Below are 113013 nucleotides of genomic sequence, written 5' to 3' on the forward strand. Positions count from 1 at the left end.
CTCCTCCAGCACCCCGATCAACACACCGCCGATCAGCGCCTGAACAATACGCAACGCCGTCTGCGACCAGGGGGCTGGGCTTGAATCGGGCAGACGGATCTCCAGTTCGAGCAGCGCCATCACCAACGCCACCAGGATCAGCACACCCAGCACCCAGCCGCCGAGGATCGCGCGCCTCAAGACCGGCCAGCTTGCCCCATAGCCAAGCGCCGAGCGCCGCGTAAGCCCCTGCCAACGCAGAAACGGCCAGAACCCAAGCAGGATCAACGACTGGGCGAGCCGCCCCATGACCCGATGCGGCTCGATCGTCATCCAACCCGTGGCCATCAGGGCCGGGGTAAGCAGCGCCGCTAACATCAGGCAGACGAGCAGATAGAGAAAAAAGCGGACGGATGGATGCACGCCGGTCATGGTCACGGGACGGACAAAAGACGCCGATGATGACGGCAGTTTCTCAGGCTACCAAGCCACAACCCCGTCGCTCAATCACCCGGCCTCAGACGCCGAAACAGCTCGCGCCGCGAGATCTCCTTCTGCATCGGGCAGTCGCGCCGCGCGGCCTCCATGTTCGCGTCGCGCACGCGGATGACCTCGCCCCAATGCTCGAAGACGGCGTCAGCATCGCGGTAGGGTTCCATGTTCAGACAGAGTGGTTGCAGCAGATAGTGACCGAGCGGCTCCTGATAGCCGAGATGGGCCTGTTGCGACTGGCCGAACAGTTCAAAGCGCAGACACGGCCCCAGGACCAGATACTCGGCGTTCGCGCGCTCGGCCGCCGACCAGCCCTCGGGCAGCGCGAGCGCTGGCACACGATCGGGGAAGAACAGCCGCGCCAACATCCAGGGCGTCAGCAGCAACAGCACGCGCCAGTCCTCGACGCGACGCAGGGCACGCACCTCGATCGGTAGGGCCAGGTTGAGCATGGGATCGCCGGCCAGGGTCTCGGTGAGGAGACGCTCATGGACGGCGATCACCGCCGCGATCAGCGCCTGGTCTTCGGCCAGCCCTTCGGGACAGAGGCACCACCCGGCTTCAGGCGTCATCCGAGTCCTCCGAGGCCTGAGCTTCAGACTTTGGACAGAGTCGCCCCAAACAGGCGCCGAGCGCGCGATACAGGGCCAGACGCGCCTGTGACTGGAGATCCCTGGCAAGGCGCGGCAGCCAGCGGCACAGATGCGCCTCCCAGAGCTCGGCGGCGAGCGTATCGGCCAGACCCTCAGCCGAGCCCACATCCAACAGATAGGCCGCGAACTCCAGTTGGGCCCCCAGATAGTCGGGCGGCACCTCGCCTGAGTCCAGGCCGGCGCGCCGATAGAGCCCCTGGAGCTCTTGCAGCACCGTGCCGCCCAGGGTGCCCTGACGATGGGCCGATTCGAAGGGCGGACAGGGCGTCTTGGGATAGCCGCTGACGAACAATCGGGTATGCTCGGCCTGCCAGTGCTCCAGCGGCAAGGCGTCCAGCTCGGCGATGGGTTCTAAGAGCCAGGGCTCAAGCTCAGCGAGCTCGCGCAGGGCCTCCAGGGCACCCGTCTCCGGCATGGCCAGCAGCAGGGCCAGTCGGCGTAGATGGCTCGGGTCGGGTTTGGCCATCATGGGTGGGTTGTCGCGCGCCTCACCAGGGATAGGCATAGACCCCGGCATACATGAAGTAATGACGCAACAGATAGCCGCCGGCCAGCACCAGCACCGAGGCGGTCAGGATCGGCACCCGGCTGCCCCAGCCGCGTATCACGCCCTTGAGTTCGAGCAGGAAGGGCACGACCAGACCGAAGCCGATGAAGCCGACCAGCCAGCCGTAGTCGTTCCACAGCAACTCCAACGAGCGCACCGCCGACTCCGAGCCGTTCTTGAGGTACTGGTAGAGCGAGAACAGGATCACCAGCTCGGCGGCGATCAGCACCAGGTCGATGCGCTCATAGAGCACTCGCACATGCTCATCGGCCTGATCCTTGAGCAGGGTGTACATCAGGACCAACAAAAAGGCCATGGCGGTCGAGAAGGCCGAGACCGTAAACAGCAGGGGCACCGCCGGGTTGTGCCAGAGCGCGACCGCCGGGAAGGATTGCAGCAGCAGGCCCGTGTAGACCGCCACGCCCACCCCGTTGACGACCGCCAGCCAGCCGACGCTGTAATGGAATCGCTGCACCAGCCTGGCGGTACCGATGACGAACGGCTTCTCGATCAGGTCGCGAAGCACGGGCATCCGCTGCGCCAACTGGGTCTCGCGCACATAGGGCAGGGCATAGAGCACGCCCCAGACCATCATCCAGATGATGAACTGGGTGCCCCAGGCGATCCAGGCACTCGATTGATTGAACATCGCCATCGGATTGAGCACGGTCAGGACGGCCGTCTTGTCGAGCAGATGACCGAACAGCATCAGCGAGCCGAGCGCCAAGAGCACTACGCCCGCGCCTGCTCCCCAGATCACGAGATGGCGGTTGGGCTTGAGATACATATCGGTGAGGAAGGTCACCGCCAGGGTCGCCGCACCCAGACCGCCGAAGTAGAGATAGATGGCAAGCCACCAGGTCCAGAGGTCCTGGGTCGCATAGGTCATGTTGACGTCCATCGCGTTAGCCCCTCCAGCGGATATCGTCGATGTAATAGACATTGGGTCGGGTGCCGATGTGCGGCATCAGGGGCCGGGCGGCACCGCTGGCGACGATCTGGGCGATCGGGTCTTCTGGATCGTCGAGATCGCCGAACAGACGCGAAGACCCGACACAGGTCTCGACACAGGCCGGCTTGCGCCCCTGCTCGACCAGGTGATCGCAGAAGGAACACTTGTCCATGCTCGGACTAGTGCGCCGATAGTCCGATCCATAGAACTCGCGTCCCAGGCGCATGTCGCGTTTGGTGATGGGCACCCGCGCGTGATAGGGACAGGCCATGGCACAGGCCCCGCAGCCCATGCACAGGTCCTGATCGACAAAGACGATGCCGTTGGCCTTCTTTTGGGTCGCCCCGGTCGGGCAGACCGTCATACAGGGCGGGTTGTCGCAGTGATTGCACAGTCGCGGGAAGAAGCGCCGGTGCACGTCCGAGCCGACGCCGATCTCCTTGTCGTGCACATAGGTGCGCCATTTTTTCTTGTCCCAGACCGGGGTCTGGTTCTCCATCGCGCAGGCGGCCATGCAGGCATTGCAACCGACACAGGTATTGAGGTCGATGACCATTGCATAGTGAGTCATGGATCAGATCCTCCCTCAGGCCCGGCTGACGCGGACGGTGAACTCTTGCGAACGGAAGCCCGCGACCACCGGCTCGACCTGATAGGGGACGAGCTTGCTGGTGGCGGTGCCGTCGCCGTGGGTGCGCGACAGGGCCGGGTTCTCGACGCCAAACGAGCTATAGACGAAGACGACCTCTGGATGGACCAGGCGCGTCACATAGGCGTGCCCTGTGGTCTGCTGGCCGGACTGGGTGTTGGTGATCCGGATCGGGTCGCCCATGGCGATCCCCAGCCGCGCGGCGCGTTCGGGGTGGATCCAGACCCCCTTGTAGACGTCGTGTTTGAATTCGTTGATCGCGGCGAGCACCGGGTTGTTGCTGTTGGTCGAGGCGTGCGAGACGGTCGGGGTCTTGCCATAGGTGAAATAGAACTCGTCCTTGGCCAGGGGCGCGGCGACCTCGCGCGGCGAGCCGGAACGGAGCTGGATCGGGACATTGCCGGCCAGCACATTGAAGTTGGGCGCGGTATGACCCTCGTCGCGCAATTTCCGCATCAGGGGGGAGAAGAACTCGACCCGTCCGCTCTCGGTGGGTACCGGCATCCGCCAGGGCATGGCGTGCTCTTCGAGGATCTGTTCGCGGTCGAGCTCGTGATAGATGCCCTTGGCGCGCAGGACACGGTCGATGTGCTCGGGCGTCACCCCAAGCCGTTCGGCGGCCTGAGCGAAGGCGACCTCGCGACAGGCGAGCTGATAGGCGCCTTTCTTTAGCCTCTGGCGATTGCGTTCGAGCGCGGCCTTGACCGGCGCAGCCTTGAGCCCCGTCAGCTTCTCGACCCAGTCATGGAAGGTCTCTGTGTTGCCCGAGATGATCTCGGTCATCTTAAGCAGGATGTCGGCCGTCTCCTCGGTGTCGTAGAGCGGCGGGATGGCAGCATAGCGGGTGGTCAGGGCCAGGTCGTGATTGACGCCATTGCCATAGAGGGTCGGTTCATCGCGCTCCAGATAGGTGGTATTGGGCAGGATGACATCGGCATAGAGCGCCGTATCCGAGGGCAGGACATCGATCAAGACCACCAGCTCGACGTTGGCGTGGCTCAGGATCTCCTTCCAGCGGGTATCGGGGTAATAGTGACGCACCGGATTGGAGGCGTTGATCAGGAAGGCGCGGGTCAGATAGGGCTCACCGTTGAACTGAACGCGCCCCTCGACCGATTCGCGCAGTCCGGACTCGGTCATCACCGGCAGGGCGACGTTGAAGTGCCCAGCGGCCTTCTCCTGCGCATTCCACACCCAGGTCCAGCCGGGGCGACCATGTGAGAAGTTCTCACCCTTGGAGAGGGCGCCGATCACCATCTTGGCAAAGGCCATCCCCGGGAGCGTGGCCAGCGGCGAGCCCATCTCATAGCCGTGCTCCATGGCCTCGTACAGGCGTGCGGCCTTGTGATGGACCTCGCCCGAGTTGATCCAGCCGCCGACGCGATCGATGCCGCCGATAAGGGCCTGGATCATGGCCTGGACGCGACGCGCCATCATGATGTTGCTGTAGCGCGCCCCATGCCAGCCTGGATCGATGATCGCCGGGCGTGTGGTGCCAAACTCATGGGCGATGCGCTCGATGACCTCGGGGGCGATGCCGGTGATGTCAGCGGCCCATTTGGTGGTGTAGGGCTGAAGCTCCTCGAGCTGGGCCTCGAACACCGTCATCACCGCCCGTCCGTCGAGTGTGAACTCCTTGGACGTTCTGAGCGCCGGGGTGAAGGCGTTGCCTTCGATATCGATCGTATTGTCGTTACCGAAGGCGGGGACCGCGCGCACCTCGTCGCGGCCCTCGACCCGCACCTGGGGGCGGCCCTGGGCGTCGGTCAGCAGTCGCAGCTCGCCGGACTCGTCGCGATAGGCGAGGAAGGGCATGTTGGTGTGTTTGCGCAGGAAGCTGGCGTCGTACAGTCCCTCCTCCATCAGGATCCGCATCATCGCCAAGAGGAACGGCAGGTCGGTGCCAGGCCGGATCTGGATCCATTCATCGGCCTTGGCCGCGGTCTCGGAGCGGCGCGGGTCGAGCGCGACGATCTTGGCCCCCTTCTTGCGCCCCTGGGCGAAGCGCACCATGCGGCAGGTCGAGACCGCGCCGATCGAGGCGTTGTTGCCCATAAAGAGGATGTACTTGGCGTTGTCGAAGTCCGGCAGCATCTCGTCGTGGATGTTGAAATTGCCGGTGACGAGATCCGTGCCAAGGTGACCAGTGGTGACACAGTGCTGCATCGGCGAGGCGACGATGTTAGGGACCTCGTTGGCCATGGCGAAGGGCACCGCCCAGTTCATATAGAACACGCACGAGGTCCAGCCGCCGACCATGGTCCACTCCCAGGGCTGGATCGCGGTGGCCTTGGTCTTCTCGGCGATATAGGCATAGGCCTCCTCCCAGCTCGCGGCCCGAAAGGCGTATTCGCCGCGCTTGGAGCCCTTGACCCGGATCAGCGGCGTTTTTAGCCGGTCGGTGTCATAGGTCTGGCGCAACCCGGCCTGACCGCGGGCGCAGATCTTGCCGCGGTTGAGGGTTGAATGCGGGTTGCCGTCGAGCTTGACGACCCGCCTCTCGCCGTGGCGGGTGTGGGTCGTGACCCTGAGGTTGCACAGCGAAGAGCAGAAGTTGCAGATGCTGTAGGAGATCTCTTCGATCGTTTCGTCCTTGGCGGTGGCGGTCTTGACGAACTGGGTGGCGGGCGACAGCAGGGTCAGACCGGCTGCGCCATAGCCTGTGGTTTTGAGAAAGGCGCGGCGTGAGAGGCGTGGAATGCTCCAGGCCATGTGGATGTCCTCCGAGGTGGTCGAACGGAATCCCGGGTCTTGGCCGCGGGATTTGGGTGTCTTAGTGCCTGACAAGCCGGCGAGCTTGGGCCTGCGATCAACATTAAGACAAGCGCCTGTGCCGGGTCCATCGGAAGATTCGGATTGATTGATATGGGTCAATTGCGGGGCATTGACCGGATGCGCCGCCACACTGGATACTCAGGGCTCATAGCCCAGCACCGGCGCCAGCCAGCGCTCGGCCTCATCCAGGGTCCAACCCTTGCGCTGGGCATAGTCCTCGACCTGATCGCGCTGGATGCGCCCCACACCGAAATAGCGCGCCTCGGGGTGGGCGAAGTACCAGCCCGAGACTGACGCCGCCGGCAGCATGGCAAAGTTTTCGGTGAGGATAAGACCGATGCGCCGGTCGGGTTCGAGCAGCCTCCAGAGCGTCCCCTTCTCGGTGTGATCCGGGCAGGCGGCATAGCCGGGCGCTGGTCGGATGCCCCGATAATGCTCGGCAATGAGCTCTTCGTTGCTGAGCTGCTCATCCGTCGCATAGCCCCAATAGCGGGTGCGCACCAGTTGGTGCAGCCGCTCGGCGAATGATTCGGCCAGCCGGTCGGCGAGCGCCTTGAGCAGGATCGCGCTGTAGTCATCCTGATCGGCCACGAACCGCGCCAGAGGCCCCTCGATCCCCACCCCCGCCGTGACGGCAAAGGCCCCGATCCAGTCAGGGCGTCCGCACTCGGCTGGGGCGATGAAGTCGGAGAGACAGAAATTGGCCTGTTGGCGTCCGCCAGCGCGTGGCATCTGCTGGCGCAGGTGGTGCAGGGTCGCGAGCCGCTGGGTGCGCGCCGCGTCGGCATAGAGTGCGATGTCGTCGTCCCCGATCCCATTGGCGGGAAAGAAACCAAACACCGCGCGTGCCTGGAGCCAGCGCTCGGCCACCAGCCGTTCCAGAAATACCTGGGCCTCGGCATAGAGCATGCGCGCCTCCTCGCCGATCACTGGGTCGTCGAGGATGTCCGGGAAGCGGCTGTGTGCCAGCTCCCAGGCGCGAAAGAAGGGGAGCCAGTCGATGGTGTGCACCAGGTCGTCGAGCGGAAAATCAGCGAGCGTGGCGATCACCGTCTCGCCGGCGCGCTCCAGCGCGAGCGACCAGGGGGCCGTCTCGCTGAACTCAGGGTCGAGCAGTGCCGGTCGCGGCGGCTCATAGCCCGCCCAGTCGAGCGCCGGGCGATTGGCACGCGCCTCCAGGATCGACACCGACTTACGGGTCGCCGCACGCCCATCGCGCTCGGCGCGCAGGCGCTCGTACTCCTCGGCAATGGCGGCCACATAGCCTGGGCGCTGGGTCTCGCTCAGCAGGTTGGAGACCACGCCCACGGCCCGTGAGGCATCCGGCACATAGATGACCGGGGCCGTGCGCTGGGGGGCGATCTTGAGGGCAGTGTGCAGTTTGGAGGTGGTGGCACCGCCGATCAGCAGCGGCAGCTCAAGCCCCTGACGCTGCATCTCCTTGGCCACGTGCACCATCTCGTCGAGCGAGGGCGTGATCAGACCCGAGAGCCCGATCACATCGGCACCGACCGCGCGCGCACGCTGGAGGATGGTCTCGGCCGGCACCATGACCCCGAGGTCGATGACCTCATAGCCATTGCACTGCAAGACCACGGCGACGATGTTCTTGCCGATGTCGTGGACGTCGCCCTTGACCGTGGCGATCAGGAACTTGCCGTTGCTGCTCGCCTCGGCGCCGCCCTCGGCCTGCTCGGCCTCCAGGAAGGGCTGGAGATAGGCCACCGCCTTCTTCATCACCCGCGCCGATTTCACCACCTGCGGCAGGAACATCTTGCCCGCACCGAACAGGTCGCCGACGAGGTCCATGCCCTGCATCAGCGGGCCCTCGATCACCGCCAGCGGGCGCCCGAGGGTCTGACGCGCGGCCTCGGTGTCCTCATCGATGAAGTCGGCGATACCCTTGACCAGCGCGTGCTCAAGCCGTTTCTCGACCGGCCAGGTGCGCCATTCCAGATCGGACCTGTTCTCAGGTCCAGCGCCTTCACCCTGGTACCTCGGGGCCAGCTCGAGCAGGCGCTCGGTGGCGTCCGGACGGCGGTTTAAGATCACATCCTCGACCGCATCGCGCAGCTCCTCGGGTAGCTCGTCATAGATGGCAAGCTGGCCGGCATTGACGATCCCCATATCCATCCCGGCCCGGATGGCGTGATAGAGGAAGACGGCATGGAGCGCCTGGCGCACCGGTTCGTTGCCGCGAAAGGAGAAGGAGACATTGGACACCCCCCCCGAGACCAGGGCATGCGGCAGGGTGCGTTTGATCTCGCGCGTGGCCTCGATGAAATCGACCGCGTAGTGGTCGTGTTCCTCGATGCCGGTGGCCACGGCAAAGATGTTGGGGTCGAAGATGATGTCCTCGGGCGGGAAGCCAACCCGCTCGGTCAGCAGCCGGTAGGCCCGGGTACAGATCTCGACCTTGCGCGCCTGGGTGTCGGCCTGGCCCTGCTCGTCGAAGGCCATGACGATGACCGCTGCACCATAGCGCCGACACAGCCGCGCCTGGTCGATGAACCTTTGCTCACCCTCCTTGAGTGAGATCGAGTTGACGATCGGCTTGCCCTGGACGCATTTGAGTCCGGTCTCGATCACCTCCCACTTGGAGGAATCGATCATCACCGGCACCCGGGCGATCTCGGGCTCGGCGGCGATCAGGTTCAGGAACCGGCGCATCGCTGCCACGGCGTCGAGCAGGCCCTCGTCCATGTTCACATCGATGATCTGGGCGCCGTTGTCGACCTGCTCCTGGGCGATGCTGAGCGCCGTGTCGTAATCGCCCTCCTTGATCAGGCGCCGAAACCGCGCCGAACCCGTGACATTGGTCCGCTCGCCGACATTGACGAACAGGGTGTCTGGGCCGATGTTCAGCGGTTCCAGACCCGCCAGTCGGCAGGCGGGCTCGATGGTCGGCCGCACGCGCGGGGGCAGGCCCGCCACGGCCTCGGCGATGGCGCGGATATGATCCGGCGTGGTGCCACAGCAACCGCCAACGATGTTGAGGAACCCCGCGCGCGCCCACTCGGCGATCTCGGTCGCCATCACCTCGGGTCCGAGGTCATAACCGCCGAGCGCGTTCGGCAGACCGGCGTTGGGATGGGCCGAGACATGAAACTCACTGATCCGGGCCAGCTCCTCGACATACTGGCGCAGCTCGAAGGGGCCAAGGGCGCAGTTGAGCCCCACGCTGAGGGGCTCGGCATGGCGCAGTGAGTTGTAGAAGGCCTCGGTGGTCTGACCGGTCAGGGTCCGACCCGATTGATCGGTGATGGTGCCCGAGAGCATGATCGGGCGCTCGACCCCGTCCTCGTCGAACACCTGCTTGACCGCAAAGATCGCCGCCTTGGCGTTCAGGGTATCAAAGATGGTCTCGATCAGGATCAGATCGGCGCCGCCTGCGATCAGACCGCGCGCCGACTCGGCATAGGCCGCGACCAGGGTATCGAAGTCGATGTTGCGCGCACCCGGGTCATTGACATCGGGCGAGATCGAGGCGGTGCGATTGGTCGGTCCGAGCACCCCGGCGACGAAACGCGGTTTCTCCGGCGTCGCGTAGGCATCGGCGGCCGCGCGCGCCAGTCGAGCCGCCGCGACATTGATCTCGTAGACGAGCCCCTCCATCCCGTAATCGGCCATGGCGATGCGGGTGGCATTGAAGCTGTTGGTCTCGATGATGTCAGCGCCGGCCTCCAGATAGGCGCGATGGATGCCGTCGATCACCTCGGGCCGGGTGAGCACCAGCAGATCATTGTTGCCCTTGAGGTCGCGCGGCCAATCGGCAAAGCGCGCGCCGCGATAATCGGCCTCGGTCAGCCCCTGGCGCTGGATCATGGTGCCCATGGCGCCGTCGAGGATGAGGATCGAGCGCGCGAGGCGCTCGTGAATCAGGGTATTGGAATCTATCATGGGCAGTCACGGCAGGAAGCGGTCGAGCGCCTGGACGGCGCTTTGGCGTGAATCCTCGGACGGGCGCCTCCAAGTGTGGGAACAATACCATGACCCTGGGTTCTTGTTCATGGCTTCGCACCTAAAGGCCGCTTATCCCACCACCTGCGGGCGTTCAAGGCGTGCCCTTGCAAGCCGGTCGCGCTATGCTAAGTCGATCTTGACAATCAAAAACGACGTTGCCTTACAAGGCTCGGGAAATCACTGCCCTATGACCAACCTCAAAAACCTCGTCTTTGCGTCGGCTTCGTTCAAGACCGGCATCTTCTCATTCATCGTGCTCGGACTGGCGGGGTGCGATGGACTTGCGCGCCTCAACACCAAAAAGGACGCGCCGCCCGAGCCCATTGTCGCCGAGGATTCGGCGGGGGTCGTCACAGCTCCAGAGTCTAATCCGCTCACCAAGATCGAGGCGCCCTCGAAAGAAAAAAAACTGTCGAGTCCACTCTATGAGTGGAAGGGTGATGGACGCAACATCACCCGCATCATCATCAATACCGATGAACAGAAGGCTCGTTTCTATTCGGGAGACGAGGAGGTCGGTTGGAGCACGGTGGCGACCGGGATCCCCAAGTATCCGACCCCGACCGGTCGCTTCCAGATCACCGAAAAGATCGAGAACAAGCGCTCAAATCTCTATGGCAAGGTCTATGGCCAGGGTGGTCGCGTTCTGCGCTCCAACGCCAAGCTCGGGCGCGACCCGATCCCCGAAGGCGGGCGTTTCGAGGGGGCAGACATGCCCTTTTTCATGCGCCTGACCGATGATGGTGTGGGCCTGCATGCCGGCCCCATCCCCAACCCGGGTCAGCCAGCCTCGCACGGCTGTATCCGGGTCCCGAGCAAGATGGCGTCTGTATTGTTCCGTCATGTGTCGAATGGGACGGACGTGACCATCGAGGGCAAGGGGCCGAGCTACGGCGACTATGTCGCCAAACAACGCGCTGAGGCCGCACGCCGTGCCGAGGCGCGCCGGCTGGCCGAAGAGAAGCGTGCCGCCGAGGCCCAGAAGGCACAACAGATCGCCGAGGCCATGCCGACACCGCAGGCGTCCGGTCTGCCCAAGCCCGCGACCAACGCCGAGATGCCCGAAGCCCATGCCGTCGCCAAGGACGCGGCGGCCTTGGCGGACCAGACACTCGATGCCGCGAACGCACGCGAGGCGCATCTGCGTGAACCTGAGGTCCAGCCAGAGGGCGCATCGGCGCAACCCGCCCAGACGATGCCTGCTTTAGCGCCTGAAGCCGCCAAGCCGGTGCCCCCTGCCAGCGAGCCGCCGCCGACCGTCGCGGCGCCCCCAAAGAACCCGCCCACGCCGGCGGACACACCCCAGCCGCCAGCCCCCGCCCAGCCGGCGCCCGAGATCCTGGAGGCGCCGGCCCCAAGCCCCGCGGCGGCGCCGGCGAAGATGAGTGATCCTGCGCCCAAACCGGACGAACCGACACCGAACCCGGTTCCCGCCAATCCCGAACCGCCGGCGACACCAGCGGCCACGCCAACCAACAGCGCAACCTGATGTGTGACGAGTTCCAGCTCGACCCTGGCCTCTGCCATCTGAACCATGCCGCCGTCGCCCCCTGGCCAAGGCGCGCCCTGGTGGCGGTGACAGGTTTCGCCGAGGAGAACGTGCGTCAGGGGTCGCTCGGCTATCCGGCCTGGCTCGCCGTCGAGCAGCGTCTGCGCGCGCGTCTGGCCTGGCTGATCGGTGCCGAGCAACCATCCGACATCGCCCTGGTCAAGAATACGTCCGAGGCACTGTCGGTCATCGCGCACGGCCTGCACTGGACGCCGGGCGACAGCGTCGTTGGGATCGCCCAGGAGTTTCCATCCAACCGCCTGGTCTGGGAGTCGCTGGCCGATCAGGGCGTGACCTGGCGTGCGCTGGACCTGGACGACTCCAGTGATCCCGAGGCGGATCTGATCGCGCTGTGCGATGACTCGACCCGGATGATCGCCGTAAGCTGGGTGCAGTACGCCTCGGGTCTGCGGCTGGATCTGGAGCGGCTCGGTGCCTGGTGTCGAGCCCATGACATCCTGCTGTGTGTGGATGCCATCCAGGGTTTGGGCGCCCTGCCCTTCGACCTCAAGCGCTTTCAGGCCGATTTCGTCGTCGCCGATGGGCACAAATGGATGCTCGGCCCCGAGGGGCTGGCGCTGCTCTATGTCCGTCCCGAGCGGCGCGAACGCCTGAGGCTGCACCAGTTCGGCTGGCACATGGTCGAGGAGGTGGGCGACTTCGAGCGCACCGACTGGACGCCGGCCCGGGACGCGCGCCGCTTTGAGTGCGGCAGCCCCAATCTGCTCGGGGCGCACGCCCTGGAGGCCAGCCTGTCGCTGCTGGCCGAGATCGGGATGGACGAGGTCTGGCGACGGGTGCAGGCACGGACGGATCATCTCATCGCCCTGATCGATGCGCGCGGGTTCGAGCTACTCACGCCCCGCGCCCCTGAACGACGCGCCGGGATCATCAGCTTCCGGGTCCCGGGCGAGTCGTCATCCAGGCTCCATCAGGCGCTCCTGGCGCGGCGCGTCCTCTGTGCCCAGCGCGGCGGCGGCATTCGTTTCTCGCCGCATTTTTATACGCCCCTCGAAACCCTAGAGCGCGCCATGCGTATTCTTGACACCATCCTTGAGTAAACAACCCTCGACTGAAGTCGAAGGCTTTATTGTAAGACGCAGCAAACATGGTTGACCGCATCCCCAACATTGGGCGTGTTTACAGCCGCCCTTGGCAGCGGGGCCCCGCTGCCAATCCGGGCCAGGTTTCGACTGGCGTTGCAGTCGGCATGCGCCCGGAGACCACACTTGCGGTGCATTATACACCACATGGCGCACTTCGCGCGCCCGCCATTCCTCCCGCGACTCAAGTCGCGGGTTTCCTTGCGGAGGGTCTATGAAGGCTTGTCGAGTCAATCAAAAGGGACGCAGAATAACCAGGGCCTTGCATGAGGTCAGGGAGGTGGCGACCCACAATGGCACTGAATTTTTGCTGGTCGCCATTCTCAAGACCCAGGCCAGACTGATTCGGTCTATCTGCCGGTTCCGACGATGTTGAAATGAGCGAATGCGCTTGCCTTGCGTTTGGGAGTGACTGCTGATGAGGCCACTGAGGTACCGTGTCCGACCAGGCAGTTGGGAGTCGGCGGGGGCCACGGTCATGGAAGGCGGCGTCAATTTCTGCGTGCTGTCGCGCTATGCCGAGCGCATGCAGCTCTTGCTGTTCGAGCACGAGGAGAGCCCGGATCCCTATGAGGTGATCCAGCTCGACCCGCGCGTCAATCGGACCTTCTTCTTCTGGCACATCTTCGTCGAGAACCTGCCCGAGGGCACCTTTTATAACTGGCGCGCCGAGGGACGCGCCGACCTACGCGAGACCGGCAGCCGGCTCGATGCCGAAAAGGCCCTGCTCGACCCCTGGGCGACTACCATCAGCGACCGGCTTTGGGACCGCGCCGCCGCCTCGCGCCCAGGCGACAATGTCGAGACCGCCATCCGTGGCCAGGTCGTGCGCGACGACTACGACTGGGAGGACGACAAACCGCTGTTCATCCCGCTCAATCAGTCCGTCATCTACGAGATGCACGTCGGCGGCTTCACCCGTCACCCCTCGTCCGGCGTGACCCACCCGGGCACCTTCGCCGGCGTTATCGAGAAGATCCCCTATCTCAAGGCACTTGGCATCACCCATGTCGAACTGATGCCGGTCATGGCCTTCGACACCCAGGACGTGCCACCCAAGACCGCCAGCCTGGGGCTGGAGAACTACTGGGGCTACAGCACCCATAGCTTCTTCGCCCCCCATCCGGGGTTCGCCGTGGACCCCCGCCATGCGCGCGACGAGTTCCGCGATATGGTCAAGGCCCTCCACAAGGCCGGGATCGGCGTGATCCTGGACGTGGTCTTCAATCACACCGCCGAGGGCGGCGCAGCCGGTCCGATCATCAGCTTCAAGGCGTTCGGCAACGAGATCTTCTATCACCTCGACTTCGAGGATCGCAGCAAATACCGCGATTACACCGGCTGCGGCAATACCCTGAACTGCAATCACCCGCTGGTAACACGGTTTTTGATCGACGCCCTGCTCTACTGGACGCACCGCATGCACGTCGACGGCTTCCGCTTCGATCTGGCCAGCGCGCTGGCGCGTGGTGAGGACGGCAACCCGCAGTATCATGCCCCGGTGCTCTGGGCGATCGAACTCGCGCCCGCGCTCAATCGTGCCCACATCATCGCCGAGGCCTGGGACGCGGCCGGACTCTACCAGGTCGGCGACTTCCCCGGTTATCGCTGGGCCGAATGGAACGGACGCTATCGCGACGTCATGCGCGGCTTCGTGCGCGGCGACCCCGGATTGGTCCCCGAGGTCGCCACACGCCTGGCCGGATCGAGCGACATGTACGAGGCGCGCGGCCGGCTGCCGATCAACTCGATCAACTTCGTCACCTGTCACGACGGCTTCACCCTGTGCGACCTGGTCAGCTACAACTGCAAGCACAACGAGGCCAACGGCGAGGACAACCGTGACGGTCACGACCACAATCTGAGCTGGAACTGTGGCTGCGAGGGGCCAACCGACGACGTCGAGATCCAGCGCCTAAGGCGCCGCCAGGCACGCAATTTCATCAGTCTCCTGATGTTGAGCCAAGGCGTGCCCATGCTGCTCTCGGGCGATGAGGTGTTGCACACCAAGCGCGGCAACAACAACACCTACTGTCAGAACAACGAACTATCCTGGTCGGATTGGCGGCTGGTCGAGACCAATCGCGACATGCTGGAGTTCGTGCGCGCCATGATCGCGCTGCGCCGGCGTCATCCGTCACTGATGCGCGACCGCTTCCTGACTGGCCGGCCCGAATATGGCCAGACCCTCCCTGACATCAGCTGGCATGGCACCCAGCTCGACCAGCCCAATTGGGACGATCCGACGCGCCGGGTGCTGGCCTTCACCCTGGCCGGCAGGGTCGAGGATGAACCGCCGCTGCATGCCATGCTCAACATGGACAGTGTCGCTCATGTCTTCGAGTTACCGGTCATTGCGGGTCGACATTGGTGTCTTGCGGTCGACACCTATCCGGATGGCGGACTGGTGGTGCCGCCCGAGGCGCAGCAACCGCTCTCCCACCCGGAGAGATTGAGGGTCGGCCCCCATGGCGTTGTGGTGCTGGAGTCGCGTCCGGTGTAAACAACCCTCGACTGAAGTCGAAGGCTTTATTGTAAGACGCAGCAAACATGGTTGACCGCATCCCCAACATTGGGCGTGTTTACAGCCGCCCTTGGCAGCGGGGCTCCACTGCCAATCCGGGCCAGGTTTCGACTGGCGTTGCAGTCGGCGTGCGCCCGGAGACCACACTTGCGGTGCATTATACACCACATGGCGCACTTCGCGCGCCCGCCATTCCTCCCGCGACTCAAGTCGCGGGTTTCCTTGCGGAGGGTCTATGAACCCCATCCTAAACAACGGAGGACAGAGCAAGATGCACATCGGCATGATCGGTCTGGGACGCATGGGTGCAAACATGGCGCGACGTTTGCTCAGAGCTGGGCATCACTGCGTCGTCTATAATCGCAATCCGGCCAAGGCCCAGGCCCTGGTCGATGAGGGCGCCATCGCCATCAACGACCTGGCCGAGTTCCGCGCCCGACTGGAGCCACCGCGCCATGTTTGGCTGATGGTGCCGGCAGCGGCCGTGGGCGGCGTCATCGAGGACCTGATCCCCCACCTGGAACCGGGCGATGCCCTGATCGATGGCGGCAACTCGCACTATCGTGACGACCTGGTCCATGCCGAGCGCCTGCGTCCACTGGGTCTGCATCTGGTCGACTGCGGCACCAGCGGCGGCGTCTGGGGCCTAGAACGCGGCTACTGCCTGATGATCGGCGGCGAACCCGAGGTCGTTGAGCGGCTCGATCCGATCTTCGCCGCGCTTGCACCCGGAATGGGTACGATCCCGCGTACCGCCGGGCGTTCGGGCCCACCGAGCCGCGCCGAACAGGGCTATCTGCACTGCGGGCCCACGGGTGCCGGGCACTTCGTCAAGATGGTCCACAACGGTATCGAATACGCACTCATGGGCGCCTATGCCGAGGGCTTCAACCTGCTGCGCCATGCCGGCATCGGACGCGAGGATCGCGCCCAAGACGCCGAGACCGCCCCGCTCGCCCATCCCGAGCACTACAGGTATGACATCCCGATCGCCGAGGTCGCCGAGGTCTGGCGGCGCGGGAGCGTCATCGCCTCCTGGCTGCTCGATCTGACGGCCAATGCCCTGCACGAGGATCCCAGTCTCAGCGCCTTCGGCGGCCGGGTCGCAGACTCGGGCGAGGGCCGTTGGACGGCCCTGGCCGCGATCGAGACTGGCACCCCTGCCCCACTGCTGACCACGGCGCTCTACGAACGCTTCAGCTCACGCGGCGAGGGTGATTTCGCCCATCAGCTCCTGTCGGCACTGCGCTATCAGTTCGGCGGGCACCAGGAATCCGCCAAGGATTGAACACCGCGCGATGAGTCCTCCACCGCTGATCCTCGCCTCGACCTCGCCCTACCGACGCACCCTGCTCGAACGGCTTGGGCTCCCCTTTGCTACCGCCGCGCCTGAGGTCGATGAGCGTCCTCATCCAGGCGAATCGCCGTCGGACCTGGTCCAACGGCTCGCCGCGGCCAAGGCGCGCGCCGTGGCGGCACATCATCCGGACGCGCTCATCATCGGCTCGGATCAGGTCGCCTGTCTCGATGACGCCATCCTCGGCAAACCCGGCGATCACACCACGGCCATCGCCCAACTGGAGCATGCCTCGGGTCGCTGCGTGCTGTTCCTGACCGGACTCTGTGTGCTCGATGCGCGCAGCGGGCAGGCCCAGATCCTGGTCGAGCCGTTCCGGGTGCACTTCCGCGCGCTCAGCCGCGCGCGCATCGAAGGCTATCTCGAACGCGAGCGCCCCTATGACTGCGCCGGCAGTTTCAGGTCTGAGGGCCTCGGGATTGCCCTCTTCGAGCGTCTGGAAGGCGACGATCCCAATGCACTCATCGGACTGCCGCTGATCCGGCTTATCCCCCTGCTGGAGGCCGCCGGCCACTATCCGCTTGGCTGTTGATCCCTTTTGATCTGATGAAACAAAGGGCGCCTTGCAAAACGGTTTTGGGTGCGCAAGACTTGAAACCGAACTCGAAAGATCCTGCCTAGGGCCAAGAATTTCCAGGGGGAATCATCTGCAATGCGACCAAGTGCCCTGAACGTCAAGCTCGCTTGGGCCTTGCCTGTTTCAGTCAGTCTGCTGCTCATGGCTGGCTGTGCGAGCCACAATCTCGAATCGCTGTCCGACCACATAGGCCAACAGAGCCCGCGTGACTATGGCGACAGCCACACCTTCCCGGTGCCGCCGGAGCTCCAGGACAATGTGGACTTCTGGCGCCATGTCTATGGCATCTGGGGGCGGGGCGAGGTTGCCATCCACGACGACGAATATCTGGGCATCGTCTATGAGGTCACCCGGATTCCAGGGCCGATCCAGGCCAGCTACAGCGAATCCCAGAGCGCCTGGCTGAAGGAGCGCCTGGATCATCACAGATCCAGGCTTGCCGCCCTGGAACAGCGAGTACGCGACAACCAACCGCTGTCGGACGACGACAAGGCGCTGCTGGAGAAATTCAAGCAGGCCGGTGGCAGCGTCGCCGCCGTCTACGGTGCCTCAGAGCGCGTGCGCGCCCAACGCGGCATCCGCGAGAAGTTCCGCCGCGGTCTGGAGATCAGCGGACGCTATGATCAGGCCTTCCGCGAGATCATGCGCCGTCACGGCGTCCCCGAGGACCTGGCCTTCCTGCCGCACGTCGAATCCTCTTTCCAGGCCAATGCGCGTTCGAGCGTTGGCGCGGTCGGTATCTGGCAGTTCATGCCCGAGACCGGACGACAATACAACATGAACGTCAATGCCCAGATCGACGATCGCTTCGACCCGATCCTGGCCGCCGACGGCGCGGCACGCTATCTTGCGGCAGCCTATCGCCAGCTCGGCAGCTGGCCGCTGGCCATCACCTCTTACAATCACGGCAAGGGCGGCATGGCCAATGCCAAGAACCAGTACGGCAACGACATCGGACGCATCGTCAAGGAATACAAGGGACCAGCGTTCGGTTTCTCCTCCAGGAACTTCTATGCCGGGTTCATCGCCGCCCGTGAGGTGGCAAGCCATGCAGAACGCTATTTCCCCGAGGGTATCCGCTACGAGCAGCCCTGGAACTACGATCGCATCGTCCTGCGCGACAGCATGCCCGTCGATCACCTGGCCCAGCACTACGGAACCTCCAAGCAACAGCTCGCCGAGTTGAACCTGCATTGGCGCGATCCGGTGATCAAGGGCGAGGCTGACCTCCCAGCCGGAACCACGGTCTGGCTCCCGGCTGGAACGACACGCCGGATCGCTAGTCTGCCTCCCCCCTTCACGAAACCGGTCGTCATCGCCCGTACCGAACCCAAAACACCACCTGTCGCAACACCCGCCGCGATACGTACCGCCGTGGCCAAGACGACACCCACGACCAAACCGATCACCTCGAGCAAGACCTCGGTCGCGGCCAACACCAAGCCCAAGACCCGTTATCACGTGGTCCAGCCGCAGGAGACGCTCTATCGTGTCGCGATCCAGAATGGGATCACGGTTGAAGAATTGCGCAAGCTCAACAAGATGCGTCCAGACGACAACAAGATCACGCCCGGACAAAGGCTCATCGTGGGTCTCTGAAACGCTAAGCGCACCGCCTGGGCGAGCTAGGGCCTCTGACAAGGAGACAAGGGTCGTGGCGAGCGCACCGAGTCACCCCTTTGGGCGCCCTCTCAGCGCGTCAGACAGGCGATCCGGCTCAAGACGGCATCGAGCAGGGGCGCAAGTTTACGGCGCATGAGTGTGCCCTGGGTGGTTGGGTCTGACAGCAGCGGCCGGATCAGGGCATAGCCGACGCCGGACAGAAAGCGCATGGCCTGGAGTTCGGCCCGACAGTCGGGACAGAGGTCCATCAGTTCACGTCCCTGCGGGTTGGAATGCGGGAAGTCATCGGCATCCTGCGTCAGGGCCTCAAACCCGAGATCGGATGGAGCCTCTGGACGCACGGGCGCGAAGGTCGCGCGCAGACAGTCGAACACGGCGAGCAAGACCTCCTGATTGGGCGGCTTGTCGAGAATCCGCGCCACCGTCTTGAGATAACCCTGACCGGAAGACGCATAGAGTCGCGCCAAGAGGCCAGCGACCGGATCGGCGTCGGCGGCCAGTGACCTCAGCGATTCCGGGACCGGGCGTGCCGGTCGGACTTCCGGCCAGTCATCGGGTCCGGCACGCAGAAACCCTACCAGCCAAGCCGGCTTGCGTGCGGCACGCATCCAAAGATCGCGCCGTCGTTCATCATCGAGCAGACCAGGTTGCAGGATCAGGCGCACGCTCTCCATCATCGCCTCCGGGTCGGTCTCGAACGGTAGATACTGGAACAGATACTCGGCCAAAACTGGCCCCATGCGCCCATCGCGCACGCGCGGATTGGCCAGCATCCGGCGTGCATTGCCGGCGTCCTCCATCGCCCACCAGGCACGGCGCGCCAGCTCGTCGGTCAGCCCGGGCGAGCCGACGGCCGCGACCACAGCCTCCGGCTCACCGAGCAGCAGCAGTTGCGCCAGACTCTCGGCGCGCATCTGTCCCAGCCGGGTCCAGCGGCTGAGATAGACCGGATAGCCGCCGGGCGAGCCCAACACCTGACCAGAGATCAATTCGCGCACCCGACGCAGATAACGCTCGGGTGCAGTGTTGGGATTGAGCTGGACACTCGACTCACCGCGCTCGGTCAGGCCCTGGACCCGCATCCGAACCTCGTCGATGCGGATGGCCAGCGGTTGGCTGGCCAGCAGGACATGGAGCCGCAGACTGTCCTCGTGACTGAGATCCATGACCCCTGTCCCGATTCAGCCGTCGCTCGGCGGTCGATAGGTCGGATCCTTGGGATTGAGGAAGATGAAATGGAACTGCCCCGGCTCCAGCTCGACATAATCCATGACCGTCTGATCGAGCAGCGGCACGTACTCGGGCGCGATCACGACATCTACGCCCTCGCTGGTCAGTCGGATGTCGTCCTCTGTAGGTTCGTCGAACCCCATGCGGTAGTCGATGCTCCCGTCTGGATTCCGTCCGGCGGCCAGACGCAGGCAAAGTCCCTCGGTGCCACCTTGCTTGGCCGCCTTGAAGACTTGGTCAGCGGCGGCGGGTGTCAGCTTGAACATCATCAGCCCCCTCTCGAACCACATCCACCAGACATGGATCGAGTTTGAAATTGAACCCCAGGCCGCACGTGGTCAGAGTGTGCGACGAATCTGGGCCAGAAACCGATCCGTCCAGCGGTTGCCGCCGACGGCGCGCAGATGGCTGTAACAGGCGAGCAGATTCCCCTGGACGATGCCGTCGTGCGAGCCATCGATGCCTGTGCCCCGATGGACGAGGTAGCCATAACGCCAGTCGGGATCCGGTTCCAGGATCGCCGAGTGATGGAACTCATGGGCGGCGATCTCGGTTGGCTCCGACCCCAGACGTGGCCAGGGAAAGTCATCGCTTTCGCTCAGACGCACATAGCCGCGACCCTGTGGACGATCGCGCATCTCGACCTCGGCATTGAGTACGCCAACCATGGCGCGCCGCTCGCCCTTCCAGCGCAACCATGAGCACAGATACATGAGGCCACCGCACTCGGCATACAACGGGCGACCCTCGGCGACGAAGTCACGGATGGCTTGGCGCATCAGCCGATTGTCTTCCAACTCGGCCATGCGGTATTCGGGAAAGCCACCTCCGATGAAGAGCGCATCGACCTCGGGTAGATCCTGGTCGGAGATCGGGCTGAACGGCACCAACTCGGCCCCGCCAAGGGTAAGCGCCCGCAGATCATCGGGATAATAAAACCCAAAGGCGGCGTCGCGGGCGATGCCGATACGCACGAGATCACCCTTGGGGGCGGGTTGAAGGAGATCGACCGACTCGGACGCCGGGGTCTGCGCCTGTTCGGCGATCTCCAGCAGTCGATCCAGATCGACCTGATCGGCGATCCGGGCACGGATACGCTCGATCCAGACTTCGGCGTCCTCGGCCTCGTTGCTCGGTATCAGTCCCAGATGGCGCTCGTCGATGCCAAGCCCTTCGTTGCGGTGTAGCACACCCAGTATCGGCAGATCCGTGTAGTGCTCGACGACCCGCACCAGATTCTCGCCATGATGTCCGCCGCCGACCTTGTTCAGGATCACGCCGGCGATGTCGAGATCGGGATCGAAGGCCAGATAGCCCAGGAGCAGCGGCGCGATCCCGCGCGCCAGCCCCTGACAATTGATCACCAGCACCACAGGGGCACCGATCAGCTTGGCCAGCTCGGCGTTGCTGTGCGCACCGTCGAGCCGCGTGCTGTCGAACAGACCGACATTGCCCTCGATCAGACCCAGATCGGCCGTACCCAGCTCGCGGACGAAGGTCGAGCGGATCTCGGATTCGGACATGGTATGGAAATCGAGATTGAAACAGGGGCGTCCCGCGGCCTGACCGAGCCAGAGCGGATCGATATAGTCTGGCCCCTTCTTGAACGGCTGGACCACCAGACCGCGCCGCCTGAGCTCGCGACACAGACCGATCGCAAGCGTGGTCTTGCCCGAGGACTTCTGGGGCGCGGCGATGTAGAGCTGGGGCATGTTTGAACCTAGCTGTCAGCTTCCAGCCAGGATGCGGTTATTGCGAGAAGCCGATCGCTGGCAGGTGAAAGCTGAAGATCACGCCGGTTTGACAAGGACTGCCGCGTCAAGTGTCTCCTCGTCCGGCGCGACCACATCGTCGGCCAAGGACTCGGGCAAGAATTGCAGCACCCGCACCCCAACCGCCGTGATCAGGAGCGCCAAGGCCACGCCGCCCATGCCGAGCAGGATCTCGGGGATGGTCGGCCAATAAGGGGCCGCCGCGCCCTTGACGCCATCGGCGAAGCCGGACTCCAGGATGGTGTGTCCGGGGAACATGGCCATCGGGAAGGCCTGGCTGCCGATGATCAGGACATACATAGCCGAGAAACCACCGACAATGACCAGGGCACAGGCAGCCATGATCCAGTCGCGCTTCTGACTCAACGCTGGATGATAAAGAATCCACATCGGCGCCAGACTGCCGACCAGGATCCAGCCAACCCAGAACAGGAAGGTGTAGATCCCGCCTTCGAGCAGCAGCCAGTGCTCCAGGCTGTCTTTCTTGGCCATGTAGAGGTTGGTCAGGTGATAGATCAGGGTGAAATAGAGCGCTACGGCGATGAAGAGCGCCAGCAGATTGCGCAACCGGCGCATCATGCGCGGGCCGATCGGGCGCCCCTCCTCCTCGAAGCCGAACATGAGCACCAGCATGAACACGGCCAACCCATAAACCAGGGATAGGGCCACAAACATCGGACCCAGGATCGCCGCGTCATAGGCCTGACGCGCGACCAGGAAGCCGAAGATCGAGCCTGTGCCTGTGGTCAGGGCCAGACGCCACACCAGCGCCAGAATACCGATCGGATAGTTGAAGGGGCCGCCCTGACGATCGGCCATCGACCACAGATAGGCGATGACGATGGTCATGAAGCCGGTATAGAGAAAGATATTCCAGGCGAAGATCGAGCTGAAGTTATAGTGGGTCATGGCCACGATCAGACGCTCCGGGCGCCCGAGATCCATGACCAGCACCAGCAGACCGCCCATCAGCATGGCCACCGCCAACAGCCCCGAGAGCCGTCCGAGCGGTTTGTAGATGGGCTTTTTGAACACAGTGCCGATCGAGGCGATGTTGAGCACCCCCGAGGCGGCGATGATCAGAAAGACCGCAAACACATGCGGCATCCCCCAGACCACCGAGTTGTTCATGCCGCTGACCCAGTGGCCTTCGTGTTCCATGTAACCGAATGAAAGCGCCGCGATCCCGAGCAGGGCCGCCAGGAAGCCCAGCAGACTCCAGTAACGCTCGGGCGGGATACGCCATTCACGATAGACGACTCGTTTCATTTCGATAAGCCCCTGGCCTTGGTGCGCGAAGGCTGAAAGTTGGACTCAGACGCCGGCGTAACGCACGCCGGTGTTCAGCATCAGATCCTCACGGATCTGCCGGCTTGGGATCTCGCGCAGCCGTTGGTTGATGGTGCTGTCGGGATCCTTGAGATCACCAAAGAGGATGGCCCCATGCCCCTCGGCCGCACAGGCATCGACGCAGGCGGTCGATTCCTCGCCTTGGTCTCGCCTGTGCACGCATAGATTGCAGCCCTCGACACAGCCCTTACCGCGCGGCACGGCGGTCAGCTGTCCAGTCGTGTTTTGATGGATGAAGCTGCGCGCCTTGTAGGGGCAGGCCATCATGCAATAGCGACAGCCGATGCACAGATGGCGATCGACCATGACGATGCCATCGGCGCGTTTGAAAGAGGCCCCGGTGGGGCAGACATCGACACAGGGCGGATGCTCGCAGTGCTGACACATCAGCGGCAACTGGGTGATGCGCCCGGTCTGATTGTCCTGGAGCTTGACCTTGCGGATCCAGACGGCCTTTTGATGTTCCCACTTGGACTCTGGGTGGCGCGGCTCCTGGAGATCCAGGCCATTCTCACGCTCGCAAGCCTCGACACAGGCTGAACAGCCGTCGGCGCACTTGGCGGTGTCGATCAACAGACCCCAGCGCACATCGTCCGTGACCGGCTCGGTGCGTGGCCCAGCAGCGAGGCTATGCAAAAAGACGCCCGGGGCCACCAGCGCGGCGGCGCTCACGCCGGCAGCGGTGCCGATAAAGCCGCGGCGGCGACTGTCGACAGACGTATGGGTTGTGTTCTCGTTCATGGTTCAGTGCCCTCCCCCATGAGACGCACCCGTGAAACCGGGCCGATTGGGTACGGAGGCATGACAGTCGAAGCAGTCCAGATGCACGGCCGCATAGCTGTGACAGGCGCCGCAGAACTGGTCCGGTTGATTGATCGGTCGCGGATTGCCGGCGGCATCATAACTGATATGACAGTCGATACAGCCAGCAAGGCTGTACTTGGTGCCCCGGATCCCCTGGTGGACCGTCTCGATGCGTTGATGCTTGATGAACTCCATGTGCATGCGGCGCATCCGCTCGGTCGGCTCGACGCAGGATTCGCGCTCGGCCGCCAGCGAACCCTCGACCACATAGCGCTTGAGCCCATCGGCGAGGGCGGTGTGGGCGACGCCTGTCCCCCACACCAGCCCAAGCACGACGAGACCAACTCTGACTACGGCCTTGGCCATCAACGCCTCCCTGGACCTCACTCGCCCAGCCCCATCTTGATGTAGCCGGTCGGACAGACGTCGGCACAGATGTGACAGCCGATGCACTTGGCGTAGTCGGTGGCGACATAACGACCTGTGGTGCGCTCGGACCTGTCGACGCGATAGACGGCATCCTGCGGACAGAAGATGACGCAGTTGTCGCACTCGAAGCACAGACCGCAGCTCATACAGCGCTTGGCCTCCTCGATCGCCTCGACCTCGGTCAGACCGATGACACGCTCATGGAAATGCCCGAGCACCTCATCGGCGCTCGGGACTTCTTCCTTGCGCCGGTAGCGCGGCACATAGTTGAAGTGTCCAAGGAAGAGCTCCTCGTGCGAGATGATCTCGGCGCCGGAGCGATCCTCGTAGTTGTGAACGGCCCAATTGCCCTCAGAGGTGCCGCGTAGATCACCGAACTTGGCGACATCGAAGGTCTCGGGCGCTCGGTTGACCTCGTTGAGCTTGTCGAGCAGGTTGAAGTGATGGACATCGACCTTGGGACGGCGCTTCGGCTCGGTCTGCATCACATAGGCGTCGATCGATTCGGCCGCGACCCAGGCCTGACCGATGGCCGTGGTCAGCAGGTGTGGGCGGATGATGTCGCCGGCAACGAAGTGACCCGGCTTGCCGGGCACTTGATAGAACTTATCGGAATTCATCAAACCGCGCCCGTTGTCGAACTGCTCCAGACCCGAGAGGTCGCCGCCCTGCCCGATCGCCGAGACGATCAGGTCGGCCTCAAGCACGCGCTCTGTGCCCGCGACCGGGGTTGGGCGTCCATCGGTCATGATGCAGTCGGCGATCTTCAGCCCGGTGGCACGACCGTCGGCATCCTTGATGACCTCGATCGGCATCACACCATCGAGGATGGTCACGCCCTCGCGGGTCGCGTCCTCGACCTCGTGTTCGGCAGCGGTCATCTTGTCGCGCGGAAAGAGCGAGGTCAGGGTCACCTGGGCGCCCTGAGCCGCGGCCACCCGGGCCGAATCATGGGCCAGATAGCCGTCTCGGATGATGGCCTCGGGCAGCTCGTTCGGATTGGGATTGGTGATATGACCGAGACGACGCGCGACCGAGACCACGTCGATCGAGGTGTCACCGCCGCCGACACAGACGACCTTGCCGGCCGTGACCTTGAGTCGCCCCTCATTGAAGGCCTTGAGAAAGGCGACCCCCGTGACACAGTTGGGCGTGCCCTCCCAGCCCGGGACAGGCAGGCCGCGTCCGGTCTGACAGCCGATGGCCCAGAGGATGGCATCGTAGTCCTTCTCCAACTGTTCGACCGAGACATCGCGGCCGATGCGCGTCTTGAGCCGGACCTCGATCCGGCCCATGTCGAGGATGCGCTGGATCTCGGCGTCGAGCTTATCGCGCGGCACCCGATAGCCGGGGATGCCATAGCGAAACATGCCGCCCAGGGCCTCATTGGCCTCGAAGATGGTGCAGGAATGCCCCCGGCGACGCAGCTGATAAGCGGCGGCGAGCCCAGCCGGACCACCGCCGACGATGGCGATGCGCTTGCCGGTGTCGCGCTCGGGCGCCTCGAACCTGTAATTGTTGGCGATGGCAGTGTCACCAATGAACTGCTCGACCGCGTTGATGCCGACGAAGTCCTCCAGCTCGTTGCGGTTACAGCCGTCCTGGCAGGGGGCCGGGCAGACGCGCCCCATCATCGCCGGGAAGGGGTTGGCGTCGGTGGAGCGACGGAAGGCATACTCGCGCCAGTCCATCCCCCTCGGCGGCTGCTCCAGACCGCGCACGATCTGCAACCAACCGCGGATGTCCTCGCCCGAGGGACAGCTTGCTTGACAAGGCGGCGTCTTGTGGACATAGGTCGGACACTTGTGGGAGCGGTCCTGATTGAAGATCTTGTCGGTCAGTTTGTCCCAGACATTGTTGCCGTCCTCGAATCGACGCCAGGTTGGCTTCATCTTCATCTCGTCGCTGGAAGTCGCCATCTCAATCGTCTCCATACCAGTTAAACCCTGACGCGGGGATCAGGGGGTTTGTATCAGGTTGCGCTAGCCCCGGTCAGGCCGCCTCGTCTGTTTCTTCTTCGTTCGGATCGTCCAGGTCCGGCATATCGTCTTCGTCCTCGTCCTCATCTTCGTCGTCATCCGGCCCGGGTGTGAGCACGATGGCGTTGGAGACGAGCTGATGGAGGCTGACGATCTGATCCATCTCCAGGCCGTAATAGGGCAGCACCTTGGTGAACTGACTTTTACAGATGGCGCAGATGGCGGCCATGTGCGTCACACCCTTCTCCTGCATCACGTTGTTGAGCGCGTCGAGTCGCGGCTTGGCGCCCTTGACGCGCAGTTCCATCAGATCATCGGTCAGAAGCCCACCACCGCCGCCACAACAGAAGGTGCGGTCGCGAATGGTCTCTTCGTCCATGTCGTAGAAGTGGTTGCAGGTCGCGCGGATGATGGCGCGCGGGATCTCAAACTGACCGCCCGGGGTGTCCCCCATGCGCGAGGCGCGCGCCACATTGCAGGAATCGTGGAAGGTCAGGACCTTCTCGTCGTTCTCGCTCTTGTCGAACTTGAGCCTTCCCTGCTGGATCAGGTCATAGGTGAACTCGCAGATGTGCTGCGGCACCGGATAGCGCGGGTCGAGGAAGTCCCAGGGACCGGCCAGGGTGTTGAGGAAGGAATAGGCCACACGCCAGGCATGACCGCACTCGCCGAAGACGATGCGCTTGACCTTGAGCTGGATGGCCGCCTCACGGATACGCTGAGCCAGCCGACGCATGTTGGCATAGGAGCCGATGAACATGCCGAAGTTGGCCGCCTCGGAGGCATAGGAGCTCAGGGTCCAGGAGACACCGGCCTCGTGGAACACCTTGCCATAGCCGACCAGTCCATCGACATGCGGCTCGGCGAAGAAGTCGGCCGAGGGGGTCACGAGCAGGATCTCGGCGCCGACCTGATCGATGGGATACTTCACCCGCACGCCAGTGTTGTCATAGACGTCCTCTTCCAGACCTTCGAGGGTGTCCTTGAGCGCCGGCCCCGGCAGACCCAGATTGTTACCGATCCTGTAGACCTTGCCGATGATCTCGTTGCAGTACTTCTGGCCCACGCCGATCGAGTCCATGATCTCGCGTGCGGCCATGGAGATCTCGGCGGTGTCGATGCCATAGGGACAGAACACCGAGCAGCGCCGGCACTGCGAGCACTGATGAAAGTAGCTATACCAGTCGTTGAGCACCTCCTCGGTGAGGTCCTCGGCCCCAACCAGCTTGGGAAACAGCTTGCCGGCCAGGGTAAAGTAACGCCGATAGACCTTGCGCATCAGGTCTTGACGTCCGACCGGCATGTTTTTCGGATCGCCGGTGCCGAGAAAATAATGGCACTTGTCGGTGCAGGCGCCGCACTTGACGCAGGCGTCCATGTAGACGCGCAGCGAGCGGTACTTGCCCAGTAGCTCGCCCATCTTGGCGATGGCCTTGGTCTGCCAATCCTCGACCAGCTCGCCAGGGAAGCCGAGCGGAATCTGAAATTCTTCGCGCGACTTAAAGGGGGCGCTATGCGCCATGGCCCCGGGCGTAACAGGCGGAACCTCAGTGTATTGGGTCAGGGCTGGGACTTCGAACGTTGCCTTGGCCATGGATCAACCTCTATTGAAGGAGACGACTGGGGCTCTTGAGTCATGGGGTTCATGACTGTTCGAGCTCCCTGGCCCAGGGTGCGATGTGACGCCTTTCGCGCGGGTTGTCGACCTGGTTGCGCGTCGGGCTGAAGAAGAGCCCGGGCGCATGTAGCAGCTTGCTGTAAGGGAAGATGATCATCAGCACAGCCACCAGAAACAGATGCAGCAAGAGCAGCGGATCGGCCGGCAGTGGCTGGATGTTATAGCTGTAGAGCCCCTGGAAGAAGTGCTTGATCTCGACCACATCGACGTGAAAGGCGAACTTCATCAGCAGTCCGGTACAGCCGATGGCCACCAGCAGCCCCAGGATCAGATGGTCCGAGGGCGCGGTGATGTACTTGACGCGATCGACCAGAAAGCGCCGCGCCCAGAGCCCGATCAACCCCAGGACCATGGCGATGCCACCATAGATGCCAAACGGCTGGATGAGCTGGATCGGGAACCACACCGGCTCGATGAAATAGCGCAGATGACGCAAGGTGACGAGGAAGAGACCGAAATGGAACATCCAACCGAAGATCCAGGTCCACTTGTTGCCGCGAAACAGGCTCTCGAACAGGACGACCTCACGCATCATCCTGAAGACGACACCCGTGCGTGTCGTCGGCGCCGGGGTGGTCGGGATCTTCAGCGGCGCGGGGGTGCGGGCATACTGAATGATCTTGCGAGCCAGGCCGGCCACGAGCACAAAGGCGGCGAAATAGAACAGGAAGGCATAGAAGCTCGTCAGAAACGCCATGTTTCCGCACCCTCGGTAGAACTTGATGGGATCCGGCGCGTCGGCAGTTCAAGTAAACCGCGCGCCGACCGCTCGTAAGCGGCCAGCTTTCAGCCGCCAGCTTCCAGCCAGAGGGCCTTTATTGCTGGAAGCTGCTGGAGACTGGCGGCTAAGGCTTTCTTTAGACGCAGCCGGTCGGCTTGGGCAGGCCGGCGAAGCGGCACGCCTGCTTGGCTGGGCCATAGGGGAAGAGGCCATAAAGATACTTGCTGTTGCCCTTGTCTTTGCCGAGCTTCTTACCGACGGCCTTGGTCAGGACCCGCACGGCGGGAGCGATCTGATACTCCTCGTAGTACTCGCGCAGGAAGTTGATGATGTCCCAGTGCTCATCGGTCAGCTCCAGGTTGTCCTGCTTGGCCATGACCCGGGCGACCTCTGGCTCCCAATCGTTGAGGTTGACCAGATAGCCTTCTTCATCCACGGGTAATTGCTTGCCATTGACCTCGATGGTATCCGCCATTGGGGATGCTCCTCTATCTTGAGTTCGTATCTGAGTTCGTTTCAGTTAAAAACTTACAACCAGGCCTGGACCTTGTCACACTCGGCCGCCAGATCGACGAAACCGGCATAGTCCAGGATCCTGATCCCTGGGATGACGCGCTCGTCACTAAACCCCCGTGCCTTGAGATCGGGGCCGAGCACGTACAGCTTGAGCTTGCCGAGCGCCGCGGTCACCTGGGACTCGATGCTGGTCCCCGCCAGCGCGGCATAGACACCGTCCTCAAACAACAGGACACTCGCGCCCTCGGCGGCAAACTTCAGGCAGGATTCTAGCGAATTGCGCTCGAAGGGTGACTTGTTGACGGTATGCAGAATGCTCATTTCACCCCCCTTAGAAGCTGAAGATCACATCGGACTCGTTCATCAGTGCGCTCACGCGGGCTGAATCGATGACCTCGACGATATTGTCGATCTCCTCCTCGGTCTCCGGGTCTTCGAAGGGGATCTCGATCAGGTCGTCTGGGGTCAGTCCGCGCGCCTCCAGCGAGTCGCGATCGACATAGACGCGCCGCACCTCGTAGTCGCCCAGGGTGCGATAGGTCGGGGAGAAGTTCTTCATCCCGATGCCCTTGGTGTCCTGGCCCTTGGTGAGCTGATAGACACCATCGTCGATGAACATGACACATACGTCCTGATCGAAGGCAGCACCAATGAGCACGACCTCCAGCGCCTCCCAGGCGTAGATGGTGCCGTAGGGGGCCTTGCGATTGAGGTACATGAATTTCTTCACGACTTCCGACATGATGGCGCTCCCTTCAGTCACCGAAGACGACGAGACGGTCGGCCTGGATCGCCGCCTCGACCAATTGTCCGAGCCCGGAGATGCGGAATCTGGGATGGATGTTGGTCGCGTCCTTGCCGTTGCGGGCCATCTCGCCCTCATCGACGATCCCGCGCCGTTGCGCGGCGGCGACACAGACGACCATATCTAGATCGTATCGCTCGGCCAGCTCCGCCCAGCGGTTGACGATATGACGATCATCCTGTGGCGGCGTGGTCAGACGGGTCGAGTTGTTGACACCATCGTGATAGAAAAAGACCCGGAAGATCTCATGACCCTTCTCCAGCGCGGCCTTGGCGAAGTGATAGGCCGAGTCGGACGCCTGATGCTGATACGGCCCCTCGTTGATCTGAAGCGCAAACTTCATGTAGACCTCGGAATAGAGTTTTCAGTGCCCAGTCGAGCAACCGCCCTGAAAGCCCTTCCCCTTTAGCGGGGGAAGGGGCTGACTGTTGCCTGAGTGTCAGAACCGAATGTAAGACGAGCTGTTGAAGCTCGCGCGCGCACCGCGCCAGGTATCGATGTGATACTTGGTGAAGGGCAGCTCGACCTCCTCGAAGAAGCGCGGCCAGCCGATGCGCTCGATCCACTCATTGATGCGCTCCCAGTCCTTCGCACCTTCCTTGTAGGCCTTGAGGATGCGCTTGACGATGGCCGTGGCCTCGGGCCAACGCGGCGGATTATTGGGGATGCCTGCAGCGACCAACTTCTGGAAGGTCGGTTTGCCACGCGCATTGGAGTGGTTGCCACCAACCCAGATCGCGAGCTTGGTGTGTTCGGGATCGTTGATCTGCATCGGCGGACAGGGCGGATAGCAGGCGCCGCAGCAGATGCACTTGCGCTCATCGACCTCCAGCGACGGCTTGCCGTTGACCAATGCCGGGCGGATGGCGGCCACCGGACAGCGCGCCACGACCGCAGGCCGTTCGCAGACATTGGCCACCAGATCATGGTTGATCTTCGGCGGCTTGGTGTGCTGGACATTGATCGCGATGTCGCCCTGACCGCCGCAGTTGATCTGGCAGCAGGAGGTGGTGATGTGCACCCGGTTGGGCATGCGGGCGTTGCGGAACTCGTCGATGAGCTCGTCCATCATCGCCTTGACCACACCCGAGGCGTCGGTGCCTGGGATGTCGCAGTGCAGCCAGCCCTGGGTGTGCGAGATCATGGCCACCGAGTTCTGGGTGCCGCCGACCACGAATCCGGCCGCCTCCAGGGCATCGATCAACGGTTGGACCTTAGACTCGTCGCTCACCAGATACTCGATGTTCGAGCGGATGGTGAAGTGGACATAGCCTTCGGCAAACTCATCACCGATGTCGCACAGCTTGCGCAGGGTGAAGACATCGAGGATGCGCTGGGTGCCGGCCTTGACCGTCCAGATCTTGTCGCCGCTGTAGGCCACATGCAGCAGCACACCCGGACGCGGATGCTCATGGTACTTCCACATGCCGAAATTCTTGCGCATCACCGGATGCATATACTGCCAGGGGTCCGGACAGCCGGACTCGATGGGCTCACGCATTTCCGCCATGGACTGATCCTCCAGTGTTTCGATTCTTGGGAATGAGGCTGCGATCGATGCCGCTTCAGCGCCCGGCCTCGGCCCGACGCGCAAACCACTCCTCGGCCGCCTGATCCCAGCCATCCATACGGACGTAGGAGCTCTGACGTGGGTGGCTCAACATGTTCGGATCCGGATCGATGCCAATACCCTCCAGGAAGTTGGCCAGGCCGATGCGCTCGATCATCTCGCCGCAGCGCTCGTGCTCCAGGCCGTTCTCGGCCCAAAAATCGATGATGGTCTCGGCCAGCTCGACCAGGGAGTCGTAATCTTCTTCGGTCTCCAGCTTTTTGAAGGGCACGATCACGGTACCCATGAGATCGCCGATCTTGAGGGTGCGCTTGCCGCCGATCAGGATGGTCACACCCTTGTCGTCGCCGGGATGCAGCGCCTTGGGCATGACATTCAGACAGTGCATACAGCGCACACAGTCGCGGTTGTTGACGGTCAGGGTGTCGTCATCGTTGAGCGACAGGGCCTTGGTCGGGCAGCGGGTGATGACATTGTCGATGTAGTACTGCCGCCCCTTCTCGGCGATGTAGGCCTTGACCTCGGCCTGATCGACCTTCATGTCGTCGCGCCAGGTGCCAAGAATGGCAAAGTCCGAACGCTCGATGGCGTTCTGGCAGTCGTTGGGACAGCCTGAGATCTTGAATTTGAACTTGTAAGGCAGCGCCGGGCGATGCACGTCATCGACGAAGTTGTTGACCAGCCTCCGATGGGCCTTGAGCTCATTGGTGCAAGACATCTCGCAGCGCGCTGCCCCGACGCAGGACATGGCAGTGCGCACGCAGGGACCGGCGCCGCCCAGGTCCCAGCCATAGGAGTTGATCTCGTCAAAGAAGGGCTGGGTGTTCTCGGTGGTGGCGCCAATGAACATGATGTTGCCGGTCTGACCGTGGAAGGTGATCAGGCCCGAACCGTACTTCTCCCAGCTATCGGCCAACTGGCGCAGCATGGCGGTGGTGTAGTGGTTGCCCGCCGGCGGCTGGACGCGCAGGGTATGGAATTCCTTAGAGGCCGGGAACACCTTCCCGACCTCGGAGAAGCGCGGGATGATGCCGCCGCCGTAACCGTACACCGATACGGTGCCCCCCTTCCAATAGCCCTTGCGGGTCTCATAGGAGTGTTCGAGCTGACCGAGCAGATCGTTGTTTACGGCATTGATGCGCGGGTCCGGATGCTGGTCGCGCAGACGCTTGATACCGGAGATGAAGCTAGGCCAGGGACCGGTCTCGAGCTGGTCGAGCATCGGGGTGGCGTGCTTGTCGATAGCCATTGCGCGGTCTCTCCTAATCGATGATAACCAGAAACGGATCTAAGGCTTGGGCGCTCGCACAAGACGACCACGGCCGCGATCGCAGAACCCTGCGGCGCGTGAGGTCTTAAGCGTGGCGCCGACGGAACCGACACGCTCGGAAAACCGATCGAGCCGGCCCTCAAACCAATCGGCGATCGCTAATATACTCAGGGATGGAATGCGCGCCCATTCCACGATCGGGGGAGATAGGCCCTCAGACCTCTATCCCCTTCGAGATATCCACTGGCGCCTGGCGTCCGCCTCGAACGCCATCCGCTTTGGCGACTGGCTTTGCAAAGAGCCTACAGGTCGGCCCACCACTCAGTCAATAAACTCTAATATTAACGCTTTCTAAATCTCAACCGCCCATCGGGCCGATTCGGACCTGGGTATCTTGTTTCGGCGGTCAGGGCATGGTTGTTTTCGGTTTCGCGTGCCTGCACATTCTTCAGAAGCCTTTGGCTTTCAGCCGAACGCTTCCGGGCAAAGCGCCTTCATTGCTGGAAGCAGATCGCTGGAGGCTGACGGCTGACGTACAGGTCTCGGGCAGACGCCGACGACGGGCGTATTCCGAACCCTTTGATTCACACGGACACACAGATGCTCAGGCTTAGTGAAATCCTGGTTGCCAACCAAGACATCGAATCCTTCGACGAACTCATCCCCCTCGTCCAGGCCGTGGCACGTTCCGGCGAGCGGTTTTTCCGCATGGACGTCAAGCCACCCTATCCGGACACACCGGAGAACTGGGAAGACCGACTCGAGGCCGCCTTCAGCGGCCTGCTGCGCTGAATTCCATCTTAACGACCAGCAGAGTTTTTCCGGACATGAACACCATGAAGTCATTCGACCCCCTGACCATCCGCCTGCCGGATACCGCCGCTGATTCCGTCTTCAACGCCGGCAGTGAGTTTGCGGCATTGGAGTCGCATCTTCAGGTGCTCAAGGAGCGGCTCGCGGCCATTGAGCACAGCAGTGGTTCGGCGCATGAACTGGCCGATTTGCGCTTGCAGGTCGCGCGCACCCTGGTCGGTCTAGAACGCGGCGCCGAGGCCTGGCCGCTGGCACGCGCGGCCTTTGATCACTTCATCGAATGGGATCAATTCGAGTCCGCCGCCGATGCCTGCGACGTGCTGTTCCAGGCCGATCAGCCCGGCTCGGTCGCCGCGCTCGGTCAGGGGATCTGGCTGGCCGTCACCTGTCCCATCGATCCCGAGTTGACCATCGAGCTGCTCAAGCATGTGATCGACGAGACCCCGGACGACGCCGACGGCGCGGCGGTGGCAGCGACCACGGCGCTGTTCCTGGCCGATGTGCGTGCCCAGGGGCGTCATCGCGAGGACCTGATGTTCTTCGCCACCCAGTTGCTCGGCACGGTGGCGCGCCGGCATAGCCGGGTCGAGACCCCTGAGCAACTGGATCGCTGGATGGATCGGTTGGAGCTGAAAGAACCCGAGAAGTTCCTCGTGCGACTGCGCAATATCGTCGATGTGCTGGTCCAGGACGACTGGTGGTTTGACCGCGAGGCGCTCCAGCGACGTCTGCCCTATTGATCCATCACCCGCCCCCTTAAGGATTCCAGCCGACCAATGTTCTGGAACGAAGACGACCCGACCGAAGCCCCGCTGCTGGACGACATCGTCGATCTGCTCTTTACCATCGACTGCAAGTGTCTACCAGTCGATCATGCCTACGCGCTGTCAAGCGCTCTGCGCGCCTTGGTGCCCTGGTTCGACGAGGAGCCGCATCTTGGCGTGCACACGATCCATGTCGCCGGATCCCAGAATGGCTGGGAGCGGCCCGAGCACTCGCCTGAGGCGCTGATCATGGTCTCGCGCCGCACCAAGCTGAGGATTCGCGTCCCCAGCGCGCGGGCGGACGATCTGGTCGCGCGGCTCCAGGGTCAGCGCATCGAGGTCGGGGGTCAGCCCTTGACGATCGGCGCGGCCAAGCCAAGGCCACTGAGCCAGGAGACGACGATCTTCACCCGTTATCTGGCGGCGGATTCGAGCGGCGATGCCGAGGCGTTCGCCAACGAGTCGCGTTTTCTCGAGGCCGCCGCGCGTGCGCTCGGTGCGCTCGACATCCGCATGCGCAAGGCCCTCTGCGGTAAGACCACATCCCTGTATACGCCTGCCGGCCCAATCCATACCCGTGCCCTCATGCTCGCCGGATTGACGCGCGAAGAGTCGATGCGGCTCCAGCGCGAAGGGCTGGGACCGTATCGCACGCTCGGCTGTGGGCTCTTTATCCCGCACAAGGGCATCGACCCAGTCAGGCCTCCAACCTGAGCCACGCCTGCACTGCCCAGCGGTGCGCTTTGGGCCTACACAGGACCATCAGCAGATCGTCTAGCTTGTCTTGGAGGCCGCTCAAGCACAGAGGACGCCACACATTGAGTCAGGACCAGTCACAATAGGGATGCCGGGCAAGGTTGACGTTGAAATAACGCGGATCATTTGAGACCTCGGCCCCGAGCCAGTCAGGTCGAACGAACGTCTCGTCCAGGTCCTTTAGCTCCAGCTCGGCCAACACCAGGCCGGCATTGGCACCGGCAAAGACGTCCAGCTCCCAGAGATGCCCCGCGTGGCGCACGCGATAGCGAGTCTTCTCGATCAGTGGCGAGACAGCCAGTTCGCGCAGCAGGGTCTCGGCATCGTCGATCGGGATCGGATATTCGAACTCCAGTCGGCAGATACCCTGGGTCTTGCCCTTAAGGCTCAGCCAGGCCGTATCACCCCGGATGCGCACGCGCACGGTGATATGCGCATCCTCGGTCAGATAACCCTGGACGAGGCGCGTCTCGTCCTCGACCTGGTCGCGCCAGGCCTCGCCGACGACCAGAAACTTGCGTTCGATCTCGATGGCCATAAGTTGACATCCTCCCCGGCCTTCCGTCCGGAGATTCCTACGGCGCTTTAAGGCGCGGCATTGAGCCACACCTTAAAGTCGCTTCGGTGGGTTCCTGGGCCGAGTGCGCAACCGCTGCTCGTCTCTCCACAGGCGTGACTTCCGGCGTGCCCCGCCGGAAGTCGCCTTGGGTATCGGCGACAACATCATTGTAGGACGGCTGCGCCGTCCACGCGATCCTTCCTCGGCCTGAAGGCCAAGGCCTGTCGCGCACTGGGTCACGAAAGCCCAGTTAAGGTCCGACGAGGATTTGCGCCCAGGCGCGGGTCCGGTATGCTTCTGGAACTCCAACCCCGTCGCCGTGTCTCAAGACCGGCAACCTTTGTATTTCTAACCCACTGTTAGCATGACAGGAGTGAATCTCAACATGGCCAATCCGGGTCTTTCCTTCGTCAAGACCACCGATTCGGTGATCGCGACCAATAAGGTACTCAAAAACACCTATCTGCTGCTGTCGGCCACACTCGGTTTCAGTGCCCTGACCGCCATGCTCTCGATCGTGTTGGCCGTACCCTCCTGGGTCTATCTGGCCTCGGTCATCGCCTCCATGGTGCTGGGTATCTTTGTGTTGCCGCGTACCGCCAACTCGTCCGCGGGCATCGGGGTGATCTTTCTGATCACAGGTCTGCTCGGCTTCGGGCTCGGCGCCATCCTGACCCTGTATCTGGCCCTGCCGCACGGAGCGCAGACCGTGGGCCTGGCCTTCGGCGGCACGGCGGCGATCTTCTTGGGCCTGTCGGGCTATGCGCTCACGAGCAGGCGTGACTTCAGCTTCATCGGTGGCTTCATCTTTGCTGGCATGATGGTGGTCATGCTCGCGATCATCGCCAACCTCTTCCTGCAGATGCCGGCATTGTCGCTGGCCATCGCCTCGGTGATCATCCTGCTGATGAGCGGCTTCATCCTGTTCGATACCAGCCGCATCGCCCGGGGTGAGGAGACCAACTATATCCTCGCCACCTATGGTCTGTATCTGAGTATCTTCAACATCTTCATCAGTCTGTTGCAGATCCTCGGCATCATGGGCAGTGACGACTGATCCATCGATCAGGGCGTCCACAGACCCCTCGCCCCCACCCAGCCCCGGCCCCGCGCCGGGGCTTTCGTTTCGATTCAATCGCCGAGGTCCATCATGGAACTCCTGTTGAAGATCATCGCTGCACTCCTGTTTGGGATGATGCTGTTCTTGCTGTGGCCAGTCTACAGACACTGGCAGGAACATGGCCCCAAGGCCCAAAAGGGCGATTGGCCAGCAGTCATCCTGCCGCTCGGTGCCGTCGTGCTGTTCGTAGCCTTGCTGGTGCTGGCGGTACGCTAGGCAGGCTGTGGTAGAGTGATAATTCTTGTGTCATACGGGAGATGGAGTCGTGACCCCTAGGCCCAAACGCACACCCCTTGTCAGAGCTTCGCTCCTTGCCCTGGCCCTGCTGGCAGCCGGCTGTCAGCTACCTTTGCTTAACCCCAGGCCGGACACCTCACCCGCCACGCCAGAGACGGCCTGTGCCGCCAATTGCGACATGATCAGGGCCCAATGCGAGGGGCGTCAGCGGAAGCGTGAACAGTTCTGCCAAGAGCAGGCGCAACACCTCAAGGACGACAGACCAGCTTCCAATACAGCGCCCGAGCCGCAGCCCCCCCAGTCCATGGCCTGCCTGGGCGAAGATCTGAGCCTCTGTCGAACCCAACACCTCGAATGCCTATCGCGCTGCGCCCCAGGGCCTGTGACCACCTCGCGCCCCGCCTCCTGATGGCCTGGGTCTATCTGTTCTTTGCTGGTCTCTGTGAATGGGGCTGGCCGGTTGGACTCAAGCTGGGACTGACCGACAGCGGTCTGCATTGGGGCTGGATCCTGTTTGCCGCGCTCTGCATGATCGCCAGCGGTGTCTTGCTCATGGTCGCCCAGAAGAACATCCCGATCGGGACCGCCTATGCGGTCTGGACCGGCATCGGCGCCGTCGGTACCTTCGTGCTCGGTATCCTGATCTTCGACGAACCGGCCACGCTGGCGCGCGCCTTTTTCGTCGGACTGATCGTCGTCGGCATCCTCGGGCTCAAACTGGCCTCGGATTGAGCCAATTCACGACTCCAGCTTTTTGAACAACGGCTCAATGAGGTCGACCGGCAGCGGGAAGACGATGGTCGAGGTCCGATCCCCGGCGACGGCGGTCAGGGTCTCCAGGAAGCGGAGCTGCATCGCCTGGGGCTGGGCCGACAGGATCCGCGCCGCCTCCATCAGTTTCTCGGCCGCCTGCTGCTCGCCCTCGGCATGGATGACCTTGGCGCGGCGTGCGCGCTCGGCCTCGGCCTGACGGGCGATGGCGCGGATCATGGATTCGTCGAGATCCACATGCTTGATCTCGACGTTTGAGACCTTGATGCCCCAGGCATCGGTCTGGGCGTCCAGGATGCGGCGGATGTCATCATTGAGCTTGTCGCGCTCGGCGAGCATCTCGTCGAGTTCGTGCTGACCGAGCACCGAGCGCAGGGTCGTCTGCGCGAGCTGACTGGTGGCGATGCGATAGTCCTCGACCTGGATGATCGACTTCTCGGGATCGATCACCCGGAAATAGACCACGGCATTGACCTTCACCGACACATTGTCGCGCGAGATCACATCCTGACTGGGGACATCCATCACCTGCACCCGCAGGTCCACCCGCACCATGACCTGGATCCCTGGAATCACCAGGATCAGCCCTGGACCTTTCACGCCCGTGAAGCGTCCGAGCGTGAAGATGACCCCGCGCGTGTATTCGGGCAGGATGCGGATGCAGGCCAGCACGCCGGCGAGCACCAACACCAGCATGGTAGCGATGATTTGAATGGTCATCTTCATGATCTCCGTTTGAGTCAGGGTTTATGAATCCGCCCCTTAAACAGGCCGGGTTCATCCGGGGTCTGGAGGCCCTGGCGCGGCAATGAAGCCGCTTAAAGCCCAGGCCGGGCCTGGACCGGGCACCTAGACGTCGCCCCAAAAGACCACAGGAAAGGTATTTTGGGGCCGGATTAATAAGGCCAGATACGGGCGTCGCTGGCCGCTGTGGATTAGGCCTTTTGCACCGGTTCGACCAGGAGCGTCAGGCCCTCGCGCCCTTTGACCCGGACCTGGGTGCCAGCCGGGATCGGCCCCTCGGAACGGGCCGACCAGACCTCACCCTGCAGCCGGACGCGACCGCTCCCTGGAAAACCCGCGACGGCCTCGCCCACCGCCCCGATCAACCCCGGCCCCCCGCTCACCACCGGACGTCGATGGGCCTGGAGCGCCAATCCGACGATCAGGGACAGCACCAAGGCGCTGGTGATGGCCAAGCCGAGGATGAGCGAGAGCGAGATCTCAAAGCCCGGCGCCTCGGCATCGATCAGGATCAGCGAGCCGAGGATGAAGGCCGCGATCCCACCCAGACCCAGACCACCGAAGCTCGGCGAGAGCACCTCGGCGACCATAAGGAGCAGCCCTAGCCCGATCAGCGCCAGGCCGGCATAGTTGACCGGCAGGAGCTGAAAGGCGTAGAGCGCCAGTAACAGGCTTAGGGCACCCAGGGTACCGGGCAGGACCGCACCTGGATTGGCGAATTCATAGATCAGGCCATAGATCCCGACCAGCAATAGGATATAGGCGACACTGGGGTCACTGAGGATGGCGAGCAGACGCACTGACCAGCGCGGTGGATGCGGGACGAGCTCGAGGTCTCGGGTGTCCAGGCGACGCTCGCCGTGCTGGAGACGCACCCGGCGGCCATCGATGGCTTGCAACAGCCCTTCCAGAGTGGGTGCGATCAGATCGATGACACCGATCCCCAACGCCTCCTCGGCCGCCAGACTGGCGCCTGCACGCACCGCCTGTTCGGCCCAGTCGGCGTTGCGCCCATGCAGTGTGGCCAGTCCACGCAGATAGGCAGCGGCATCATTGATGGCCTTGCGCCCCGCCGCGTCACCACCAGCGGGCAGCGTCTCGTCCTGGCTCGACGCAGGCGCCTGGTCCGGCGGGGGGACTGGGTCGGAGGTCGGAACGCCGCCGATCTGGACTGGGGTCGCCGCGCCCAGATTGGTCCCTGGGGCCATGGCCGCGATCGGACAGGCATAGAGGATGTAAGTGCCGGCGCTCGCCGCCCGCGCACCTGTGGGGGCGACATAGCCGACGATCGGGACCGCGCTGGCCGTGATCGACTTGACGATCGAACGCATCGCGGCGTCGAGTCCGCCCGGCGTGTCCAGACGCAGGATCAGCAGCTCGACCCCCTCGGACTGGGCGGCGGCGATCGCGTCCTCGACATAGGTGGCGCTGGCCGGTCCGATGGCGCCGGTCAGTTCGATCACCCAGGCGACACGCCTCTCGGTCGCGGCTGTGGCGTCCGCGCTCACCCCCACCCAGAGCGAGACGAAGAGCATCGACCACCTCAGCCATCGCGACCAGACACGCTCACCGCAGAATGGTTGCGACCCTCTCATTGTTGTTTCCCTACACCATCCGAGTTGCAACGCCCCATTGGGACTCCAGTCTGGCATCGACATTCAAGTCTAGACCAACTCCAAGTGCGCGCGACCCGTTAAGGAAGCGCTGGTTAAATCCTCTCTCCCCGTGCGGGGGAGGGCGAGGGAAACGCTTGATTTATTCCATTCGTGGCAACACCTTTTCCCGTAACCCATTGATTTTGTAGGAGCGGCTTCAGCCGCGATTGAGAGATACGCGATTTATTCAGCGTTTCCCTAGGGTGAGTTGGAAAATGAAATCAATAACTTATTGACCCAGCCTTTTTAAGGGCCGGGTTAATAAACGCTGACCGTTTACCGCCTGCCGCACCCGATCGCCCAGGTCTGTCGCGTTTGCGACAAATCATCTCCTAAGGGCCAGACCTGTGTTGCATTACCGACCAGTTCAGGGGCAACCCTTTAATCAGTCTTTATAGATCAAAGGCTTAAGTGTTGGCACGAGTTTTGAGCAAGGCAATGCATCGCGTCAACTGGCTGGAGATGCCTTGTGGTCCAGTGTTCCAAGACCTTGATTCAAGAGAGCGGTTGTCGAACCAGCGGTTGTGCCAGCCCGATGGACAGGCACCACCCGTCGATCGATGACCACCCCTGCTACTCGGAGACAGCCCATCATCGCTTCGCGCGCATCCATCTGCCGGTTGCGCCCGCCTGTAATATCCAGTGCCATTACTGCAATCGCAAATATGACTGTGCCAACGAGTCCCGCCCCGGTGTGGTCTCACAGGTGCTCAAACCCGAACAGGCGGTCAAAAAGGCCCTGGTCGTCGGCGCCGCGCTCCCGCAACTGGCCGTGGTTGGGGTCGCCGGGCCTGGTGATCCGCTCGCCAGCCCAAAACGCACCTTGGCCACCTTTCAAAGACTGGCCGAACAGGCCCCGGATCTCAAGCTGTGTCTCTCGACCAATGGCCTGGGGGTGCTCGACCATATCGACGCCCTCCTCAGATACAACATCACGCACGTCACGCTCACGATCAATTGTCTCGATCCGGAGATCGGGGCGGCGATCTATCCCTGGATCCTATGGAGAGGCAAGCGGATCCATGGGCGTACAGCATCCGAGATCCTGATCGAGCGGCAACAGCGCGGTCTCGAGCAACTGATCGCGCGGGGTATTCTGGTCAAGGTCAACTCAGTGCTGATCCCCGGGGTCAATGACACCCACCTCCCGACCGTCTCCCAGGTCATCCGGGCCAAGGGCGCCTTTATCCACAACATCATGCCGCTGATCGCTGAGCCCGAGCATGGGACCTACTATGGCCTGACCGGCCAGCGCGGACCGACCCCAGAAGAGCTCAAGGCGGTTCAGGCCGCCTGTGCCGGCGACATGCGTCTGATGCGCCATTGCCAACAGTGCCGGGCCGATGCCGTGGGGACTTTGGATGAAGATCGGCGTGCCGAGTTCGAGCTCGATCGGGTCGAGTCCATGACCCTAACCCCTGAGCTGCTCGAAGCCGCTCGGGCCCGCCGTGCCGCCTTTCGCGCCCAGGTCGATGCCGAACAGCATCTGTTCCGCAGGTTACGAGAATCGCGACCGAGATCCGGTCCACATCGTCCGATCCTGATGGCCGTAACGGCGCACAAGGGACGCATCAGCGGACACTTCGGCCAGGCCTCTGAGTTCCTCATCTATGAGGTGGATGAAAGTGGCATCCGTATGGTTGGCCTGCGCCAAACCGGTCGTTCCTGCCAGGGCGAAGCGGCGTGCGGTGAATCCGCGGATACCCTGGAACCGATCATCCGCGCCCTAGACGGTTGCGAGGTCGTGCTCTGTGCCAAGATCGGCCATGCGCCTTGGCAACTGTTGGTCGCCGCCGGCATCCAGCCCAACAGCGAGCATCCAGGCGAGCCGATCGAGCAGGCCTGCCGTGCCGTCTGGCACGAGATGCAGTGGCGCGGCCCCGGCACCAGATCCGCAACCGTTTCTAAGGTGGCTTAAGTCCCCCACTGACCAACACGGAGGAATCTCCATGCCCAAGGCCAAGGTCACCTTCGAGGATGTCGGGGTGACGATCACGGTCCCTGCCGGAACCCGCCTGATCGAGATCTCGGAATTGGTCGGCGCTGGCATCGTCTATGGGTGCCGCGAAGGCGAATGCGGCACCTGTCTCACCCGGATCATCTCGGGGCATGCATACCTCGACCAACCCTCGGTGCTCGAAGATCAGGTGCTCAAAGAGCATCTGGCACCGCGTCACCACCGTCTCGCCTGCCAGGCCCAGGTTCTAGGCGGGGAGATCGTCGTCAAACCTATTTGAAGCGTTCTTTTAAGGAGTCTCCATGCCGACCATCACCTTTTCGAGCCCACTGCACAAAGACAAGACCGTCTATGCCGTTGCCGGGAGTCACCGCCAGACCATCCTGGAGCTGGCCAAGGAGCATCACATCCCGATCGACTTTGGCTGCGGCAATGGCGAATGCGGTACCTGTCTCGTCAAGGTGTGGCGGATCGACACTCAAACCCCGCCCTTGGCCAATCCGCTCACCGAGCGCGAGGTCAGGGTACTCAAAGAGCTGGGCAAGATCACCCAGACCGAGATCGACCGCATGGCGCTCGATGACATTGCCCCCAATGAATGGCGGCTCGCCTGTCAGATGGTGATCCGTGATGAGGACCTCCTCATCGAATATCCCAGTCGCTGAGCGGGCCGAGGCGGCCTATCTGGGGCTGGCGATCGGGGACGCGCTCGGGGCCACGGTCGAGTTCATGACCCCCCACGAGATCCGCGTCCAGTTTGCGGCAAGCCAGGGGGTACATCGTGAGCTCATCGGTGGCGGCTGGTTGAGGCTCAAACCCGGTCAGGTCACCGACGACACCAGCCTGTCATTGGCACTGGGCGCGGCCATCCTCACTGCGGACGGGCGCGTGGAACCCCTGGCCTGCGCGCAGGCCTTCGAGGCCTGGATGCGCAGCAAGCCGGTAGACATCGGCAATACGATCCGGCGCAACCTGCTCGCCTTCCGCCGTACCGGACACCCGGTCGCACCGCCCTCCGAACACGATGCCGGCAATGGCGCGGCCATGCGCGTCTTGCCCGTCGCCCTGGCGACCCTCGGGTGCGACCCAGCGACCGTTGCGCAAGCGGTCCTCGATCAGGCCCATGTCACCCACAACAATCCCGTCTCGGATGCCGTCTGTCTGTTGCTCGTCCGCCTGCTCCAGGCCGCGCTGCGCGGTCGATCGCTCCCCCAGCTCTATCGGACCGAGATCCAACCCTTTATCCAACTTCACCCCTACTGCGCCCTACGTCCACATCGGCGCGACAATCCGAGCGGTTGGGTAGTCGAGACCCTCCAGGCGGTCTTACAGGCGCTACTCGATACCAGCGACTTCGAGGAGTGCTTGATCGACGTGGTCAACCGCGGCGGCGATGCCGATACCACGGGGGCGATCGCCGGCATGCTGGCCGGGGCGCTCTATGGCCTAGACGCCATCCCTAGAGGTTGGCAGCAGGCCTTGGATCCCCGCATCGCCACCAGCTGCCGGGGTCAGGCGCAGGCCCTGCTTGCCTTGGCACCGGGGTCATAGGGTCTCGATCCGTACCGCATAGACCCCGCCGATGACCAGATGCTCACCCTCGCCTCTGAGTACCCCGGGCAAGAGCTCGGCATGGAAGAAGACCTTGGCGGATGGGATCGAGGCGCTCAGGATATAGTCCCCAAACTCCCCTGCCCGTTCGCGGCTCGTGGTAAAGGAATTGATGTTGTTCAACAGGACCACCTGCTCCTTGCCGCGCGCGCTGAGCACCTCGTGTCCATCGAGCCGATTGACCCCGCGATACAGGACGACCTGCCCTTCTTGCAGACCGGCGCGAGCATATTCGTACTGGCAATAGGTATAGAGCAGATCGAGTTGCGACTCCAAGGCATTGGTGCCAGAGAGCCCCGCCGCGCGCATGGCCTCATAGCGTCGCCAGGCATGGCCAGTGAAATCGCGTAAGGGTTCGCCATGAAAACGGGGTACCAAACCGAAACGCGACTCGACCCAACCCTTGAGCACCGCCCCCTCGCGACTGTCGGCATCGAAATGCCAACCGCGTAGGACCCGCAACCAATTGGCCTTGGCCCGCCGACCCTTGCCCCTCTCTAGTCCCGCCTCCTCTAAACGCCCCAGACAAAAATGGGCCTCCAGGGCAGCCGCGAAGGCGTGCGCCCGCGCCGCTCGATCCTCCAAGGCATCGAGCCACTCAAAGAGCCCAAGATGGAGCTCGCGCACGCCATCAAGCTGCAGGGTGCTCGGGTGGCGCTGAAAGCTGAGCCCGCCCAGGATCACTGCTGGCAGGTTGCAGCGATTGATCGGCAGCCGCGCCCAGGCGGGGAGCGAAGGTTCAGGTGTCTTGTCGGACATGCGACAGAGCTCCTTGGCAGCCAGGTAAGGGTCTACCTCAAAAATATATTTTACTAATCAGTATCTTAAGTTCAAAACGCTGCTTTGGCACGCGCCTTGTCTATCAGATGAAGGGCATCGTGCCCAGGATCCTCATCCGTTTTTTCATCCTAGAGGCAATCTCATGGCAAAGCTGCGTCAATGCGCCATCTATGGCAAGGGCGGTATCGGTAAATCCACCACGACCCAAAACCTGGTCGCGGCCCTGGCCGAGGCAAACCAAAAGGTGATGATCGTCGGCTGCGACCCCAAGGCCGATTCGACCCGTCTGATCTTGCACAGCAAGGCCCAGACCACGGTCATGCACCTGGCCGCCGAGGCGGGGTCGGTCGAAGACCTCGAGCTCGAGGATGTGTTGCAGGTCGGCTTCGGCGGGGTCAAGTGCGTCGAATCCGGCGGACCTGAGCCGGGTGTCGGGTGTGCCGGTCGCGGGGTGATCACTGCGATCAACTTTCTCGAGGAGGAAGGCGCCTATGAGGAAGATCTCGATTTCGTTTTCTACGACGTGCTCGGCGACGTCGTCTGCGGTGGCTTTGCCATGCCGATCCGCGAAAACAAGGCCCAGGAGATCTATATCGTCGTCTCGGGCGAGATGATGGCCATGTATGCGGCCAATAACATTGCCAAGGGTATCGTCAAGTATGCCAATTCCGGTGGTGTCCGTCTGGCCGGTCTGATCTGCAACAGCCGCAAGGTCGATCGCGAAGACGAGCTGATCGAGGCGCTGGCCGCTCGCCTCGGTACCCAGATGATCCATTTCGTACCGCGCGACAACGTGGTGCAGCACGCTGAGATCCGGCGTATGACAGTGATCGAGTATGACCCAACCTGCAACCAGGCCGATGAATATCGCGCCCTGGCGCAGAAGGTCATTAACAACAAAAAGCTGGTGATTCCCACCCCGCTCGAGATGGACGAGCTCGAGGATCTGCTGATGGAGTTTGGCGTTATCGAGAAGGAAGACGAATCCATTATTGGCAAGAGCAAAACGGCCGAGGTCGCTTGAGAGGTATATCAGATGGTTACGATGAACATGAATCGCGACGAGGTTCAGCAGCTCATTCAGGAGGTCCTAGAGGTCTATCCAGAAAAGGCGAAAAAAGACCGTGCCAAGCATCTCGCGGTCAATGATCATTCGCTCGAACAATCCAAAAAGTGCATCGTCTCCAACCGCAAATCATTACCTGGAGTGATGACCATCCGCGGTTGTGCCTATGCCGGATCGCGCGGTGTAGTCTGGGGTCCGATCAAGGATATGATCCATATCTCACACGGACCCGTGGGTTGCGGTCAGTATTCGCGTGCTGGGCGACGCAACTATTATGTCGGACATACCGGTATCGATACCTTCAGCGAGATGAACTTCACCTCGGATTTCCAAGAGCGGGATATCGTATTCGGTGGTGACAAGAAGCTTTCCAAGCTCATCGAAGAGATCGAGATGCTCTTCCCGCTCAATAAAGGGATCACGATTCAGTCTGAGTGCCCGATCGGGTTGATCGGCGACGACATCGAATCTGTAGCCAAAAAGATGGCGGCCAAGAGCAATAAAACCATCGTGCCGGTACGCTGCGAAGGATTCCGAGGGGTCTCGCAATCCTTGGGTCATCACATCGCCAATGATACCATCCGTGACTGGGTATTGCACAAACGGGATGGTGATCATTCGTTCCAAGGCACACCCTACGATGTCGCGATCCTCGGTGATTACAATATCGGCGGTGATGCCTGGGCCTCGCGAATCCTATTCGAAGAGATGGGCCTACGTGTGGTAGCCATGTGGTCAGGTGATGGCACCTTGCCAGAGATGGAGCTGGGATCCAAGGTCAAGTTGAATCTCGTACACTGCTATCGCTCGATCAACTATATCACCAGGCACATGGAGGAGAAATATGGCATCCCTTGGATCGAGTACAATCTCTTTGGACCTACCAAGATCGCCGAATCACTGCGCAAGATCGCGGCGCATTTCGATGATCGCATCAAAGAAGGCGCAGAGCGAGTCATTGCCAAATATACCCCGCTGATGGAGGCCATCATTGCCAAATACAGACCGAGGCTTGAGGGCAAGAAGGTCATGCTCTATGTAGGCGGGTTACGCCCACGTCACGTCGTGGGTGCCTATGAAGATCTTGGGATGGATGTGATTGGTACTGGTTATGAGTTTGCCCATAACGATGACTATGATCGCACCATCAAGGAGGTCAAGGATTCGACCCTACTTTATGATGATGTCACTGCCTACGAGCTAGAAGAATTCGTCAAGCGTTTGCGGCCCGACCTGATCGGATCTGGGATCAAGGAAAAATATATCTTCCAGAAGATGGGGATCCCGTTCCGCCAGATGCATTCCTGGGATTATTCTGGTCCTTATCATGGCTATGATGGATTTGCCATCTTTGCTCGAGATATGGACATGACACTCAATAATCCCTCCTGGTCTAAACTCAAGGCACCATGGCTAAAAGCGGCTTGAGGTGATCTTCAGGGTATCACCCAGGTATCATTCAATCATAATAGTGGTCGTTGTCCGCAGATGGGCGGCGCGGCTGGAGTAGCGACATGAGTCAGACATTAGAAAAGATCAATCCCTGTTATCCGTTATTTTGTGGAATGGACTATCAGGAGAGTTTTGCCAACAAGCGGGTCCAATTTGAAGAAGGCCATCCTCAAGCAAAGATCCAGGAGATCTTCGACTGGACGACGACCCAGGAATATCAAGAACTCAATTTCAAGCGTGAGGCATTGACCATCAACCCGGCCAAGGCCTGTCAGCCATTAGGCGCAGTCTTGTGTGCGCTCGGTTTTGAAAAAACCCTGCCTTATGTCCATGGCTCCCAAGGGTGTGTCGCTTACTTCCGTACTTATTTTAACCGTCATTTCAAAGAGCCGATCGCCTGTGTCTCAGATTCGATGACTGAGGATGCAGCCGTATTCGGCGGACAAAAAAATCTTTTCGAAGGGCTAGAGAATGCCAAGGCCCTCTACAAGCCTGAGATGATCGCTGTCTCGACGACCTGTATGGCCGAGGTCATTGGTGATGACCTCAATGCCTTTATCAACAATGCCAAAAAGGAGGGGCATATCCCAGCCGACTTCCCAGTGCCATTCGCCCATACACCATCATTTGTCGGCAGCCATATCACCGGCTGGGATAATATGGAAGAAGGCATTTTGCGCTATTTCACGCTCAATGCGATGGAGGATAAACATCCAGGCAAAAGTCCCAAGATCAATATCATCCCTGGGTTTGAGACCTATCTCGGTAACTATCGCCTCATCAAGCGCTATCTGCGCGAAATGGATGTAGACTTTACGCTGCTCTCCGATCCCGAGGAAGTGCTCGATACCCCGGCCGATGGCGAATATCGCATGTATGCCGGCGGCACCAAAATGGAGGCGATCCGTGAGGCACCAAACGCAATCACGACCTTTCTGCTCCAGCCGCTCAGCTTGGAAAAGACCAGGAAATTCATCGAAAACACCTGGAATCATGACATCCCTAAGCTCAATATCCCGATGGGCGTCGACTGGACCGATGAATTCCTGATGAAGGTCTCAGAGCTGACCGGTAAGCCCATCCCGGAGTCGCTCGCCAAGGAGCGGGGCCGATTGATCGATATGATGACCGACAGCCATGCCTGGCTCCATGGTAAGCGGATGGCATTGTATGGTGATCCAGATTTCACCCTAGGCCTGACCAAGTTTTTGCTCGAGCTTGGGGTCGAACCGACCCACATCGTCTGCCACAATAGCTCCAAACGCTGGGAGAAGGCGATGAAAAAGCTTCTTGAGTCTTCACCTTATGGCGTCAATGCCAAGATCTATCCAGGTGCAGATCTCTGGCATTTGCGCAGCCTGTGTTTTACCGACAAACCGGATTTCTTGATCGGTAATAGCTACGGCAAGTTTATCCAACGCGATACCCTGCATAAGGGGAAGGCATTTGAGGTCCCGCTCATCCGGATCGGTTTCCCGATCTTCGATCGCCATCATTTGCACCGCATGACGACGCTCGGCTATGAAGGGGCGATGTATCTGGTCACGACCATTGTCAATGCCGTCCTAGACCGTCTCGATGAAGAGACCCGGATCATGGGCGTGACCGATTTCAATCATGACCTGGTTCGCTAGGGGGAGGCATGGCCAATATCATGATCCGCAAAGGCGCTGAGGGCTATGTCTTTTACATGCCAAAGCGCGATATCGAGGATGTCATCGTCTCGTTTGAGTTCGACAGCTCAGATAAATGGGGTGGCACCATCCGATTGAAAAATGGTGGCCAGTATTACATCGAGCCGCAACCCGCACCCGAGCGTTTACCCATCTCGGTGCGAGCCAGACGGATCGATGGGGTTGAGTAAGTCTATCGTGGCACGCTGGGCGTGCCCCACAGATCCAGGGGTCCGTGTTTTATCGTTGGAGAGATTTTAAGATGTCGATGAAGATCATCCAGTCTGAATGCACGAGTTGTGGCGATTGCCTGCCGGTCTGTCCGACCGATTCGATCAGTGAAAAAGGCGGGATCTACAAGATCAATCCAGACACCTGCACCGAATGTGAAGACGAGGACGCTCCACAGTGCCTCTCGGTCTGTCCGGCCGGTGAGGCCTGCATCGTGTATCTCTAGGAGCGCCTGCCATGCCCCGACCCATCCGTATCGCCTGTGCCACTGAGAGCGGTCGTCTGATCGACGGCCATTTCGGTTCATGCCGCGCCTTCGCCATCTGGGATGTCGGACCTGATGACATCACCTTCATCGAGGCGCGCTCGACCCTGGAGGCCGATGAGTCCGCCGATCGCAATCGGGCGCGCGCCGAGTTGATCCAGGATTGTCAGATCACCTATGTGCAGGAGATCGGCGGTCCAGCAGCCGCCAAGGTCGTGCGCGCCGGGGTGCACCCGCTCCGGGTGGCCCCAGGTACCTCAATGCATGCGATGCTCGAGCGGCTGCAACAGGCATTGCGAAAACCGCCACCCTGGCTGGCCCGGGTCATGGGGATCGAGGCCGCGAGCCTTGCCCGCTATCGCCTGCACATCGAGCAGGCGGAAGAGGGGTGAAGACACCCGGCGCGTCAGCGAGGCCGATACCCAGTCAGTGCCTGGAGGAGGAGGGATGACACCCGCAGAAATCGCTGCATTCGAGACGGCCTGCGCCGAGGTCTGTGACCAGGTGCCGGTCACTCAGGGGCCAGACGCACTCGCCCAGGCACTCCAGCGCATCCTGCCTCGGTGTGACCTGCGCGAGGCCCTGGTGCGCGGTGGCTGGTATCGCCTGGGGGGTGTCGTCACCGCCGATGGGCGACGGTTAGCCGATGACCTCGAGCACTGGGTCACCGAGACCCTGGCGCGTTACGATGACGACCTCGCCGCCATGGTCGAGTCCGAGGCCGATGATTCGCCCTTTGCCACCCGTGTTCTCGGCAAGACCCATTATTGGGTCGCGCGCGTCGGTCCTGAGGTGACGGAGTTTCTTCAGATCGAGCTCGAGGAGCTGCAAGAGGTCATCTCTCATCGGCTCTTCGTCCCCGACGTGGCGCCGGCAAGCCTCGAAGACCTCATCGACCCCCGCCCTCTCCCCTCGCCCCCGATCGCCGTGTTAGGCCAGCCGGCCTATCGGCTAAGGCGCATCACCCTCATACGCGAGTTTCTCGCGGCGATGCGCGAACAGCGCCCCGAGCCCCAACCAATCCATCGCTTCGTCGCCGATTGGCAGCGCAGCAGCGCCGAGCGTGCCTGCGACCTTGCCAACCACTGGGTCTTTAGTCTCCGCGAGCATCTCGATCCCTATCGTCAGCCGATCAAGCATGCCATCCCGGTGGCAGCACTCCATGGCACGGCGCCGCGTTTCGCGGCCAGCGACGGCGCCCGCGGTCTCGACCTCGCCGAGGCGATCGCCCGTTTCGATCGCCAGATCGGCTATCCGATGGCCTGGTTCTTCCACCTGCTGACCACCAAGGCCGTACCCCAGTGCGTGGCAGCGACGGTCGTCGAGGATTTCGCAGACGGGTTCGCCTATCTGCCCGACCGCGACCTTCAGATCGTGCGCGACTGGCTGCATCGACCCTATGTGTTTTGATCCTCAGGTCCAAAGCAGAGGGCGTAATCAGCACACGCGCCACACGAGGGCGCCGGGCAGAGGTAGAGGCCGTCACGCTGGCAATAGTGGCGGTAGATGAGCTTTTTCCACTTCATATCGCTGCGGTTCAAGGCCGCCAGCGATGGAAAGGCGGTCTCCATCAAGAGCGACAGCTCGTTGCGATCGGCCAGTCCGAGGTCCTGCCATAGATGGTCGCGCCCGGCACAGCCGTGCGCGACCAGGCGTGCGACCCACCCCTCGGCCTGGCTCTTGCCGGCACGGTAGCTGAGGAGGAGATCAATCAGGTCATCGAGTTCCGGAAGGTCTTGGCATCGCCCCGCTTCTAATGACAGCGGGGGTCCTGGGAAATAGTGGTCCCAGAGGGCCGTGAAATCCGGCGGCTCCAGACCGAGTCGCGTCGGCAGGACGCCCGCGCCGCAGGCGCGTCCGGCGATGAGACTGGCCAGGAGCGGACGTAGGGGATCGGTGGCGTACTCGGCCGCGGCGGGGCGACGCATGAGTTCGGCCACCAGGGAGGCACGACAATCACAGGCTGGATTCAGGGATGATCTCATCTGTGCAACACCCTGTCTTTGACCTCTCATTAGAGGTGATCTGGGGTCGAATCACTCAAAAGGCGTGCCATGCGATGCTGGCAGGATGGGGATGCCCATCGCCCCTGGACCTGTGACCTCTGGGGTCAGGGGTTTGAGCGCTATCGAACACCCGTCTTTGTCATAAAGGCGACAAAGGGTCATCCACCCCTATTTTTTAGTCAATTAGATCAATCGATTGGATGTTGGCGCGTTCTATGCGTTTCAGAGGATCAGGATGATTGACCAGACGGCATACCACCATGAGACCCGCCCAGATCGCTGCCCTCCTCGATGAGCCTGCCTGTGAACACAACGCCGGGCCCAAACCCGGTTGCACGCGGCCCAAACCCGGTGCCAGCGCTGGGGGGTGTGCCTTCGATGGTGCCCAGATCGCGCTGCTCCCGATCGCCGATGTCGCGCATCTCGTGCATGGCCCGATCACCTGCGCCGGGACCTCCTGGAATAATCGCGGCACCCGCACCACCGGGCCGGCGTTATTTCGGATCGGGATGACCACGGATCTCACCGAGCAGGACATCATCATGGGACGCAGCGAAAAGCGTCTCCTGTACTCGATCAAGCAGGCGATCGAGACCTATAGACCAGCGGCGGTCTTCGTCTATACGACCTGTGTGAGCGCACTCATCGGGGACGACATCGAGTCGATCTGTAAGACCGCTCAGAGTCATTTTGGGGTACCCGTCGTCCCGATCGATGCCGCCGGCTTTTACGGCAGCAAAAACCTCGGCAACCGTCTGGCCGGCGAGGCGATGCTCGAGGATGTGATCGGGACCCGCGAACCAGACCCCCTGCCTCCGGCCATCCTCGCCCAGCGCCCCGGCATCCGCGTGCATGACATCTCCCTGATCGGCGAATTCAACATCGCCGGTGAGTTCTTCCATGTCCTGCCGCTGCTCGATGAGCTCGGGCTCAGGGTGATCGGGATGCTCTCGGGCGACGCGCGTTTTCGCGAGGTGCAAACCCTGCATCGCGCCGAGGTGAGCATGGTGGTCTGTTCCAAGGCCCTCCTCAATGTCGCGCGCAAGATCAAAGAGCGCTGGGGCGTGCCCTTTTTCGAGGGCAGCTTTTATGGTCTCACCGCCCTGTCCCAGGCCCTGCGCGATCTCGCCCGGCAGATCGGCGATCCTGACCTGACCCAACGCACCGAGGCGCTGATCGCACGTGAGGAGGCCAAGACCCGAGCGGCACTCGAACCCTGGCGCCAGCGACTGCTCGGCAAGCGGGCCTTACTCTACACCGGCGGCGTCAAATCCTGGTCGGTGGTCTCGGCCTTGCAGGACCTAGGGATGACGGTGGTCGCGACTGGGACCAAGAAGTCCACCGCGGAAGACAAGGCCAGGATCCGCGCCCTGATGGGGCCTGACGCCCGGATGATCGATGAGGGGAGCCCTAAGGCGCTGCTCTCGGCTTATCACGCGCTTGAGGCCGACATCCTGATCGCCGGTGGGCGCAACCTCTACACCGCACTCAAGGCGCGCATCCCCTTCCTCGATATCAATCAAGAGCGCGAGTTTGGCTATGCCGGCTATGCCGGGATGCTGGAGCTGGCCCGCCAACTCGCCCTGACCCTCGAGAGTCCGGTCTGGGATCAGGTACGCCGTCCGGCGCCCTGGGCGGTTGCGCGACCCGAGGCCTCATCCATCCTCGATGTCGGAGCTCGATAAAGATGGCGCAGATCCTACCCCGCTGCCAACCCTTGACCGCCAATCCACTCAAGGTCCCATCATCCCTGGGGGCCAGCTTGGCCTTTTTGGGCCTGAGCGAGGCGATCCCCATGCTCCACGGCGCCCAGGGCTGTACGGCCTTCAGCAAGGTGTTCTTGGTCCGCCATTTCCGGGAACCGATCCCACTGCAGACCACAGCCATGGATCAGATCGCGACCATCATGGGTGCCGATGACAACCTGATCGAGGGGCTTGCGACCCTGTGCGCCAAGGCCAAACCCAAGGTCATCGGGCTTCCGACCACGGCCTTGGCCGAGACCCAGGGGGCGGATGTCCACCGCGTCATCAAGGAGTTCCGCACCCGTTTTCCTGAATATGACTCCGTCGCCATCGTGCCGGTGGCAACCCCCGACTTCTCTGGAGGACTGGAGAGCGGTTTTGCCGCGGCGGTCGAGGCGATCATCGAACACCTGGTCCCAAGCCAAGGCCGGCCCGGACAGCGCCCACACCAGGTCAATGTCTTGGTCTCGTCCATGCATACCCCGGGTGACATCGAGTGGATCAAGGAGTGGATCGAGTCCTTTGGCCTCCACCCCCTGGTCTTACCGGACCTCGGGGACTCGCTCGATGGTCATCTGATCGAGGCCGAGACGACCCCGCTCACCCTGGGTGGGACGCCGCGGTGCGCCCTCGAAACCCTCGGCGAATCACTCGCCACCCTGGTCATCGGTCGTTCGCTGGGGCGCGCCGCCGACCGGCTCAAGGACCGCACTGGCGTCCCTGACCTGCGCTTCGACCACCTCCTCGGTCTAGAGGCCTGCGATGCCTTCACTCAGGCACTCGCCGAGCTATCTGGACGCCCGGTGCCCGACCGGATCGAGCGCCAGCGTGCCCAGCTCCAGGATGCCATGGTCGATACCCATTTCATGACCGGTTTTGCCCGGGTAGGGCTGGCACTCGAACCGGACCAGCTCTTGGCCTTCTGCGAGTTTCTGATCAGCGTTGGGTCCGAGATCGTCGCCGCCGTGGCGCCGACAAGGGCCGAATCCTTACTCGAGGCCCCTTGTCAGAGGGTCCAGATCGGCGACCTCGCCGACCTCGAGCGGATCGCCCGCCTTGAGCAGGCCCAGATCCTGATCGGGAGTTCGCACCTGGCACCAAGCGCCGAGCGTCTGGGTGTGCCGCTCCTGCGGGCCGGCTTCCCGCAATACGATCTGGTCGGAGGCTATGCGCGTCCCTGGATCGGCTATCGGGGCGCGCGGCAGGCGCTATTTGATTTCGCCAACCTCATCCTGAATGCACACCATGAAATCACCCCCTACCGCTCGATCTACCGCCAGGACGATGCGCAAGCTGAGCTTGGTGTGGCCTGAGACCCAGGTTCGACCCGCGATGCTGAGGATCGCCTTCGCCAGCGCCGACCGAATCAGGGTCGATGAGCACTTCGGCATGACCAGAGGGCTCGTCATCTATGACCTGGACGACAAACGGGCCCAATGCGTCGCCGTGGTCGAGTTCCCCATCAAGGACTCGGGCCATCACGACGAAGGTCGGCTTGCCGCGCGCATCGCCGCGCTCGATGGGTGTACCGCCGTGTATTGTGCGGCGATCGGCGGGTCAGCCATACGGCAATTGCTCGCCCGTGGCATCCAGCCCATCCGTCTCAAGGCGCCTGAGCCGATCGAGACGATCCTCGCCGAGCTGCGCACCTCCATCCGCTTGGGAGGCGTACCCTGGATCGAGACCGCGCTCGGCAAACACACGTCAGATCCGGATCGCTTCGCACGCATGATCGCGGAGGGTTGGGAAGGATGAAGACCCTGACCCCTGTCGGCCAGATCCCCATGCGCGAGACTCGGCCAGCCTGGACCGGCTGTGCCGGCTGCCTCAGCCAGGGTCGCTGCGGGAGTGCGCAGGCCTTTAGTCCCCCTGAGGAAGCAGGTCCTGCCGTCACCCCGCCGCCCAGACTGATCCGGGGCGCCGCCCTGGCCTATCTCGTCCCGGCCACCGCCATGCTGATCGGCGCCGTGCTCGGCGCCGGGGCAGGCGATGCAGCAGCGGCAACGGGCGCGGTTTGCGGCTTGATGTCAGGCCTTTTGCTCCTGCGCCGCCTTGCCACCACCCTATCCATCCAAGCTCGGAGAGAGGATCGATGATCGAGGACCCAATCTATCAGACCGCCTTTATCAAAGAGATGATCCGCCAATTGCGTGCCCTCGATCAGCATGGCTTGTGGGATGGTCTGCCCAACGAGGCGCTGTTCGAGCCGCTGCTCCTGACCCAGGAACGCAAGGCCGAGATCCCCCTGATCGGCAACCCAGATACCAAGACCATCGCCCGTTTGCAGGCCTTTTACAACGCCATCGCCGTGCTGATCGAGCAGGAGTGCGGACGGATGGCCACGGCGCTCATCACGCTGAACGACGAGGGGTTCGGGCGCGCCCTGATCATCGTCGGCAAGCTGGTGGCCGTCGACAAGACCCTGCGCGATGCGCATCGCTTCGGTTTTGCCTCGCTCTCGAAGATGAAGACCGAGGCCGACGCGCTGCTCGCCGTGGCCTTGGAGCGCATCGGCACCTATCCAGAGGTGGCAGGGCTATGACCCCAAATACCCTGAGCGCCTATACCCGCGGTGGCACCCCCTGGATCCCGACCTATGTCGAATCCATCGATCCCAGACGCTGTATCGGGTGTGGGCGGTGCTTCAAGGTCTGTTCGCGCGCCGTGCTCGCGCTGGTCGAACGGGAGGCCAGCGAGTCGTTGGAGGAGGACGATGACTGGGATGATGACGCAGAGACCACTGCCCTGATGACCGTGCGCGATCCCATGGATTGCATCGGCTGCGGCGCCTGTGGGCGCACCTGTCCCAAGGGGTGTTTCACCTTCAGCACGCCCTAAGGACCGGCGCCGGCCTCAAAACTGTTTGACCTCGATGCCGAGCGTCTGGATGCGATAGGCGATCTGGCGCGGGGTCATCCCCAAAAGGCGCGCCGCCTTGGCCTGGACCCAGCCGGCCTTTTCGAGCGCAGCGATGATGCGTTCGCGCTCAGACGGCTCTCCCACGTCTGAGTCTGTCTTAAGGTCATTGGTCGGCGTCGCCCGGACCGGCTGGGCCGCGGGTGCGCGCCCGAGCTGGATCAGTTCGGCACCAATCGAACCGTTCTCCGACATCACCGCCGCCCGTTCGAGACAGTTTTCCAGCTCGCGCACATTTCCCGGCCAAGAATATTGCATCAGACGGCGGATGGCCCCCTCGTGCAGCACCAGTGGCCGCCCCTGTTGTTTGGCGATCTGCTCGATCAGATGACGCGCCAGATCCGGGATGTCCTCGCTCCGTTCGCGCAGGGGTGGGAGCACGATGGGCATGACATTGAGCCGATAATAGAGATCCTCCCGGAACTGTCCCGAGGCCACGGCGGACTCAAGGTCGCGATGGGTGGCCGCGATGACCCGTACATCCACCTTGAGGGTGCGGGTACTGCCGACCCGCTCGAACTCCCCTTCCTGGAGCACGCGCAATAGCTTGACCTGGAAACTCGGCGAGATCTCACCGATCTCATCGAGGAACAGGGTCCCGCTATCGGCGGCCTCAAACCGTCCCTTGCGCGTGCCGATCGCACCGGTAAAGGCCCCCTTTTCGTGGCCAAAGAGCTCGGACTCGAGCAGGTTTTCGGGTAGGGCGGCGCAGTTGAGCCGGACATAGGGGCCGCGGGCACGCGGCGAGTTGTAATGGATGGCGCTGGCGATCAGTTCCTTGCCGGTACCGGTCTCGCCGCGGATGAGCACCGTGGTGTTCCACTTGGCCACCAGGCGCACCTGTTCGAAGACCCGCCGCATCCCGATCGAGCGCCCGACGATATTCTCGAAGCCATAACGACTGCGCAGGGTGCGGCGCAAGGCGTCGCGCTCGTCGGCGATCCATTGGCGTTCCTGATCGACCTCGAGCGCAAGCCGCACGTTCTGACCGATCAGGTTGGCGATCATCTCGACGAACCTGGTCTGGGCCTCGAGCCCGCTCACCGCCTCGGGTTGAACGGCAAGTACCCCGAGTGTCCGGCCATTGGCCGTGATGGGTGTCGCGATCAGGGGGCGCTCTGGGTCATAGATCCCCAGACGATTCAAGAAACGTGGGTCATGCCCCAGGCGCGGTACGGCCAGGGTCGTGCCGCGTTCAAACACCGACCCCAGGACCCCCTCGCCGCTTTGATAGCGGACAGGGGCAAAGCGCGTGGCATCAGGGGCCCCCTGAAGCATGGTGATCGCCAGCTCGTCGCCATCGCCCGCAATGACGCTGATCAGCCCGTGACCAAGCCCGGCCTCGGCCAGGACATCCAGGACCTCGCGCAGGGTCTGGCGATAGTCGAGCGAGCGCGACAATACCTCGCTGACCCGGTACAGGGTCTCGATGCTAGCCCCCTCGCTCATTCCGTCTCACCCTCGGCCTGTTCCGGGAGGATGACGCGCACCCGGCAGCCGCCCGTGGCCCCGGGGTCGATCGCGAGGGTTCCACCATGGTCGGTGACGATCTGCTGGGCGATTGCAAGACCAGTCCCGGCATGGCGCGGCTTGGTGGTGAAAAAAGGCTCGAAGACCTTGAGCCTGAGATCGGGTGCGATCCCAGGGCCGGTATCGCCGATACAGACCTCGATGCTGTTGGGCGGACCGACGAGCTGCAGGGTGGTGAGGGTCAATTCCCGCGTCTGCCAGCCCTTGGTGTTCATCGACTCGATGGCATTGTCGATCAGGGCCTTGAAGAGGGCGCGCAGTCGATTGGGATATCCCCGCACCCTCGCCAGGACCGCCTGCGGCTGCCAATTGACGGTCACCCCCGCCGCCAGGAGGCGTCCCGTCGATAGATCGAGTACCTCGCGCAACAAGGCATTCACATTGACTGGTGTCAGGGCCTCGGGCAGGGGATCGGGGATGGCCTGTCGGAGGGTCTCGAGCGCCTGTCGCCCTGCCGCCAGGACGGAGGTCAAGGCCGCTGTCATGGGGTCGTGCTGATCGCGCCTAGTCTGCATCGTCACCACCGAGGCGAGCATATTGAGTGGTCCTTCCATCTGATAGAGCGCCGCCAAAAACCCCTCGCGCAGTGCCTCGATGCGATTCTCCTCGGCCATTAACGCCTGAAGGGCCGCCAGACGCGCCTGTTCGTGCTGGGCCTTTTGCCGGGTGATCTCTTTGATGATGAGCAAGAGATAGAGGTTGCCCTTGGGCCCAAAAAAGGCATCGGCCTCCTCATCGAGACGCTTGACCCAGGTACCGGTGCACGAGAGCCAACGCGGTGCCCTCCCGCCCAGCGGATCGATGCGGATCTCGAGGTCGGAGAACGCCAGGGCCCCATCTCGAGCTGGACCGAGTCGATACCCGAGGTCGATGCGCACCGCATCGAGGATCAGTCGCGCCGGTTCAGTCATCCCCAGCTCGGCCGTCAGCCTTTGGTACTCAAGGTTATCGAGCACCACACAATCCTCGCCGTCGAGCAAGGCGATCGCCAGGGGGGCCGAATCGATCACCGACTCGATCAGCGCCTTTTGGTTGTTGACCCGACACTCGAGCCGATGGAGTTCGGTGACGTCGCGATGGATCCCGAGATAGTTCTGGATCTGGCCCAGGGTATTCGACACCGGGATGATCAGGAGCTCGGCCAGATATTCAGACCCATCCTTGCGTCGATTGACGAGCCGCCCCTTCCAGCTCTGGCCGGAGCCGATCCGTTGCCACAGCTCGGCATAGAGCGCACGCGGCGTGGTCTTGGCCGAGAGTATGGACGGGTTACGCCCGAGCGCCTCGACGGCGCTATAGCCGGTCACCCGTTCAAAGGCGGGATTCACATACAGGATGTTTGCCTGGCGATCCGTGATCGAGACCGCGATGTCAGCCTGGGCCACGGCCTCGCGAAAGGCAGACTCGTAGATAAGGGGCAGTGTCTGGTCGGCAGTCTTCATTGACTTGATGATCTGAATCGCGAACTTTTCAATCTCGTCGAGGATCGGCATCCATAGGACGACGCCTAATGTATGCAAATTTCATACGTCATTAACCATTCCCGAGCCCCCATCTACTCCAACCCCAGCCCTGTTTGAAAGCCGACAAAGGTCGAGATAATCCCTGTTCGAAAACCAACAAACGGTCGGCGCTCTCGTCCAGGCCCAGAGGCTCGGCGTCGTGCGGAAATCGACCAGGGGTCGGAATCCAGTCATCCTGTCGGGGTCTTTCTGGATCTGGCACGAAATACGCTTGGACTCAGGACGTCAAGGGTCTCTCTTAAGGACACAGAGCTGCCATGAGCGAATACTGGGCCGTACTCGTGACCACTATACTGGTCAACAACGTGGTCTTGACCAAATTCTTGGGTCTTTGTCCCTTCATGGGCGTCTCCCGGGGGGTCGAGAGCGCGCTCGGGATGGGGCTAGCCACCACCTTCGTCATAACGCTCGCCGCCGCCCTGACCTGGATGCTCGATCATTGGCTGCTACAGCCCCTGGATCTGGGGTTCGTACGTCTCCTCACCTTCATCCTGGTCATTGCCGCCGCCGTGCAGTTCGTCGAGCTGTTGATCAAAAAGACCAGCCCTGAGCTGTATCGGGCGCTCGGTATCTATCTACCCTTGATCACGACCAATTGTGCGGTGATCGGGGTGACCCTGATCAACGCCCAGGAAGGGAGTCCATTCGTCTACGCCCTGCTGTACGGCTTTGGGTCGGCCCTGGGGTTCACCTTGGTATTGGTGATCTTCGCCGGGATGCGCGAGCGTCTCGCACTTGCCCGGGTGCCAGCCGCCTTCAAGGGCAGTCCGATCGCCTTCGTGCTCGCCAGCCAATTGGCGCTCGCCTTTATGGGCTTTACCGGGTTGTCATGGCGATGATCACGCTCGACCTCATGACCGCCATCCTCTCCCTGACGGGGCTCGGACTGATCCTGGGATTGGGACTGGGTCTGGCCGCTCGGGTCTTTGCCGTCGCAGAAGAGGGCCAGGTGAGCGCACTGCTTGCGTTGCTGCCCGGAACCAATTGCGGTCAGTGTGGGTTTGCCGGCTGTCTCGGGGCGGCCGAGGCGCTCGCCTCCGGTCGCGCCGGACCCAGATTGTGTCCAGCGGGCGGGGCCACACTGGTGCCGCTTCTGGCCAAACACCTGGGGCTCGAACTCGAGGACGCCGGGCATGATGAGGGCCCGCGGATCGCCGTCATCAAGGAATCGCTGTGCACGGGCTGCTGTCGCTGTCTGAAGGTCTGTACCACCGACGGCATCGTCGGCGCGGCGAAACAGATCCACGTCGTGCTGCGCGAGGCCTGTATGGGCTGTGGCGCCTGCGCCGAGCGCTGTCCAACCGGAGCAATCCAGCTCGAACCCATGCCAGTCAGCCTGCAACACTGGATATGGCCTAAACCTAAACCGGAACTGGCACTCAGATGAGACTGCGCAAGGTCTTTCCCAGTCCCCGCTGGGGGGTCCATCCACCAGACCGCAAACGGCCCGCCGCCGACCTGCCGCTGCGCGTCTTGCCACTCCCTGAGCGACTCTTCGTGCCGCTCCAGCAGCACATCGGTACCCCGGCGCGCCCGATCGTGCGCGCCGGTCAAAGGGTTCTTAAGGGTCAGCTCCTCGCCGAACCCCAAGGGACTTTATCGGCGGCCATTCATGCCCCAAGCTCGGGCCAGGTCCTGACCATCGGCGAGGTGACCGCGCCACATCCCTCGGCGCTTCCCATCCCCGCCATCGTCATCGCCTGCGATGGCGAGGAACGCTGGATCGAATCCGATGCCCCGAGCGATCCCTTTGACCTGACGCCGGAGGAGATCAACCGCCGGATCGCGGCGGCCGGCATTGTGGGTCTGGGTGGCGCGACCTTTCCCGCAGCGCTCAAGCTGGGTCTCGGCTACCGCGCCGGCATCCATACCCTGCTCATCAATGGCAGCGAGTGCGAGCCCTATCTGTCCTGCGACGATCGGCTGATGCGCGATAAACCCGAGGCGATCCTCGATGGTGTCCGTCTCATGCTCCAGGCCACGGGTGCCAGACAGGCGCTCATCGGGATCGAGTCGAACAAGCCGGAGGCGATCGCGGCCATGGAACAGGCGGCCCAGCCCTACCCCGAGCTCAGGGTCCGGATCCTCCCGGCCCGCTATCCGATGGGTTCAGAGCGCCATCTGTTTGCGAAACTCACCGGCACCGAGTTACCAGCCGATTGTCGCACCACGGATCTCGGCGTCCTGGTGCACAACGTCGCGACCGCCTATGCCGTGCATCAGGCCTTGCGCCTCGGGCACCCGCTCGTCGAGCGCATCCTCACCCTCAACGGCGGGGCAATCGCCAACCCGGGCAATGTGCGTGTCCCGATCGGGACCTTGGTTGAGACCCTGCTCGAGATGGACGAACTGAACGAGACACCGGCGCGCCTGATCATGGGTGGACCGATGATGGGCCAGTCTCTGCCCCATGCCCGCGTCCCAGTGGTCAAGGGAACGAGCGGCCTCCTGGCGCTGACCGCGGCCGAGACGGCGTTCGGTACGCCGCGTCCTTGTATCCGCTGCGCCTCCTGCGCCCGTGCCTGTCCGATGAACCTCTTGCCAATGGAGATGGCAGCACGCATCGGCGCCGACGATCTAGACGGCGCGGTCGAGTTGGGGCTCAAGGACTGTCTGGCCTGTGGCTGCTGCGCCTATGTCTGCCCGGCCCATCTCCCCCTGGTGCAGTCTTTCAATCATGCCAAGGGTGCGCTTGCCGCGCGCGAGCGGGCGCGACTGCGCACCGAATCCGCCCGCCGTCTCGCCGCGGCGCGCGCCGAGCGGCTCGAACGCGAGGCGCGTGAACGGGCCGAGGCCGCTGCCAGACGCAAGACCGAGCGTGCCCTGCGCGCCACCAAGGATCCGACACCGACCATAACAGACCCTAGCGCCCCCGAACGCCAGGCGGAGGTGGTATGAGCCAGTTTTCCTTGGTGAGCGCCCCACTCGCGGCGCCACATACCCACGGCGGCGAAGGGGTCGGCACGATCATGCGCAAGGTGATGCTGGCGCTGACACCGGCGACCCTGTTTGCCTTCTGGCTCTATGGCTGGCCGGCCGTCCATCTGTGGTGGATCACGGTCTTGGCGTCGGTACTCGGCGAGGGGCTCGCGGTGCGTGCGATGGGGGGGCGGGTCTGGGCAACCCTGGGGGATGGTTCGGCCATCCTCACGGGTTGGATCCTGGCCCTGTCGTTGCCGCCCTGGGCGCCCTGGTGGATCGGGGCCAGCGGTGGACTCTTTGCCACCATCCTCGGCAAACAGGTCTTCGGAGGGCTTGGCTGCAACCTCTTCAATCCGGCGATGATCGCCCGGGTGGCGCTTTTGATCTCGTTCCCGGTCCACATGACTCAGATGGTCGAGCCCCTACCCCTTGGTTCCACCGGGGCACCGGACTTTGTCGCCGGGCTGCGCCTTATCTTCTTCGGTGGGCCCGAGTTCGATGCCGTCTCCAGCGCCACCCTCCTTTCTCACACCAAGGCCGAGTTTTCACGAGGTCTGGATCTGATCCAGCAAGGGGTCAGCCTGCCCTCAGTCCTGGGGATCCAGGCCGGCAGTCTCGGCGAGACCTCGGCGCTGTTGATCGCGCTGGGCGGAGTGGTGCTGCTGGGGTGGCGAGTGATCTCCTGGCCTATCCCCCTGGCCATGTTGACCGGGCTTGCAGTGCCGGCCCTGATCGCCCATGCGCTCGATCCAGCCCGTTATCTGGATGCTGCAACCCATCTCTTGTCGGGTGCGGCCGTGCTCGGGGCCTTTTTCATCGCCACCGATTCTGTCACCTCGCCGAACACCCGCCCCGGGCAGTTGGTCTTCGGTCTCGGTTGCGGTCTCCTGACCTGGATCATCCGGACCTATGGAAGTTATCCCGAAGGGGTCGCCTTTGCGGTGCTCTTGATGAATGCCACCACGCCGCTCATCGATCGCTGGATCCGTCCTCGGATCTATGGCCGGGATCGCCGTGGTCGGGCACTCGAGCCATCACACCCCGACTCAAAGGGGGATCAGCGATGAGCCGGCTCGTGGTCTGGCGCGAACACCTCGGTTATCAGGGACTGTCGCTGGCCCTGATGGCGCTGGTCGCCAGCGCTGCGCTGGTGATCGGCGATCGGTTGACCGCGCCTGCGATTGAGGTCGCCGAGCGACGGGACTTCAGCGCCTCGCTCGCCCAGGTCCTGCCGCCAGGCAGCTACGACAATGACCTGCTACAGGATCAGGTGCAGATCACACCCCCGGATCAGCGCCCCGTAACCCTCTATCGGGCGCGTCTGGGCCAGAGGATCACCGGTGTCGTCTTCAAGACGAGCGCCCGCGGTTATGCCGGCGACATCCAGTTGGTGCTGGGGATAGATCCTGAAGGGCGACTCCTCGGGGTCCAGGTCACCAAGCACAGCGAGACACCTGGCCTGGGCGATAAGATCGAACGGAACAAATCCAATTGGGTCTTGGCCTTCACTGGTAAGTCACTCGGCGATCCAGCACCCGAGCGCTGGGCCGTCAAGAAGGACGGCGGGGTATTCGATCAATTCACCGGCGCGACCATCACGCCGCGCGCCACGGTGAAGGCCATTAAGCTGGGGCTCGAGTTCTTCGCTGCCCACCGTCAGGAGATCCTCCAGTAAACAACCCTCGACTGAAGTCGAAGGCTTTATTGTGAGACGCAGCAAACATGGTTGACCACATCCCCAACATTGGGCGTGTTTACAGCCGCCCTTGGCAGCGGGGCTCCGCTGCCAATCCGGGCCAGGTTTTGACTGGCGTTGCAGTCGGCGTGCGCCCGGAGACCACACTGTCTTATACACCACATGGTGCGCTTCGCGCACCCGCCATTCCTCCCGCGACTCAAGTCGCGGGTTTCCTTGCGGAGGGTCTATGAAGGCGCGCCAGATCTTCAGTGAAGGGTTATGGGGAAACAACGTGATCCTCGCCCAGATGCTAGCCCTATGTCCGACCATGGCCGTCACCACCACAGGTACGAATGGTCTGGGTCTAGGTCTGGCGACCACGGCGGTGTTGATCGGAAGCAATGTGGCCGTCTCTGCGATCCGACACCTGGTCAGCCCTCAGGTGCGCATCCCGATCTTCATCGTGCTCATTGCGACCCTGGTCACGCTCATGGATCTCGCCCTCAATGCCTGGCTGCATGATCTCTACCAGGTGCTCGGGCTCTTCATCGCCTTGATCGTTGCCAATTGTGCCATCCTGGGACGCGCCGAGTCGTTCGCCTCCAAGTCGTCGCTGGGGGCCGCGGCGCTCGATGGTCTGGCGATGGGTCTGGGGTTCACCTGGGCCCTGACCCTGATCGGTCTCATCCGCGAGCTTCTCGGGAGCGGGACCCTGTTTGCTCAGGCCAGTCTGCTCCTAGGCCAGGGGTTTGCCGTGCTCGAGACCAGGGTCTGGCCCGACTTCGAAGGCGTGTTGTTGATGATCCTGCCGCCGGGTGGCTTCTTGGTCGTCGGGTTGCTGCTGGCCGCCCGGCGCGCTTGGGAACTCAAACAGGCGGCGTCGAACTGAAGAGGACTGCGATGCAGATCAGTGTCGTCTATGCCGAACCGGTCGATCAGATCTGGTTGGCGCTCGAGGTGCCAGAGGGAAGCACGGCACGCGAGGCCATCGAGTGCTCCGGGATCTTAAACCAGTTCCCCTGGATCGATCTCGAGACTCAGAAGGTGGGTGTCTTCGGCAAGATCATCCCGCTCGACACCCCCCTGCGTCCAGGCGATCGGGTCGAGATCTACCGCCCGATCCTCTGCGACCCCCAAAGCGTCCCACGCCGAGAGGGTCTGGGAGAAGAGGCCTAGATTAAAGGGCCTCAGGGTCCGAGGCCGAACTACCTGTGCCGTCCAGCGCCGATTCGGGGACGGCAAAGACCCGCCCAGGCTGACACCCGAAATGGACATGGTAGAGCGGTGGCTGGGAGGTCCGGATCACCTTGAGGACCTGACCCTCAGCCGCCATTGGCACCACGACCTCGCCCTGGATGACCAAGGACCGCGCCGCGCGCACCTGCTCTCGGGCCTCGAACCGGCTCGCGACCCAGGGGTCATCGGCAGCGATCAATTCGTACTCACGACAGCCGACGGTCCGCCCCGACTCCAGAAAATGCACGGCGTAGACGATCTGGTCCTGCAGGAAACGACCGAGATCGACCACCTGACCACACTGACCAGGTCGGACCAGGATCTCGCCTCGGGCTACCCCCGGATAGGTCCCGTCGTTGCGCAGGGTGCGGATCAGCCGCACCTCGTCCCCAATCTGCCACTTGGCATCGAGCATCGCCTATCCTCCGTTCCATCAGACTGACTCATTTCTGCTCAGGCAGTGGGAGGATCGCGCCTGAAGGCGCTCCTACCCCACCCACGCCTCCCGTAGGAGCGGCTTTAGCCGTGATCTTGGTGGTCGATGCGGGGATGGGCGCCGCGATCGCGCCTCAAGGCGCCCCTAAAGACCCGCCTCACCTAAGGATCGCCCGTTGCGGGGCGCACTGGGTCACCTCCAGCATCCAGGGGAACTGCTCGCGCTCGATGGCGTTCAATTGGCGACCCAGCACCCCTTCCGAGGGCTTGGGCAGGCTGTTATCCTGCTTCCAGGCCTCGTACTGACGCTTCCATTCAGCCAAGACCCAGTTGGAGGCGAAGCGCGCCACGTCGGCGGCTTTTTTGAAGTCGGTCGCCTGTCGGTCGTTCGGGTCAAGCGCGATCTTGTGGGCGAGGATCATGGGTCCTTCGGTGTGATCATGCGAGAGACGGGTTGAATGCAGGCAAAGACGCAAGAGTACGAAAGAATGGGCAAGTCATTCAGGAGCTGCGCTAGCCCTCCGCTCGTCCAGGGCGAGGGTTCCTAGCCGCTAGATCCGCCATGAGATCTGCCACAGGGACCTCAGCGATGATGCGCCGTGGTACGCCCAGCGCCCGTCCGCTACCGGCAGGCCGGTGCAGACACTCCTCATAAGCACGGGTCAGTAAGCGTTGGTAGTCATCGGGTCCGGGTTCGCCCTCGCCTGTCCGGTACGCCTCGAGATGATCATGAAACCGTTTGAGGATCTGGATCCGCGCCACTCTCACGACCTCAGGGTCGTAATCGACCCCAAAGTATTCGAGAAAGTCTTCGGCCGAGACCAGGCCAGGGAGGATCCGTTTAGGGATCGGCATGCTGTCGCTCCTGGGATTCCGTAAGACAACGCCAGTGGGCCATGAGCTCAGCGTCGGTCGGCGGACGTTTGGTCTTGGCGACCTGAACCCGAATCCTGGCAAGCAAACGCACGGCCTCCTGTGGGCCCATCTGGATCCCTAAGCGACCCATCACGGCCTGGACCGCATGGGTCCCCGAATGCTTACCCAACACAAAGCGATGGCTACGCCCGACGAGTGACGGATCAAAGCCTTGATAGTTGGAGGGGTGTTTGAGCAGGCCATCGACATGGATGCCGGATTCGTGGGTAAAAGCCCCATCGCCAACGACGCTCTTGTGCCAAGGGATCGGGCGCCCTGCCGCTGTAGCGGCCCGTTGGGCGGCCTCTGGGAGACGGCGCAGATCGATCCCGGTGACGATCCCATAACAACACTCGAGCGCCAGCACGACCTCTTCGAGCGGGGCATTGCCCGCCCTTTCACCGAGTCCGATCAGGGTCGTATTGAGATGGGTCGCACCTGCCTTGGCAGCGGCGAGTGTATTCGCGGTGGCCAGACCGAGGTCGTCATGGGCGTGCATCTCGAGCTCTAGGTCGGTGTGACGCCGCAGCTCGGCGATGCGCGCATAGACCCCGAAGGGTTCAAGGATGCCCAGGGTATCGGCAAAGCGGAAGCGACGGGCACCGGCACGCTCTATCACCTCGATGACCTGGAGCAGGAATTGAGGATCGGCGCGTGAGGCGTCCTCACCCCCGATGCAGACCTCAAATCCCAGCTCGAGCCCTTGGTCGATGCGACGCGGGATCTGATCCAGTAACCAAACACGGTCGCGCCCAAGCTTATGACGCAGGTGTTGATCCGAGACCGGTACCGAGATGTTGATCAGAGGCACGCCGAGTCCGGCGCAGGCGGCGATGTCGCGCGCCTGTAGGCGGCTCCAGACCATCAGGCGCGGCCTTAACCTCTGGTCGACCAGGGCGCGGATGTCATCACGCTCCATCTCGCCCATCGCCGGGATGCCGACCTCCATCTCGGGGACGCCGAGCGCATCGAGCTCACAGGCAAGGGCGAGCTTCTCGGCGCGCGTAAAGGCCACACCTGCCGACTGCTCGCCATCGCGCAGGGTCGTGTCATTGATGATCATGGCCGATTGGCTCTTTGCGAACTGTCTCATGCTGACGAGATCAAAAGCAATAGAAATGCCAGAAATCTAATTGCTTTTAAATCAATCGCTTGAATCAAGACAGCCCAAACCCGGGGTCGCAAAGGCGACACAGCTTAGGGGTGTGGTGCGACCTGTAAACAACCCTCGACTGAAGTCGAAGGCTTTATTGTGAGACGCAGCAAACATGGTTGACCACATCCCCAACATTGGGCGTGTTTACAGCCGCCCTTGGCAGCGGGGCGCCGCTGCCAATCCGGGCCAGGTTTCGACTGGCGTTGCAGTCGGCGTGCGCCCGGAGACCACACTGTATTATACACCACATGGTGCGCTTCGCGCACCCGCCATTCCTCCCGCGACTCAAGTCGCGGGTTTCCTTGCGGAGGGTCTATGACATGAAACCTAACCGAGTTCAGCCGATCCAGGTCAAGGCGCACCGCAAGGATAGCGGCGCTGGATGCGATAGCCTGGTCTTGCACCAGCGATGCCAAAGGCCAGGACCAGTTCGCGCACCGTCCAGGTGATGGGGGACTGGAATCGCCGCGCGGGCGCGGCGCGTACCCGGCGCGCCAAGGTCAGATGGGGGCGATAGGGCCTAGACTCGGGGACGATCCCGCAGGCCGCCAAAGCCGACTGGAGGTCGGCGACCAGGTGTGCCAGGGGTTCAGGGGTATGGTCTGGACCGCACCACAACACCTGCGCGTGAGGGAAGCGATCGATCTGCGTGAGGCTGACCTCAAAGGGGGCGGTATGGGCCGCGATGGCGATGGGGACGGTCTCAACGCACGCCAGCCGCTCGGGCGCGAGTTCGCCCAAAAAGACCAGGGTCAGGTGCCAGTCGAGCGGATGGGTCGCCCGGCCCGGTAGCGGCCCGAGCCTAGACACTTGGCGCTCGAGTGCGGTACGTGCCTGGGCATCCGGCCAGATCGCAAGAAACCAGCGGTCAGCCATTGCCATTCCGGGGCTCTAGGGAGAGGCGCAATCAAGCCATGGAGGGCGTCTTTCAGCCTCTCCGCATTCATCGGGTTAATCGAGCGAATCAGCCGCAGGACCCGGCCGCCTGTCCTTGCGCCGCGGCAGGGCCGGCGTCTCCTCGGCGACCGCGATCACCTGGAGGGCGCGCTCCTCGGCGGCAAGCCGCTTGGCGGCGATCGTCTTCTCCTGACGCGCCCGCACCGTATAGCCGAGCGCCGCACCCCCCGCCGCCGCCACAGTCGCCAATCCCAGCGTCATGAACTGGGCCAGCATCATGGCAACCCCAACACCGACCGCCCCGCCGACCACCACGCCGGTCTTGAGGCTCAGGCCCGCCGCGGCACGCCTCCGCGCCCTGGCCACCAGATCGGCGGCCTCGCGCGTGGCCTTGACGCGCACCTGCTCGGCACGCAGCCGGATCTTTTCGCGCTCCTTGGAATGACGCTCGCTGACGCGCGAGACCGTGCGGTGCCGATCGGCCACGACGATAGTATTGAACCAGAGCGCCGCCATCACCGCGATCACTGTGCCAAGGAGCGCGAATAGCGGCCAGGTCGTCATCCAGTTCGTCTGGAGCGCGGTGTAGATCAAAAGGACCGTGAACCCTTGCAACAGCAGGATCCCGATCAGAAAGCGGATGAAGCTACCGAGACCAGAGGGAATGAGATTCATGGTTACAAACCATTGAAAGTATTGAAAATATACTGGCGCAACCGACCGACTCAGAGCGAAAAGATCCAGCCTCGCCCGTCTGCAAGCTGCAGCTGGTGCGCCAACTCGAGCAGACGCCGGCGCAGGGCCGAGAGGCTTTCGGGACGACCGCTCAGCTCGGGCGGAATGTCGCGGTCATAGGCATCGATGAGGGTGTAGAGATGCTCGGGCCCGAGACCGGACAGATCCGCGATCAGTCGCGGGGCCGCGCGGTCCAGGGGCAACAGGCTCGGCTCCAGCCCGGTCACCAGAAAGGGACCAGCGCCGCGCTCGATCCGCGCGGCCAGACGTGCCTGTCCGCGTTGCCGCAGGAATTCGCTGACCTGAAGACGCATCAAATTCGAGAGATCGACGGCGACCAGCTTCACAAGCGGCGCCATCGGCGAGCGACCGGCACGGATCGGGACGAGGAAGACATGTGCCGCGGTGCTCGGTCCCTCGGTTGCATCGGGCGTAACGACATAGGTCTCGATCATCCTGAAGAGCTCACTGTGACGTGCCCGAGCGTTGCCGCTTGAGTGCTCAAAGCCGGCCCCGAGCAACACGAAGGTATAGAGGCCATAGCCCGGCAGGGCGTCCTCGAAGAGCTGGTTGAGCGCCAGATCGGTCACGAGCTGGACACCCCGCCCCGCCGATGGGACATAGAGCATCCCATAACTGGCTGCATCCGAGTCGACATCCATTCCCAGTGTCGAGGCGGGTGGCCGAGCCTCATCGCGCTCATATCGCGGAACCGTCGCCTTCTCCACGATCGAGTCGGGCCGCGCGAGTGTCGCCTCGGAATGGAATGTCGTCGGCACCAGGGACGAGGTTGCGGCGCATCCGATGAGGATCAGCGCCAACAGCACAGTGAGCGGCCATCGCGCCATCTGAAACGTGCGAGCACGCGAAGCGAATCTCATGCAAAAGAGGCCAAGCTGTCGAAAGCGCCCCATGATACAGACCAGGACGTTCAAAATCCCGACCGCGCGTCGACGACCGCGACCACAGCGGCACAGAGCTGCGCCAACTGGGCGTCCGAGATCACATAGGGCGGCATCAGATAGACCAGACGCCCGAAGGGACGCACCCAGACCCCGGCCTCGACCAGACGGCGTTGGATCTCGGGCATCGCCACCGGATGTTCGAGCTCGACCACGCCGATCCCGCCGAGCACCCGGACCTCGGCCACACCTGGAAGCCCGCGACAGGGCGCAAGCCCCGCCGCAAGACCGCGTTCGAGGCGCCGAATGGTGGCCGACCAGTCCTGGGACAGCAAGAGTTCGATGCTGGCATTGGCCACGGCACAGGCGAGCGGATTGGCCATGAAGGTTGGGCCGTGCATGAAGACCCCAGGCTTGCCGGAGGAGATCCCCTCGGCAACCCTGCGGCTTGCGAGTGTGGCGGCCAGGGTCAGATAGCCGCCGGTGAGGGCCTTGCCCAGGGTCAGGATGTCCGGGGCGATCCCAGCGTGTTCGCAGGCAAACAGCCGCCCCGTACGTCCAAAACCGGTGGCGATCTCATCGGCGATCAGGAGTACATCGAACTGGTCGCAGAGTTCGCGGACCCGGCGTAGATACTCGGCGCTATAAAACCGCATCCCCCCGGCCCCCTGGACAATGGGTTCCAGGATCACGGCGGCCAGCTCATCCCGGTGGTGTTCGATCAGGGTGGCGAAAGGCGCGATGTCGTCATCGGTGCAGGGGTCGCCGAAGCCACAGCTCGGTGCCGGGGCAAAGAGCTGCTGGGGCAGCGCCCGCTTGAACAGGTGGTGCATACCCGTGACTGGATCGCATACCGACATGGCATGCCAGGTGTCGCCGTGATAGCCGGAGCGGATGGTCAGGAGTCGATGACGTTCGGGCCGCCCAGCGGCGATCCAGTACTGGAGCGCCATCTTGATCGCGACCTCGACCGCGACCGATCCGGAATCGCACAGAAAGACGTGCTGGAGTGACCCTGGGGTCAGTTCGACCAATGAACGCACCAGACGGATCGCCGGCTCGTGGGTCAGACCGCCGAACATCACATGGGCCATGCGTTCGAGCTGATCGCGCACCGCCTGATTGAGCACCGGGTGGTTGTAGCCATGGATGGCGCACCACCAGGAGGCCATGCCGTCGATCAGGATACGCCCGTCCATGAGCTCGATCTCGCAGCCGTGCGCCGCGCGCACCGCATAGACCGGATCCGGATCGAGCATCGAGGTATAGGGATGCCAGGCGTGGGCCCGGTCGATGGCGAGGAGCTCGTCTTGGGTCATCACAGGTCGCTACGACTGTCGATCTCGCTCAGGGACACGCCGCGTAGCAGACCCTTTAGGATGTCGCCACAAGCGGCCTCGTGACTGGATTGGCGACCGCGTCTGGCGTCATTGAAGAAGCGCACCAGCTCACGCTGATCCTGGGCGCTCAGCTCCTCGGTGAAGCCCTTAGGACGGATCTCGCGATCCGGTACCCGGTTGGGATCGTCCTCGTCGGCGGCCTGGCGTCCATGGGCCCAGTTCATGGCGCGCGCACTATACAGGATGATGCGATCGAGCAGTACAAAGGGAAAGCGCGGATTGGAGACCGGCCCGATGGTATAGACCTGGGTATTGGGCGCGCGCTCGATGTTCAGCTTGGCCAGCGCCTTGCCGCCGACTACGCCCAGCACGCCGCCGACCACCCCGCCTAAGAAGGCGCCTGCGCCGAGCGAATGGCCGGCGAGCGCCAGGTCTAGGGTCACACCCGAGGCCGCACCAGCCGCCACGCCGGCCATCGCCAGCTGACGACGCGAGAGTCCAAGCGCCTCGCTGACCTCCTCGGAGAGCAGATCCTGACTCAGGAGTGAATCAGGCGGGATATCCCAGACATTGTGCCTGAAATTGGCGCGGATGTGCTCCCGGGCCTCGAGCTCCAGCCGACGCAGACCGTCCTCGAACTCGGCCGTGATCTCGGCCTTGACCCGGTCGCGACCACTCTGGAAGATGACCTTGCTGCTCTTGACTGTCTTCGACACCCTATAGCTCAGCGCCTGCTTGAGCAGGTCGAGGATGGTGCTCACGGCCTGATCGATGCGCCGCTCCCAGTCATGGGCGAAGGCATCAATCGCCCGCTCGAGCATCGGCTCCCAGCGTTGATCGATACTCTTGAGCGCATTGAGCAAACGCATGCGCTCGTCGTAGGTGGCGCGATGGGCATTGAACTCGCGCACCGAGTTGAAGGCCTTACTCAAGACGTCGCGCCACTGGTTGATGTAGCGATCCTGACGGGTCAGATTGTTGAGGATCGCCATCCGCGGACGCCCGATGAGTCGCAACAGCTCGATCTCGACTCGATCCTTCTCTTTGATGCGCTTGGAGCCATCGACCACCAGGATGATCCCGGCGCCCTGGGCGACCGGCTCCATCAGTTCTACGTCATGGGCATAGATCGGATCGCCGCGATGCGCCTCGACGAAGGCGCGTGCCAGATTCGGGGTGTCCTCATGGGCCTGAAACCACTCCAGGATGGCGTTGGGATTCTGGAACCCGGGCGTATCGATGAACTCGATGACCGTCCGTCCATCGATCACCACGGGATAGACATCGGACTTGGTCGTGGTCCCAGAGCGCTTGTCGATCGCGATGCGGTCGTTCTCGGTCAGGGTTGCGACCACAGAGGACTTGCCCGCGTTTGGGTTACCCATGATCGCCAGGCGGGGAATCTCTTCCGTCATCAGTCTTCTCCATCCTCGGCGGGTGGATTCAACATCTCCAGACGCAGATAGGGATCTGCCATCTGTTCGATCTTGGACTGCCAGTCACGATAGTCGAGGGCGCGCAGCGGCGGCAATCGATCGTCGTCGTCCGGATCGCCGATCAAGGCCAGGAGCATCTGAGCCCGAGTACCGGCGGCAGCGCGCAGCTCACGCAGGAAGAGCAGATCCTCGGTGAGCGGCGGCTGCGAGCCGTCCTGGATCACGGCAATTCGGGGTGGCGGGGCCTGCCAGTCGCCGTTCTCGATGAGGGAGCGTGCGCGCGCCATCATCTGGCTTCCAGCGCCGAAGATCGACTGGGCACCCACGCGCCAGCCGCTGAGATCGTGAAGCAATTGCTCCAAGCGGGGTCGATCCTCGGGTTCGAGCACATCATCGACATCGACATGAAGGAGCAGCAGACAGGCGTCCGGTGCGTAGCTTAAGCCGTCTGCATGCCGGACTGGTGTCGGCTCGGGCCCAGGCTCAGGCTCAGGCTCAGGCCCAGGCTCAGGCTCAGGCTCAGGCTCAGGCCCAGGCTCAGGCTCAGGCTCAGGCTCAGGCTCAGGCTCAGGCTCAGGCTCAGGCAAAGAGTGTGGCTCGACAGGCGTCTCGGGGCGAGGCTCGGGTTCCGGTTCCAGCAGTAATTCGGGTTCGGGTCTTGACTGAGCAGGTGCGCCTTCTGTCTCGGGCCGGGATGACGCCTCCTGCGCCAGGGCGACATCCTGAAGCTCAGGCGTTGGCTCGGGGTTGGATTCTGGTTCCGACTCGGCTGCAGGCTCAGGTTCGGGCGCGGATACGGGTTCTGAGTCCGCTTGCGGCTCCACGGTCTGGACAGCAGGAATCTCCGCTTCGACAGTGGCGGCGGATTCAGCCTCGGAAACCTCGCGTGTCTCAGCGACTGGAATGACCTCGGCTTCAGGCTCGGATGCCGGTATCTGTGCAGGTTCAGAGGCGACCGCCGCCTTATCGAACACAGGCGGATGGTCCAAGGCCATCGGCTCGGTTTTGGCGGATCTCGCCTCGGTTGGGGCCGTCTCACCACGCTTCGGCAGCTCATCGCGCCAAGGCCGACGGCTCACAGACAGATCGCCGGTCTTCTTGAGCTGGAGTCCGATACGCGGCTTGATCGATCCCGGCATGATCTCTGCCGGGATGTGCATCTCCGAGCCCTGCCCAGCTTCGCCGACATGGGTCTCCAGACGCGGCGTAAGCATCCGCGCATAGAGCGCCTGCAACCGACCCTGGGTGAAGGTCAGACGTTTCAGTGTGAGCTGCTGAGCGATGATCGAGGCGATCAGCAACAACAAACGCGGCAGCAATCCATAGGTGAAGACCGCAAGCACCAGGAACCAGCGCCAGGAACGCAGATGCTCTGGGTTGGGCTGGAAACCTGTGCCGACCACAGTCCATTGCTCCAGATAGATGCGCGACCCCTCGATCTGCTCCAGGGTCGGATAACCTAGCCCCTCGCCGAACAGCCAGCTCCAAGGCACGGCGATCAGACGCACCAGGTCATAGATGGTCTGCGGATGGGCCGCCAGCGAAGTGCCCCAGCCGAAGGCGATATCGGTGAACCATTCGAGCGCGATGGTGGCCAGGATAACGCCCAGGTTGAAGGCGACACCGAACACTTGCAACGGGATCAGCAGGGTCAGGATCGAGAGCGGGCCATAGACGCTGAAGTGAGAACGCACCAGACCCTTGGTGGCCCGCGCACGTTCACGGATCTCCTGGGGCGAGTGGGCTAGATATTGTTCCTGAAGCCAGTGCGCGACCCACTCCAGCGCCGGCAGGATTAGATGGCTCAGGATCCAAGATTCCTCGACCTCGGCTCGACCTCGGCGCAACGCGCGGTGCGCCCAGGTCCAGATCACGCCGACTGAGAGGACAAACTGGACCACCACCAGCAAAAAGACGAACCAGGGCACGCTGACCGGCAGATGCCCATCATAATCAAGCAGGGTCGAGGTCAGACTGATCCCGCCTACGAAGCCCAGGAGCCCCAGGATCCAGAGCGCCAACCGCTGAGCGTGCGCAAAGACAATACCGGGCAGGAGCGGTTTGAGACTCGGATCCTCATCGGCCCGTCGGGCCTTCAGCCACAGCCGCAGACTGAGACGACGATGGCGGGGACTATGGGGTACAGCGCCACCGAGTGCGGGCTCGATACGCTCCAGATAGATGGTGCGATCGCGTTCGGCGAGCGTCTTGCGCCACGAGGGTCGGTCGCGCAACCTGCGTTCATCGGCATCCAGGTAATACTCCAGATCGATGAGATCGGCGGCGGTCCAGTCCGCGACCTTGACGGGCGCGCCCTGGGTACGGCTCGTGTCGTCTTTGGGATGTCGTGGATCCATGGCCTGTGCTTGTCGTTGTCGGCAGCGAAATGCCGCGACCACTCGTGCGGGCGCGGCCCGGAACACCCATGATCCCACAGACGAGGGCTCAATTCACGAGCCAGAGCTTAGGCGATCGCCCCCTGTCCTAGACCACCGTGAACACCGACGCGAATCGCGTTCAGACATCGAACGGATGACGCCGGATCAGGGTCTCCATCCGCTCCGGACCGGTCGAGATCAGATCGATCGGCAGACCGCTGAGCTGTTCGATCGTCTCCAGATAACGGCGTGCGTTGACGGGCAGATCATCCAGACGCTTGACGCCGACCGTCGACTCGCTCCAGCCGGGGCACTCGATGTAGCGCGGCTCGCAGCGCTCGAAGGCGTCTGCACCAACGGGTGGGGTCTCGATGTCCTGGCCGTCGAGGTGGTAACGCGTGCAGATTTTGACTGTCTCCAGGCCATCGAGCACGTCGAGCTTGGTGATGCAGATCCCAGTGACGCTGTTGATGGCGAACGAGCGCTTGAGCGCCACCATGTCGAGCCAGCCGCAGCGACGCTTACGCCCAGTGGTCGCACCGAATTCGTTGCCACGCTGGCCCAGGTGCTCGCCCAGGTCGTCGCGCAGCTCGGTCGGGAAGGGACCGGAACCGACACGCGTGGTATAGGCCTTGACGATCCCGAGCACATAATCGAGATCGCACGGGCCCACGCCGCTGCCGCTCGCCGCACCACCCGCCGTGGTGGTGGACGAGGTGACATAGGGATAGGTGCCGTGGTCGATGTCGAGCAATGCACCCTGCGCGCCCTCAAACAGCACATCCCGACCCTGGGCACGCAGACCATGGAGCACGCCCGGGACATCAACCACCAGCGGACGCAGACGCTCGGCGTATCCCAGGGTCTCGTCGAGCACGGTCTGGATGTCCACGGCCTCGGTCTGGTAGTAATGGACGAGCGCGAAGTTGTGATACTCCATCACCTCGCGTAGGCGCTCCTCGAAGTGCCGTGCGTCGAACAGTTCGCCCAGGCGGATCCCACGGCGCGAGGTCTTGTCCTCGTAGGCCGGGCCGATACCACGCCCCGTGGTGCCAATGGCCTTGGCACCGCGCTTGAGCTCGCGCGCCCGGTCGAGCGCGATGTGGTAGGGCAGGATCAGCGGACAAGCGGCACTGATACCCAGACGCTCGGTCGCAGGCACCCCAGCGCGCTCCAGCATGTCCAGTTCCCCGAACAGCGCCGAGGGCGAGAGCACCACGCCATTGCCAATCAGACACTGCACGTTGTCGCGCAGGACGCCCGAGGGGACCAGATGCAGCACGGTCTTGACCCCATCGATGACCAGGGTATGGCCGGCATTGTGACCCCCCTGAAAGCGGACCACGGCCGCTGCGCGGTCGGTCAAAAGATCCACGACCTTACCCTTGCCCTCATCGCCCCATTGGGTGCCAATCACAACGACGTTATTGCCCATCGATCACGCTTCCAAAATGTATGAAGAGAAAGTTGAGGATCGAGCCGTCTTAAGGCAACGGACGCACCTCCCAGCGCCCGTCACGCGACTCCAGACGCGCCTCACAGCCGAGCTCGCGCGGATCCAGGTCGAGTCCAGGCAACGCTTGGATCACGCGCCGCCCGGAGGCACGCAGGGTCTCAACGATCTCGCGCAAAGTCGGGTCGTTCGACCAGGGCGCCAGGATGGCTCCGGGCTGACGATAACGTTCTTCTAACCCACGGCCATGCTGGAGCAGCCCCTTGAGATCGGTACTAAAGCCGACCGCCGGTCGCGCGCGCCCAAAGACCCGTCCGATGTCGTCGTAACGCCCGCCGCGCGCGACCTCCAGCCCCCAGCCCGGCACAAAGGCGGCAAAGACCACACCGGTCTTGTAGCGATAGCCGCGCAGTTCGGCCAGATCGTAATGGATCGAGACCTCGGGCAGCCAGTGATGGAGCTCCTCGACCAACCGGCGCAGATAGTCGAGCGCCGCGCGGACCGGAGGATCCGCCGCCGCCAGTACCTGAGCCGCACGCTCCAGGGCGTCGTCACCGTTCAATTCAGCCAGGGCCAGCAGCATCCCGGCTGCGGCCCCAGTCAGCCCAAAATCGTCGATCAAGGACTCAATCTCGGGAATCGCCTTGCGCTGAAGCGCGTCGAACAGCCTATGTTCCTGCAGCGCATCGAGTCCGGCCTGACGCGCCAGGCCGCGATAGATGCCGACGTGTCCCAGATCCAGATAGATCTCGCCGATCCCGGCCGTGCGCAATGTCAAAAGCACCAGACGCAGGATCTCGGTATCGCTCTCGATGCCGGCGTGACCATAGATCTCAGCACCGAGCTGTAACGGACTACGGGTGCCGGCGAAGCCGTCCGGGCGCGTATGGAGCACGGTACCAAGGTAACACAGCCGGGTCGGCGCCTCGCGACGCAGATGATGGGCATCCATGCGTGCCACCTGGGGCGTCATGTCGGCACGCACGCCCAGCAGACGTCCGGTGAGCTGGTCGGTGAGCTTGAAGGTCTGGAGATCGAGATCCTGCCCGGTACCGGTCAGGAGCGAATCGAGATAATCGATAAAGGGCGGAATGACCAGCTCATAGCCCCAGCTCGCATAGAGGTCCAGCAGTTCGCGGCGCAGTCCCTCAATGATCCGTGCCTGGGGCGGCAGAACTTCCTCGATACCGGCGGGCAGCAGCCAGCGTTCCTCGTTCAGGGGTAACATGATGACGGTTAGAGAGACAGGGTTTCGGGTTCAGTTGACCAGATACAGCAGTCCGAGACCCGAGATCATGCTGACGAATCCAGCCAGGCGCAGCGAGCGATCGCTTTCGAGCGAGACCATCGCCAGCAGACGCCTAAAACTGGACGGACCGAGGAAGGGCCAGATGCCCTCGATGATGAACACGAGCGAGAGGGCAACCAGGATGTCATGCACGATGATAAAAGGATCCCGCGAGAGTGATCGAGAATCGCCCGGACCGCACCGCACGCCGGGCACGCCAAGGGCCGATATCCTCTCAGAGGTGCACGGATTTGTCCAATGGCTGGAGACCCCGACCGGGCCGGGTCTTCAGCCATTGGGATCAGGGCTGACCGCTCGACTCGCGGAAGAAGCGGAGGAAGTCTGAGTCTGGTTCCAGCACCATGAGGCTACCGCCCTGACCGAAGCTCTGACGATAGGCGGAAAGGCTACGATAGAAGGCGTAGAACTCAGGGGCGGCGTTGAAGGCCCGGGCATAGATCTCGGCCGAACGGGCATCGCCCTCACCGCGAATCTCTTCAGACTCCTTGTAGGCCTCGGCAATGATCACGGTGCGCTGGCGGTCGGCATCGGCGCGGATACGCTCGGCGGCCTCGGCCCCCTTGGCGCGCAGATCGCGTGCCACGCGCTCACGCTCGGCGCGCATCCGCTGATAGACCGAATCACTGACCTCGGGTGGCAGGTCGATCTTCTTGACCCGCACATCGATGACCTCGATCCCCAGATCGGCGGCATTGGCATTGACGTCCCTGGTCAGGGACTCCATCAGCGCCAGCCGGTCGTCCGAGACCACCTCTTGGATGGTGCGCTTGCCGAACTCGTCGCGCAGACTGGTGTTGATGCGCTCGGAGAGCAGGCGGCTGGTGCGTGCATTGTTGCCGCCGGTCGAGCGCAGGAACTGCGCCGGACGCGCGATGCGCCACTTGGCGTAGGAATCGACGATCAAGTCCTTCTTCTCGATCGTCAGGAATCGCTCGGGTTGCGAGTCGAGCGTCTGCAAACGCCGGTCGAACTTGCGGATCTGGTTGAGGAGCGGGATCTTGAAGTGAAGCCCAGGCGCATAGGTATCGGAGACGATCTCACCCAGACGCAGCTTGAGCGCCACCTCGTACTCGCGCACCACGAAGGTGAAGCTGGAGAAGAAGACCACCAGCACCGCCAGACTGATCGGTAGCCAGGTCTTGATCCGGTTGGACTGAGTCATCAGCGCGTCCTCCGCTCACGATCGACCGCCCGCAGCGGCGAATCGACCACCCGTTCGGGCAGTGCCTGGAGGCCATTGCCGACCGACTGAGCGGGCGGATCGGGCTGAGGCATCTGGGACTGTGACTGCCGCATGATCTGATCGATGGGGAGATACATGAGACTGTTGGCACCACTGGTCACGTCAAGCACCACCTTGGCATTTTTGGTCATCACCTCTTCCATCGTCTCCAGATAGAGACGCCGACGGGTGACTTCAGGCGCCTTTTTGTACTCGGCCAGTAGAGCGGAGAAACGCGCGGCCTCACCCTCGGACGAAGCGATCATCCGATCCCGATAGGCCTTGGCATCGGCGATGAGGCGCGCAGCCGCACCACGGGCGTTGGGCAGCACCTCGTTGGCATAGGCCTCGGCCTGATTCTCCAGCCGTTCTTTATCCTCACGCGCCTTGATGGCGTCGTCGAAGGCGGCCTTGACCTGCTCAGGCGGCTTGGCCGGCTGCATATTGACCGAGGTGACGAGCAGGCCGGTCTTGTAGCGGTCTATCAACGCCTGGATGCGATCCTTGATGGTCACGGACACCGCGCCGCGTCCCTCGGTCATGACAAAATCGAGCTTGCTTTGGCCGATGACCACGCGCGCCACAGTGGCGGTGGCGTCATTGAGGGTACGCTCGGGATCCTGATCCTGGAACAGATAGTCGGCGGCATCCTGGATGCGCGACTGGACCGTCAGCTCGACCTCGACGATGTTCTCGTCCCGGGTGAGCATGGCGGCCTTGTAACTCAGGGTCGAGACCTCATCGACATTGACCTTGACCACGGACTCGATCGGCAGCGGGATATGCCAGTGCGGACCCGGCCCTGTGGTATCGACATAGCCTCCAAACCGCATCACCACCCCGCGTTCAGCCGGCTCGACGATATAAATACCACTCGCCAACCAGATGACGGCCAGGATACCAAAGATGACGCCGATGACCTTGGTGCTGAGCCGAGCGCCGCCGCCTCCCGGACGTCTGCCCGTGGGACTTCCATCGCCGCCGAACAGACCACCGAGCCGCTCCTGGAGCTTGCGCACCACCTCGTCAAGATCCGGCGGACCCTGATCACCACCGCCCTTGCCGCTCCAGGGGTCTTTTTGACTGCCACCTGGTTCATTCCAGGCCATAGCTTCTCCGTCTTTCTATTCAGAAGTTTCATCGATCGATGACCGAGATTGTACGGGAGACGATCCGATCACGGCAAACGCGCCTGTAGACGCTCCAGGTCTGCCGGCGTGATCGCGCAGCGCAGCTCCCAACCGCCCGAGTCGAGTGGGCGATCCTCAATCACATGGGCATGACGATAGAACCAGGCGCGCCGCTTGCCCTCAGAAGGGCCCAGGATAAAGGTTTTGATCGCGCGCTCGCCGCCGGTCAATTCGATCAGCGCCTGGCGCAGCAGATCCAGACCCGCGCCTGTACGCGCCGAGACCCAGACCCGCACCGGGCGCCCCTCGGCGTCGCGTTCCAGACGGGGCATCTCGCCGTCCAGTCGGTCGATCTTATTGAAGACCTCCAATCGGGGGCGCTCGTAACTGCCGATCTCGGCGAGCACCCTCTCGACCTCAGCCATCAGACGCGATCGATTGGCCGCCGCTGCGTCGATCACATGCAGGAGTAGGCTGGCGCCGCGTGTCTCTTCCAACGTCGAGCGAAAGGCGGCGACCAGCTCGTGCGGCAACCGGCTGACGAAGCCCACGGTATCGGCCAATACGACATTAACACCGCCGGGCAGATCCAGACGGCGCAGGGTCGGGTCCAGGGTCGCGAACAATTGATCGGCCTCCAGTACGCCTGCTTCAGTCAGGCAATTGAAGAGGGTCGACTTGCCGGCATTGGTATAGCCGACCAGCGAGACCACCGGCAGTTCGGCCTTGGCGCGCGCCTTGCGCCCCTGGGCGCGCCGGGCCTCGAGGCGCTGGAGCCGGCGCTCCAACATGGCCACGCGTGCGGCCAACAACCGGCGGTCGGTCTCCAGCTGCGTCTCACCCGGACCGCGCAGACCGATGCCGCCCTTCTGACGTTCCAGGTGGGTCCAGCCGCGCACCAATCGGGTCGAGAGATGCTTAAGCTGGGCCAGCTCGACCTGGAGCTTGCCCTCGAAGGAGCGCGCGCGCTGGGCGAAGATGTCGAGGATCAACCCGGAACGGTCGATCACCCGGCATTGCAGCAGACGCTCCAGGTTGCGCTCCTGGGCCGGACTGAGTGGATGGTTGAAGATGACCAGCTCGGCCTCGGTGGCCCTGACCAGGGCCTTGAGTTCCTCGGCCTTGCCCGAGCCGATGAAGAGACGCGCATCGGGCGTGGCACGTGCGCCGCCGAGGCATCCCAACACCTCGGCGCCGGCCGCCTGGGCGAGCAGGACAAACTCCTCGCGTTCGTCGGCCTCGCGCGCCGATCCGTGCCCGATGTCGAGATCGACCAGCACCGCCCGCTCGCCGGCCTTGGGACGCTCGAAGACGAGTGAGTGGCCTCGTGCGATGGGCCGGACCGCAATGGCCGGAACCGCCGCGGATGACTTGCTCAAGGGGACTCTGGCTCGGAACCTTCGGTGTCGTTTGTCGGCAACCGGACGTTGCGCGCCGGCACCACGGTCGAGATGGCGTGTTTGTAGATCATCTGACTGACGTTGTTCTTGAGCAGCACCACGAACTGGTCGAACGACTCGATCTGGCCCTGGAGCTTGATGCCATTGACCAGGAAGATGGAGACTGGAACATGCTCCTTCCGTAGGGCGTTGAGAAAGGGATCTTGAAGGCTTTGTCCCTTGGACATGGGATTGGCTCCTTGTTGTTGTCGATGACGCAGGTGCCCAGCTGAAAACCGCCGCGACCGCGGGTAACGGGGTCGGGCCGAATGCGGAGGAGTGGCTGCTGGGACGAACCACAGCTTCGCACAAAACGCTCCACCAAATGAATGCATCAGGTGCCGTTCCAGCGACTGCCCGCCGCCGCACCTGACCCGGGATGTTCGTCCTTGAGCTTGAACGCAATGAGTTCGAGCACAGCCGCCAAGGGATCGGGTTCGTCGTCAATCCAGTGGCAATCCGGCTCGGCGCGCAGCCAGGTCAGCTGCCGCTTGGCGAGCTGACGGGTGGCGATGATGCCGCGCTGCACCATGTCGTCCCAAGTACTTTCGCCACGCAGATAGTTTAAGACCTGGCGGTAGCCGACGCACCGCATCGACGGGAGATCGGGCGTCAGATCGCCGCGTGCCCAAAGCTGAGAGACCTCATCGACCAGCCCAAGTTCCAGCATGCCGCGAAAACGGCGCTCGATCCGGGCGTTGAGGATGGCGCGATCGCTCGGCGCGCGCGCGAGTTTCAGTAGCCGAAACGGTAGGGCCTCGTGCCTGGCGTTGCGGATCAGGTCGCTCATCGCCCGTCCGCTGAGTGCCTGGACTTCGAGTGCGCGCTGGATACGCTGGGGGTCATTGGGATGGATGCGTGCAGCGGCGTCCGGGTCGAGTTTAGCCAGGCGTGCGTGCATCGCGGCCCAGCCGAGACGTTTGGCCTCGGCGTCGAGTGCGGCACGCACCTCGGCATCGGCGCTCGGCAGCCGTGCCAGACCCTGCTGCAGGGCGCGGAAATAGAGCATGGTGCCACCGATCAGGAGCGGAATGCGTCCGCGGGTGCTGATCTCATGCATGGCGGCCAGGGCGTCCTCACGAAAGCGCGCGGCTGAGTAGGACTCGGTCGGATCCAGGATGTCGATCAGGCGATGCGGGGTGCGTGCCAGGATCTCGGGCCCGGGCTTGGCAGTGCCGATATCCAGGCCCCGATAGATCATAGCCGAATCGACGCTGATGATCTCGCACGGCAGACGCTCGACCAGTTGCAAGGCCAGATCGGTCTTGCCCGAGGCGGTCGGACCCATGAGCAGGATCGCCCAGGGGCGGGGATCGGATGCGGGTTTGGTCAAGGTCTAGCGCCCGCGCAGAAAGAGTCGGTCAAGCTCGGTCTGGGAGAGCCTGACCCAGGTCGGACGGCCATGATTGCACTGATCGATGCATTCGGTGCGCTCCATGTCGCGCAGCAAGGCGTTCATCTCGTCGAGCGTCAGGCGCCGGTTGGCGCGGATCGCACTGTGACAGGCCAGGGTCGCCAGAATCTTGTCGATGGCCTCTTCAAGCCGAGTGCTCTCGCCCTGCGCCGCGAGATCGGCGAGCAGATCGCGGACGAGGGCGTCCATATCGGCCTGCCGCAGCAGCGCCGGCACTTCGCGCACCACCACCCGATCGACGCCGAGACGATCCAGCACCAGACCGAGCCGGGCCAGTGGCTCGCGCTGTTCCTCCAGACGATCGGCCTCGCGCGGATCGACCTGGAGACTGTGCGGTACCAATAGCGGCTGACTCGTCACCCGTCCGGCGTTCCAGGCCGCCTTGAGCCGCTCGTAGCCGATGCGCTCGTGGGCGGCATGGATGTCGACCAGGATCAGCCCATCGTCCGACGCGGCGAGCAGATAGACACCGTTGAGCTGGGCCAGGGCGAGACCGAGCGGCGGTAGAGCGCCCCTGATGGCCAGGGACGATCCGGCCTCGTCGCCGACCACTGGGGCGCTTGGCGGATCCGCCGCCGGACGCTGGAGCACCAACGACGCCTGATAGGCCTGCCGTCCATCCTTGACGCCCAAGGAGTGCGCACTGAAACCTGTCGCTCGCGGCGGCGCCGACTGGTGTTGGTCAAGGCTGTCGCCCGTCTCCACGGGTGAGACAGTCGGCGCGCTTGGATAACCTCTGAATGCCTCTGCCGTCATGCCCAACGTCGCCGGCATTGGCCTGTCCAACGGACCCCCGCCCAAGATCCCTTGCGCTAGACGCCGCTTCAGGGCATGCCTGATGAAGTCATGGACCTGACGCGACTCGCGAAACCGCACCTCGTGCTTGGATGGATGGACGTTGACGTCGACGAGGTGCGGCGGCAGTTCCAGAAACAGCACATAGCCCGGATGACGCGCCTGATGCAGAAAATCGCTGAATGCCTGCCGGATGGCGTGCGTGATCAGCCGATCACGGATCAGGCGCCCATTGACATAAAAAAACTGCTGATCGGGCTGACTGCGCGCGAAGGCCGGACGCCGTACCCAGCCATGCAGACGCAGGTCTAGGGCTGAGACATCGATCTCCAGCGACTGCTCGGCGAACCCCGCTCCGAGCAGTCGGTCCAGGCGGGCGCGCCTGGATCCGGGCCGCCCGTCGGTCGCCGGCAGCTGATGGACGAGCCGCCCATTGTGACGCAGCTCAAAGGCGACATCCGGGCGCGCCAGGGCCAGACGCCGTACCACCTGATCGATATGTTCGAACTCGGTCTGCTCGGTGCGCAGGAACTTGCGCCGCGCCGGCGTATTGAAGAACAGATCCCGCACCTCGACACTGGTTCCAGGCGGATGCGCCGCCGGTCGCGGCCCGTCCAGACGTCCATCAGGGGTGACCGCGATCTCCCAGGCCGAATCGTCCGCCGCGTCCAGGTCCGAACGCGCCCGCGAGGTCAGGGTCAACCGACTCACAGCGGCGATGCTTGGCAGCGCCTCACCGCGAAAACCAAGGGTTTGGACCGCCTCCAGATCGGCCAGATCCACCAGCTTGCTGGTCGCATGCCGCGCCAACGCCAGGGCGAGCTGATCGCGCGGGATGCCGCGCCCGTCGTCACGCACCCGCAGCCGCTTGATCCCACCCCGTTCCACGTCGATCTCCAGCCGGGCGCAGTCGGCATCCAGACTGTTCTCGATCAGCTCCTTGACCACCGAGGCCGGACGCTCGACGACCTCGCCGGCGGCGATCTGGTTGATGAGGTGATCGGAGAGTATTCGAATCGGATTGGGCATGGGTGGACGTAAGGATGCACGCCACACCGACTCGGGCGAGCCGGCGCGGCTCCAGCCGAGGTCGGATCAGGAATCGGACGGAATGGCGATGACCTGCCCGACCTGGATGATATCGGTCTCACTGAGACCATTCTCGGCGCGCAGCGAACTGAGGCTCACACGATAACGCTTGGCGATTCCGGACAGGGTATCGCCCTGGGTGATCACATATTCGCGCAGACTGCCCGCGCGTGTCCTGGAGGCGGATTTCAGACCCTGTACCGCATCCGTACCGCGATGCTCGACGCCTTGGCCCGTATCGGCCGCCAACAGGCCACGCGGTGGATACTTGGCGAAATAACCCTTGATCCCGGCCAGGATCGCCTCGGCCATCCGCTGCAGATAGAGGTTATCGCGGAGTCGCTGCTCCTCTTGGGCGTTGCTGATGAAGGCCGTTTCGACCAGCACCGATGGAATGTCGGGCGACTTGAGCACCACGAAGCCGGCACGCTGGACATCAGCCTTGTGGACCACACCGACACGCTTGAGAGCGCGTAGCACCGAGGTAGCCGCCTCGGCACTGTGCTCCAGGGTGGTGTTGCGCGTCATGTCGAGCAGCACAGCGGCCAGCATGTCTTCGCTCGTCGTCGGATCCGCACCGCCGATGCGATCAGCCTTGTTCTCACGATCGGCCAGCCAACCAGCCGCCTCGCTGCTGGCCGCACCGTGCGAGAGGATATAGACCGATGAGCCCTGTGCGTCTGGGTTCTCGTAGGCATCGGCATGGATGGACACAAAGAGATCGGCCTTGTGCTCGCGCGCGATCAGGGTGCGTTCGCGCAGTCCGACATAACGGTCGTCATCACGGATCATTATGGCTCGGATCCCGGATTCACGTTCGATCAGTCGCTTTAGCCTGTGGGCGATGGCCAGGGTGACGTCCTTCTCGCGCGTGCCGTTTGGCCCGATCGCCCCTGGATCCTCGCCGCCGTGTCCAGCGTCGATGGCGACAATGGCCGTGCGTCCGCGACTCAACCAGAGCGGCTGAACTGGCGCCTGATTGGAGACCGGCTGGAGTTTGCCACCTCCCAAGGACTTGGGCAGGAGCTCGACGATCAGTTGGTATCTGTCAGCGCCGGTCCTGTCGGTAAAACTCTTGACGCGCACCTGTTGCTTGAGATCGAGCACGACGCGCAGGTCGCCATTGGGACGCACACCGGCGCGCACGCCGATCAGCAGGGGGTCGTCGGTGCGCGCCGCTGGCAGGTCGCTGCGCATCTGCGCCCCAGCAATGTCAATCACGACTCGATCAGGTTGGTCGAGGGTAAAGATGCGGTGGGCGGCGGGCGCCGTAAGGTTGAAGAGCAGCCGGGTCTTGCTCGAACTCGGCGGATTCCATTGGCAGTCGACCTCCACCGCGACACTCGCCGCGGGCAGGGCGATCAGTAGCATAAAGAGCACGATGAGCCTGTTCACGATGCCGCCTCGAGGCCTGACTTGGGTACGAGCATCGCTTAAAAGATAGCAGCTTATCGCCGATCTTTCCAAGTCAGCTCCGATGATTAGAGGAACTTCCTCAAGTATCGGCTCGAAGATGTTGCGCAGAGACATCAGAGACAGAAATTACATCAGCGAGCAGCGTCTGGCCCGATGGACTCAGGGCATTTAGGGTCAAGCGCCGACCGACATCGAGGTGGACGAGCTGGATGCGCAGATCGGGCTTGGGCAGGAAGCCGGCGCCACGCTCGGGCCATTCTATGACCCAAACCGCCGCCTTCCCAAGCAGATCGCGCGGCCCGAGATAGTCCAGTTCTTCCGGATCACCCAGGCGATAGAGATCGAAATGGTAGAGTTCAAGGTCGTTTAGTGCATAGGGCTCAACGAGGGTATAGGTTGGACTGCGTACCACCCCGGAGTGCCCGAGACCGCGCAGGATACCACGGGTCAGGGTGGTCTTGCCCGTGCCCAGGTCGCCCTCGAGAAAGATCACGCAGGGCGGTTTAAGGGCCCGCGCCAGATGCGCCCCAAAGTCCATCTGTGACTCGGGTGTGTCGAGTGTGAGTTCCAGGGTCGCGGGCATCTCAGCGATCCACCTTGGCGAGACCATTGGAGAGTGTGCGCAGGGCGGCGATGATATCCGTGGCGATCAGCCCACGCTCGCCGGCACGCGCGGCCAGATCCCCGGCCGCGGCGTGCAGACAGACACCAGCGCGGGCGGCCGCTTCGGTTTCCAGACCCTGGGCGCGTAGGGCGGCAATCACACCGGTCAGGACATCGCCCGCGCCCGCGGTCGCCATGCCGGGGTTGCCGTCGCTACAGACGGCCGGGACGCGCGGTGCTGGGCCATGCACAATGGTGCCGGCCCCCTTGAGTACCACCACCCCGCCGAAACGCGCCTGGATCTGCCGCGCGCCAGCGAGGCGATCGGACTGGATCTCGGCGGTCGCGCTGCCGAGCAGACGCGCGGCCTCGCCTGGATGCGGGGTCAGGATCCAGTCTGGACCGGCGCCTGGGGACTCGGCCAGGAGGTTGAGCGCGTCGGCATCCACCACCAGCGGATGCGACAAGCCGCGGACCCGCTCCCAGAGTCTGCGTCCCCAGTCACCCCGACCCAGCCCTGGGCCGATCGCGACTACATCGGCCCGCTCGATCAGCGTATCCAGGTCTTCCGGACGCTCGACGGCGGCGACCATCAGTTCAGGCCGGTCGAGATTGAGCCAGTCGGCGTGACGCGGATGGGTCGCGATCGTCACCAGCCCGGCGCCCGCGCGCAGGGCCGCCTCACCGGCCAGACGCGCCGCGCCCGACATCCCGGGTGCGCCGCCGACGACCAGGACATGACCGCAGTCGCCCTTGTGCGCGATCCGCGAGCGGGGCGTGAGGAGACGCGATTCGCGCGCCCAGTCGATCCGCACCGCCGCCAGGATCTCCCCGGCATAGACCTGGGCTGGGACTTCGAGCGCGCTGAAGTGGACCTCCCCCCGATACTCGGCGCCGGCACCGACAAAGAGTCCGAGTTTGAGCCCGATAAAGGAGACAGTCACACTCGCCCGCACCGCCACGCCCAGGACACAGCCGGTGTCGGCGTGCAGTCCAGAGGGGAGGTCGAGCGCCAGCACAGGCGCGCGCTGGGCATTGAGCGCCGTGATGGCCTCGGCCCAGGGGCCCGTCACCGGACGCACCAGCCCGGTGCCAAAGAGGGCGTCGACATAGAGATCGGTCTTGCGTGGCAGGCCAAGATAATCCTCAATGACCCCGCCGGCGTCGCGATAGGCGGCCAGACTCAGGGCCGCCTCACCACGCACCTGATCCGCCTTGCCGAGTTGCAAAACCCGCGTGTCCAGACCAGCGGCGCGCGCCAACCGCGCCACTACATAGCCGTCACCACCATTGTTGCCCATCCCGGCCAGGACGGTGAGGCGACGCGCATTCGGCCAGCGCACGCGCAGCAGCCGATAGGCAACCGCACCGGCGCGTTCCATCAGCTCGATCCCAGACACACCGAAGCGCTCGATGGCCAGACGGTCGAGCCGGCGTACCTGTTCGGCACGGTAGAGCGCATGGGGCAGGCGATCGCTGTCCGGGATGCGTCTCACAGCCGCCCACCCCTGAGCCAGGTGTTTCGATGAGGTGGAGCGCCATAGACCTCATCATGGACACTCTGTAACAGTTTGAGCTCATCCCAGGCCTCCTGCGACCAGGCAGGCGGCTGTTCGTCGCGGCTTAGGACCAAATCTTGGAAGACCACGTCGAAATCGTTGACATTACCCCAGCCGGCAATGAGCCGCTCCACGGCCTCGGGACGCTCGGACTCCAAACAGGAACGCACCTCATCCCGGACGCCGACATCGGCCTTCCGGTTACTCATACTGAAGCGTACCGCCGTGGCCACCGAACGCAACCAGTCCGGCGCGCCCTCCAGAGAAATAAAGATGGAGCTTTGATCCTCAGAGTCAGACAGACGACTCAGGATCTGCGCGATTAAGGCGCGAATCGCGTCACCCGGGTGCTCGAATTCGAGCGACAGGGTATAGAGGTCGGCCCAGTTGAATCCCTCGACCCTGGACTTTTGTACCCCCGAGATCTGCGCCCGCAAGCGGATGTCTGGGAGATCGAAGGTCCCAGTGATCGACAGACTGATGCTCTGTCCGACCTCATAGGGCTCGAAGACGGTCACGGTGTAACGCCCCTCCAGGATCTGGAGTAGCGTCTGGCGCAATTCCTCGGCATCGCTGACCGTGACCTCCAACTCGCGAAACAAGGCATTCTTACCAGCTGCGTCTCCCTTGGTATCCGCGGAATAGAGCATCTTGAGCAGGCGCTCCAAACGGCTCTGACTGCGCGGCGATAGGCTGGTAAAGCGCACAGCCGCCAGATAACCACCTGCAGCGTCTGGACGCACGCGCAGCAGCTTGGCCTGGGCGTGGATGGATTTGCCGCGCCGCCATGGCAGGCTGATGATCAGGGTCTTGAGATCCCTGGGCAGGGGGTCCGTGAGATGCAAGAGTGCGCCCCCCCAGGAGAGGTCGCGCGTAACGGCCTGCACGGGCGCGTCCCGACCCGGGTAGGTCAGCTCGACCGGAATCCTCAGGTCGATACGTAGCTGGGTGCGTCGTTCCATGGCCATCGAACCGGATCCCGATTGAGTCATGTTTGAGTCTGCCACATGAGAACTATTCACGGATGGAACGGACGAAAGATCCTTGGACGAATCTCAATTACTCTAACATCATCGACGCGCCGTTTTCGGGGACGACCCTGGAAGGCGCCTGATGGGTTGTGTGGAAGGTATTGTTTCGACGTCGCCGGACCAATAGACTTCAATGCTTTACCTGTCGAGATTTTCGTCCGATGCGTACCTCTGAGTTCCCACTCCAGACCATCAAAGAGACGCCGGCCGACGCCGAGGTCGTCAGCCACCGATTGATGTTGCGCGCCGGTCTCATCCGCAAGCTCGCCGCCGGGCTCTACACCTGGTTGCCGCTGGGACTGCGTGTACTGCGCCGAGTCGAGCGCATCGTGCGCGAGGAGATGGATCGCGCCGGGGCGTTGGAAGTCTCCATGCCAGCCGTGCAGCCGGCCGAACTCTGGCAGGAGTCCGGGCGTTGGGAACAATACGGTCCTGAGTTGTTGCGTTTCAAGGACCGCCACCAGCGCGAGTTCTGCTTTGGACCCACCCACGAAGAGATCATCACCGATCTGGCGCGTAACGAACTCAAGAGCTACAAGCAGCTCCCCGTCAATTTCTACCAGATCCAGACCAAGTTTCGCGACGAGATCCGCCCGCGCTTCGGCGTGATGCGCGCGCGCGAGTTCCTGATGAAGGACGCCTATTCCTTCCACCTGGACGAGGCCTCATTGGACGAGACCTACCAGCGTATGTACGAGACCTATTGCCGTATCTTCAGGCGCTGTGGACTGGAGTTTCGCGCCGTGCGTGCCGACACAGGTAGCATCGGCGGCAGCGCCTCGCACGAGTTTCACGTCCTGGCCGCCTCGGGTGAAGACGCCATCGCCTTTTCGACCGCCAGCGACTATGCCGCCAATGTGGAACTGGCCGAGGCGCTCGCCCCGCGCGAGCATGCCCCTGCGCCCAGCGAGCCGGCGCGTCTGGTCGACACACCCAATGCGCGCACCATCGCCGAGCTGGTCGAGCAGTTTGCTCAACCGATCGAGCGCACGGTCAAGACCCTGGTGGTCGCGGCCTCCGAGGAGGCCGGCGGCGGCCTGGTCGCGCTCCTGGTGCGCGGCGATCACGAGCTCAATGCCGTCAAGGCACAGAAGCTGCCGCAGGTCGCCTCGCCGCTGCGCCTGGCCACCGAGGCCGAGATCCGTGCCGCCATCGGCGCCGGCCCTGGATCGCTTGGGCCGAAGGATCTGCCGATCCCCTGTATCGTCGATCGCACCGTGGCCGTCACCGCCGACTTCAGCGCCGGGGCCAACATCGACGGCAAACACTGGTTCGGTCTGAACTGGGGCCGCGACCTGCCGCTGCCCGAGGTCGCAGATCTGCGCAACGTGGTCGAGGGCGACCCAAGTCCGGACGGTCGGGGCACGCTGACCATCGCGCGTGGCATCGAGGTCGGACACATCTTCAAGCTCGGGCGCAAGTACAGCGCCGCCATGCAAGCCAAGGTGCTCGGCGAAGACGGCAAGGCCATCATCATGACCATGGGCTGCTACGGCATCGGTGTGTCGCGCGTGGTCGCCGCAGCCATCGAGCAGCATCACGATGAGCGCGGCATCTGCTGGCCGGCACCGATTGCGCCCTTCGAGGTCGCGTTGCTGCCGATGAAGCTCGGCAAGTCCTATCGGGTCCGTGAGGCGACCGAGCGGCTCTATGCCGAACTCCAGGCCGCCGGGCTCGACGTCCTGCTCGACGACCGCGACGTGCGTCCCGGTTTCATGTTCGCCGACATGGATCTCATCGGCATCCCGCATCGCATCGTCGTCGGTGACCAGGGACTCGACAATGGCCAGGTCGAGTACAAGGCCCGCACCGACGCCGAGATGCAGCTCATCCCCCTCGACACCGTCGTCGAATTCGTACGCGCGCGTCTGCGCACCTGACCCTAACCAGTTACGCCCTCACGCTCTCTGTGGGCCTCATTCTAGGATCGACCGTGGACAAAAAAGAAGCCTCTTTCACCCGCGATGAGCTCCTCGCCTGTGGGCGCGGCGAGCTGTTCGGACCCGGCAACGCCCAGTTGCCGACACCCAATATGCTGATGATGGATCGCATCGTGCGCATCGCCAATTTCGGTGGTGCCTACGGGAAAGGCGAGATCCTGGCCGAGCTCGACATCCGTCCCGACCTCTGGTTCTTCGAGTGTCACTTCCCCGGCGACCCAGTGATGCCCGGCTGTCTTGGGCTCGACGCGCTCTGGCAGATGGTCGGCTTCTATCTGGGCTGGACTGGCAATCCCGGGCATGGCCGAGCGCTGGGCGTCGGCGAGGTCAGGTTCACTGGCCAGGTCCTACCGACCGCGACCAAAGTCACCTATCACATCGACATGAAGCGCGTCATCAACCGCAAGCTGGTGCTCGGCATCGGCGATGGCATGGTTCAGGTCGACGGGCGCACCATCTATACCGCCAAGGATCTGCGCGTCGGACTCTTCAACTCGACCGACAGTTTCTGAACCGCCTCATGACGCGGATCGACTTCTACAGCCTCGAACCCGACAGCCGCGCTGATCGCTTCATCCTGGCCTGTCGGCTGGTCGAGCGCATCCACGCCCAGGATCTGCGCGTGCTCATCCTCTGTCCAGAGCGCGAGGAGGCGCACCATCTCGATCGGCTGCTCTGGACCTTTCGGCAGGAGAGCTTCCTGCCGCACGGTCTGGTTGGGAGCGTGGACGCTAAGCTGACGCCCATCTTGATCAGCCTCGACGGCTCGCCCGAGACAGAGCAGCAGGTCTTGTTGAATCTCGGGCGCGACCTTCCGAGCCGATGGGAACGGTTCGAGCGACTGTGCGATCTGGTCGACAATGATCCGGCGGTGCTTCAGGCTGGGCGGGCGCGTTTCCGCGCCTACCGCGAACACGGCTACAAACCTACCCACCACAGGATCCGGTTATAGCATTGGGCTAGGGAAACGCCGATTTATTCCATTCGTGGCAACACCTTCTCACGTAACCAATTGATTTTTTAGGAGCGGCTTCAGCCGCGATGGAGAGGAACGCGATTTATTCAGCGCTTCCTTGAGAAACTGGCGGACTATCGGGGCATGCGCATCCGCCTAGGCCGCATCGCGTGCTACGCACCTCGCATCAGCCGCCCTATGACGATTTCCTCACCAAGCCGGTCGAGCCGGACAGTTGCTGGCAGTCATCAGGCACTGGATCTCTCGACCGAATTCGGATGTATGAGGACGGCGTCTCAGCCGCTCATGCCGGGGGCGCTGAGGCCCAAGGCACGCACACCCAGCCTTCCATGATCACCCGGGCGCTGCGGCTTAGGGTCGCCTTGGTCAGGGTCCAGCGGCCATTGATCACTCGGGGCTCGGCGCCGACGCGCAACGTCCCCGAAGGATGACCAAACCGCACTGCCGTGCGCTCACCACCGCCGGCGGCGCGATTGACCAGGGTCCCGGGGATGGCCGCCGCCGTGCCGATGGCCACGGCGGCCGTGCCCATCATGGCGTGATGGAGCTTGCCCATCGAGAGCGCGCGCACGCACAGATCGATCTCACTCGCCGCAACCGGTTTGCCGCTGGAGGCCACATAATCGGTCGGCGGGGCGACGAAGGCGATCTTGGGTGTGTGCTGACGGGTTGCAGCCTCGTGGAGGTCCTGGATCAACCCCATGCGCAGCGCACCCTGGGCGCGGATGGTCTCGAACATGGCCAGGGCCTTGGGATCGCCGTTGATGGCCTCCTGCGACTCGGTGCCGGTATAGCCGAGGGCCCTGGCCTCAACGAAGATGGTCGGGATGCCGGCATTGATCAGGGTTGCCTTGAGCGTGCCGATGCCGGGCACCTCGAGGTCATCGACGAGGTTGCCGGTCGGGAACATGGGGCCATCGTCCTCGTTGACCGGTTCGAGGAATTCGAGCCGCACTTCGGCGGCGGGGAAGATCACGCCATCGAGCTCAAAATCCCCCGTCTCCTGCACGACGCCGTTCGCGATGGGGACATGGGCGACGATGGTCTTGCCGATGTTGGCCTGCCAGATGCGCACCGCGCAGAGGCCGTTGTCGGGGATGCGCTCGGGCGCAACCAGTCTCCGGCTGATGGCAAAGGGTCCGACGGCGGCCGCGAGGTTGCCACAGTTCCCACTCCAGTCGACCATGGGTCGATCGATGGCGACCTGTCCGAACAGATACTCGACATCGTGATCGGGGCGCTGACTCTGTGACAAGATGACCGCTTTGCTGGTGCTGGAGGTCGCTCCACCCAGGCCGTCGATCTGCTTGCCGTAGGGGTCGGGACTACCGAGGACGCGCAGCAACAGGGCGTCGCGCGCCGCGCCCGGTACCTGACAGGGCTCGGGTAGGTCTTGCAGCCGAAAGAAGACGCCCTTGCTGGTGCCGCCGCGCATGTAGGTGGCGGGGATCTTGATCTGTGGGGCGTGAGTCATGTTGGATTAGGCCCCCTTGGTCGATTCCAGAAAGTCCTGGGCGAAGCGTTGCAGCACACCACCGGCCTCGTAGATCGCGACCTCCTCGGCGGTGTCGAGCCGGCAGGTCACGGGCACCTCGACACGCTCACCATTCCGACGGTGGATGACCAGGGTCAGATCGGTACCAGGTCGGCGCTCACCCAGGACGTCGTAGAGCTCGCTGCCGTCGAGGCCGAGCGTCTTGCGGTTGACGCCTGGCTTGAACTCCAGGGGTAGCACGCCCATGCCGATCAGGTTGGTGCGGTGGATACGCTCGAAGCCCTCGGCGACGATGGCCTCGACCCCGGCTAGACGCACACCCTTGGCCGCCCAGTCGCGCGAGGAACCCTGGCCGTAGTCGGCGCCAGCGATGATGATGAGCGGCTGGTTGCGGTTCATGTAGGTCTCGATCGCCTCCCACATCCGCATGACCGTGCCGTCCGGCTCGACCCGCGTCAGCGAGCCCGGCTTGATCTGTCCGTCGACCACGGCCATCTCGTTGATGAGCCGGGGATTGGCGAGGGTCGCGCGCTGGGCGGTCAGATGGTCGCCGCGATGGGTGGCGTAGGAGTTGAAGTCCTCCTCAGACAGCCCCATGCGCGCCAGATACTCACCCGCCGCGCTGTCAGGTTGGATGGCATTGGAGGGCGAAAGATGGTCGGTGGTGATATTGTCGCCCAACAAGGCCAGCGGACGCAGCCCCTGGAGGGTTCGCTCACCGGCCAGCGCCCCTTCCCAGTAGGGGGGACGGCGAATGTAGGTGCTGTGCGGACGCCAGTCGTAGAGCGGTCTCACCCTCTCGCCAGCCTCGATCTGGAGGGCAAACATCGGCTCGTAGACCTGCCGGAACTGCTCCGGCTTGACGCATTCGGCGACGATGGCGTCGATCTCTTCATCTGGCGGCCAGATGTCTTTCAGCCGGATCTCCTTACCATCCACCACGCCCAATACGTCCTTCTCGATATCGAAGCGGATGGTGCCAGCCATGGCATAGGCGACGACCAGCGGCGGCGAGGCCAGGAACGCCTGTCTGACCAAGGGGTGGATGCGTCCGTCGAAATTACGATTACCCGAGAGTACGGCGGTCGTATCGAGATTGCGCTCATTGATCTCCTGTTGGATCTCGGGAGCGAGCGGACCGGACATGCCGTTACAGGTGGTGCAGGCGAAACCGACGATGCCAAAACCGAGCCGTTCGAGCTCAGTCAATAATCCGGCCTCCTGCAGATAGGACTCGACGACCCGGGACCCGGGCGCAAACGAACTCTTGACCCAGGGTTTGCGCATAAGCCCTAACCGATTGGCATTGCGCGCCAGGAGTCCAGCGGTGATGAGGTTGCGCGGATTGCTGGTGTTGGTGCAGCTGGTGATAGCGGCGATGATGACGGCGCCCTCCGGCATCCGGCCCGCAACTGCGTCCCAGTGGCCGGTGATGCCCTTGGCGGCGAGATCGGCGGTCGCCACACGCGCATGCGGTTTAGACGGACCGGCGAGGCTGCGGACCACGCGCGACAGGTCAAAGGTCAGGGTGCGCTCGTATCGAGCCTTCTTCAGCGCGTCGGCCCAGAGTCCGGTCTGTTTGGCATAGAGCTCGACCCGCTTGACCTGGGCCTCGTCGCGCCCGGTCATTCGCAGATAGTCGAGGGTCTGCCCGTCGATAGGGAACAGTGCGGCGGTGGCCCCATACTCCGGGCACATGTTGGAGAGGCTGGCACGATCACCGATGGTCAGGGCCGCCGCCCCCTCACCGTGGAATTCGAGATAGGCCCCGACGACCTTTTCCTGGCGCAGGAATTCGGTCAGGGCCAGCACCACGTCGGTCGCTGTGATACCCGGTCCCGGGCGTCCGATCAGCTCGACACCGACGATCTCGGGCAGGCGCATCCAGGACGCCCGCCCCAGCATCAGACTCTCGGCCTCCAGCCCACCGACGCCGATGGCGAGCACACCCAAGGCAGAGACGTGCGGAGTATGGCTGTCAGTACCCACCAGGGTATCGGGGAAGGCCACACCGTCGCGCACCTGGATCACCGGGCTCATCCACTCCAGATTGATCTGATGCATGATACCGTTGCCGGCTGGGATCACATCGACATTGTCGAACGCGCGCCTGGCCCAGTCGATGAAATGGAAGCGATCGGCGTTGCGCTGATCCTCGATCGCGCGGTTCTTGGCGAAGGCCTCGGGATCATCGCCGCCATACTCGACGGCCAGCGAATGATCGACGACGAGCTGCACAGGCACCACTGGATTGACCTTGGCCGGATCACCGCCCCGGTCGGCGATGGCGTCGCGCAGGCCAGCCAGATCGACCAGCGCCGTCAGTCCCAGGATGTCATGACCGACCACGCGTGCCGGAAACCAAGGGAAATCGCGCTCACGCCGGCACTCGACGATCTGACGCAGCGAATCGGTCAGGAGCGCTGGATCACAGCGCCGGACTAGATTCTCGGCCAGCACCCGTGCGGTATAGGGCAGTTCGTCATAGGCGCCGGGCGCGAGCGCCTCGATGGCCGCGCGGGCGTCGAAATAGTCCAGATCTGTGCCAGGTAGGGGTGTGCGATTGGCTGTATTCATCGAGGCCCTAAATGATTGGAAGTCGAAACCGAGACATAAAAAACAGCCCATGGACGCGCTTCCAGGCGAAATCGAGTCCCATGGGCGGGCATTTTCGCACACGGCGGGCTCGATAGAGCCTCAATCATGCCTTTCGGGGAGGTGTACCAGCTTCAGGAAGCGGGCCTGGAGCGCACGCGCCCAGGCCGGCTGAGGCCAATTCCAGCCGATCACAATACCGATCGCGATCCCGATCAATATCTGAACCATGCATGTATCCTCACTCAATTGGCGGTGAACCGGCCGCTTAATGATAAGGAAAGCGGTATTTTTCAAGTTGGGAGACATGGCACTCAGATCTCGTCTTCGAGACGAAAGCCGAGGATCTCAAGCAGGAGACCGGTCATGGAGCCGCCAAGCATCCCACCCAGCAGGCCCGGCGGTATATCCTGCAACACCTGCTCGATCGCCTGCTGGGTGTGCGCGTCCAGCGCCGTCACTGTGGTATTGCCGATGATCCAGATGCTCCCAGCCACGACGTTGGCCAACAGACCAGCGACCAAGGGCGCGGAGACAACGCCCGGCAACCAGGCAATGCCGAGCCGAACCAGCCAGCGTTCGCTGAGCTCGAACAGGGCTCCGACTAACGCGACGAGACCGGCAGCTAGCGCGAACACCCCGACCGGCTCGCCCAAAAACCACAGCACCAGACTCAGCAGTATCGCCGCCAAAAGCCCGGTGAACAGTCCGATGAGTGTCTCGGCCAATGGACGGCTGCTGCCGGCCACCATCCAGGAATAGAATCCACCCGCCAAAACACCCGCCCCGGCCGCCAGACCCGAGATCCTCAGGAGGTCGATGTCATGCCCAATCACGATCAGATAACCGATCGAGGCCAGGACACCGGCCATGGAGCCTATCAGCGCGACCGGCATCGCGCTATAAAAGGCCGTGGTCGTCATCGACGCGGCGGCGGCGGCCAAGATCAGCGCCCAGCCTCCCGTCAGCCCCATGACCAGGAGGATTCGATGCAGACCGGAGAAGAGCGCACCGAACAGCGCCCCGGCGAACCCCCAGACGATGAGCACCAGCACGATCGCGGTGAGACGGTCCTTGGATGGCATGATTGAATACCCAGCAGTTTTGAACAGCCTTCCAAGGCTACAGAACTTGCACTCCGGATCCGAGCGGACAATGCGCCTGGATGCGCGCGATGCAATCCAGGCGAGTATCACCGCTTGTCATGACCTACACTAGCCACTTCCATGATTCCGGACATTGATGCACGGCATGTATCAGTCCCCACTCAACGGCAGTAAACGCAAGATCGATGGCGTCATGCGCGTTTATTATGACGGCTATTGGATCAAATATTATGAGCCGCCACCCGACAGTCTCGAGGTCCGGCGCCAGCTCATCCAAGCGCTCACACGCCGTCTGTTCAACCATGTCGAGCCCGGCATCAACATCCCTGGCTCGCGGCTCAAGGAGGCGCGCGCCGCCTACGAAGCCGAGACCGATACCGAGCGCAAGCGTGTCAATGGGGCCATGCTGGCCGGTGCGCTCTTCAATCGCGCTGCCGACATCTTCCATAGCCTAGTCGATCTGCAGACGGCCGGGGTCGAGATCCCCCCTGATCACGCCCTGATGCGCGAATGCGGACACTGTCTGATCGAGGCGCTCGAGCTGGGCAAGATGGTGCGCCACCGCGGCGGCGACGAGGGCATCGACGAGCTCTGGGGCGAGCCGTTCAAGGCGTTCTCGATGCCGATCGAGGCCTTTTATGCGAGCCGTTATCTGAAGATCGCCATGACCATGCACGACATCGACCGCATCACGGGGGCCATGAAGGCGACCTTCGCCGGCAGCCGCCAGATCCAGGGTCTGGAGTCACGGCTCGACGAGCTCAACACCACAGCCAAGCGCAAATGCGAGATCCTGCGCACCGACCCGGAGGTCTTCGACGTCTGGCCAAAATTCGTCGTCGCCAGCGACCGGGTACGCAACCTTGATCCGGTGATACCGACCGCTCACGACGCCGTCGATGTGCGCGAGGCGGTCGAGGGCGCACGTCTGTTGCGCGACGGCACCGACCTGATCAGCTTCATCGTGCGTGCGCGCGTACCCATGCCGAAGAGCACCCGCGAATACATCGATCGCTGTCAGCAGTTCAGGCGCACCTACATCGAGCCATATCTGGTCTGTCACACCTGAACCCAAGGTCGACGACGGTCGCATCAGCCGCCCGCGTGGATCAGGCGCTCGGCGACATGCAGACCAGCCACATAGGTTCCGATCCCGGCGCCCAGGCTACTCAGGACGAAGACGACCAACACCCGCGAGACCCTGTTGCGCCACCAGCCGCTCCAGCTGGCCACATCGGCGCGCAGACGACTGAAGTCCCCGACACTGGGTTTGCGCAGATAGAGCTCGACGGCGCCTGTGATCATGCCGGCACCGATGGCCGGATTGAGCGTGGTCAGGGGCGCGGCGAGGAAGGCCGAGAGGATCGTGAGCGGATGCCCGGCGGCCAGCAGGGTTCCAAGCGCTGAGAGTCCACCCGTGATCAGTGCCCAGCCGATCAAAAGGTCTAGTCCGAGTTCGGGGCTGACGGCGAATCCATAACCGAAGCCCGCCAGGACCAACACCAACAGCGACCAGCCGAACACAGCGGACCAGCGACTCGGCGGCGGCACCCGCTCAAGCTCGCTCAACACCTCGCCCGGATCGGCGCGATCCGTCTCCAGCGCCTTGGTCACGCCCTTGAGGTGACCGGCACCGATCACAACCAGGACGCGCCTGGCCCCCAGGCGTGCTAATTCACGTCGGAGCTTGGCGGCCATGTAGCGGTCACGTTCCTCGATCAGGGGGACATAGAGATCCTGACGTTCGGCGGCGAACTCGGCGAAGGCGGTTTCGAGCACATCGCCCTCCTTGAGCCGCTCGACTTCTTCCTCGGTCAGAGACTTGGAGCTGAGCATGGCCATTAGCAGACCGGCGAACAGTTCATAGCGCTTCCACCAGCCGAGATTGGCCGAGAGGCGCCTGAGTGTGATCCCGATCTCGCGATCAATGAGCAGCAGGTTCAGGCCTTGATCCTTGGCCAACCGAATGGCAATGCGCTGCTCGGCGCCTGGCTCGATGCCGAGCTGATCGGCGAGCCGCTGCTGATAGGCGGCAAGCACCAGGTTGGCGACAACCATATGAACGCGGTTCTGGCGGATGACCGAGAACAGATCCATCTGCGCCAGAGTGCGTGGATCCATCAGGGCATTGAAACGGCTGCGGCACAGTTCGACGGCCACACTGTCGTAGCCGCCGGACTGGAGCAGCTTGCGCACCTGATCGGCGCTGGCACGCGAGATATGGGCCGTGCCGAGCACTGTCAGCTCGACCCCATCGATCACCAGATCGCGCCTTGGTTCCATCGAATCGACCATGGTTGCTCGTGACCTGTGTTGGATAAAGGGCGCCATCATACCGAGACTCGGGGCGGTTTCCCAAGCTGGACGATCCGGATCGGCGGCCTCGTCAGGTCTTGGAGCAGATCGCGTCGATACCCTATCATCGCGCCCGACCCTCGCCTTAGGGGATACCATTTCAGCCTCCTCAACCGGACGCCGAGCCACCATGCACATCACAGCCCTTGGATCCTTCCGGATCGTCTCGGTCCTCACGCCGCGCGTCGAGTCTCGTTTGACATCCATGATCGCCGGCCTACTGTTAACCTTGATCCTGACCGGCTGTAATCCGATCAAACAGGACCGAATGACGGACACACTCCAGAATGCGACCAATGGCTATCAAAAAGCACTGCGCTGGGGGTATTTCGAGAACGCCTATAACTACATCCACCCCGACCGGCGCGTTGAGGCGATCTCGCCCGAGGCACTGGAGGGGTTGCGCCTGACGGGCTATGACGTGATCCAACCGCCGACGATAAATACCGAGTCGGGAACCGCAACCCAGCTCGTCGCCATCGACTATCTCTACGAGGATCGGCAAGTCGTCAAGCAGATCAAGGATCGCCAGCTCTGGCGCTATGACGCCAAGGAGAAGACCTGGTGGCTCGAGTCCGGCCTGCCCGCCTTTAAGCGATGAGTCATCTATTCATCCTCACCCTGTTATTGCTGCTTGGATGGTTCTGGCTTAACAGCCTGCGCACGCGTGAGATCGCGATCGGCATCTGTAAGACCGCCTGCCGACAGCGTAAGCTGCAATGGCTGGATCAAACCGTCGCCTTACGCCGGATCGGACTGACTTGGCGCGCCGATGGCGTGCGACTAAGGCGAATCTATCGCTTCGACTTCAGCCAGGAAGGTACGGAACGCCGCCAGGGCTATATCGTGATGCATGGTCTAAAGCTCGAGGAACTGAACTTCGGACTCCCCGATCAGGTGGAGACGGACGCCTGACGCCGGGGCCCGCCCAATTGACGTCGGAGGGCGGCCTACTTGACGACCTTGAGCGTCGGAGCGCCCTTCCTGCCCTTGGGGTGATCAGGTGAGGGTCTGCCGCCAGAGTCACCTGGCTTACCGTCTCCGGACAGCGGCGCCAGCCTGGGGCCAGCGGCGGGCGTGTCGACGGATGGGACGGGCTTGGGATAGGTCGGATCGGGAAAGACCATGCCCTGCCCGTTTTCACGGGTGAAGATACCGACGACCGACTCGGTCGGTACCAGCACCTCGCGCGCCACCCCGTTGAAACGCGCCCCGAACTCGATCCATTCGTTGCCGATGACCAATCCGCGCACCGCTCCAGGCGCGATATTGAACACGATGCGTCCGTCGGCGACAAACTCCCTCGGCACGCGCGTGTCTGGAAAGCCCGCGTCCACCACCAGGTGCGGCGTCATGCGGTTGTCGAGTATCCACTCGTAGATGGCCCGAATCAGATAGGGCTTGCTGGATGTCATGGTGTCGTTCATCGGCGCAGATCCGCGATCATCTCTCTCTCGGCCTCGGTCAGGCTCAGACGGAAAGACTCCCAGGTGAAGATCCGCTTCATATAGACCCGGATCGGATCGGCCTGTTTGGGCAGCTCGATACCGAGCACCGGCAGACGCCACAACAAGGGCGCAAGACAGCAATCGACCAGCGAGAACTCCTCGCTCATGAAGAAGGTATGTGCCGCAAACACAGGCGCGGTCGCGGTTAGACTTTCGTGCAGTTCCTTGCGTGCCTGCTCAACCTCGTCGCCCTCGCCGTGCAGGATGCGGCCCATGAGTGAATACCAGTCGCGGTCGATGCGGTACATGAACAGCCGCGCGTTGGCACGCGAGACCGGATCGACCGGCAGCAACGGCGGATGAGGAAAGCGCTCATCGAGATACTCCATGATGATCCGCGACTCATAGAGACGCAGGTCTCGATCGACGAAGGTCGGGACAGTTCCGTAAGGGTTGAAGTCCATCACCTCGTCGGGGAGGGCCTTGGCATCGACATCGACCACGTCGACCGCGATCCCCTTCTCGGCCAGGACCATTCTGACCCGATGACAATAGGGACAGGTAGGATCGGAATAGAGGATCATTGCAGTACCGATTGACCAAGCAAGAACAAAAACGGCGGCCTAATCCTAGGCCGCCGCCGGAACATCCGCTCAGTGGACGTCCTTCCAGTACTCTTTCTTTAGCATGTAGGCCAGGATGAACAGAAAGCCTAGGAACAAGAGCACATAGCGACCGAGACGCTCACGTTCAAGCCGAATCGGCTCGCCCGCATAGGTCAAAAAGTTGGTGATGTCGCGTACCAGGGTATCGTACTCCTTCGGCGACAGATCGCCCTTCTCGACCAGTCTCAGGCCCTTGATGGTCGGCTCTTTGCCTGGCTCGTGTGGCGGCTCTAGGATGGCCTCCTGGCGTCCCTGGAGATCGCCCAGGACATGGGGCATACCGACCAGCGGGAAGACCAGGTTGTTGACACCATAGGGTCGGGTCTCATCCACATAGAAGCCCTTGAGATAGGTGTAGACCCAGTCGGGCGAGCGCCAGCGCGTCACCAGCGTCAGATCTGGAGGCACCACACCGAACCACTTGAGTGCATCATCGTCAGTCATGGACTTGGTGATGAGATCGCCTGGCTTGGCGTCACCGAAGATCAGGTTCTGACGCAGGGTAATCTCATCGATGCCCAGGTCTTTGGCCAGACGGTTGTAGCGCATGTACTTGAGCGAATGACAGCCAGAGCAATAGTTCATGAAGTACTTGGCGCCGCGCTGCAAGGAGGCCTGGTCGCGCAGATCGATGTTGGCCTGTTCCAGGTGCTCGCCACCGCCCGATGCCAGCAGGGCCGTCGGCGCGATCAGCAACAGGGTCAGGGTGGCCAGGATCAACTTTCTCATGATGTCACCCTCTCCGGAACGGGCTTGGTCTCATCCAAGGAGCTATAGATCGGCATCAGCAGGAAGTAGGCGAAATACAGCACAGTAAAGATCTGGGCCAGTAAGGTGTAAAGAGGGGATGCCGGCTGCATGCCCAGCCAGGCCAGGGCGACGAAGGAGACGACGAAGATCGCGGTCGCCCCCTTGAACAGCGGCCCTTTATAGCGCATCGACTTCACCGGGCTGCGGTCGAGCCAAGGGAGGGCAAATAGGATCAGGATGGACGCGAACATCACCACCACGCCGGGGAACTGCGAGCCATACATCGGCGGTACGGCACGCAGCATGGCGTAGAAGGGCGTGAAGTACCAGACCGGCGCGATATGCACGGGGGTCTGCATCGGGTTGGCTGGCTGGAAGTTCGGCGTCTCCAGGAATAGCCCGCCCATGGTTGGGTTAAAGAACATGATATAGCTGAAGATCGCCAGGAAGACGACTGCCCCCATCAGATCCTTGACGGTGTAATAGGGATGGAAGGGGATGCCGTCGGCCGGGGCCTTGTCGCTCCAGCGGTTGCCCTTGGGGCCCTCCTTGATCTCGATGCCGTCGGGGTTATTGGAGCCGACGTGGTGCAGGGCCACGATGTGCAGGAACACCAGCCCGGCGAGCAGGAAGGGCAGCAAGAAATGCAGGGCGAAGAAGCGGTTGAGGGTGGCGTCCGAGATGACATAGTCGCCGCGTACCCACACGGCGAGATCGTCCCCGATGACCGGGACCGCTGCGAATAGGTTGACGATGACCTGCGCGCCCCAGTACGACATCTGGCCCCAGGGCAACAGATAGCCGAAGAAGGCGGTCGCCATCATCATCAGATAGATGACGACCCCGATCATCCACAGCAGCTCGCGCGGTTTGCGGTAGGAGCCCCACAGCAAGCCACGGAACATGTGCAGATAGATGACGATGAAGAACATCGAGGCCCCGGTTGAGTGCATGTAACGGATCAACCAGCCCCAATCGACATCGCGCATGATGTACTCGACCGAGGCGAAGGCCAGGTTGGCGTCTGGCTTGTAACTCATGGCCAGCCACACCCCGGTGACGATCTGGATCACCAGGGTCAGGATGGCCAGCGAACCGAAGAATGACCAGAAGTTCAGGTTCTTCGGGGCATAGTATTCGGAGAGATGGGCGCGCCAGGTCTCCGAGAGTGGGAATCGCTTGTCGATCCAACTGAGGTTTTCGGTCTTTTCAGCACTCATCAGGCGCTCCCTCGATCCTCGCCAATGAGGATGGTGGTGTCATTGAGATAAACATGCTTCGGGATCACCAGGTTGGTGGGCGCCGGGACGTTCTTGAACACGCGCGCCGCCAGGTCGAAGCGCGAGCCGTGGCAGGGACAGAAGAACCCACCCTTCCAGTCGGCGCCCAGGTCATCGGGTCCGAACTCGGGGCGATAGGTCGGCGAGCAACCGAGATGGGTGCAGATCCCGATCGCAACCAGGTATTGGGGCTTGATCGAGCGGGTCGGGTTTTTGCAGTAATCGGGTTGCTGGGGGACCTCAGAGTTGGGATCCACCAACTTGGGATCATTGCTCGGCAAGGCCGCTAGCATCTCGGGGGTGCGATGTACCACCCAGACCGGCTTACCGCGCCACTTGACACGCAACAGCGCGCCAGGCTCCAACTTGCTGATGTCTGCCTCGACTGGCGCACCAGCTGCCCGAGCACGGGCACTCGGATTCAGCGATGCGACGAACGGGACAAGCGCGTAGCCGGCCCCTACGGCACCGACTACGCTGGTCGCGGCAACGAGCACTCGTCGCCTCATTTTGTTCACGCCTTGCGCGCTCATAGTCCAATATCCCCCGGCTGCTACAAGCACCGCCCAGGGTCAACACCAGGCGGACACCTCAGGCAGCTTGGATGAAACTTCAGGTGAAAACGTTTGAGAATAGGACGATCGATACAAAATCGAACGCGCATTCTCCGTGATTTCAGCGGGACTGGTCAAGGATAGGGCAAATACGGCTACCCTGAACGGAACGACGCCGCGAACGGGTGCGCGTCACGCTGGATTGTCGATCTCGACAAAGCGATGCCATAAACCGAAGCGTTCGGCTAGATGTTCGCCAAGCGCCTGAATGCCATAGCGTTCCGTTGCATGATGACCGGCGGCCAGATAGCAGAGGCCCAATTCGCGCGCCTGATGCGTGGTCTGCTCGGAGAGTTCTCCGGTCAGAAAGGCATCGACGCCGAGGCTGGCGGCCTGCTCGAGATAACCCTGGCCGCCGCCCGTGCACCAGGCCAGGCGCGCGATGAAACCTGTCTCGCCCCCGACCCTCAGCGCTGGGCGCGCGAGTCGCTGCGAGACATGCTCGGTGAAGGCCGCCGGGGTCAGCGGCTCAGCCAGGCGACCGACCCAGACCAAACCATTGCCCAACGCAGTCGGCGCCATGTCGATGAAACCGAGCCGCTGACCGAGTTGGACGTTGTTACCGAGTTCGGGATGGGCATCGAGCGGAAGATGATAGGCGATCAGACTCGCGCCCGCCCTGAGCAATGTCCTTGCGCGCCGCCCTTTGATGCCAACCAGACAGGGGGATTCGTTCTTCCAGAACCAGCCGTGGTGGACCAGGATGGCATCGGCCCCCTCGGCGATCGCCGCCTCGATCAGCGCCGCGCTGGCCGTGACACCGGAGATCAAACGTCGGATCGGACGCTCTCCCTCGACCTGCAGGCCGTTCGGGGCATAGTCAGCGAAGCGCGCCGCCTCGAGCAGGTCTTCGCAATAACGGACGAGGTCTTGTGCTTCGGTCATGGTGGTCACTATCGGATCGGTGCAATCGGCCTCATGCGCCCAGGATGTAGCCCAGATCGATCTCCAGCTCCTCGAAGGGTGAAATGCGCTGTTTGAAGGGTGCATCATCGGCCACCGTGAGGGCGGCAATGGTCCGATAGGCGTCGCCATCGAGCTGCCAGGCGACCAGGGAACGATCCTCGGGCCAGATCAACCAGTAATAGGGGACGCGATGCCGCTGCAACAGCATAAAGAGTGTCAAGGTGTCCTTGCGCTCATGGCCGGGCGAGACGATCTCGCACACCCAGTCCGGGATGATCTCGACCACTCCGCGCGGGCGCTCCGGCAGCCGCGCCTTGCGCCAGCCAGCAAGATCATGGGTCGGGCACTGGTGCATGGAGTAGTGGACGCTGACCTCGGTGACGATCCACCAGCCGCCGGGACCGGACTTGCGTCGCAGGCTATCGAGTTCAACGACCGCATTGCTTTGCACGAGTCCGTGCTCCATCCGCGCCATCGGTCGCTGGACGATCTCGCCATCGATCAGCTCGATGCTGTCTCCCTGATCGGCGAGCAGGTCATCGAGGGTCTTGAGTTTGAACGCTTCCATCGGTATTGCTCCGGTGTGACTGGATGTGTTCTGCATCCCAGGCGAGGCGCGTTCGATTCTACCGAAAAAAAGCCCGGCGGGCGCCGGGCTGTAAACGTCTCATGATGAGAGAGACGAGGAGGACTCGGTGAGATCCTGAACGGTCGGGCTTTGACATCAGTAGGGTTGCGCCCGACCGGATCTGAATCAGTGCATGAACAGACCGCCGTTGACCGGCAGATTGGCACCCGTCATGTAAGAATTCTCGTCGCTGACCAAAAAGGCCACAGCGGCGGCGATCTCCTCGGGCCGACCCATGCGGCGCATCGGGATGCCATTCACGATGCTGTTGCGCACGCCCTCGTCCATCACCAGGGTCATCGCTGTCTCGACATAGCCGGGCGAGATCGTATTGACGGTCACGCCCTTGGCGGCGCCTTCCTGAGCCAGGGCCATGGTGAAGCCGTGCATACCGGCCTTGGCGGCGGAATAGTTGGTCTGACCGAACTGACCGCGCTGACCATTGACCGAGGAGATGTTGATGACACGCCCGAAGCCGCGCTCCAACATGCCCTCCCACACCTGACGGGTAACATTGAAGACACTGTTGAGGTTGACGTTGATCACGGCCTCCCAATGCGCCAGCTCCATCTTCTTGAAGGTCTTGTCGCGGGTGATGCCGGCACAATTGACCAGGATATCGATGGGACCGACCTGCTCGGTGATTTCACGGACCATGCGCTCGCTGTCGTCAAACGATGACACATCGGCGGCGAAGACGGCGATGTCAAACCCCTCAGCCGCGCGGGCCCGCTTCCACGCCTCGGCTGTAGCGGCCTCGGACGGATGGCAGTTCGCCACGACGATACAGCCATCCTTGGCCAGACGGGTACAGATCGCGGTGCCGATGCCACCGATGCCTCCGGTGACGAGTGCAATACGAGCCATGGGGTTCCTCCAGGGAGCCTTTTGGTGATTTATCTAGGTTGGACGAAATCGTCGAGGTCGCTGCACCACCCGGGTGCGGGACAGCCAAAGTCTTGGGATCCATCCCTGGATCGTCCTCGCCGGCGTCTTAGACGATGACGCCCTTGCGCAAATCCTCGCTGACCTCGTTTAGGTTCTTTTCGAACCACAGGCGATACTCGTCGCGGGCATCACCGAAGATCTGCATGGTGGCCTTACCCTCGGCCAGGATACGTTCGCTTAGTTCCTTGGTGGCCTCGACCTGACCCTTGAAGAGATCGTTGTAACCCTTGGACTCGGCGGCCAGCTTCATCAGACGCATACCGTGATCGATGTAGAGGTTGACGGCATCCATCTGACGGGCGGCCAGCCTCTCGAACAGACGCAGGTTCAGCTCACCGAAACTGGTCATGCGCTCGAAGTTCTTATTGGTCCAGTCGTTGAGGGTCTTGAGACTGTCGGTGGCGCTCATGGCTTTGATCTCCGAAGGTTTGTGCAGTGCAGCAATGTTGCGTTGCACAATAACGCCGCGATACGCCGCCGTCAAGTGCGGTTTTCACAATCCTCATCATTTCTTTTTTTGCGCCTAGCGACCGGAAAGCCCGCTGCACGCATGAATTCATCCTGCAGATCAGCCCACATCTCGACATTCTTTTGGGCCAGGCGCGCCACTGCCTCGAATGGATTGTCGGAGAGCGCCCTGGCCATCTCTTGCTGCTGCTTGGCGAACAGATCGAGCGAGGATTCCAGATAGCGGGTGAAGGCACCCTGCAGGGTGCCGCCGTAGAAGCGGATGATCTGAGCCAGCATGGTGGCACTGAACAGCGGCTGTCCCCCGCTTTCCTCTTCCAGCATGATCTGGAGCAGGATGGCGCGCGTGATGTCGCTGTCATTGGCGCTGTCAAGGACCCGAAAGGGCTGTCCGCTCATCACCAGATCGCGCACATCGGCGAGGGTGATGTAGCGGCTGACCTCGGTGTCGTAGAGACGGCGGTTTGGGTACTTCTTGATGATGCGCTCGCTGTTCATAGTCACCTGGCTCGCTCGGCGATTTGAACCTCAAAGGCGCAAAGGACACGAGGAAAACCGAGCTTTGACTCGCAAGCCGGCTTAAGCCCCCAGGGGGTGCTACCTTGCCTGTAAAGTAACCGAAATGCTTCGTGTGATTTGTGTCATTTGCGGTTTGAAGGCGCTTGATGATTCAGGGGACTGAGTCCGCTGGGGTCAAGGATCCAACGGACAGCGCACCTCAGACCCGCTCGACCGCCAAGGCCACGCCCTGACCGCCGCCGATGCACAGCGTCGCCAGACCCTTGTTGGCTGAGCGTCTCTGCATCTCATAGAGCAGGGTCACGAGCACGCGCGCGCCCGAGGCACCGATCGGGTGGCCAAGGGCAATGGCGCCACCATTGACGTTGACCTTGGATGGATCCCAGCCCATATCCCGATTGACCGCCAGTGCCTGAGCGGCGAAGGCCTCGTTGGCCTCGATCAGATCCAGGTCCGCCACACTCCAGCCGGCCTTCTCCAGACACTTGGTCGAGGCCGGGATCGGCCCGGTGCCCATGATCGCCGGATCGACCCCAGCGCTGGCGAAGGCGACCACACGCGCCAGCGGCTTCAGACCGAGCTCCCTGGCCTTGGACTCACTCATCACCACCACCATGGCCGCACCATCGTTGATGCCGGAGGCATTGCCAGCGGTGACGGTCCCGTCCTTGGAGAAGGCTGGACGTAGCTTGCTCAAGGTCTCGACCGTGGTGCCATGACGCGGAAATTCATCGCGATCGAACACCAGTGGATCGCCCTTACGCTGCGGAATCTCGATCGGAATGATCTCGTCCCGGAAGCGACCGGACTTCTGGGCCGCCTCGGTCTTCTGTTGCGAGGCGGCGGCAAAGGCGTCCTGCTGCTCGCGGCTAAAACCGTACCTCTGGGCGATGTTCTCGGCCGTGGTGCCCATGTGGTAGTCGTTGAAGGCGTCCCAGAGACCATCGACGATCATGCTGTCCTTGAGCGTCCAGTCGCCCATGCGCTGACCCTCGCGCGAACGCGGCAGGACGTGCGCCGATTGACTCATGCTCTCCTGACCGCCGGCGATGACGATGTCGGCATCCCCGCAGACGATGGCCTGCATCGCCAGATGCACGGCCTTCAGACCGCTGCCGCAGACCTTGTTGATGGTCATGGCCGGCACCGAATGTGGCAGGCCGGCGTTCAGGGCCGTCTGACGGGCGGGGTTCTGACCGCTGCCTGCGGTCAGAACCTGGCCGAGAATCACCTCGTCGATCCGGTCCGGCGCGATCCCGGTGCGCGCCAGCAGGCCCCTGAGCACGGCGGTGCCGATCTCGGTGGCCGAGAGTGACGACAGGCTGCCGCCGAAGCCCCCAATGGCGCTACGACCGGCGTCGACGATGACGACATTCTGGCTCATGGTGTGGATATCCTTTGGATTCTTTTGTAGGTTGGAAGTAGACCTGGACCAGCGTCCCCGATAGGGGGTCGCGACGGGCGGATTCTACGGGTTTTTGTTGCAGTGCACAAATTGGCATGCTACCGTTCGATTCCTCATCACCCGCCACGAGGAGGGCACGGCCATGGCCAACACCATGTTCTTCAATGACGACTGGCTCGAACTGCAACGCCAGTACTGGGACAACCTGACCACCCTGAGCCGCCAGGCCATGGGTCTGGATACGCAGACCAAGACGACCACACCCTGGGAAATGGCGATGGATCAATGGTGGAAGGCGATGGCGCCTGCCGTTCCGGATCTTTCACGCACCTTTATGGACAGGATGCTGGAGCAGGGCAAGAACTTTTTCCGTCTCGCCGAGGGTTTCGCCAAACGCGCTGACGCAGGCGATACCGCCAACGGGCTCGAGCTCTGGACTAAGACGCTTGAAGACATACAGAAGCGCTTCACCGGCTCGCTCGACGAGAACGGCAATACCCTGCAACGTCTGATGTCGTTCTGGGAGCTGCCGCTGGACAACTGGCAGCGCATGATGTCCTCGCTGTCGCCGCTACCAGGCGATGCCCTGCGCAACATGCCCCATGATCAGCTCAAGAACACCCTCGATCGCGCCCTATCCGCACCCGGTCTCGGCTATACCCGCGAGGAGCAGACCCACTATCAGGAGCTGATGCGCAGCGCCCTGGAATACCAGGCTGCGCTCCAGGAATACGCCAATTTCTACACCCAGCTCGGCATGAAGTCGGTCAAGCGCATGGGGGACTACATCCAGGGCGTGATCGACAGCGGCAAGACCATCGATTCGGCGCGCGCGCTCTATGACAACTGGGTCGCCTGCTGCGAATCAGCCTATGCCGACGAGGTCGCCACACCTGAATACGCGCGCATCCACGGACGGCTGGTCAATGCGCAGATGGCGCTCAAGAAGCGCCTGTCGATCCTGGTCGACGAGAACCTGGGCGCACTGAACATGCCGACCCGGAGTGAACTGCGCACCCTCCAGGATCGTCTCCAGGAGACCAGGCGCGAGAACAAGGCCCTACGCCACAGCCTGCACAGCCTGGAACGCCGCGTCGCGGCCCTGGCCGGCGAGGCGCCGGCGAGCACGCCCGCCACCGCGCTCAGATCGCCTACCCCGGCTGCCGCCAAGGCCCCGGCGCGTCGACGCACCTCCAAGCCAGACGCCTGATCGCCGCGCAACCAGAGGCACACCGCGAGGACCAAGATCCATGTTCCCTATCGACATCCGCCCGGACAAACTCGCCCAAGAGCTGCTCGACTACAGCCGCAAGCTGAGTCAGGGCATGGAGAATCTGCTCAACGCCAAGTCGATCGACACAGGCGTCAGCCCCAAGCAGGCTGTTTACCGCGAGGACAAGCTGGTCCTCTATCGCTATGACCGGCCCGAGGACGCGCCCGAGGCCCGGCCAGTACCGCTCTTGATCGTCTATGCCCTGGTCAACCGGCCCTACATGACCGACATCCAGGAAGACCGCTCGACCATCAAGGGGCTGATGGCGACCGGCCAGGATGTCTATCTGATCGACTGGGGCTATCCGGATCAGGCCGACCGCGCCCTCACGCTCGACGACTACATCAACGGCTATATCGACCGCTGCGTCGACCATCTACGTGAGACCCACGATATCGACAAGATCAATCTGCTTGGCATCTGTCAGGGTGGGGCCTTCAGTCTCATGTACACTGCCTTGCACCCGCACAAGGTGCGAAACCTGGTGACCATGGTCACACCGGTCGACTTCAAGACCCCAGACAATCTGCTCTCGGCCTGGGTGCAGAACATCGACATCGACCTGGCGGTCGACACCATGGGCAATATCCCGGGCGAGCTGCTGAACTGGACCTTCCTGTCGCTCAAGCCGTTCAGCCTGACCGGTCAGAAGTACGTCAACATGGTTGATCTGCTCGACGACCCAGAGAAGGTCAAGAACTTCCTGCGGATGGAAAAGTGGATCTTTGACAGCCCGGATCAGGCCGGAGAGACCTTTCGCCAGTTCATCAAAGACTTCTATCAGAACAACGGCTTCATCAACGGCGGCGTGGTGCTGGGTGGACGCGAAGTGAACCTGAAGGACATCACCTGTCCGGTGCTCAACATCTTCGCGCTCCAGGACCATCTGGTGCCGCCGGCAGCCTCCAAGGCGCTCAAGGGACTGACCGGCAGCACGGATTATACCGAGCTGGCCTTCCCCGGTGGGCACATCGGCATCTATGTCAGCGGCAAGGCGCAGAAGGAGGTCACGCCTGCGATTGGCCGGTGGTTAAACGAGCGTTGATAGAGCCTCCAGTGATCCGCCTCCAGCGTTGAGAGGGCGACTCGACGGCCCCTAGCGCATCGCTGGACGCAAACCTCAGCGCGCCTCGTCGATCATCGAGCGGATCTTGGCAAAGGTCTCGGCGAGTGATCCGGGAAACGCCGGGTCATCCGGAACGATCTCGGCGATATCGGCGGCGCCATAACTCAGATAACGAATCTGCGTCCGCCCGTTCTTCGAGAACACCATGACGAACTTGGGCATCAGCACCGAACGTTCTGGATTGAAGCTCAGGCTTTTGTCGGCCTTGGTCGGCTTGCAGATCTGGATCATGTGCAGGTCGAAGTCGTCCGCCACCTCGCCGCCATGACGCCTAAAGGTGTCGCGCATGTTCATGGTATCGGCGTTGTTGATGACGAAGGCGTTCCGGCTCACGACATCCGCGAAGTCACGGACAAACTGGCTCACACCCTTGTCGCTGTCGACAACATAGAGATCTTCACTTCTATTCACGGCAAAATCCTTAAGAAAGACGGAAAGGCTACACATTAAGACGGACCGACCGAGATGGCCAGAATATCCATCAATCCGCCAGCCACAGAGACACCGCGCTCTCGCTCCACACGTGAGGATCAGGATCAATCCTGGATATAGAAGTGCCTCCAGCTGATCCCACTGACCCGCATCAATTGTTCGAGGAAGGCCGGCGTCGGCACGGCCTCGCCGGGAAAGACCTCCTCGATACACAAAAAGACGCGCCCAAATCCGCCTTGCTGCTTCCAATCCCAAAGCCAGGGCGGACGTGTCTCGCCGCAGGCCGGACATCGTACGCCGGAATGTGGATGCTTGGCCCAGTGTTCGACCCGCTCGCGCCAGTCTGACAAAGGCGCGCGACACCCGACACAGCGCGGCGAGCGCGTGTTGCGTCCGAGCATCAGTCTCGGGTAGAGGCTGACCTGGGGGACACGAATATATGAAAAGCGCCCTGGATTCCTGTGGTCGCGAATCTGGACGGCGCATCCAGCAAAGGTCAGCAGACTCAGAAACCCAGGCCCCACGGCGAAGGCACGCTCGCCCGGCTCTATCG

Annotated in this window: 114 protein-coding genes and 1 pseudogene (2 of these 115 only partly in view); 44 read left to right on the plus strand and 71 right to left on the minus strand. The window is 62.8% G+C overall.

Features of this window, described 5'->3' with window-relative positions; translation table 11 throughout:
- The 7 genes from E6P07_RS09255 to metH all read right to left on the minus strand — a co-directional run.
- Positions 1–402, minus strand: the 5' portion of a protein-coding gene (locus E6P07_RS09255) for a CPBP family intramembrane glutamic endopeptidase (protein ID WP_246172811.1). 486 nt of this gene lie to the left of the window's left edge; only the first 402 of its 888 coding nucleotides appear in the window; its start codon is at positions 400–402; the stop codon falls past the left edge of the window.
- Between the two features lie 80 nt (positions 403–482).
- On the minus strand, positions 483–1043 hold the full coding sequence (gene hybE / locus E6P07_RS09260) for a [NiFe]-hydrogenase assembly chaperone HybE (RefSeq protein WP_153975338.1): 561 nt from the start codon (positions 1041–1043) through the stop codon (positions 483–485).
- Positions 1033–1629 carry a TorD/DmsD family molecular chaperone gene (locus E6P07_RS09265; protein WP_170286796.1) on the minus strand — a complete coding sequence of 199 codons (597 nt, stop codon included), beginning with the start codon at positions 1627–1629 and terminating at the stop codon, positions 1033–1035. The genes hybE and E6P07_RS09265 overlap by 11 nt, the downstream gene beginning before the upstream one ends.
- Entirely contained in the window at positions 1613–2572 is a 960-nt protein-coding gene (nrfD, locus tag E6P07_RS09270) for an NrfD/PsrC family molybdoenzyme membrane anchor subunit (protein ID WP_153975340.1), read from the minus strand. The genes E6P07_RS09265 and nrfD (E6P07_RS09270) overlap by 17 nt, the downstream gene beginning before the upstream one ends.
- A 4-nt stretch (positions 2573–2576) precedes the next feature.
- Positions 2577–3194, minus strand: coding sequence for a 4Fe-4S dicluster domain-containing protein (locus tag E6P07_RS09275; protein WP_153975341.1), 618 nt, complete (start codon positions 3192–3194; stop codon positions 2577–2579).
- Positions 3195–3209: 15 nt separating this feature from the next.
- Positions 3210–5984, minus strand: a complete 2775-nt coding sequence (locus tag E6P07_RS09280; protein ID WP_153975342.1) for a molybdopterin-dependent oxidoreductase — start codon at positions 5982–5984, stop codon at positions 3210–3212.
- Between the two features lie 201 nt (positions 5985–6185).
- On the minus strand, positions 6186–9947 hold the full coding sequence (metH, locus tag E6P07_RS09285; RefSeq protein ID WP_153975343.1) for a methionine synthase: 3762 nt from the start codon (positions 9945–9947) through the stop codon (positions 6186–6188).
- 250 nt (positions 9948–10197) lie between these two features.
- On the opposite strand from metH, the gene E6P07_RS13745 reads away from it, so the two are divergent.
- The 6 genes from E6P07_RS13745 (at position 10198) to E6P07_RS09315 (ending at position 18719) form a co-directional block, all read left to right on the plus strand.
- On the plus strand, positions 10198–11499 hold the full coding sequence (locus E6P07_RS13745; protein ID WP_211363096.1) for a L,D-transpeptidase: 1302 nt from the start codon (positions 10198–10200) through the stop codon (positions 11497–11499).
- Positions 11499–12620 carry an aminotransferase class V-fold PLP-dependent enzyme gene (locus E6P07_RS09295; RefSeq protein ID WP_153975344.1) on the plus strand — a complete coding sequence of 374 codons (1122 nt, stop codon included), beginning with the start codon at positions 11499–11501 and terminating at the stop codon, positions 12618–12620. Before E6P07_RS13745 ends, E6P07_RS09295 begins: the two co-directional genes overlap by 1 nt.
- Before the next feature lie 460 nt (positions 12621–13080).
- Positions 13081–15165, plus strand: a complete 2085-nt coding sequence (glgX, locus tag E6P07_RS09300) for a glycogen debranching protein GlgX (RefSeq protein ID WP_153975345.1) — start codon at positions 13081–13083, stop codon at positions 15163–15165.
- A gap of 292 nt (positions 15166–15457) precedes the next feature.
- Positions 15458–16474, plus strand: a complete 1017-nt coding sequence (gene gnd, locus E6P07_RS09305) for a phosphogluconate dehydrogenase (NAD(+)-dependent, decarboxylating) (RefSeq protein ID WP_153976198.1) — start codon at positions 15458–15460, stop codon at positions 16472–16474.
- Positions 16475–16484: 10 nt separating this feature from the next.
- Positions 16485–17075, plus strand: a complete 591-nt coding sequence (locus tag E6P07_RS09310) for a Maf family protein (protein ID WP_153975346.1) — start codon at positions 16485–16487, stop codon at positions 17073–17075.
- A gap of 120 nt (positions 17076–17195) precedes the next feature.
- Positions 17196–18719, plus strand: a complete 1524-nt coding sequence (locus E6P07_RS09315; protein WP_153975347.1) for a lytic transglycosylase domain-containing protein — start codon at positions 17196–17198, stop codon at positions 18717–18719.
- 92 nt (positions 18720–18811) lie between these two features.
- Here the strand turns inward: E6P07_RS09315 and E6P07_RS09320 are convergent, their stop codons facing one another.
- The 15 genes from E6P07_RS09320 to dsrA form a co-directional block, all read right to left on the minus strand.
- A complete protein-coding gene (locus E6P07_RS09320) occupies positions 18812–19909 on the minus strand; it encodes a sulfur reduction protein DsrS (protein WP_153975348.1) in 1098 nt (365 codons plus the stop codon).
- Between the two features lie 15 nt (positions 19910–19924).
- Complete coding sequence (locus E6P07_RS09325; RefSeq protein ID WP_153976199.1) at positions 19925–20239, minus strand: HesB/IscA family protein; 315 nt, start codon at positions 20237–20239, stop codon at positions 19925–19927.
- Between the two features lie 72 nt (positions 20240–20311).
- On the minus strand, positions 20312–21685 hold the full coding sequence (locus E6P07_RS09330; protein WP_153975349.1) for a cobyrinic acid a,c-diamide synthase CobB: 1374 nt from the start codon (positions 21683–21685) through the stop codon (positions 20312–20314).
- Positions 21686–21763: 78 nt separating this feature from the next.
- The gene (nrfD, locus tag E6P07_RS09335) at positions 21764–23014 is read right to left on the minus strand and encodes an NrfD/PsrC family molybdoenzyme membrane anchor subunit (RefSeq protein ID WP_153975350.1); all 1251 of its coding nucleotides are present in this window, start codon (positions 23012–23014) and stop codon (positions 21764–21766) included.
- 45 nt (positions 23015–23059) lie between these two features.
- Positions 23060–23836, minus strand: a complete 777-nt coding sequence (gene dsrO, locus E6P07_RS09340) for a sulfate reduction electron transfer complex DsrMKJOP subunit DsrO (RefSeq protein WP_153975351.1) — start codon at positions 23834–23836, stop codon at positions 23060–23062.
- Positions 23837–23839: 3 nt separating this feature from the next.
- Positions 23840–24265, minus strand: coding sequence for a sulfur reduction protein DsrJ (locus E6P07_RS09345; protein WP_153975352.1), 426 nt, complete (start codon positions 24263–24265; stop codon positions 23840–23842).
- A 17-nt stretch (positions 24266–24282) separates the two neighbouring features.
- Positions 24283–26247, minus strand: coding sequence for an NAD(P)-binding protein (locus tag E6P07_RS09350; RefSeq protein WP_153975353.1), 1965 nt, complete (start codon positions 26245–26247; stop codon positions 24283–24285).
- Positions 26248–26320: 73 nt separating this feature from the next.
- A complete protein-coding gene (dsrK, locus tag E6P07_RS09355) occupies positions 26321–27901 on the minus strand; it encodes a sulfate reduction electron transfer complex DsrMKJOP subunit DsrK (RefSeq protein WP_153975354.1) in 1581 nt (526 codons plus the stop codon).
- 49 nt (positions 27902–27950) lie between these two features.
- Complete coding sequence (locus tag E6P07_RS09360) at positions 27951–28682, minus strand: respiratory nitrate reductase subunit gamma (RefSeq protein ID WP_153975355.1); 732 nt, start codon at positions 28680–28682, stop codon at positions 27951–27953.
- Positions 28683–28842: 160 nt separating this feature from the next.
- Positions 28843–29181, minus strand: coding sequence for a TusE/DsrC/DsvC family sulfur relay protein (locus E6P07_RS09365; protein WP_153975356.1), 339 nt, complete (start codon positions 29179–29181; stop codon positions 28843–28845).
- A gap of 53 nt (positions 29182–29234) precedes the next feature.
- Entirely contained in the window at positions 29235–29543 is a 309-nt protein-coding gene (gene tusB / locus E6P07_RS09370) for a sulfurtransferase complex subunit TusB (RefSeq protein WP_153975357.1), read from the minus strand.
- Between the two features lie 10 nt (positions 29544–29553).
- Positions 29554–29964, minus strand: a complete 411-nt coding sequence (gene tusC / locus E6P07_RS09375; RefSeq protein WP_153975358.1) for a sulfurtransferase complex subunit TusC — start codon at positions 29962–29964, stop codon at positions 29554–29556.
- A gap of 13 nt (positions 29965–29977) precedes the next feature.
- Positions 29978–30370: a sulfurtransferase complex subunit TusD gene (gene tusD / locus E6P07_RS09380; protein ID WP_153975359.1), complete on the minus strand. Its 393-nt coding sequence runs from the start codon at positions 30368–30370 to the stop codon at positions 29978–29980.
- Positions 30371–30466: 96 nt separating this feature from the next.
- A complete protein-coding gene (gene dsrB, locus E6P07_RS09385; RefSeq protein WP_153975360.1) occupies positions 30467–31537 on the minus strand; it encodes a dissimilatory-type sulfite reductase subunit beta in 1071 nt (356 codons plus the stop codon).
- 55 nt (positions 31538–31592) lie between these two features.
- Positions 31593–32846: a dissimilatory-type sulfite reductase subunit alpha gene (gene dsrA, locus E6P07_RS09390; protein ID WP_153975361.1), complete on the minus strand. Its 1254-nt coding sequence runs from the start codon at positions 32844–32846 to the stop codon at positions 31593–31595.
- 621 nt (positions 32847–33467) lie between these two features.
- Between dsrA and E6P07_RS09395 the strand changes: the two genes are divergently transcribed.
- From E6P07_RS09395 to cas6, 3 genes are read left to right on the plus strand one after another with little or no spacing between them, the layout of a single operon-like run.
- The gene (locus E6P07_RS09395; RefSeq protein ID WP_153975362.1) at positions 33468–33659 is read left to right on the plus strand and encodes a sulfur relay protein DsrC; all 192 of its coding nucleotides are present in this window, start codon (positions 33468–33470) and stop codon (positions 33657–33659) included.
- Positions 33660–33703: 44 nt separating this feature from the next.
- Complete coding sequence (locus E6P07_RS09400) at positions 33704–34420, plus strand: hypothetical protein (RefSeq protein WP_170286797.1); 717 nt, start codon at positions 33704–33706, stop codon at positions 34418–34420.
- Positions 34421–34456: 36 nt separating this feature from the next.
- The gene (cas6, locus tag E6P07_RS09405) at positions 34457–35158 is read left to right on the plus strand and encodes a type I-MYXAN CRISPR-associated protein Cas6/Cmx6 (RefSeq protein WP_153975364.1); all 702 of its coding nucleotides are present in this window, start codon (positions 34457–34459) and stop codon (positions 35156–35158) included.
- A 109-nt stretch (positions 35159–35267) separates the two neighbouring features.
- Here cas6 and E6P07_RS09410 read toward each other — a convergent pair whose 3' ends face one another.
- Positions 35268–35738, minus strand: coding sequence for a CYTH domain-containing protein (locus E6P07_RS09410; RefSeq protein ID WP_153975365.1), 471 nt, complete (start codon positions 35736–35738; stop codon positions 35268–35270).
- A 406-nt stretch (positions 35739–36144) separates the two neighbouring features.
- On the opposite strand from E6P07_RS09410, the gene E6P07_RS09415 reads away from it, so the two are divergent.
- The 3 genes from E6P07_RS09415 to E6P07_RS09425 all read left to right on the plus strand — a co-directional run bounded on the left by E6P07_RS09415 (position 36145) and on the right by E6P07_RS09425 (position 37848).
- Positions 36145–36816: a Bax inhibitor-1/YccA family protein gene (locus E6P07_RS09415; RefSeq protein WP_153975366.1), complete on the plus strand. Its 672-nt coding sequence runs from the start codon at positions 36145–36147 to the stop codon at positions 36814–36816.
- Between the two features lie 93 nt (positions 36817–36909).
- A complete protein-coding gene (locus E6P07_RS09420) occupies positions 36910–37095 on the plus strand; it encodes a hypothetical protein (protein WP_153975367.1) in 186 nt (61 codons plus the stop codon).
- A gap of 429 nt (positions 37096–37524) precedes the next feature.
- Positions 37525–37848, plus strand: coding sequence for a DMT family transporter (locus E6P07_RS09425; RefSeq protein WP_153976200.1), 324 nt, complete (start codon positions 37525–37527; stop codon positions 37846–37848).
- Positions 37849–37854: 6 nt separating this feature from the next.
- Here the strand turns inward: E6P07_RS09425 and E6P07_RS09430 are convergent, their stop codons facing one another.
- Positions 37855–38607 (minus strand): slipin family protein, encoded by a 753-nt coding sequence (locus E6P07_RS09430; RefSeq protein WP_425505129.1) that lies wholly within the window; start codon positions 38605–38607, stop codon positions 37855–37857.
- 215 nt (positions 38608–38822) lie between these two features.
- Complete coding sequence (locus E6P07_RS09435) at positions 38823–40166, minus strand: NfeD family protein (RefSeq protein WP_153975369.1); 1344 nt, start codon at positions 40164–40166, stop codon at positions 38823–38825.
- Between the two features lie 655 nt (positions 40167–40821).
- Between E6P07_RS09435 and nifB the strand changes: the two genes are divergently transcribed.
- From nifB to draG, 4 genes are read left to right on the plus strand one after another with little or no spacing between them, the layout of a single operon-like run.
- Positions 40822–42204 (plus strand): nitrogenase cofactor biosynthesis protein NifB, encoded by a 1383-nt coding sequence (gene nifB / locus E6P07_RS09440; RefSeq protein ID WP_153975370.1) that lies wholly within the window; start codon positions 40822–40824, stop codon positions 42202–42204.
- 31 nt (positions 42205–42235) lie between these two features.
- Positions 42236–42523 (plus strand): 2Fe-2S iron-sulfur cluster-binding protein, encoded by a 288-nt coding sequence (locus E6P07_RS09445; protein ID WP_153975371.1) that lies wholly within the window; start codon positions 42236–42238, stop codon positions 42521–42523.
- A 22-nt stretch (positions 42524–42545) separates the two neighbouring features.
- Positions 42546–42908 carry a 2Fe-2S iron-sulfur cluster-binding protein gene (locus E6P07_RS09450; RefSeq protein ID WP_153975372.1) on the plus strand — a complete coding sequence of 121 codons (363 nt, stop codon included), beginning with the start codon at positions 42546–42548 and terminating at the stop codon, positions 42906–42908.
- Positions 42874–43794: an ADP-ribosyl-[dinitrogen reductase] hydrolase gene (gene draG / locus E6P07_RS09455; RefSeq protein ID WP_153975373.1), complete on the plus strand. Its 921-nt coding sequence runs from the start codon at positions 42874–42876 to the stop codon at positions 43792–43794. The genes E6P07_RS09450 and draG overlap by 35 nt, the downstream gene beginning before the upstream one ends.
- On the opposite strand, the gene E6P07_RS09460 is transcribed toward draG, so the two are convergent.
- Positions 43789–44613 (minus strand): NAD(+)--dinitrogen-reductase ADP-D-ribosyltransferase, encoded by an 825-nt coding sequence (locus tag E6P07_RS09460; protein WP_153975374.1) that lies wholly within the window; start codon positions 44611–44613, stop codon positions 43789–43791. The two genes, draG and E6P07_RS09460, sit on opposite strands and share 6 nt — an antisense overlap.
- A 163-nt stretch (positions 44614–44776) precedes the next feature.
- Between E6P07_RS09460 and nifH the strand changes: the two genes are divergently transcribed.
- The 7 genes from nifH (at position 44777) to E6P07_RS09495 (ending at position 50731) form a co-directional block, all read left to right on the plus strand.
- Positions 44777–45658 (plus strand): nitrogenase iron protein, encoded by an 882-nt coding sequence (gene nifH, locus E6P07_RS09465; protein ID WP_153975375.1) that lies wholly within the window; start codon positions 44777–44779, stop codon positions 45656–45658.
- A gap of 27 nt (positions 45659–45685) precedes the next feature.
- The gene (gene nifD, locus E6P07_RS09470; protein WP_153975376.1) at positions 45686–47128 is read left to right on the plus strand and encodes a nitrogenase molybdenum-iron protein alpha chain; all 1443 of its coding nucleotides are present in this window, start codon (positions 45686–45688) and stop codon (positions 47126–47128) included.
- 86 nt (positions 47129–47214) lie between these two features.
- The gene (gene nifK, locus E6P07_RS09475) at positions 47215–48786 is read left to right on the plus strand and encodes a nitrogenase molybdenum-iron protein subunit beta (RefSeq protein ID WP_153975377.1); all 1572 of its coding nucleotides are present in this window, start codon (positions 47215–47217) and stop codon (positions 48784–48786) included.
- 8 nt (positions 48787–48794) lie between these two features.
- Positions 48795–49016: a putative nitrogen fixation protein NifT gene (gene nifT, locus E6P07_RS09480; RefSeq protein ID WP_153975378.1), complete on the plus strand. Its 222-nt coding sequence runs from the start codon at positions 48795–48797 to the stop codon at positions 49014–49016.
- A 71-nt stretch (positions 49017–49087) separates the two neighbouring features.
- Positions 49088–49282, plus strand: a complete 195-nt coding sequence (locus E6P07_RS09485) for a 4Fe-4S dicluster domain-containing protein (RefSeq protein ID WP_153975379.1) — start codon at positions 49088–49090, stop codon at positions 49280–49282.
- Between the two features lie 11 nt (positions 49283–49293).
- Positions 49294–49713, plus strand: coding sequence for a NifB/NifX family molybdenum-iron cluster-binding protein (locus E6P07_RS09490; protein ID WP_153975380.1), 420 nt, complete (start codon positions 49294–49296; stop codon positions 49711–49713).
- A 55-nt stretch (positions 49714–49768) separates the two neighbouring features.
- On the plus strand, positions 49769–50731 hold the full coding sequence (locus E6P07_RS09495) for a hypothetical protein (RefSeq protein ID WP_153975381.1): 963 nt from the start codon (positions 49769–49771) through the stop codon (positions 50729–50731).
- On the opposite strand, the gene E6P07_RS09500 is transcribed toward E6P07_RS09495, so the two are convergent.
- Positions 50719–51306 (minus strand): nitrogen fixation protein NifQ, encoded by a 588-nt coding sequence (locus E6P07_RS09500; protein WP_162008624.1) that lies wholly within the window; start codon positions 51304–51306, stop codon positions 50719–50721. The genes E6P07_RS09495 and E6P07_RS09500 overlap by 13 nt on opposite strands.
- Positions 51307–51587: 281 nt before the next feature.
- Here E6P07_RS09500 and nifE point away from each other — a divergent pair, with 281 nt between their 5' ends.
- Genes nifE through fdxB form a run of 6 tightly spaced genes read left to right on the plus strand, consistent with a single transcriptional unit; the run spans position 51588 to position 55910 of the window.
- Positions 51588–53012, plus strand: a complete 1425-nt coding sequence (gene nifE, locus E6P07_RS09505; protein WP_153975383.1) for a nitrogenase iron-molybdenum cofactor biosynthesis protein NifE — start codon at positions 51588–51590, stop codon at positions 53010–53012.
- A 2-nt stretch (positions 53013–53014) separates the two neighbouring features.
- Positions 53015–54385 (plus strand): nitrogenase iron-molybdenum cofactor biosynthesis protein NifN, encoded by a 1371-nt coding sequence (nifN, locus tag E6P07_RS09510; protein ID WP_153975384.1) that lies wholly within the window; start codon positions 53015–53017, stop codon positions 54383–54385.
- Positions 54386–54404: 19 nt separating this feature from the next.
- Positions 54405–54827 carry a NifB/NifX family molybdenum-iron cluster-binding protein gene (locus E6P07_RS09515; RefSeq protein ID WP_281346814.1) on the plus strand — a complete coding sequence of 141 codons (423 nt, stop codon included), beginning with the start codon at positions 54405–54407 and terminating at the stop codon, positions 54825–54827.
- Positions 54824–55168, plus strand: coding sequence for a SoxR reducing system RseC family protein (locus tag E6P07_RS09520; RefSeq protein WP_153975385.1), 345 nt, complete (start codon positions 54824–54826; stop codon positions 55166–55168). Before E6P07_RS09515 ends, E6P07_RS09520 begins: the two co-directional genes overlap by 4 nt.
- On the plus strand, positions 55165–55614 hold the full coding sequence (locus E6P07_RS09525; RefSeq protein ID WP_153975386.1) for a NifX-associated nitrogen fixation protein: 450 nt from the start codon (positions 55165–55167) through the stop codon (positions 55612–55614). Before E6P07_RS09520 ends, E6P07_RS09525 begins: the two co-directional genes overlap by 4 nt.
- On the plus strand, positions 55611–55910 hold the full coding sequence (gene fdxB / locus E6P07_RS09530; RefSeq protein WP_153975387.1) for a ferredoxin III, nif-specific: 300 nt from the start codon (positions 55611–55613) through the stop codon (positions 55908–55910). The genes E6P07_RS09525 and fdxB overlap by 4 nt, the downstream gene beginning before the upstream one ends.
- A gap of 15 nt (positions 55911–55925) precedes the next feature.
- On the opposite strand, the gene nifA is transcribed toward fdxB, so the two are convergent.
- Both nifA and nifL read right to left on the minus strand, forming a co-directional pair.
- Positions 55926–57437 (minus strand): nif-specific transcriptional activator NifA, encoded by a 1512-nt coding sequence (nifA, locus tag E6P07_RS09535; protein WP_153975388.1) that lies wholly within the window; start codon positions 57435–57437, stop codon positions 55926–55928.
- The gene (gene nifL, locus E6P07_RS09540) at positions 57434–58960 is read right to left on the minus strand and encodes a nitrogen fixation negative regulator NifL (RefSeq protein ID WP_153975389.1); all 1527 of its coding nucleotides are present in this window, start codon (positions 58958–58960) and stop codon (positions 57434–57436) included. The genes nifA and nifL overlap by 4 nt, the downstream gene beginning before the upstream one ends.
- Before the next feature lie 338 nt (positions 58961–59298).
- On the opposite strand from nifL, the gene rsxA reads away from it, so the two are divergent.
- From rsxA to E6P07_RS09575, 7 genes are all read left to right on the plus strand, one after another.
- Positions 59299–59880, plus strand: coding sequence for an electron transport complex subunit RsxA (gene rsxA / locus E6P07_RS09545; RefSeq protein WP_153975390.1), 582 nt, complete (start codon positions 59299–59301; stop codon positions 59878–59880).
- Entirely contained in the window at positions 59871–60428 is a 558-nt protein-coding gene (locus E6P07_RS09550) for an RnfABCDGE type electron transport complex subunit B (RefSeq protein WP_246172812.1), read from the plus strand. Before rsxA ends, E6P07_RS09550 begins: the two co-directional genes overlap by 10 nt.
- Complete coding sequence (gene rsxC, locus E6P07_RS09555; RefSeq protein ID WP_153975392.1) at positions 60425–61939, plus strand: electron transport complex subunit RsxC; 1515 nt, start codon at positions 60425–60427, stop codon at positions 61937–61939. Before E6P07_RS09550 ends, rsxC begins: the two co-directional genes overlap by 4 nt.
- Complete coding sequence (locus E6P07_RS09560; RefSeq protein ID WP_153975393.1) at positions 61936–63030, plus strand: RnfABCDGE type electron transport complex subunit D; 1095 nt, start codon at positions 61936–61938, stop codon at positions 63028–63030. Before rsxC ends, E6P07_RS09560 begins: the two co-directional genes overlap by 4 nt.
- Positions 63027–63638, plus strand: coding sequence for an electron transport complex subunit RsxG (rsxG, locus tag E6P07_RS09565; protein ID WP_153975394.1), 612 nt, complete (start codon positions 63027–63029; stop codon positions 63636–63638). Before E6P07_RS09560 ends, rsxG begins: the two co-directional genes overlap by 4 nt.
- Before the next feature lie 250 nt (positions 63639–63888).
- Positions 63889–64530, plus strand: coding sequence for an electron transport complex subunit E (locus E6P07_RS09570; protein WP_153975395.1), 642 nt, complete (start codon positions 63889–63891; stop codon positions 64528–64530).
- Between the two features lie 11 nt (positions 64531–64541).
- A complete protein-coding gene (locus tag E6P07_RS09575) occupies positions 64542–64817 on the plus strand; it encodes an RnfH family protein (RefSeq protein ID WP_153975396.1) in 276 nt (91 codons plus the stop codon).
- Between the two features lies 1 nt (position 64818).
- Here the strand turns inward: E6P07_RS09575 and E6P07_RS09580 are convergent, their stop codons facing one another.
- The 24 genes and pseudogenes from E6P07_RS09580 to E6P07_RS09690 form a co-directional block, all read right to left on the minus strand.
- Entirely contained in the window at positions 64819–65292 is a 474-nt protein-coding gene (locus E6P07_RS09580) for a nitrogen fixation protein NifZ (RefSeq protein WP_153975397.1), read from the minus strand.
- Positions 65293–65470: 178 nt separating this feature from the next.
- Positions 65471–65734: a helix-turn-helix domain-containing protein gene (locus tag E6P07_RS09585; protein ID WP_153975398.1), complete on the minus strand. Its 264-nt coding sequence runs from the start codon at positions 65732–65734 to the stop codon at positions 65471–65473.
- A gap of 91 nt (positions 65735–65825) precedes the next feature.
- A complete protein-coding gene (locus tag E6P07_RS09590) occupies positions 65826–66167 on the minus strand; it encodes a nitrogenase-stabilizing/protective protein NifW (protein ID WP_153975399.1) in 342 nt (113 codons plus the stop codon).
- Positions 66154–67320, minus strand: coding sequence for a homocitrate synthase (nifV, locus tag E6P07_RS09595; RefSeq protein WP_153975400.1), 1167 nt, complete (start codon positions 67318–67320; stop codon positions 66154–66156). The genes E6P07_RS09590 and nifV overlap by 14 nt, the downstream gene beginning before the upstream one ends.
- A 414-nt stretch (positions 67321–67734) precedes the next feature.
- A complete protein-coding gene (gene thpR / locus E6P07_RS09600) occupies positions 67735–68265 on the minus strand; it encodes an RNA 2',3'-cyclic phosphodiesterase (protein WP_153975401.1) in 531 nt (176 codons plus the stop codon).
- 69 nt (positions 68266–68334) lie between these two features.
- Complete coding sequence (locus E6P07_RS09605) at positions 68335–68955, minus strand: hypothetical protein (protein ID WP_153975402.1); 621 nt, start codon at positions 68953–68955, stop codon at positions 68335–68337.
- A 50-nt stretch (positions 68956–69005) separates the two neighbouring features.
- A complete protein-coding gene (locus tag E6P07_RS09610; RefSeq protein WP_153975403.1) occupies positions 69006–69677 on the minus strand; it encodes a hypothetical protein in 672 nt (223 codons plus the stop codon).
- A 269-nt stretch (positions 69678–69946) separates the two neighbouring features.
- On the minus strand, positions 69947–71236 hold the full coding sequence (bioA, locus tag E6P07_RS09615; RefSeq protein ID WP_153975404.1) for an adenosylmethionine--8-amino-7-oxononanoate transaminase: 1290 nt from the start codon (positions 71234–71236) through the stop codon (positions 69947–69949).
- The gene (locus E6P07_RS09620) at positions 71236–72672 is read right to left on the minus strand and encodes a GTPase/DUF3482 domain-containing protein (protein ID WP_153975405.1); all 1437 of its coding nucleotides are present in this window, start codon (positions 72670–72672) and stop codon (positions 71236–71238) included. The genes bioA and E6P07_RS09620 overlap by 1 nt, the downstream gene beginning before the upstream one ends.
- On the minus strand, positions 72672–73535 hold the full coding sequence (locus E6P07_RS14065; protein WP_425505164.1) for a DUF2868 domain-containing protein: 864 nt from the start codon (positions 73533–73535) through the stop codon (positions 72672–72674). The genes E6P07_RS09620 and E6P07_RS14065 overlap by 1 nt, the downstream gene beginning before the upstream one ends.
- Before the next feature lie 327 nt (positions 73536–73862).
- Positions 73863–75050, minus strand: a pseudogene (locus E6P07_RS14070) (DUF2868 domain-containing protein); the annotation flags it as partial.
- Between the two features lie 160 nt (positions 75051–75210).
- Positions 75211–76506: an adenylosuccinate synthase gene (locus E6P07_RS09630; protein WP_153975407.1), complete on the minus strand. Its 1296-nt coding sequence runs from the start codon at positions 76504–76506 to the stop codon at positions 75211–75213.
- A 49-nt stretch (positions 76507–76555) separates the two neighbouring features.
- Complete coding sequence (locus E6P07_RS09635) at positions 76556–77752, minus strand: ATP phosphoribosyltransferase regulatory subunit (protein ID WP_211363098.1); 1197 nt, start codon at positions 77750–77752, stop codon at positions 76556–76558.
- Positions 77753–77782: 30 nt separating this feature from the next.
- Entirely contained in the window at positions 77783–77965 is a 183-nt protein-coding gene (locus E6P07_RS09640) for a DUF2065 domain-containing protein (RefSeq protein WP_153975408.1), read from the minus strand.
- A gap of 148 nt (positions 77966–78113) precedes the next feature.
- Positions 78114–78995, minus strand: coding sequence for a protease modulator HflC (hflC, locus tag E6P07_RS09645; protein WP_153975409.1), 882 nt, complete (start codon positions 78993–78995; stop codon positions 78114–78116).
- Complete coding sequence (hflK, locus tag E6P07_RS09650) at positions 78995–80164, minus strand: FtsH protease activity modulator HflK (protein ID WP_153975410.1); 1170 nt, start codon at positions 80162–80164, stop codon at positions 78995–78997. Before hflK ends, hflC begins: the two co-directional genes overlap by 1 nt.
- A gap of 68 nt (positions 80165–80232) precedes the next feature.
- Positions 80233–81519, minus strand: a complete 1287-nt coding sequence (gene hflX / locus E6P07_RS09655) for a ribosome rescue GTPase HflX (protein ID WP_170286811.1) — start codon at positions 81517–81519, stop codon at positions 80233–80235.
- A gap of 41 nt (positions 81520–81560) precedes the next feature.
- A complete protein-coding gene (gene hfq, locus E6P07_RS09660) occupies positions 81561–81812 on the minus strand; it encodes an RNA chaperone Hfq (protein WP_153975412.1) in 252 nt (83 codons plus the stop codon).
- 146 nt (positions 81813–81958) lie between these two features.
- The gene (gene miaA, locus E6P07_RS09665) at positions 81959–82957 is read right to left on the minus strand and encodes a tRNA (adenosine(37)-N6)-dimethylallyltransferase MiaA (RefSeq protein ID WP_153975413.1); all 999 of its coding nucleotides are present in this window, start codon (positions 82955–82957) and stop codon (positions 81959–81961) included.
- Positions 82958–82960: 3 nt separating this feature from the next.
- Positions 82961–84862 carry a DNA mismatch repair endonuclease MutL gene (mutL, locus tag E6P07_RS09670; RefSeq protein WP_153975414.1) on the minus strand — a complete coding sequence of 634 codons (1902 nt, stop codon included), beginning with the start codon at positions 84860–84862 and terminating at the stop codon, positions 82961–82963.
- 66 nt (positions 84863–84928) lie between these two features.
- Positions 84929–86317, minus strand: coding sequence for an N-acetylmuramoyl-L-alanine amidase (locus tag E6P07_RS09675; protein WP_153975415.1), 1389 nt, complete (start codon positions 86315–86317; stop codon positions 84929–84931).
- A gap of 100 nt (positions 86318–86417) precedes the next feature.
- Positions 86418–86921: a tRNA (adenosine(37)-N6)-threonylcarbamoyltransferase complex ATPase subunit type 1 TsaE gene (tsaE, locus tag E6P07_RS09680; RefSeq protein ID WP_153975416.1), complete on the minus strand. Its 504-nt coding sequence runs from the start codon at positions 86919–86921 to the stop codon at positions 86418–86420.
- Position 86922: 1 nt separating this feature from the next.
- Positions 86923–88437, minus strand: coding sequence for an NAD(P)H-hydrate dehydratase (locus E6P07_RS09685; protein ID WP_153975417.1), 1515 nt, complete (start codon positions 88435–88437; stop codon positions 86923–86925).
- Positions 88434–89492 carry a PilZ domain-containing protein gene (locus E6P07_RS09690; protein WP_153975418.1) on the minus strand — a complete coding sequence of 353 codons (1059 nt, stop codon included), beginning with the start codon at positions 89490–89492 and terminating at the stop codon, positions 88434–88436. Before E6P07_RS09690 ends, E6P07_RS09685 begins: the two co-directional genes overlap by 4 nt.
- Positions 89493–89692: 200 nt before the next feature.
- On the opposite strand from E6P07_RS09690, the gene E6P07_RS09695 reads away from it, so the two are divergent.
- From E6P07_RS09695 to E6P07_RS09705, 3 genes are read left to right on the plus strand one after another with little or no spacing between them, the layout of a single operon-like run.
- Positions 89693–91411 carry a proline--tRNA ligase gene (locus E6P07_RS09695; protein ID WP_153975419.1) on the plus strand — a complete coding sequence of 573 codons (1719 nt, stop codon included), beginning with the start codon at positions 89693–89695 and terminating at the stop codon, positions 91409–91411.
- A gap of 53 nt (positions 91412–91464) precedes the next feature.
- On the plus strand, positions 91465–91983 hold the full coding sequence (fabA, locus tag E6P07_RS09700) for a 3-hydroxyacyl-[acyl-carrier-protein] dehydratase FabA (protein WP_153975420.1): 519 nt from the start codon (positions 91465–91467) through the stop codon (positions 91981–91983).
- Between the two features lie 8 nt (positions 91984–91991).
- Positions 91992–92423: a DNA polymerase III subunit chi gene (locus E6P07_RS09705; protein ID WP_153975421.1), complete on the plus strand. Its 432-nt coding sequence runs from the start codon at positions 91992–91994 to the stop codon at positions 92421–92423.
- A gap of 307 nt (positions 92424–92730) precedes the next feature.
- On the opposite strand, the gene prpF is transcribed toward E6P07_RS09705, so the two are convergent.
- The 4 genes from prpF to E6P07_RS09725 form a co-directional block, all read right to left on the minus strand.
- Entirely contained in the window at positions 92731–93921 is a 1191-nt protein-coding gene (gene prpF, locus E6P07_RS09710) for a 2-methylaconitate cis-trans isomerase PrpF (RefSeq protein ID WP_153975422.1), read from the minus strand.
- A gap of 6 nt (positions 93922–93927) precedes the next feature.
- Complete coding sequence (gene acnD, locus E6P07_RS09715) at positions 93928–96519, minus strand: Fe/S-dependent 2-methylisocitrate dehydratase AcnD (protein ID WP_153975423.1); 2592 nt, start codon at positions 96517–96519, stop codon at positions 93928–93930.
- 120 nt (positions 96520–96639) lie between these two features.
- Positions 96640–96846: a hypothetical protein gene (locus E6P07_RS13655; protein ID WP_153975424.1), complete on the minus strand. Its 207-nt coding sequence runs from the start codon at positions 96844–96846 to the stop codon at positions 96640–96642.
- 5 nt (positions 96847–96851) lie between these two features.
- Complete coding sequence (locus E6P07_RS09725) at positions 96852–97622, minus strand: spermidine synthase (RefSeq protein WP_153975425.1); 771 nt, start codon at positions 97620–97622, stop codon at positions 96852–96854.
- Between the two features lie 166 nt (positions 97623–97788).
- Here E6P07_RS09725 and E6P07_RS09730 point away from each other — a divergent pair, with 166 nt between their 5' ends.
- Positions 97789–98712, plus strand: a complete 924-nt coding sequence (locus E6P07_RS09730) for a hypothetical protein (protein WP_153975426.1) — start codon at positions 97789–97791, stop codon at positions 98710–98712.
- 23 nt (positions 98713–98735) lie between these two features.
- Here the strand turns inward: E6P07_RS09730 and E6P07_RS09735 are convergent, their stop codons facing one another.
- On the minus strand, positions 98736–99938 hold the full coding sequence (locus E6P07_RS09735; protein WP_153975427.1) for a TraB/GumN family protein: 1203 nt from the start codon (positions 99936–99938) through the stop codon (positions 98736–98738).
- A gap of 190 nt (positions 99939–100128) precedes the next feature.
- Here E6P07_RS09735 and E6P07_RS09740 point away from each other — a divergent pair, with 190 nt between their 5' ends.
- On the plus strand, positions 100129–100599 hold the full coding sequence (locus E6P07_RS09740; RefSeq protein ID WP_153975428.1) for a hypothetical protein: 471 nt from the start codon (positions 100129–100131) through the stop codon (positions 100597–100599).
- Positions 100596–100913 (plus strand): DUF3301 domain-containing protein, encoded by a 318-nt coding sequence (locus E6P07_RS09745; protein WP_153975429.1) that lies wholly within the window; start codon positions 100596–100598, stop codon positions 100911–100913. Before E6P07_RS09740 ends, E6P07_RS09745 begins: the two co-directional genes overlap by 4 nt.
- 35 nt (positions 100914–100948) lie before the next feature.
- Here the strand turns inward: E6P07_RS09745 and E6P07_RS09750 are convergent, their stop codons facing one another.
- From E6P07_RS09750 to E6P07_RS09800, 11 genes are all read right to left on the minus strand, one after another.
- Positions 100949–101425, minus strand: coding sequence for a ClpXP protease specificity-enhancing factor (locus tag E6P07_RS09750; RefSeq protein ID WP_153975430.1), 477 nt, complete (start codon positions 101423–101425; stop codon positions 100949–100951).
- Positions 101422–102030, minus strand: coding sequence for a glutathione S-transferase N-terminal domain-containing protein (locus tag E6P07_RS09755; RefSeq protein WP_153975431.1), 609 nt, complete (start codon positions 102028–102030; stop codon positions 101422–101424). The genes E6P07_RS09750 and E6P07_RS09755 overlap by 4 nt, the downstream gene beginning before the upstream one ends.
- A 69-nt stretch (positions 102031–102099) precedes the next feature.
- Positions 102100–102840, minus strand: coding sequence for a cytochrome c1 (locus E6P07_RS09760; protein WP_153975432.1), 741 nt, complete (start codon positions 102838–102840; stop codon positions 102100–102102).
- On the minus strand, positions 102837–104081 hold the full coding sequence (locus E6P07_RS09765) for a cytochrome b (RefSeq protein WP_153975433.1): 1245 nt from the start codon (positions 104079–104081) through the stop codon (positions 102837–102839). The genes E6P07_RS09760 and E6P07_RS09765 overlap by 4 nt, the downstream gene beginning before the upstream one ends.
- Positions 104081–104674: a ubiquinol-cytochrome c reductase iron-sulfur subunit gene (gene petA, locus E6P07_RS09770; protein ID WP_153975434.1), complete on the minus strand. Its 594-nt coding sequence runs from the start codon at positions 104672–104674 to the stop codon at positions 104081–104083. Before petA ends, E6P07_RS09765 begins: the two co-directional genes overlap by 1 nt.
- A 213-nt stretch (positions 104675–104887) precedes the next feature.
- Positions 104888–105640: a Nif3-like dinuclear metal center hexameric protein gene (locus tag E6P07_RS09775; RefSeq protein ID WP_153975435.1), complete on the minus strand. Its 753-nt coding sequence runs from the start codon at positions 105638–105640 to the stop codon at positions 104888–104890.
- A gap of 31 nt (positions 105641–105671) precedes the next feature.
- Positions 105672–106229, minus strand: a complete 558-nt coding sequence (locus tag E6P07_RS09780) for a Uma2 family endonuclease (protein ID WP_153975436.1) — start codon at positions 106227–106229, stop codon at positions 105672–105674.
- Between the two features lie 186 nt (positions 106230–106415).
- Positions 106416–107156: a beta-ketoacyl-ACP reductase gene (gene phbB, locus E6P07_RS09785; RefSeq protein WP_153975437.1), complete on the minus strand. Its 741-nt coding sequence runs from the start codon at positions 107154–107156 to the stop codon at positions 106416–106418.
- A 127-nt stretch (positions 107157–107283) separates the two neighbouring features.
- On the minus strand, positions 107284–107646 hold the full coding sequence (locus E6P07_RS09790) for a phasin family protein (protein ID WP_153975438.1): 363 nt from the start codon (positions 107644–107646) through the stop codon (positions 107284–107286).
- A gap of 71 nt (positions 107647–107717) precedes the next feature.
- The gene (gene phaR, locus E6P07_RS09795; protein WP_153976203.1) at positions 107718–108203 is read right to left on the minus strand and encodes a polyhydroxyalkanoate synthesis repressor PhaR; all 486 of its coding nucleotides are present in this window, start codon (positions 108201–108203) and stop codon (positions 107718–107720) included.
- Positions 108204–108423: 220 nt separating this feature from the next.
- Positions 108424–109608 (minus strand): acetyl-CoA C-acetyltransferase, encoded by a 1185-nt coding sequence (locus E6P07_RS09800; RefSeq protein ID WP_153975439.1) that lies wholly within the window; start codon positions 109606–109608, stop codon positions 108424–108426.
- 163 nt (positions 109609–109771) lie between these two features.
- Here E6P07_RS09800 and phaE point away from each other — a divergent pair, with 163 nt between their 5' ends.
- Both phaE and E6P07_RS09810 read left to right on the plus strand, forming a co-directional pair.
- Complete coding sequence (phaE, locus tag E6P07_RS09805; protein ID WP_153975440.1) at positions 109772–110839, plus strand: class III poly(R)-hydroxyalkanoic acid synthase subunit PhaE; 1068 nt, start codon at positions 109772–109774, stop codon at positions 110837–110839.
- Positions 110840–110879: 40 nt separating this feature from the next.
- A complete protein-coding gene (locus tag E6P07_RS09810; RefSeq protein ID WP_153975441.1) occupies positions 110880–111947 on the plus strand; it encodes a class III poly(R)-hydroxyalkanoic acid synthase subunit PhaC in 1068 nt (355 codons plus the stop codon).
- A gap of 75 nt (positions 111948–112022) precedes the next feature.
- Here E6P07_RS09810 and E6P07_RS09815 read toward each other — a convergent pair whose 3' ends face one another.
- Positions 112023–112439, minus strand: coding sequence for a DUF302 domain-containing protein (locus E6P07_RS09815; RefSeq protein WP_162008625.1), 417 nt, complete (start codon positions 112437–112439; stop codon positions 112023–112025).
- Between the two features lie 125 nt (positions 112440–112564).
- On the minus strand, positions 112565–113013 hold the 3' portion of the coding sequence (locus tag E6P07_RS09820; protein ID WP_153975443.1) for a hypothetical protein. 163 nt of this gene lie beyond the right edge of the window; only the last 449 of its 612 coding nucleotides appear in the window; its start codon lies off the right edge, out of view; the stop codon is at positions 112565–112567.

Source organism: Thermochromatium tepidum ATCC 43061, from assembly GCF_009664085.1.
GTDB classification, from domain to species: domain Bacteria; phylum Pseudomonadota; class Gammaproteobacteria; order Chromatiales; family Chromatiaceae; genus Thermochromatium; species Thermochromatium tepidum.

What these genes read in the sequence shown, in the direction of transcription:
- petA (WP_153975434.1), bottom strand. Translation starts at nt 104,674, where the DNA reads ATGAGCGCGCAAGGCGTGAACAAAATGAGGCGACGAGTGCTCGTTGCC.
- phaE (WP_153975440.1), top strand. Translation starts at nt 109,772, where the DNA reads ATGGCCAACACCATGTTCTTCAATGACGACTGGCTCGAACTGCAACGC.
- E6P07_RS09435 (WP_153975369.1), bottom strand. Translation starts at nt 40,166, where the DNA reads ATGCTCTTCGTCTCGCTCTGGGTGGGGGTGAGCGCGGACGCCACAGCC.
- E6P07_RS09775 (WP_153975435.1), bottom strand. Translation starts at nt 105,640, where the DNA reads ATGACCGAAGCACAAGACCTCGTCCGTTATTGCGAAGACCTGCTCGAG.
- E6P07_RS09570 (WP_153975395.1), top strand. Translation starts at nt 63,889, where the DNA reads ATGAAGGCGCGCCAGATCTTCAGTGAAGGGTTATGGGGAAACAACGTG.
- E6P07_RS13745 (WP_211363096.1), top strand. Translation starts at nt 10,198, where the DNA reads ATGACCAACCTCAAAAACCTCGTCTTTGCGTCGGCTTCGTTCAAGACC.
- E6P07_RS09705 (WP_153975421.1), top strand. Translation starts at nt 91,992, where the DNA reads ATGACGCGGATCGACTTCTACAGCCTCGAACCCGACAGCCGCGCTGAT.
- E6P07_RS09580 (WP_153975397.1), bottom strand. Translation starts at nt 65,292, where the DNA reads ATGCTCGATGCCAAGTGGCAGATTGGGGACGAGGTGCGGCTGATCCGC.
- rsxC (WP_153975392.1), top strand. Translation starts at nt 60,425, where the DNA reads ATGAGACTGCGCAAGGTCTTTCCCAGTCCCCGCTGGGGGGTCCATCCA.
- E6P07_RS09750 (WP_153975430.1), bottom strand. Translation starts at nt 101,425, where the DNA reads ATGAACGACACCATGACATCCAGCAAGCCCTATCTGATTCGGGCCATC.
- cas6 (WP_153975364.1), top strand. Translation starts at nt 34,457, where the DNA reads ATGTTCTGGAACGAAGACGACCCGACCGAAGCCCCGCTGCTGGACGAC.
- E6P07_RS09525 (WP_153975386.1), top strand. Translation starts at nt 55,165, where the DNA reads ATGATCGAGGACCCAATCTATCAGACCGCCTTTATCAAAGAGATGATC.
- acnD (WP_153975423.1), bottom strand. Translation starts at nt 96,519, where the DNA reads ATGAATACAGCCAATCGCACACCCCTACCTGGCACAGATCTGGACTAT.
- E6P07_RS09410 (WP_153975365.1), bottom strand. Translation starts at nt 35,738, where the DNA reads ATGGCCATCGAGATCGAACGCAAGTTTCTGGTCGTCGGCGAGGCCTGG.
- E6P07_RS09395 (WP_153975362.1), top strand. Translation starts at nt 33,468, where the DNA reads ATGCTCAGGCTTAGTGAAATCCTGGTTGCCAACCAAGACATCGAATCC.
- E6P07_RS09635 (WP_211363098.1), bottom strand. Translation starts at nt 77,752, where the DNA reads ATGTTACCCCTGAACGAGGAACGCTGGCTGCTGCCCGCCGGTATCGAG.
- hflK (WP_153975410.1), bottom strand. Translation starts at nt 80,164, where the DNA reads ATGGCCTGGAATGAACCAGGTGGCAGTCAAAAAGACCCCTGGAGCGGC.
- E6P07_RS09585 (WP_153975398.1), bottom strand. Translation starts at nt 65,734, where the DNA reads ATGATCCTCGCCCACAAGATCGCGCTTGACCCGAACGACCGACAGGCG.
- E6P07_RS09515 (WP_281346814.1), top strand. Translation starts at nt 54,405, where the DNA reads ATGCTGAGGATCGCCTTCGCCAGCGCCGACCGAATCAGGGTCGATGAG.
- E6P07_RS09575 (WP_153975396.1), top strand. Translation starts at nt 64,542, where the DNA reads ATGCAGATCAGTGTCGTCTATGCCGAACCGGTCGATCAGATCTGGTTG.
- tusC (WP_153975358.1), bottom strand. Translation starts at nt 29,964, where the DNA reads ATGTCGGAAGTCGTGAAGAAATTCATGTACCTCAATCGCAAGGCCCCC.
- E6P07_RS09425 (WP_153976200.1), top strand. Translation starts at nt 37,525, where the DNA reads ATGGCCTGGGTCTATCTGTTCTTTGCTGGTCTCTGTGAATGGGGCTGG.
- E6P07_RS09350 (WP_153975353.1), bottom strand. Translation starts at nt 26,247, where the DNA reads ATGGCGACTTCCAGCGACGAGATGAAGATGAAGCCAACCTGGCGTCGA.
- nifD (WP_153975376.1), top strand. Translation starts at nt 45,686, where the DNA reads ATGAATCGCGACGAGGTTCAGCAGCTCATTCAGGAGGTCCTAGAGGTC.
- E6P07_RS09485 (WP_153975379.1), top strand. Translation starts at nt 49,088, where the DNA reads ATGTCGATGAAGATCATCCAGTCTGAATGCACGAGTTGTGGCGATTGC.
- E6P07_RS09780 (WP_153975436.1), bottom strand. Translation starts at nt 106,229, where the DNA reads ATGGAAGCGTTCAAACTCAAGACCCTCGATGACCTGCTCGCCGATCAG.
- E6P07_RS09790 (WP_153975438.1), bottom strand. Translation starts at nt 107,646, where the DNA reads ATGAGCGCCACCGACAGTCTCAAGACCCTCAACGACTGGACCAATAAG.
- E6P07_RS09560 (WP_153975393.1), top strand. Translation starts at nt 61,936, where the DNA reads ATGAGCCAGTTTTCCTTGGTGAGCGCCCCACTCGCGGCGCCACATACC.
- E6P07_RS09400 (WP_170286797.1), top strand. Translation starts at nt 33,704, where the DNA reads ATGAAGTCATTCGACCCCCTGACCATCCGCCTGCCGGATACCGCCGCT.
- E6P07_RS09695 (WP_153975419.1), top strand. Translation starts at nt 89,693, where the DNA reads ATGCGTACCTCTGAGTTCCCACTCCAGACCATCAAAGAGACGCCGGCC.
- mutL (WP_153975414.1), bottom strand. Translation starts at nt 84,862, where the DNA reads ATGCCCAATCCGATTCGAATACTCTCCGATCACCTCATCAACCAGATC.
- dsrA (WP_153975361.1), bottom strand. Translation starts at nt 32,846, where the DNA reads ATGGCTATCGACAAGCACGCCACCCCGATGCTCGACCAGCTCGAGACC.
- E6P07_RS13655 (WP_153975424.1), bottom strand. Translation starts at nt 96,846, where the DNA reads ATGTCTCCCAACTTGAAAAATACCGCTTTCCTTATCATTAAGCGGCCG.
- tusB (WP_153975357.1), bottom strand. Translation starts at nt 29,543, where the DNA reads ATGAGCATTCTGCATACCGTCAACAAGTCACCCTTCGAGCGCAATTCG.
- E6P07_RS09280 (WP_153975342.1), bottom strand. Translation starts at nt 5,984, where the DNA reads ATGGCCTGGAGCATTCCACGCCTCTCACGCCGCGCCTTTCTCAAAACC.
- fdxB (WP_153975387.1), top strand. Translation starts at nt 55,611, where the DNA reads ATGACCCCAAATACCCTGAGCGCCTATACCCGCGGTGGCACCCCCTGG.
- glgX (WP_153975345.1), top strand. Translation starts at nt 13,081, where the DNA reads ATGAGGCCACTGAGGTACCGTGTCCGACCAGGCAGTTGGGAGTCGGCG.
- draG (WP_153975373.1), top strand. Translation starts at nt 42,874, where the DNA reads ATGAGGACCTCCTCATCGAATATCCCAGTCGCTGAGCGGGCCGAGGCG.
- dsrK (WP_153975354.1), bottom strand. Translation starts at nt 27,901, where the DNA reads ATGGCCAAGGCAACGTTCGAAGTCCCAGCCCTGACCCAATACACTGAG.
- rsxG (WP_153975394.1), top strand. Translation starts at nt 63,027, where the DNA reads ATGAGCCGGCTCGTGGTCTGGCGCGAACACCTCGGTTATCAGGGACTG.
- E6P07_RS09590 (WP_153975399.1), bottom strand. Translation starts at nt 66,167, where the DNA reads ATGCCGATCCCTAAACGGATCCTCCCTGGCCTGGTCTCGGCCGAAGAC.
- nrfD (WP_153975350.1), bottom strand. Translation starts at nt 23,014, where the DNA reads ATGAAACGAGTCGTCTATCGTGAATGGCGTATCCCGCCCGAGCGTTAC.
- E6P07_RS09500 (WP_162008624.1), bottom strand. Translation starts at nt 51,306, where the DNA reads ATGAGATCATCCCTGAATCCAGCCTGTGATTGTCGTGCCTCCCTGGTG.
- nrfD (WP_153975340.1), bottom strand. Translation starts at nt 2,572, where the DNA reads ATGGACGTCAACATGACCTATGCGACCCAGGACCTCTGGACCTGGTGG.
- phaR (WP_153976203.1), bottom strand. Translation starts at nt 108,203, where the DNA reads ATGAACAGCGAGCGCATCATCAAGAAGTACCCAAACCGCCGTCTCTAC.
- hfq (WP_153975412.1), bottom strand. Translation starts at nt 81,812, where the DNA reads ATGTCCAAGGGACAAAGCCTTCAAGATCCCTTTCTCAACGCCCTACGG.
- nifV (WP_153975400.1), bottom strand. Translation starts at nt 67,320, where the DNA reads ATGAGACAGTTCGCAAAGAGCCAATCGGCCATGATCATCAATGACACG.
- rsxA (WP_153975390.1), top strand. Translation starts at nt 59,299, where the DNA reads ATGAGCGAATACTGGGCCGTACTCGTGACCACTATACTGGTCAACAAC.
- E6P07_RS09810 (WP_153975441.1), top strand. Translation starts at nt 110,880, where the DNA reads ATGTTCCCTATCGACATCCGCCCGGACAAACTCGCCCAAGAGCTGCTC.
- E6P07_RS09690 (WP_153975418.1), bottom strand. Translation starts at nt 89,492, where the DNA reads ATGACTCAATCGGGATCCGGTTCGATGGCCATGGAACGACGCACCCAG.
- E6P07_RS09310 (WP_153975346.1), top strand. Translation starts at nt 16,485, where the DNA reads ATGAGTCCTCCACCGCTGATCCTCGCCTCGACCTCGCCCTACCGACGC.
- E6P07_RS09610 (WP_153975403.1), bottom strand. Translation starts at nt 69,677, where the DNA reads ATGGATGTCGACTCGGATGCAGCCAGTTATGGGATGCTCTATGTCCCA.
- E6P07_RS09740 (WP_153975428.1), top strand. Translation starts at nt 100,129, where the DNA reads ATGCACATCACAGCCCTTGGATCCTTCCGGATCGTCTCGGTCCTCACG.
- dsrB (WP_153975360.1), bottom strand. Translation starts at nt 31,537, where the DNA reads ATGGCGGAAATGCGTGAGCCCATCGAGTCCGGCTGTCCGGACCCCTGG.
- nifA (WP_153975388.1), bottom strand. Translation starts at nt 57,437, where the DNA reads ATGAGCGAGGGGGCTAGCATCGAGACCCTGTACCGGGTCAGCGAGGTA.
- E6P07_RS09430 (WP_425505129.1), bottom strand. Translation starts at nt 38,607, where the DNA reads ATGACCATTCAAATCATCGCTACCATGCTGGTGTTGGTGCTCGCCGGC.
- nifB (WP_153975370.1), top strand. Translation starts at nt 40,822, where the DNA reads ATGGACAGGCACCACCCGTCGATCGATGACCACCCCTGCTACTCGGAG.
- phbB (WP_153975437.1), bottom strand. Translation starts at nt 107,156, where the DNA reads ATGGCTCGTATTGCACTCGTCACCGGAGGCATCGGTGGCATCGGCACC.
- E6P07_RS09605 (WP_153975402.1), bottom strand. Translation starts at nt 68,955, where the DNA reads ATGAATCTCATTCCCTCTGGTCTCGGTAGCTTCATCCGCTTTCTGATC.
- E6P07_RS09415 (WP_153975366.1), top strand. Translation starts at nt 36,145, where the DNA reads ATGGCCAATCCGGGTCTTTCCTTCGTCAAGACCACCGATTCGGTGATC.
- nifK (WP_153975377.1), top strand. Translation starts at nt 47,215, where the DNA reads ATGAGTCAGACATTAGAAAAGATCAATCCCTGTTATCCGTTATTTTGT.
- gnd (WP_153976198.1), top strand. Translation starts at nt 15,458, where the DNA reads ATGCACATCGGCATGATCGGTCTGGGACGCATGGGTGCAAACATGGCG.
- E6P07_RS09320 (WP_153975348.1), bottom strand. Translation starts at nt 19,909, where the DNA reads ATGGATCTCAGTCACGAGGACAGTCTGCGGCTCCATGTCCTGCTGGCC.
- E6P07_RS09730 (WP_153975426.1), top strand. Translation starts at nt 97,789, where the DNA reads ATGTATCAGTCCCCACTCAACGGCAGTAAACGCAAGATCGATGGCGTC.
- E6P07_RS09745 (WP_153975429.1), top strand. Translation starts at nt 100,596, where the DNA reads ATGAGTCATCTATTCATCCTCACCCTGTTATTGCTGCTTGGATGGTTC.
- E6P07_RS09345 (WP_153975352.1), bottom strand. Translation starts at nt 24,265, where the DNA reads ATGGCCAAGGCCGTAGTCAGAGTTGGTCTCGTCGTGCTTGGGCTGGTG.
- E6P07_RS09550 (WP_246172812.1), top strand. Translation starts at nt 59,871, where the DNA reads ATGGCGATGATCACGCTCGACCTCATGACCGCCATCCTCTCCCTGACG.
- E6P07_RS09315 (WP_153975347.1), top strand. Translation starts at nt 17,196, where the DNA reads ATGCGACCAAGTGCCCTGAACGTCAAGCTCGCTTGGGCCTTGCCTGTT.
- E6P07_RS09800 (WP_153975439.1), bottom strand. Translation starts at nt 109,608, where the DNA reads ATGAGCCAGAATGTCGTCATCGTCGACGCCGGTCGTAGCGCCATTGGG.
- hflC (WP_153975409.1), bottom strand. Translation starts at nt 78,995, where the DNA reads ATGACTCAGTCCAACCGGATCAAGACCTGGCTACCGATCAGTCTGGCG.
- E6P07_RS09325 (WP_153976199.1), bottom strand. Translation starts at nt 20,239, where the DNA reads ATGTTCAAGCTGACACCCGCCGCCGCTGACCAAGTCTTCAAGGCGGCC.
- thpR (WP_153975401.1), bottom strand. Translation starts at nt 68,265, where the DNA reads ATGGCAATGGCTGACCGCTGGTTTCTTGCGATCTGGCCGGATGCCCAG.
- E6P07_RS09490 (WP_153975380.1), top strand. Translation starts at nt 49,294, where the DNA reads ATGCCCCGACCCATCCGTATCGCCTGTGCCACTGAGAGCGGTCGTCTG.
- metH (WP_153975343.1), bottom strand. Translation starts at nt 9,947, where the DNA reads ATGATAGATTCCAATACCCTGATTCACGAGCGCCTCGCGCGCTCGATC.
- E6P07_RS09450 (WP_153975372.1), top strand. Translation starts at nt 42,546, where the DNA reads ATGCCGACCATCACCTTTTCGAGCCCACTGCACAAAGACAAGACCGTC.
- E6P07_RS09295 (WP_153975344.1), top strand. Translation starts at nt 11,499, where the DNA reads ATGTGTGACGAGTTCCAGCTCGACCCTGGCCTCTGCCATCTGAACCAT.
- E6P07_RS09445 (WP_153975371.1), top strand. Translation starts at nt 42,236, where the DNA reads ATGCCCAAGGCCAAGGTCACCTTCGAGGATGTCGGGGTGACGATCACG.
- E6P07_RS09460 (WP_153975374.1), bottom strand. Translation starts at nt 44,613, where the DNA reads ATGTCCGACAAGACACCTGAACCTTCGCTCCCCGCCTGGGCGCGGCTG.
- bioA (WP_153975404.1), bottom strand. Translation starts at nt 71,236, where the DNA reads ATGACCCAAGACGAGCTCCTCGCCATCGACCGGGCCCACGCCTGGCAT.
- E6P07_RS09495 (WP_153975381.1), top strand. Translation starts at nt 49,769, where the DNA reads ATGACACCCGCAGAAATCGCTGCATTCGAGACGGCCTGCGCCGAGGTC.
- E6P07_RS09760 (WP_153975432.1), bottom strand. Translation starts at nt 102,840, where the DNA reads ATGAGAAAGTTGATCCTGGCCACCCTGACCCTGTTGCTGATCGCGCCG.
- nifT (WP_153975378.1), top strand. Translation starts at nt 48,795, where the DNA reads ATGGCCAATATCATGATCCGCAAAGGCGCTGAGGGCTATGTCTTTTAC.
- hybE (WP_153975338.1), bottom strand. Translation starts at nt 1,043, where the DNA reads ATGACGCCTGAAGCCGGGTGGTGCCTCTGTCCCGAAGGGCTGGCCGAA.
- E6P07_RS09275 (WP_153975341.1), bottom strand. Translation starts at nt 3,194, where the DNA reads ATGACTCACTATGCAATGGTCATCGACCTCAATACCTGTGTCGGTTGC.
- E6P07_RS09365 (WP_153975356.1), bottom strand. Translation starts at nt 29,181, where the DNA reads ATGGCGGATACCATCGAGGTCAATGGCAAGCAATTACCCGTGGATGAA.
- E6P07_RS09725 (WP_153975425.1), bottom strand. Translation starts at nt 97,622, where the DNA reads ATGCCATCCAAGGACCGTCTCACCGCGATCGTGCTGGTGCTCATCGTC.
- E6P07_RS09360 (WP_153975355.1), bottom strand. Translation starts at nt 28,682, where the DNA reads ATGGCGTTTCTGACGAGCTTCTATGCCTTCCTGTTCTATTTCGCCGCC.
- E6P07_RS09620 (WP_153975405.1), bottom strand. Translation starts at nt 72,672, where the DNA reads ATGACGGAAGAGATTCCCCGCCTGGCGATCATGGGTAACCCAAACGCG.
- E6P07_RS09520 (WP_153975385.1), top strand. Translation starts at nt 54,824, where the DNA reads ATGAAGACCCTGACCCCTGTCGGCCAGATCCCCATGCGCGAGACTCGG.
- E6P07_RS09330 (WP_153975349.1), bottom strand. Translation starts at nt 21,685, where the DNA reads ATGCCCCAGCTCTACATCGCCGCGCCCCAGAAGTCCTCGGGCAAGACC.
- tsaE (WP_153975416.1), bottom strand. Translation starts at nt 86,921, where the DNA reads ATGCCCGCGACCCTGGAACTCACACTCGACACACCCGAGTCACAGATG.
- nifE (WP_153975383.1), top strand. Translation starts at nt 51,588, where the DNA reads ATGAGACCCGCCCAGATCGCTGCCCTCCTCGATGAGCCTGCCTGTGAA.
- nifH (WP_153975375.1), top strand. Translation starts at nt 44,777, where the DNA reads ATGGCAAAGCTGCGTCAATGCGCCATCTATGGCAAGGGCGGTATCGGT.
- E6P07_RS09755 (WP_153975431.1), bottom strand. Translation starts at nt 102,030, where the DNA reads ATGATCCTCTATTCCGATCCTACCTGTCCCTATTGTCATCGGGTCAGA.
- E6P07_RS09735 (WP_153975427.1), bottom strand. Translation starts at nt 99,938, where the DNA reads ATGGTCGATTCGATGGAACCAAGGCGCGATCTGGTGATCGATGGGGTC.
- E6P07_RS09765 (WP_153975433.1), bottom strand. Translation starts at nt 104,081, where the DNA reads ATGAGTGCTGAAAAGACCGAAAACCTCAGTTGGATCGACAAGCGATTC.
- tusD (WP_153975359.1), bottom strand. Translation starts at nt 30,370, where the DNA reads ATGAAGTTTGCGCTTCAGATCAACGAGGGGCCGTATCAGCATCAGGCG.
- nifN (WP_153975384.1), top strand. Translation starts at nt 53,015, where the DNA reads ATGGCGCAGATCCTACCCCGCTGCCAACCCTTGACCGCCAATCCACTC.
- prpF (WP_153975422.1), bottom strand. Translation starts at nt 93,921, where the DNA reads ATGACTCACGCCCCACAGATCAAGATCCCCGCCACCTACATGCGCGGC.
- E6P07_RS09265 (WP_170286796.1), bottom strand. Translation starts at nt 1,629, where the DNA reads ATGCCTATCCCTGGTGAGGCGCGCGACAACCCACCCATGATGGCCAAA.
- E6P07_RS09420 (WP_153975367.1), top strand. Translation starts at nt 36,910, where the DNA reads ATGGAACTCCTGTTGAAGATCATCGCTGCACTCCTGTTTGGGATGATG.
- nifL (WP_153975389.1), bottom strand. Translation starts at nt 58,960, where the DNA reads ATGAAGACTGCCGACCAGACACTGCCCCTTATCTACGAGTCTGCCTTT.
- E6P07_RS09630 (WP_153975407.1), bottom strand. Translation starts at nt 76,506, where the DNA reads ATGGGCAATAACGTCGTTGTGATTGGCACCCAATGGGGCGATGAGGGC.
- dsrO (WP_153975351.1), bottom strand. Translation starts at nt 23,836, where the DNA reads ATGAACGAGAACACAACCCATACGTCTGTCGACAGTCGCCGCCGCGGC.